The sequence below is a fragment of the Stutzerimonas zhaodongensis genome (genome assembly GCF_003696365.1).
Classification (GTDB): domain Bacteria; phylum Pseudomonadota; class Gammaproteobacteria; order Pseudomonadales; family Pseudomonadaceae; genus Stutzerimonas; species Stutzerimonas zhaodongensis.
In genome coordinates this window covers 459,907-575,249 of sequence record NZ_RFFM01000001.1, presented here as the reverse complement: position 1 = coordinate 575,249, position 115,343 = coordinate 459,907, and the positions used below count along the sequence as shown (strand labels likewise).

Sequence of the window (115,343 nt, the reverse complement as noted above, 5' to 3'; positions counted from 1 at the left end):
CCGGCCCCGCCGAATCGGGGCTAATCACAATTCGACGAGGATGCCGACGATGCTTCAATCCTGAGGGCGGGGTCAACGATACCTGCTTGGTCAACCGCTCGAGGCACATGCGCTCACGCATGTACTGAAGAGTGATTTCCACCACGCTCTCCTGGTCGAAGGTTTTGAAACGGATGGGACCTGCGCAGGATAGTAATCCGCCAAACTGATGAGCCAATTCCGGCGATGCCGCCGCGCTATGGTCATGGAGCCAGCTTTGGGGCGTCTTCTGGCAAATGAGCGCCCACTTCTGCCGAACCCTCTGCAAATCGGTTTCGCTGAAACTGCGACGAAGAAAACTGGGGGGGCTGGCGATCACAAAATCGTACTGCTCGAACGCCGCCTCGAAGGCAGAAGGTGCGGGATACGGCAGAATATTGAGCTGCGGCAGCCAATCCCTCAGCTGATAAGCAATATTTCCATAACAGTCGATCTGATACCCGTTGGCCCTGAGATTATCGGCCATCATCAGATAGATAAGGCCATCTCCAAGCGAGTCGAAGGAGATAAGCGCCACGCGCGCATCACCCCGGCTGATAGATGCGCGCGGTTGTTCAAGCGTGTGCACTTGGCAAGGCTCCCTCTAAGCAGATTCGTTGTGACCGCATTAATGCTGCTATGCAAAGCTCTCAGCAGCTGACGTCATGCCTGGATTTCGCTCGCTGCCACTTGAAGAAAAAGTGACGGACGCGCTTGAAATACTGACGGTTCCATTGCCGTACGGGAACCTGTGTCAGGAGACTCCAGGCAAGCCGTTTGTTGAGAATGGCAGCGGGCCCAAGGATCTTGATCAACAGACGGGCCTTGCCCGACTCGAACGAAGGATGATCCTTGTAAGCCTCAATCACCTGCATCGAATAGCGATACTCAGCCTCATAGTTACGAGACAAGCCACCTGCATGCTTGCGATACAGCGTAACGATATCCGGCAGAACATCAATGAAGTAACCCGCATAGGCGATTTTATGTGTGATCTGGAAATCCTGAACCTTGATCGATGAGTCATAGCCCCCAACACGATCAATCGCTTCTCGCCGATACATCGCCAGATTTCCACCCACCACAATGCAGTTAGCCAGGACCTGGGCGAAGTCGTAGCGCTTAACCTGTCGATTCTTGGCCTTCTTGGGTAGTAGAGCGCCCTGATCGTCAATGCGCTGTGCAATTCCGCCCACACAACCTACTTCGGGATGCGCCGCCAGGTAGTCCGCCTGAAGGCGCAGCCGACCAGCCACCATGACGTCGTCGGCATCGAAGGATGCAATGAACTCGCCTTGTGCGACGGCCAAGCCGGCGTTGAGCGCTGCGCTTACACCTTGGTTGGCCTGACGCACAAAGACAGTCCGCAGAGCTTTACTTGAGTCGCGCGCATTATCGATGACGCGCTGAATTACCGCAGCGCTGTCATCAGTTGAACCGTCGTCTACCACGATCAACTCGAAGCTTGGATGATCCTGGGACAGCACGCTGCGCAATGCATCGCCAACAAACTCGGCGTAGTTATAGCAAGGCACGATTACGGAAATCCGGCACTCAGCGAGCCGCAAGTTATGCTGCATTTGATGATCCGACAGGATAGTGATTAAGCACAGCCAGCTCGCGGCTCATAGCTTTAATGTGGCCAGCCGCTGAGAAAGCCTTTTTATAAGACCTCTCTGAACGAGGATCTCTCCAGTTCTAAGCACAAGACTCAGCGTTACTGCGTTAAACCAGGGAGATTCAGAGCATTTTGTAATTGCTGAAACCGCAATTTGCCGGCCTCATCCGAAAAGCTCTGCTGTAACCGATTCAGCATTCCTTCCTTCATGCTTTGCATCCGTTGCTCGTCTAGGCGCGAAAGCGCAATCAATCGCTCGCTCAGGGCTTGGGAGTCTCCTAGCGGAAACACCTCGCCGACATCTTTGACCACCTCTTGCCCTCCCCCACAATCAGTGCAGACAAGTGGAAGCCCAGCGGCCATTGCCTCAAGCAGGACCATGCCGAATGGCTCATGGTCGGAGGACAGTGCGAAGATATCGAACGCCTTGAAATAACGTCGCCCTTGGGGGACTTGTCCAAGAAACAGAACTTGAGCGTCGATACCCAGCTCTTGAGCAAGACGTTTGAGGTTGGACTCAAGCCGCCCCTTCCCCATGATCGCCAGCACGCTCCCTGCTGGCAGGCTCGGCAAAGCTGCTGCAAATCCACGGATGAGTGTGGCCTGGTCTTTGTCAGGATGTAGGCGTCCAGCATTCCCGATAACCCAGGCGTCTTCAGGCAAACCGAGCGACCCACGCGCAACTCGACGGTCTACCTGGTCAGCCTGTATCGACTTGATGTCGATTCGGTTGTATAGCGTCTGGATCCGGTGTTGTGGCCAGCCGGGCAGCTGTCCGCGTATGTCGTCGCGCACCGCATCAGAGACCGCCAACAGCGCGAGTCGCTGGCTATAGGCACGGGCAAACAATCGGCGCGTGAAGCGCCCATAGTCACCAAATGCATGGTGCACCCCTATCACCGGCAGGCGCGTCGCCAAGGTCGCGATATAGATCGGCTTGAAACGATGGGCAATGCAGAACCGAACATTGCGCTCGGCAACGAGCCGCCGAAGGTCGCGCATGGCGCCCAACTTCAGTCCTCGGATGGCTTTGCTACTGTAGCCCAGAAAAATGACCTCATCCGAAGCGGACCCACGCTCGACATCGGGATCAGCCTTGCCGGTGAGGTAGACGGTTGTGACTTTCAGCCCGCTCCCCTGGAAGAGCGCCGCATATTGCCGAGCGCAGTCAAGAAAAGGGCCGTCATAACCGTGGCAGAATTGTAGAACCCGCGGTTCAGGCGAGCTCATGATCAGCCCTGCTCTCCTTCACCACCAACACATCCTCCATGATCAGATATTGCAGATCCGATCCATAGAACATGTTTAGCGCATCGGTCGGCGAACAAATCATCGGCTCACCACGACGGTTCAGGGATGTGTTCAAGGACACGCCATTGCCGGTGAGCTTTTCGAGCTCGCTCATCAGGTCGTACCACCGCGGATTGAAGTGTCTTTCCAGGACCTGCGCGCGAGATGTGCCGTCTTCGTGTACCACTTCGCCGACGCGCTCTTTCCATTCATCGTTGACCTCGAAGGTAAATGTCATGAACGGGCTCGGATGGTCGACCTTGAGCATCTGCTCGGCAACGGTGTCGAGCATCGACGGGCAGAAAGGCCTCCAGCGCTCGCGGAATTTGATCTGCTCGTTGATGCGATTGGCCACGCCGGGAATACTTGGACAGCCGATGATTGAACGTCCGCCGAGTGCGCGTGGGCCGAACTCCATGCGACCTTGGAACCAAGCCACCGGATTCCCTTCAACCATGATCCGAGCGATGTGCCCCGGAACATCGTCGATCCGCTGCCAGGCAGGTTTCTGCGGGTGGCGAGCGCACGCTGCTATTACATCTTCATTGGAGTACGACGGCCCTAGGTAGACGTGCTCCATTTTCTCGACCGGCACGCCGCGCTGATGCGAGACATAAGCGGCCGCGCCAACAGCAGTACCAGCGTCACCGGACGCAGGCTGGACGAAAAGCTCCTTTACCTCGTCCCGTGCGATGATTTTCTGGTTGAGTTTGACGTTCAACGCGCAACCGCCAGCGAAGGCAATCTTACCGGTCTGCTTGATGATGTCGCCCAGGTAGTAATCCATCATCTCCAGCGCAAGCCTCTCGAAAAGAGCCTGCATGCTGGCGGCGTAATGGATGTAAGGGTCATCGGCGATATCGCCTTCACGCTTCGGCCCTAACCACTCGATCAGCTTGGGCGAAAAGTAGTAGCCCTTGCCCTTCTCCTTGTAACGGCGGAAACCGATGACATTGGCGTAGTCGGTATTGATGATCAGCTCGCCGTTCTCGAACTTGGCCAGGCGCGAAAAATCATACTTGGCAGCATCACCATAGGGCGCCATGCCCATGACCTTGAACTCGCCGTCGAGCATTTCGAAACCGAGAAACTCGGTGATTGCGCCGTATAGCCCGCCGAGCGAGTCCGGATCGTAAAACTCCTTGATCTTGTGGATCTTGCCGTTCTCGCCATAGCCGAAAAATGTCGTTGCGTATTCACCCTTGCCATCAATGCCGAGGATCGCAGTCTTTTCTTTGAATCCGGAGCAATGGTAAGCGCTGGAAGCATGAGCGAGGTGATGCTCAACCGGTTCGATCTTGACCTTCTTCAAGTCAAACCCCAACTGTTGCAAGCACCACTGGATGCGCTTCTTATACCGGTTGTAGCGCCGATTGCCGAAGAGGATGGCATCCAGCGCGCGATCCGGCGCGTACCAGTAGCGCTTGGCGTAATGCCAGCGGGCCTTCTCGAAGATGCTGATCGGCGCGAACGGGATGGCGACCACGTCGACATCGGACGGCTTGATGCCCGCCTGTTCCAGGCAGAATTTCGCCGACTCGTACGGCATGCGGTTCTTGGCATGCTTATCGCGCACGAAGCGCTCTTCTTCGACAGCAGCGATCAGCTTGCCATCGATATACAGAGCAGCGGAGGGATCATGACTGAGAGCGCCAGATAGGCCGAGAATCGTCAATGCCACGGATATTGCCTCTTAATCTTCGATGCGGGTGCCGGGCACCGCGGGTAAACGTTGGTCAAGCAGCCGATACAAGGCGCTGTCAGCAGGCCAGTTGCGCAACAACCGCGCCCTATCCTTGGCGTAAGCGCGAGCAAAGCTTGCAGCGCTTCGATGCTGTTGTACTGCATCCAGATCGATCAGCGTCCATTGCCCCTGGTCCCAGAACAGATTGTGTCCTTTAAGGTCGCCATGGCTGATGCGCTCGCGGATCAACGTCTCAAGCAACCGCTCAAGGGCTGATAGCTGCTCCTCGGGCGGCGAGCTGTCGAGGTATGGCCGGAAACAGGCGATTATATCTTCTCCGGCAAGCAATTCGGTAATCAGCCATGCCCGGCCTCGCAGCCATAGCCAGCGTTGTTCCTTGACCGCCAGCAAGCGCGGCGTCGCTATCCCAAGGAATGCCAAGCGGTTGCCTTCGACCCAGCTGTGCCAGGCGCGACTGGGGCGCCAAAAGCGCTTTAGCCAATGCACCGGGCCTTTGATGTTGTAACGTTTGACGATCAGAGGTCGGCCATTATCGAGTTCCACTCGAGCGACCGTCGCAGTACCACCGTCCTTGTACAACTGTCCGGCGGCAATGAAAGAGTCCGGATCGGCGACTAAGGTCTCAAGCGGCTCCACTTCTTCCCGCCGGATTACGTCAGCGCCGAATGCACCGATTCGTGCAGAGAAAAGGCTGCAATCTCTGCCAACCTTTTTGATGAAATCAGCCATTCGCCAAGCGCGAACCTTGCGTATGTCCTTTAGCAACATCTCCATCGGCAGCGCATGAGAACTGTTGGCCAGCAGGTAATGGACCAACAGCTCTTCGATATGCGCGTCCAGCGAAGCGGGAAGCTGGGCGAAGAACACGCCCAGGTTTGCCAAGGCTTGTGCCCGATCGAGCGGCTGGCCGGGCTGCTGAGCCATCACGCCGCCCCCATCGACCACATGTAGCACGCCGGCTTGCATCAACAGATTGTCCAGATGCAAATCATCTTGCCAGAGGCCCCGCATATGCATGTGGGCGATCAGTTCGAGCGCACTGCCAAGCACCGCCTGCTGAGCATCGGTCAGCGGCGGATCACGCTCTAACGCTTGCCAGCGGCTCCACAGGCTTTGCGCATCGAGCAGAAAGTCGAACAGCAGCCAACCTCCGCTACCTGCATTCCAGCCTTCTGATAGCAGCTCTGGTGTCGGCAGCCCCTGCTCGGCGAGTAGCGCAGCGCCGTCGCGCTCACGAATGTAGTGCCGATGTGCTTTGCCCCCGACCATGAGCTTGGCCAGTACCGTTCGACCATTCCATTGCGCCCGCCCGACATAGCGCTGCCCAGGCAAAACCCGCAACCAGTGCTCCACGATCAGCTCGCCCAGCTCATCGACATGCAGCGTCAGCGGCAAGGCTGGGGCGCGCCCGGCGCGGGCCAACTCGCCGAGCGTCATGTGCGCATCTCTTTGTCGCGACGACGGCTGTTCAATTGCTGCGCCCAGCCATCGATCGCGTTGTCGTCGTGCAGGTAAGCCGCGAGTAGCTCACGAATATCCTCTTGCGACCAGCATGGCGCTCGCCGTAGCAAAGGCTCCAGGTCCTTGATTCGGTCCCGTCGGCCAAGCAGCAAAGGACGCGTCTTTTCGAGATCGATCAGACGGGCACGCCATGCATCAGGCTGCTCCTGCAGAAAGATGTGTTTGGGATAGAAACAGCCATGCATCTGACCCGATCGATGCAACTGATTAGCCAAATCCCCCGTAGCTTGAAGAATCGCCGCGCGACACGGTTGGTCAAGATCGGGCCATCTAGCCAGCCAGCTATCCAGATCGTCCCAGCCATCTAGTGCACGAGTCATGAGCACCGCCCGCTCCTCGCTACCAACCTGGCGTCGGCCGAAAAAACTTGCCTCCAGGGTTGGAATTCCGAGCTTCTGGTAGCGCTGGATATTGCGGAATTCTCGAGCGAAAGTCGGCTCGCCAAAGGGGCGCGCCAAGCTGCGTGTCTGATGATTACTCTGACGCTTTAGATAAAACGACGCCCCATCCACATCCAGGCGATACACACTGCTCCAACCGCCTCGCTCGATATTGGGGTCGTCTACCGCCTGCAACTTGACCGCCCACAGCGCATCAAATGCGGCGAGGCCATTTCGCTCAAGCAGTGCTTTGTCGGCCTCCGCAATGAAGTCCGTCATTCACGCCCCTGAAAAAAGTCCAAAATCTGGCGAATGCGCGATTTATCTTCGCGCGTCAAATGGCCACGTTGTACGTACTGCAAGTAGAAACGCATACGCTGCGTTCGTCTGAGCTGATATTTAGCGACTTTGTCGAGGCAGGCTAGATCCTTGATGATCCGGCGCTGCAGAAAAGGCCCCCACCAAAATGCACCTGTCGGGCAGTCGATGAGAAAGAGATTGCGCTGGGGATCGACCAGTAGATTGCGCCACTTCAAATCGTTGTGCGCAAACCGGCGTGCATGCATGCTGCGGGTCGCATCAGCGAGTTGGCGGCTTACATCTCTCACCCATCCGCTGTCCCGAAGACGCTGGTCATGAACGTTTGCAAGCGCAGCCAAGTCTTCGGTCCAGGCCAGTTCACGGGTGATGAGCGCCCCACGCGCAAAACCGCCGAATCGACGCTCTAGGCCATAGGCGACGATCGGAGCAGTGGGAATTCCCCAGCGCTCGAACAGCTTCAGATTCTGCCACTCAGCCTTGACCCTGGGTCGCCCGACATAACGGCGCAACCCCTTACCCGCACCTGTGTACCGCTTTACGTAGTACCGGACACCGTCACGCTCGACTCGTATCACTTCGGACAGAGGATCCTGCGTGACGCGCTCACCGGTCAGTGCGAATACGGCCCCCAAACTTCCGAAGTCTGGCGACAGCTTCGAGTAGGCAGGATCCAATACCCAGCCAGCCATCAGAGCGCGTCTCCATAGCGTTCCTTGCGAGCAAGAAGCCTGCGCGCCTTGTGCTGTAACTCAGCCAGAAGTCGGGCTTCGCCGCGCAGGATCTCGCGCAATGGCTTTTGAAAATAGACGCGGATAAAGCGCAGCTTGTCGCGTTCCGTCAGGCCTATGCCCAATGCCGAGAAATACAATCCCGCCAGATCCTTGTCGCGCCAGCGGCGCGGGGTGCTTTCACGCACCTGAGCGCGGTGGAGGTCGATCAGCGAAAGTCGCAAGTCCTTAGCGGTAACCGGCATGGCGGTATGCAGCAGAAAATGGCAGATGTAGCAGTCGCGATGGTTCACGCCGGCGCGATGCATGGTGCCGGTCATGCGAGCAACTTCAGCGATCAACGCGCGCTTGAGCCTCGGTTCGGGGGGGTTGGCCAGCCAATCGGCGCTGAAATCTTCGAGGCTGATAGTGGGTGCCAGTTCTTCAGTGACGATGAACGAATGCTGAGCGGCAGGGTTGCTGCCACGTTCGCCATAGGCCACCGCGGTCATAGTCGGGACGCCTACCTCGTGCAGGCGCTGAATGGCTCGCCATTCCTGCCCGGCTCCCAGGACCGGCAACTTGGCGGTGCTGAGGTTTTTGAAGATCTCGCCCCAGCCGATACCGCGATGAATCTTGACGAAGTAACCTTTCCCGTTGACCTCGGTACGCAAGGTCCGCCGACCTTCGAGCTCTCGGTAAACTTGGCCCTGCAACTGCTCCACGGCGTCGAACGGATCTCGTCCGGCCCAGAGTGTCTTGAATGGTTCGGCAAGAATCAGCTTCATGACCGCTCCGCCAGGATCACGTCGGCCGCCCGCTCAGGCATGCTGTAGAGGTCCGCCTGGTCGGCGTAAGCCAAGGCATTGATGGCCCATTTCCCGCGATGCTCGTCATCGGCAAGCATTTCGGCCAGCAGTCGGTCGAGCTCAGCCTGGTCGAAAGGACTACTCACTACTAGGCCACAGTTCGCATCAGCGATGTAATGGGCGTAACCACAGACATCCGTCACCAGTACAGGCAGCCCCGCCACTAGCGCTTCCAAAAGGACAGTGCCGGTGTTTTCGTTGTAAGCCGGATGGATCAACAAATCTGCTCCGAGAAGAAAACGTGGGATGTCGCTGCGCCCCTTGAGAAACACAACGTGACTGGAAATTCCCAGCGTTTTGGCCTGCAGTTGGAACGACTTTGGATCATCCTGCCCGATGACGAAAAGACGGGTGCGCTTCTTGAGCTCCCGAGGCAACGAGGCCACCGCCCTGAGGCTGCGATCGAGCCCCTTGGTTTTGAAGCCTGAGCCGATTTGCACCAGCAACAGCTCGTCATCCGCCACTTCAAACTCTTCACGAAAGGCCCGACGAACGCCCGCAGCATCGCTTGGCGCACGCCGATCCTGATCAATGCCCGGCGGCAGCAGATGAAAGCGCTCGGCCGGCGTTGCGTAGTGCTTGACGAATAGAGGCTGCTGGACCTCGGAGATCATCAGGATCTCGGTCTTGGAGCGTGGATCAAAGACGGCGCGCTCATACTCGGCGAAATGTTTGTAACGACCCCAGCGGCGATAGATGGGATTGCGCAGGGTCTGCGCCTTGTCTTCAAAACACGGATCGGCAGCGTAATAGACATCGAGCCCAGGCATCTTGTTGAAGCCGACCACTCGATCCACCGGGCGCTTGGCCAGGTCAGCCTCGACCCATGCGGTAAAGCGCTCATTGCGGGTATGGTTGAAGACTGCCTTGACCGGCGCGATCAGCACGTCGAAACCGTCTGGAACATCACCCTCCCAGATCATCGCGTAGACACGAATCGCATGGCCGCGACGTTGACATTCCAAGGCGATGCGCATGAAGTCGCGCTGCAGCCCACCGAAGGGAAAATACTTGTACAGAATGAAGGCCAGTTGCATCAGGTTGTCTCCGACGACCGCAACAGGGCCTTGAGTTCGCTGGCGACCCGCTCTGCTGGCAAGTCGTCAAAACAGGGTTTGTGGCGATCGCCCTTGCCGGCGTTCGGCCCGGATGCACAGAGGTGGATCTGCGAGCGACCATAAGCGCCCACTCGACCAGGTAAGGTCGGCCCATAAAGCGAGATGCTCGGGACGTCCAACGCGGCGGCTAGGTGCCCAAGCCCAGTGTCGACGGCAACGCAGGCACGCGCTCCGGCAACGACCTTGGCGATCCCTCCGAGATTCAGCTTGGGCAACACTGAAACACTCGAGAGGCCTTCTGCAATCCGCTCGGCGCGGGCCTTCTCGTCTGCATTGCCCCATGGCAACCGAATCGACCAGCCAAATTCACTCATGCGCTCGGCCAATTCGCGCCAATAATCTTCAGGCCAATGCTTGCTCGCCCAGGTAGTGCCATGCAGAAACAGCAGATAAGGTTGGTCGCCCGGCGTGGCTAACTGATTACGATCCAGACCGTAATCGGCAACTGTCTCGGGCACCGAGTAGCCGAGCGATTGAGCGAACAGTTGCCGAACGCGCTCGAGGGCGTGCTGATCCCGCGCGATGGCGTATCGCCGATCATAGAAGCGAGATGCCAACGGCTCGCGCGCTGACTCGCGGTCCAGCCCTGCGACAGGTGCCTTGACGTATCGGGTCAACCAGGCGCTCTTGACCAGCCCTTGTGCATCGATCACCAAGTCATAGCGCGTCTCGCTCAGCCGAGACTTGAAGCGCGACCACTCACCGGAGCGTAGCGCTTGAAATGGATGCCTGCGCCAGCGACGGATCGCCACGGGGATGACCTGGGAGACGGCTGGATGCCAGGCGGGAATCTCCGCGAAGCCCTCCTCCACCACCCAGTCGAACTCGATACCCGGAATCGACTGCTGGGCATCGGTCAGCGCCGGGAGCGTATGCACCACGTCACCCAACGAAGAGGTCTTGACCAGCAGCACTCTCACTCAGCGTACCTCTATCGATTGAGGAGCCAGGCGTTCCAGCGCCTCAATGACCGGGCGCGGCTTCAGTTCACGCATGCAGTTGTTGTGGCCGAAGCGGCAAGTCCGGTCAAAACAGGGACTGCAATCGAGCCCAAGGCGCACCACCTCGACCTGGTCCGACAGCGGCGGCGTGAACGCAGGCGAGGTAGAGCCATAAATGGACACCAGCGGACGACCGAGCGCAGCGGCGACGTGCATCAGTCCCGAGTCATTGGAGACCACCGCCTCAGCGCAGGAGAGCAGATCAATGGCTTCAGCCAGGCTGGTCTCTCCGGCGAGATTGACCGCTTCCTCGCGCAGCCCAGGGATCAGCCCCTGCACGATACCTTCTCCCACAGCGTGATCATTCTTGGAGCCGAACAGCCACACCTGCCAGCCATCGCGGATCTTGACCTCCGCGACCTTCGCGAAATGCTCTGCTGGCCAGCGCTTGGACTCACCGAACTCGGCTCCGGGACAGAGCGCCAACACTGGCCGATCGAGCGACAACCCAAAGCGAGCCAGAGCGACATCGCGTGTTTCCTCAACAATGCGCAGCGACGGGTTCGGATAGGGCTTGGGCAACTCGGCACCGGGCTTGTAAGCCAGCGCCATGAAGCGCTCGATCATCAGCGGATAGCGCTGTTTGTCCAGCTTGCGCATGTCGTTGAGCAGGCCGAAGCGCATCTCGCCGCGCCAACCGGTGCGCTTGGGAATACCGGCAAAGAAAGGCACAAGAGCTGATTTAAGCGAGTTGGGCAACAGGATCGCCTGTTGATATTTCCCCCGCAGGCTCTGGGCGATGTTGCGCCGCGTCGCCATGTCGAGCACACCGTGCCCAACCGGAAAACTCAGCGCCTGCCGCACCTCGGGCATGCGCTCGAGGATAGGACGACTCCATTCCGGCGCGAGCACATCAATCTGGCAGTCAGGGTGGCGCTGTTTCAGACACATGAACAAGGTCTGCGCCATCACCATGTCGCCGACCCAGCTGGGACCCACAATCAGAATATTCATAAGGGCAGCTTCAAGCTTCAGGCCTCAGGCTGCAAGCGCGAGCAGCTCACGCAGCTCGTGCCTGCGACGGACCCGGCGCTTACTTGACCAGAGTCCGCCATTCAGCGTGCGCATCGGTCTTGCCGGACACCAGATCGAAGTAGGCTTTCTGCACGCGCTCGGTTACCGGGCCACGACGGCCGATGCCGATATTGCGCCCATCCACTTCACGGATCGGGGTGACTTCAGCAGCAGTGCCGGTAAAGAACGCCTCGTCAGCGATGTAGACCTCGTCCCGGGTGATGCGCTTCTCCACAACCTTGATACCCAGCTCCTCGGCGAGGGTAAGAACGGTGCCGCGGGTGATACCGTTGAGGCAGGCAGTGACTTCGGGCGTGTAGATCACTCCATCTTTGATGATGAAGATGTTCTCGCCCGAGCCCTCAGCTACATAGCCTTCAGGGTCCAGCATAAGCGCCTCATCAGCGCCGCCAGAGATAGCTTCCTGCAAGGCCAACATGGAGTTGATATAGGCACCATTGGATTTGGCGCGGGTCATGCTGATATTGACGTGGTGGCGGGTGAAGGAGCTGGTGCGCACCTTGATGCCTTTTTCCAGCGCCTCGTCGCCCATGTACGCGCCCCAATGCCAGGCAGCTACGATGACATGCACCTTCAGGCCGCTGGCGCGCAGCCCCATGCCTTCTGATCCGTAGAACACCATCGGGCGGATGTAGGCGCTTTCGAGATTGTTCTCACGCACTGCAGCGCGGGTCGCCTCGTTAATCTCTTCCTTCGAGTACGGCATTTTCATATTCATGATATGCGCCGAGTCGAACAATCGATCGGTATGCGCCTGCAGGCGAAAGATCGCGGTGCCGGCCGGCGTGTTATAGGCACGTACGCCTTCGAAAACGCCCATACCGTAATGCAGAGTGTGAGTCAGCACATGGGTGGTCGCATCGCGCCACTGCACCATCTCACCGTCATACCAGATCACGCCATCACGATCGGACATCGACATTGTTGCCACCTCGAATTCGGTAAATGCTGTTTGACGAGATCAGCTGAGTCCCAGCTCGCGCCAGATGCGCATCACCGCGCGACGCTCGTCATGAAATTGATCTCCGCTCACAACGCCAGGCAGTTTCTGCAGTGATTGCCGGTGGGCCGCGGCACGGTACGCCTTGTAGGCATCCTGCAGCAGCCGAACCTCATCGCCGGTCATCAACCCGGCCTGCTCCAACCCATCGAGGATGCGGATATTGTCGGTATAGCGCAGCAGTTGCGGATGCTGGTGCGACCACGCCAAAGCCGCGTATTGCACCATAAATTCGATATCGACGATACCACCGGCATCCTGCTTGAGATTGAACTCGCCATCAGCCAGGAACGCCTTCTCCGCCGTACCAGCCTGGGTGGCACGGGTGCCGAGGTTGTCGCGCATCTTGGCGCGCATCTCGCTGACTTCTCGACGGAGCTGGTCAAGATCACGCGCGCGCGCCAGAACGGATGCGCGGACTTTCTCGAAATCAGCAGCCAATTGCGGGCACCCCACCAGCACCCGCGCCCTCACCAGCGCCTGGTGTTCCCACGTCCACGCCTCATCGGTCTGATACCGATCGAACGCGCTCAACGAACTTACCAGCAACCCAGATACGCCCGACGGACGCAGGCGCATGTCGACCTCGTAGAGCAGTCCGGACGTGGTCTGCGTGGTCAGCAAGTGAATGATGCGTTGGCCCAGCCGCGTGTAGAACTGCGCGCCATCGATCGGCTTGGCGCCGTCGGTTTCGGCATTGGGATCACCATCATGAATGAACACCAGATCCAGGTCCGATCCGTGGCCGAACTCGAGACCGCCCACCTTGCCGTATCCGAGAATGATGAAGGCCGGGTCGCACAACGAACCGTCGACCCTTCGCGGCTGGCCATGGCGTGCGACAGTGTGTCGCCAGGCTAGCGCAAGCACTTGTTCAAGAATGGCTTCGGCCAACCACGTCAAGTAGTCGCTGACCTTCATCAGCGGCAAGGTGCCGGCGATCTCCGACGCCGCGACGCGCAGGCGATGCGCAAGCTTGAAGTGCCGCAGGGCTTCCATCTGCTGCTCGAGATCGTCCTCGGGAATGCGCGCCAGCCGCTCGCGTAGCTCGGCCGCGAGTTCCGGAGCCAGCGGCGGGCTGAACAGCCGTCCGGCATTTAGCAATTCATCGAGCAGCAAGGGGAAACGCGCGATCTGCTCGGCAATCCAAGGGCTTCCGGCGCACAGCTCCAGCAAACGCTGCAACGCGCCCGGATTTTCGGTCAGCAGCACCAGGTAGGCGGAACGACGTGCAACCGCCTCGACCAGCGGCAGCACGCGTTCGAGCACCAGGTCCGGATCATCCTGATCCACCGCCTGAGCCAGCAGTCGGGGGATGAAGGCATCGAGCCTCTCGCGCCCCAAGCGCTGCATGGTTCTCACCTGATTGCCGCTGCGTAACGCTGCAAGACGCTGGCAAGCGGCCTGACCGTCGCGAAAGCCTGCATCGCTGAGCTGGCGACAGGCGAATTCCTCGTCCCAGTCCTGCTCCCATAATGGCAACCACTCGCCGCCTACCAGTGCCTCGCCTTCGCTTTCCTCGTCTTCGTCCGGATCGGCAATGACCTGACGGAAATGCCAGTCGACCCGACCGCGCCAATACAACAGCTGCTGGTGGAAGGATTCCCAATCATCGAAGCCCATGATGAAGGCAACGCGATCACAGTCGGTCTGGTTGTCAGGCAGCATCTGCGTCTGGCGATCATCGATGGCCTGCAACGCGTGCTCGGTATAGCGCAGAAATTCGTAAGCCTCACGCAGCTCATCGACCGCAGCGGCCGGCAAGTAGCCCTGTCCGGACAAGATAGTGAGCACCTTCAGCAACGGGCGCTGCTGCAAGCTGAGGTCGCGGCCACCGTGAATCAGCTGAAACGCCTGGGCGATGAACTCCACTTCGCGGATACCACCGGAGCCCAGTTTGATATTGGCCGCCATGCCTTTGCGCCGTACCTCCTGCTGGATCAGCTGCTTCATGGTGCGCAGCGCGTCGATGGCGGAAAAATCCAGGTAGCGGCGATAGACGAAGGGCCGAAGCATCTCCAGCAGCTCCTTGCCTGCTGCCTGATCCCCGCCGACCACGCGGGCCTTGATCATGGCGTAGCGCTCCCAGTCGCGGCCTTGATCCTGGTAGTACTGCTCAAGGGCATTGAAGCTCAAGACAAGCGAGCCGGAAGATCCGTATGGCCGCAGCCGCATGTCCACGCGAAACACGAAGCCGTCGAGGGTTGGCGCATCCAGCGCCTTGATCAGCCGCTGGCCGAGGCGAACGAAAAACTCCTGATTGTCCAGCGAGCGCTTCGCCCCCACGGTTTCGCCACCCTCGGGGTAGCCGAAAATCAGATCGATGTCGGACGAGAGATTCAACTCGCGGGCGCCTAGCTTGCCCATTCCAAGGATGACCATTTGCTGAGGCAGGCCGCTGCGTCGGCCGGTCGGAACGCCAGAATGCTCGCAGTGCCGCTCGTACAGCCACTGATAGGCCAAGTCGATGCATGCGTCCGCCATGTCGGACAAATCGCCGCAGGTCTCGGAAAGATCGGCCTGGCGGGTCAGATCACGCCAGATGATGCGGACCTGCTGACGGTTCCGAAAGCGCCGCAACTGATGGCCCAGGGCGTCTTCGTCTGTGCAATCGACAAGAAGCTCAGCCAGCATAGAGCGCATCTCGCCGCATTTGAATGAGCGTTCCAGAAGCCCGTCATCAGCGAGCCGGAGCAGCATCTCGGGATCTCGGCTAACCTGTTCGATGACGAAATCGCTGGCCGCGCACACTCTGCCAAAGGCATCACGTCGCTCTGCCGGCCAAGCATCGAGACGTGCACTCATTGTCCCGGATGTGTCATTCAGAGCACCGAGGAACGTCTCCTCGGCACGGGTGACCAATGTCAATAGCGGCTTTGGCAATGCAACCAGTGGTGGCAGACTCATAAAAGTTCCTTCAAGCCTAGAACGGCCGCAAGAAAGCGGGAGCGCCCGGATTAGAGCCTTTCCCGAAAGAATGAACGAGTCAGGCCAGATCGCTGCGATGTAGTTTTACTACGAGAGACAATGGAAGGGGGCTGAAACAACGGTGGTTTTGTAGTAAAACTACAGGGCCCGGCTCTACCCCCGGTAATCATCCAAGAACATAAACGCACCGGCCCACAAAGCCGGCCGCGAAGCAGGCAACCGATTCTGGAAGCCTTTCCGCCCTGGAGCAAGCCATGCAAGATCTCGATCCCGTCGAAACCCAGGAATGGCTGGACGCCCTCGAGTCCGTTCTCGACCGCGAAGGTGAAGACCGCGCCCACTATCTGATGACCCGGATGGGGGAACTGGCCACCCGCAGCGGCACACCGCTGCCATACGGCATCACCACGCCGTACCGCAACACCATCCCCGTCACCCGCGAAGCCAAGATGCCCGGCGACCTGTTCATGGAGCGCCGTATCCGCTCCCTGGTCCGCTGGAACGCGCTGGCGATGGTGATGCGCGCAAACATGAAGGACCCGGACCTGGGTGGTCATATCTCCACCTTTGCCTCCAGCGCCACGCTTTATGACATCGGCTTCAACTACTTCTTCCAGGCGCCAACGGAAGAGCATGGCGGCGACCTGATCTACTATCAGGGCCATGCCTCCCCCGGCATCTACGCCCGTGCTTTCCTCGAAGGCCGCCTGAGCGAAGACCAGATGCTCAACTTCCGTCAGGAAGTGGACGGACAGGGCCTGTCGAGCTACCCGCACCCGCACCTGATGCCGGACTTCTGGCAGTTCCCGACTGTCTCCATGGGGTTGGGCCCGATTACCGCGATCTACCAGGCGCGCTTCATGAAGTACCTGGAAAACCGCGGCTTCATTCCAAAGGGCAAGCAGCGCGTCTGGTGCTTCATCGGCGACGGCGAATGCGACGAGCCGGAAACCCTGGGCGCCATCTCCCTGGCCGGCCGCGAGAACCTCGACAACCTGGTGTTCGTCATCAACTGCAACCTGCAGCGACTGGACGGCCCGGTACGCGGCAACAGCAAGATCATCCAGGAGCTGGAAGGCGTGTTCAAAGGCGCCAACTGGAACGTCAACAAGGTCGTCTGGGGTCGCCTGTGGGATCCGCTGTTCGCCGCCGACGAAGACGGCCGCATGCAGCGCCGCATGGACGAGGCGATCGACGGGGAATACCAGAACTACAAGGCCAAAGACGGCGCATATGTGCGCAAACACTTCTTTGGTGCTGATCCTGAGCTGCTCAAGCGTGTCGAGAGCATGTCCGACGAGGAAGTCTGGAAGCTCAACCGCGGCGGCCACGACCCGTACAAGGTCTATGCCGCTTACCATCAGGCGGTCAACCACAAGGGTCAGCCGACGGTCATCCTCGCCAAGACCATCAAGGGTTACGGCACCGGTGCGGGTGAGGCGAAAAACATCGCCCACAACACCAAGAAAGTCGATATCGACAGCCTGAAGAAATTCCGCGATCGCTTCGACATTCCGGTCAACGATTCGCAGCTCGAAGAGCTTCCGTTCTATCGCCCGGCCGAAGACAGCGCCGAAATGCGCTACCTGCGCAAGTGCCGCGAGAAGCTGGGTGGTTCGTTGCCGCAGCGTCGTCCGAAGAGCTTCAGCATTCCTACGCCGCCGCTGGACACACTCAAAGCTGTGCTCGACGGCTCGGGTGACCGCGAAATCTCCACCACCATGGCCTTCGGGCGGATCCTGTCGCAGCTGGTCAAGGACAAGGATCTGGGCAAGCGTATCGTGCCGATCCTTGCCGACGAGGCGCGCACCTTTGGTATGGAAGGCATGTTCCGCCAGCTGGGCATCTACTCCCCAGTGGGGCAGTTGTACGAGCCTGTCGACCGCGACCAGGTGATGTACTACCGCGAAGAGAAGGACGGTCAGATTCTGCAGGAAGGCCTGAACGAAGCCGGCGCTTTCTCCTCGTTCATCGCGGCGGGCACCGCCTACAGCAACTACAACCAACCGATGCTGCCGGTCTACATCTTCTACTCGATGTTCGGCTTCCAGCGGATCGGCGACCTGGCCTGGGCCGCCGGCGATGCACAGACCCGCGGCTTCCTGCTGGGCGGCACTTCCGGTCGTACCACGCTCAACGGCGAAGGCCTGCAGCACGAGGACGGCCATAGCCATATCCTCGCCAGCACCATCCCCAACTGCCGTAGCTATGACCCTACTTACGGCTACGAGCTGGCGGTGATCATGCATCACGGCATGCATCAGATGATGGAGAAGCAGGAGAGCGTCTACTACTACATCACCGTGATGAATGAGAACTACCAGCAGCCAGCCATGCCGCAGGGCGTCGAAGACGGCATCATCAAGGGTATGTACCTGCTCGAGGAAGCCAAAGGCGACTTCAAGCACCGCGTTCAGCTATTGGGTTCCGGCACCATCCTGCGCGAAGTGCGTGCTGCGGTGGACATCCTCGCCAAGATGGGCGTCGGGGCTGACGTCTGGAGCGTGACCAGCTTCAACGAGCTGCGCCGCGACGGTCTGGCCGTGGATCGCTGGAACCGTCTGCACCCGACCGAGGAGCCGCGCAAGACCTATGTCGAGCAGTGCCTGGAAGGCCGTGAAGGTCCAGTTGTAGCCTCGACCGACTACATGAAGCTTTTCGCCGATCAGATTCGTCAGTGGGTACCATCGCGTGAATACCAAGTGCTGGGCACTGATGGCTTCGGCCGCAGCGACTCACGCGCGAAGCTGCGTGACTTCTTCGAAGTCGACCGGCGCTGGGTCGCCGTCGCCGCACTGCAGGCACTCGCCGATCGAGGCGCCATCGAACGCACGGTCGTGGCCAATGCCATCACTGAGTTCGGTATCGACCCCGAGAAGCGCAATCCTCTGGATTGCTGATGCTGCGTGCGCACAGGAGAACCTATTGTGAGTGAAACCATACGCGTACCCGACATCGGCAGCGGTGAGGGTGAAGTAATCGAGTTGTTCGTCAAGGTCGGCGACCGTATCGAAGCCGACCAGAGCATCCTGACGCTCGAGTCCGACAAGGCCAGCATGGAGATTCCCGCGCCCAAGGCGGGCGTGGTGAAAGCTTTGAAGGTCAAGCTCGGCGACCGCCTGAAAGAGGGCGACGATCTGCTTGAACTGGAAAGCGAAGACGGTCAAAGCAGCGAGGCGCCGGCGCAAGCCGCTGCCGAGCCGGACGGCGCCAGCAGTGGCGGTCCTGCCGACGAAGCCGAGGAGCCGACACCTCCGGGCGATGACAACCCTTCGGCCTCTGCCCAGGAAGGCGAGTCGCAGGAAATCAAGGTGCCCGACATCGGCTCTTCGGCAAAAGCCAGCGTGATCGAAATCTCTGTCAAGCCAGGCGATACCATTGCTGCCGAGCAAGCACTGATCACGCTAGAGTCCGACAAAGCCAGCATGGATATCCCGTCTCCGGCAGCAGGCGTTGTCGAGAGCATTTCGGTAAACGTCGGCGACGAAGTCGGCACCGGCGACCTGATCCTGATTCTCAAGGGCGCGGCAGCGAGCAAGCCTGCTGCCAACAAGTCAGCGGCCAGTCAGACGCAGAGCCAGCCTAAGGAAAAGCTCACCGAGCAGGCCGCAGAAGAACCTGCCGAAGCAGCAGGCGATTCCGTGGAGGAGGTTCGGATCCCGGACATCGGCTCCAGTGGCAGCGCCAATGTCATTGAAGTCATGGTCAAGGCCGGTGACAGCGTCGAAGCGGATCAGTCGCTGATCACGCTCGAGTCCGACAAGGCCAGCATGGAAATACCGGCACCGAAGGCCGGCGTGGTGGAATCCCTGTCGATCAAAGTGGGCGACGAAGCCAAGACGGGCGACTTGATCCTGACCCTGAAGGTTGCAGGCGCAGCACCCGCGAGAAAGACCGAAGCGAAATCCCAGCCGCAGCAAGAGGCGGTATCTCAACAACAGGCGGTTGCTCCGAACAAGCAAGGCGTGCCGGAAGCCAAGGCGACAGCGACGCCCGCTCCGACGGTCACTGGCCCAAGCAAGGCAGGCACCAAGGTGCATGCCGGTCCAGCCGTCCGCATGACCGCGCGGGAATTCGGCGTAGAACTGGCTGATGTCACGGGCACCGGGCCCAAGGGCCGGATTCTCAAGGAGGACGTACAGGCCTACGTCAAGACCATGATGTCCAAAGCCAAGCAGGCGCCGGCCGAAGGCGCTGCCGGTGGCGCGGGCATTCCATCGATCCCGACTATCGATTTCAGCCGCTTTGGTGAGATCGAAGAAGTGCCGATGACGCGCCTGATGCAGGTCGGCGCCGCCAATCTGCACCGCAGCTGGCTCAATGTTCCGCACGTGACTCAGTTCGAGTCAGCCGACATTACCGAGCTGGAGGCCTTCCGGGTCGCACAGAAGGCGATCGCCGAGAAAGCCGGAGTCAAGCTCACCGTACTGCCGCTGCTGCTCAAGGCCTGCGCGCATTTGCTCAAGGAGCTACCGGACTTCAACAGTTCACTGGCACCGAGTGGCAAGGCGCTGATTCGAAAGAAGTACGTGCATGTCGGCTTCGCTGTGGATACGCCGGACGGCCTGATGGTTCCGGTCATCAAGAACGTGGATCAGAAGAGCTTGCTGCAACTGGCGGGTGAAGCGGCGGAGCTGGCCGAGAAGGCTCGCACCAAGAAGCTGTCACCGGATGCCATGCAGGGCGCCTGCTTCACCATATCGAGCCTCGGCCACATCGGTGGCACCGGCTTCACGCCGATCGTCAATGCGCCGGAAGTGGCGATCTTGGGTGTATCGAAAGCTGCCATGCAGCCGGTGTGGGATGGCAAAGCATTCCAGCCTCGCCTGATGCTGCCACTGTCGCTGTCCTATGATCACCGCGTCATCAATGGCGCTGCGGCCGCGCGCTTTACCAAGCGCCTGTCCGAGCTGCTCGCGGATATTCGAACCATGCTGCTTTGATGGGATGAGCCACAAAAAACCCGCCTATAGCGGGTTTTTTGTTTCTCGCATCTAGGGAATCAGCCTTTCTGCAGGTTGCGAAAAAGGAATGACAATGCTTTAGCCAGCTCTTCAGCGCCTTGGGGATCGCGAAGAATAGTCAACCAGGGGTCACCGCCAGTCGGGCTGCCGAAGGTACACACCAGGCCCTGAGGCGGGCATTGATATTGAATGAACGGATCCATTCCGAACACTGAAAAGCCGCGGTTGCGAACGGCAATATTGCCGGACGCGTCGCGCCGCTCCTCGCGGATACGTAGCTCCCCAGGAGAGCCCACGCTCAGTTGGTAGTGCAAATCTGCAGGCTTGGCCTGCCCCACTTGATACTCGGCGCGCAGACCATAGGTCTTGAGCAAGGAGTTGCTGTGTGTCAGCAGAGCTTTCCGCTCATCGGAGGTCAGATAAAGAGCTTTGAGCTCACCCAGATATCTGGCCGGTTCATCAGAATCCAAGGCGTCCGACTCAGCGGCGTTAAGCGTTCCGCCGGCAATCAGGAAAACCGAGATCAACAGTAACTTTGATAGCCGACTTGTCAGTCCCTGCTGCATGATGCACCCTTGCGATAATTAATATTATTTAGCCATCGCCGCGCCTTAAAAAGCGTCTAAGCTGCGGCTAACGAAGCGACTCCCGCAGCATACTGGAAGCAAACCGCTCGATGAAAATACATACCGATGCCGCCAGCCGTTTGGCGACCGAGGTTGTGACGCAGTTGCCAGTGCCGTCAAGGCTGGGCATGCTGCGCTTCGAGCGTTTGAACGAGTCCAGTTGGGCGCTTCTATTTCTCGATCCGGCCTGTGAACGCCACCTCGGCCTGCCTGCGCAGGACCTCTGTTCGCTAATTGATTCGCCTTACGCCAGCCTGATGGAACCGCAGGTTCGTCTTCGTCTTCATGATGTCGTACAAACCCAGCTAGCCACCCAAGGCCACTATTCCATTCGCTACTGCCTGCACACGGCGAACGGTCCTCGGGATGTATTGGAGACCGGTGAAGTCTGCCTGCAGTATGGCCGAGAACTGGTGCGTGGTTACCTGATCGTCGAATCGCATGGTGCAGGGGACTCTCCAGCGCTGGAGTCACAGAACGCCAAGCTCCGCTCTTCCCTGGAGTTCTATCAGAATGCTCAGGATGATCATCTGGAGCATCTGATTCGTTGCCGCGCGCAGCAGAGCCTGATCGTGCGCCTGGCAAGGCATCGATACGGTGCGGTTGACCCTCAGCTCGAGGCCGCGCAACTGATCACCCAGGCGGCCAGCGAGGCCTATGGAATTGCACGGGCCTCCATTTGGCATCTGAATGGCAATTTGCTCCAGCCGATCGCCGCGTACCGACGTGACAAGGACAGCTTGGAATACCCCCCTTCGCTGGACCTGTCTGCGTGCCCTCTGTATGTGGAGGCACTGCACAGCGGCCGAGTCATAGAGGTGCAAAATGTCGTCGAGGATGCCCGCACACAGGAACTGCTGGGTAGCTACTTCAAACCTCGCGGCATAAGTTCGATTCTGGACGCCTCCATCCGAATCGGCGGCGAAGTGATTGGTGTGCTTTGTCTGGAGCACTCCGGGTGTATCCGCACCTGGCACACCGACGAAGTCGCCTTCGCGGGCGAGTTGGCCGACCAGTATGCGCAGGTGCTGGCCAACCAGCAGCGCCTCAGCGCTACACACACCTTGCATCTCTTCCAGCGTGCGGTGGAACAAAGCGCCAGCGCCTTCATCCTGGTCGACCGCGAAGGGATCGTCGAATACGTAAACCCCAGCTTCACCGCCATCACCCAGTTTTCGGCCGATGAAGTTAGCGGCAGGCGCCTTTCTGACCTGACCGCATTGGAAAACCTCTGCGAGCTGCTCTTCGATACCACTTCAACGTTGGCGAAAAGCAACAGCTGGCAGGGCGAGTTCCGGAGCCGACGCAAGAATCTCGAGCCGTACTGGGGGCAACTGTCCATATCCAAAGTGTTCGGCGAGAACGGCGAGCTCACCCATTACATTGGTATCTATGAAGACATCACCCAGAGCAAGCTGTCCCAGCAGCATATCGAGCGCCTTGCCTATACCGATAACCTGACCAGCCTCGGTAACCGGCCGTTCTTCATACGTAGCATCGAAGAGCGCTTCGCCTCGGGCAAAGAGCCCCAGCTTTGCCTGCTGTTGGTGGACATCGACAACTTCAAGCGCATCAACGATAGCCTGGGCCATCAGACGGGCGACAAGCTGCTGGCAAGCCTGGCCCGACGTCTTCGCAACAGTCTGAGCCGCGACGCCGTACTGGCACGCTTTGCAAGCAACGAGTTCGCCCTGCTGCTCGATGACATGGATCTGGAAGAAGGACAGCATCTGGCCCATCAGGTCCTGCGCATCCTGGATAAGCCGTTGTTTGTCGACAAGCAGCTGATCAGTGTCAGCGCCTCGCTGGGCCTGGCTTGTTCACCTCTGCATGGCGCTGATCCGGAGACGTTGATGAAACACGCCGGCCAGGCTCTGCACAAGGCCAAGGCCAACGGCAAGAATCAGGTCCAGGTGTTCACCGAAGCGCTTCATGCCGAGGCGAACTACAAGCTTTTTGTGGAAAACAACCTACGCCGTGCACTGGTGCAGAACGAGCTGGAGGTCTTCTACCAACCCAAGCTGTGTCTGCGCAGCGGTCGGCTGCAGGGCGTGGAAGCGCTACTGCGATGGAATCATCCGGAAAAAGGCATGATCAGGCCGGATCAATTCATCGGGGTTGCCGAGGAAACCGGGCTGATCATCCCGATAGGCAAGTGGGTGGCCCGCGAGGCATGCCGAATGGGGATACAGCTCGCAGCGCTGGGCAAGGGCTCACCGCAGATCGCGATAAATCTGTCCCCCAAGCAATTTTCGGATCCGGACCTCGTGAGCTCCATCGCCACCATCCTTGATGAAGAGCGCTTCCCGGCAGCGTGTCTTGAGCTGGAGCTGACCGAGAGCCTGCTACTCGAAGCGACCGAAGATACCCGCCAGCAGCTGATTGGACTCAAAGCGCTTGGGGTGACACTGGCAATGGACGACTTCGGCACCGGTTATTCCTCACTGAGCTACCTCAAGAAATTCCCCATCGATGTGATCAAGATCGACCGCAGCTTCATCAAGGACATTCCGGGTAACCAGGACGATATCGAGATCACCTCGGCGGTAATCGCGATGGCTCGCAACCTAAACCTCAAGGTAGTTGCGGAAGGCATCGAAACCGCGGAGCAACTCGCTTTTCTGCGTCATCAACGCTGCGATATCGGTCAGGGCTATCTTTTCGACCGACCGATACCGGGCAGCCAACTCGTAAAGTCGCTGAGCCGCTATCCGAACTGGCTCTGACCTTTCGTCCGGGTGGCAGACCGGTTTGGCGCATTGGTTTTGTGCGCTTGGTAGCCTAGGCTACGCCTAGCAAACTCAGACCCAGGCACGAGGACCACCATGACGCTGCGCTCGCAAATTCTCGTTCACAAACAAGCCATCCCCGATGCAGGGCAAGCCTTACCAGGCCGTGCCACCGCAGTGCCTGTGCCAGCTGCCCACTTCGTTAACGGCAATCCACTCCAACCGCCCTTCCCGGCGAACCTGCAACACGCCATATTCGCCATGGGTTGCTTCTGGGGAGCTGAGCGGCGCTTCTGGGAGCAGCCAGGCGTCTGGACCACTGCCGTGATCTACGCGGGAGGGCACACACCCAATCCGACGTACGAAGAGGTTTGCTCGGGCCTGACCGGGCACACTGAAGCGGTACTCGTCGTGTTCGATCCGCATGTGGTTTCCTACGACGAGCTGCTGAAGCTGTTCTGGGAAGCGCACAACCCGACTCAAGGGATGCGTCAAGGCAACGACATCGGCACCCAGTACCGCTCCGCTATCTACTGCTTCGATTCCGCTCAATTGGATGCTGCCCGCGCAAGCGAAGCGCGCTTTCAGGCCGAACTACAGAAGCATGGCCTTGGGAGCATTACCACGGAAATTGGCGATGCACCCTCCTATTACTATGCCGAGGCCTACCACCAGCAATATCTGGCCAAGAACCCCGGCGGTTATTGCGGACTAGGCGGCACCGGCGTCTGTATGCCTGCTTGAGTGCTGGCTTAAGCGGATAGGACTAGTGCGCCAATTCAAGCCAAGGTAACTGCTGGGGGAGTCGCTCGGTCATCAGCATGAACGTGATGATCGCAGCGACCCACACAAGCCCTTCCGAGCGCTGCCGTTGATAGGTGGCCATAATCTCGCCACAAAAAGAAAACCCCGCCGAAGCGGGGCCTTTGCAGACTGAATCCTGACATCCATGACTTGCGCCATCCTGGCGTCGTTCCGCTACGCATCCCTCTTGTCTGAGCGCTTCCGTACGCGGCGTCCATAGTGCAAAAGACTACCGTCCGGTCGTTGAGACCTGTAGTAGCATTTTTGCACCACGCCTTGTAAGCAATTACTTACAAAAAACCTTCCTTGGGCTTTATGTGTAAGTAATCACCTACAAATGATGCAGATGTAGGACTGGAGTAGTGGCCTTTTGTTCCAGAAGATGGCGAATTAATTTCATTCTGCCGCCATGAATTAACCCTATTCTTAGAACTGAGCTGCTTTTAGTAGGTAGAGCGAATCGCTGCCCGCACGTACTGAGGCACTGAGAGAGTGGATACGGGGCAGCAGCCGCGCGAAGTAAAAGCGCGCAGTGCCTAGCTTGCTAGCGTAGAAGTCATCTTGCGCCTCCTTGCCAAGCGATGCTCCAGCCATGCGTGCCCACATATAGGCGTAAGCGGTGTAGCCGAACACGTGCAAATACTCCACCGAAGCGGCACCAATCTCATTAGGGTTGTTCTTGGCTGCATCCATTACGAAAGCTGTAAGTTCATCTAGCTGCTCCAGTGCAGCTTTCAGCGGCGTCACGAACTCGCCAAGCTCAGCGCCAGCGGCCGCGCAATAACTGCGGATTTCATTGGCGAATGCGTTATAGAGCTCGCCACCGCTACCGACGACCTTACGCCCGAGCAGGTCGAGTGCCTGGATGCCGTTGGTGCCTTCGTAGATCTGGGTAATGCGACAGTCGCGTACCAGCTGCTCCTGGCCCCATTCCCGAATGAAGCCGTGACCACCGAAGATCTGCTGGCCGTGCACCGTAGTCTCCAGTCCCATATCGGTGAGGAATGCTTTGGCCACAGGAGTCAGCAAGGCCACCTGGGCTTCAGCACGCTGCCGGGCTTCCTCATCATCGCTGAACTTGGCGATGTCCAACTGCAATGCCACATAGCTGGAGAAAGCACGCCCGCCTTCGTTCAGCGCCTTCATGGTCAACAGCATGCGACGCACATCTGGGTGCACGATGATCGGGTCCGCGGCCTTGTCTTGAGCGACCGGCCCAGTCGGTGCACGGCTCTGGATACGGTCGCGGGCATACTCGATGGCGCTCTGATAAGACCGCTCACCCGTTGAAAGCCCCTGGATGCCGACGCCCAGACGCTCGTAGTTCATCATGGTGAACATCGCGGCCAAGCCCTTGTTCGGCTCGCCAACCATCCAGCCCGTGGCGCCGTCGAAATTCATGACGCAGGTCGCAGAGGCCTGAATGCCCATCTTATGCTCGATGGAGCCGCAGCTCAGAGTGTTGCGCTCACCCAGGCTGCCGTCTTCATTGACCATTACTTTCGGTACCAGGAACAACGAGATACCGCGCGAGCCGGCCGGTGCATCGGGCAGCTTTGCCAATACCAGGTGGATGATGTTTTCGGTGAGATCGTGCTCGCCGCCGGTAATGAAGATCTTGGTACCGCTGACCTTATAGGAACCATCTGCCTGCGGTTCCGCCTTGGTACGAATGATGCCGAGATCCGTGCCGGCGTGCGGCTCGGTCAAGCACATCGAACCGGACCAGACACCGGCATACATGTTCGGCAGGTACTTCTGTTTCAGCTCTTCACTGGCGTGGGCGTAGATCGACAGACAGGCGCCCGAGGTCAGCATGGGGTACAGACCGAACGCCAGGCTGGCAGAATTCATCATCTCTTCGACCTGAGCCGATATCGCCTTGGGCATGCCCATGCCACCATATGCCGGGTCACCGCCTACGCCGACCCAACCGCCCTCGGCGTACAGGCGATAGGCCTGCGGATAACCCGCTGGGGTCGAGACCGCGCCATCCTTCCAGTGACAGCCTTCTTCGTCACCGCTGCGATTGAGCGGCGCGATGGTGTTGGCGGTGATCTTGCCCGCCTCCTCCAGGATCGCTTCGGCGGTTTCGGCATCCACGACTTCAGCGAGCGCTGGCAGCGTCTGCCAGAGCTTCGGGGCATCGAAGACTTCGTTCAGAACAAAACGCATATCGCGCAGCGGTGCTTTGTAGTCAGCCATGGAAAAAGACCTCGCAGAAAACATGTCACCCGACCGATTGGCCGTAGCAGTTTCGCGAGTCTAACTGAAGACTAATCAGCGCCCGAAGCGTCTTAAAATGACCGCAAAGTTCTCATTCCGGCATTACGGTCAGCTGAAATACCGCCACCAGTGAGATCGTGTGAAAGCGAAGGACAGGGAAAAGCCCGCGCGTGGCGGGCTTGAGCAATCCATTGGAATCAGAACGCAAATTCATCCGCTGACAACTTCATCAGGCTTGCGCTTCCCGCTTCTATCGCCGCTTTGTGGGCCGACGTACGGGGCAACAGACGGGTGAAGTAAAACTCCGCAGTAGCCAGCTTCGACTGGTAGAAAGCTGGGTCGCTCCCACCCTCGTCAAGCTTGCTTAGCGCAACCACAGCCATACGCAACCAGAAGTAGCCGAGAATCAGGTAGCCGCAGTACATCAGGTAATCGACCGATGCCGCGCCTACTTCGTCAGGATTCTTCATCGCGGCCATACCGATCCGCTGAGTGATATCGCCCAGGTCTCGATTGAGACCTGCCAGTTGCGCTACATAGGCATGCAACTGAGGATGCTGGACTTGGGCTTCGCAGAACTTGTGCACCTGCTTGGTAAACCCGAGCATCAGCTTGCCCTGGCTACCCAGCACCTTGCGGCCCAGCAGATCCAATGCCTGGATCCCATTGGTTCCCTCATATATCGGTGCGATACGGCAGTCGCGAACCAGCTGCTCCATGCCCCACTCACGGATATAACCGTGACCACCGAACACCTGCATGCCGAGGTTGGTTACTTCCAGGCCCGAATCAGTCATGAACGCCTTGCAGATAGGCGTGAGGAACGCCAACAGGCCCTCTGCCTCCTTGCGCTTGCTTTCATCCGGGCTGTGAACCTGATCGAGCAGCTGCGCCGTGTAATAGGCCAACGCGCGATTACCTTCGTTGAAGGCCTTCATCGTGAGCAGCATGCGCCGGACGTCAGGGTGCACGATGATCGGATCGGCGGGCTTGTCAGGAAACTTCGCGCCAGTGAGGGCGCGCATCTGCAAACGCTCTTTGGCGTACTGAATGGCGCCCTGGAAGCTCGCCTCGCCGCTGCACAAACCCTGCATGCCCGTGCCCAGACGGGCATGGTTCATCATGGTGAACATGCAGTTGAGACCCTTGTTCGGCTCGCCGATGAGGAAGCCTGTCGCGCCATCGAAATTGATCACACAGGTCGCCGAGGCTTTGATGCCCATCTTGTGCTCGATGGAACCACAGGCCACGCCATTGCGAGCGCCGGCTTCACCCGAAGCATCAGGCAAGAACTTCGGGACGATGAACAACGAAATACCCTTGGTCCCGGCCGGTGCATCCGGAAGCTTGGCCAATACCAGATGCACGATATTCTCACTCATGTCGTGCTCGCCGGCCGAGATGAAAATCTTCGTGCCGCTGATTGCGTAGCTACCATCTTCCCGTGGGGTTGCACGGGTCTTGATGATGCCCAGGTCCGTGCCGCAGTGGGACTCGGTCAGGCACATGGTGCCGGTCCAGCGTCCCTCGGTCATAGGGCTCAGATAGGTCTGCTTCTGCGCATCGGTTCCGTGGGCGCCGATCGCCGCCATGGCGCCGTGAGTCAGTCCCGGATACATGCCGAATGAGGTATTGGCGGAGCCGATCATTTCGCCGATGACCAACCCCAGCGAGTGCGGCAAGCCCTGGCCACCGTATGCCGGGTCCGAGGCTAAAGCCATCCACCCACCCTCGGCATATTGAGCAAATGCCTCCTTGAAGCCCTTCGGCGTGGTCACCACGCCGTTGTCGAAATGGCAGCCCTCCTCGTCACCGCTACGATTGAGTGGCGCAAGAACCTGCTCGCAGAACTTGGCTCCCTCTTCCAGGATGGCATTGACCATGTCCGGCGTGGCGTCATGCGCGCCGTTGGCCGCATAGCTGCCGTGGAAGTCGAACACCTCGTCAATGAGAAAGCGCATGTCGCGCAATGGGGCCTTGTAAGCGGGCATCTTATCGTTCTCCAGAGCAGAACCGGCGGGGCAATTCCGGCACGCTACTGGGAGAGCGACGCATGCAACAATCACATTGCGCGCGATGAATGCATCACCATAACCACTAAGCGTCCGCCGCCGACTCCTTCGCTGTGCGCACCGCTCCGCGCCTGTTCTCGCCATGGGCGCGAATGCAGTTGCGTCCAGCGGCTTTGGCGCTATAGAGCGCCCGATCGGCCAGCTTGATGACCTCCTCCGCGGCGCGCTGTGTCGTCAGCCGCTCGGCCACGCCAATACTGACAGTCACCGAAACCACAGAGGCCGCACTGTCACCGCGGCGCTGCCGGCCCTGTTCCGCATCCCTGGGTCGTCTGGACTTGTCCCGCAATTGCAAAGGATAGCTCTCGACGGACAACCTCACGGCTTCCAGATGGGGCAGGCAATGATCGAGATCCCGCCCTGGGAACACCAGCGCGAACTCCTCGCCACCGTAACGATAGGCACGCCCTCCGCCGCCGACCTTTCGCAGCTGGCTTGCTACCAGCCGCAGTACTTCGTCACCAACGTCGTGCCCATGGGTATCGTTGAATGCCTTGAAACGATCCACATCGACCATTGCAATTACGTACTGGCGACCAAGGCGCTGCAATCGCTCATTCAAGGCACGCCTGCCAGGCAGCCCGGTCAGCTCGTCACGAAAAGCCATCTGATAGGCCTCCTGCGCGACCGATATCACCAGTGTCAGCATCATCAGGCTGCTCATGACATTCAAAGCGCCGTGCCGTATGAATACCTGCGGCAGCATCAGGAGCAGCCCTAACAGCACCATCAGTTGCGCGGCGTGCACCGGGCGAGGGCGTCGCAGGTATTGCACTAGAAGACCGAGCAGTGCGATCAAAAAGACCGGATAGGCCATCTGTATCAATTGCAGCCAATCGGACTGCAGCGATGGCCAACGAATCTCGGTGAGCCAGGCGAGGATCGCGTCAGGGAACCGCCGGGCCAACGCGAACGCCGATACCAGCACAGCAAACAGCACCGCAAGACGCGCCAAGCCGTCCTGAAACAGATGAGCGCGCTCATGCCACAACCCGTAGAGCCCGTAGAGCGCCGGAAGTAGCAAGCTGCAGAGATGGAATGTCAGCGCGGCCTCGGGCAACGGCTTGCCAGTCAAACGGTAATGATCGACCTGGGTATCGAGCAGAAAGTAGACCAGATAGATAACCACCAGCAGGAACGTCTCGCGGACTCGCGCATAGGCGACGCAAAACGCGCCGCCCAGCAATAGCAAAACGGTCGGTAGCACATTGAAAAGCGACGTAAAGAACTCGTTCAGGCTCGGCTGACGCGCAGCAACCAGTCCACCGGCCAGCAATGCTAGCGGCGCATAGAAGTGATTGAAGCGTGCGAAGCTCAGGCGGGGCACGACGGCTCCGGTGACGGCCTGGAAGAGCCCGCATTCTGCCTGTACTTGTTGCCTCGATCACCTGCCGATCAGAAAAACGACCGTACGCATGCCAAATCCAAGGCAAAAAAAACCGCTGCCGTGGCAGCGGTTTTTTATAGCGAGGGCTTAGTAAGCCAGCTCGAAGTGAGCTTCGTCCATGTCCATCAGGTTGTCAGCACCCGACAGCATGGCTTCGACATGGGTGCGAGTACGCGGCAGGATACGCTGGAAGTAGAACCGCGCGGTCTGCACCTTGGCGGTGTAGAAGCCGTCCGCATCTTCACCGGCAGCAATCTTCTCCGACGCCAGGCGAGCCATGTCTGCCCAGAAGTAGGCCAGGCAGGCGTAACCGCAATACATCAGGTAATCCACCGAGGCGGCACCTACTTCTTCGCGGTTCTTCATCGCGGCCATACCGACCTTCATGGTCAGATCGCCCCACTCCTTGTTCAGCTTGGCCAGTGGTTCGACGAACTGCTTGACTGGCTCGTTGCCTTCGTTGGCCTGGCAGAACTTGTGAACGACCTTGGTGAAGCCCTTCAGAGCCTCGCCCTGAGTCATCAGCACCTTGCGTCCCAGCAGGTCGAGCGCCTGGATGCCGGTGGTGCCCTCGTACAGGCAAGAGATCCGGCTGTCGCGCACGTTCTGCTCCATGCCCCACTCGGCGATGAAGCCGTGGCCACCGTAGATCTGCACACCGTGGTTGGCAGCTTCGAAGCCGACTTCGGTCATGAACGCCTTGGCGATCGGCGTCAGGAACGCGAGCATCGCGTCGGCGGCTTTGCGCTCGGCTTCATCCTTGCTGCGCTGGACGATGTCGACCTGCTTGGCTGCGAAATACATCATCGCCCGGTTGCCTTCGGCGAAGGCCTTCATGGTCAGCAGCATGCGGCGCACGTCGGGGTGCACGATGATCGGGTCAGCAGCCTTTTCAGGTGCCTTCGGACCGGTCAGCGAACGCATCTGCAGGCGCTCACGCGCATACTTGATGCCGCCCTGGAAACCGATTTCGGCATGTGCCAGCCCTTGCAGAGCTGTACCCAGGCGCGCCGTGTTCATGAACGTAAACATGCAGTTCAGGCCCTTGTTCGGCGGCCCGATCAGGAAGCCCGTAGCGCCGTCGAAGTTCATCACGCAGGTGGCGTTGCCGTGGATGCCCATCTTGTGTTCAAGGGAGCCGCAGGACACGCCATTGCGCTCGCCCACACCGCCTTCGGCGTTCGGCAGGAACTTCGGCACGATGAACAACGAGATACCCTTGGTGCCAGCCGGCGCATCGGGCAGACGGGCCAATACGATATGGACGATATTGTCGGCCATGTCGTGCTCGCCAGCGGAGATGAAGATCTTGGTGCCGGACACCTTGTAGCTGCCATCGGCCTGAGGCTCGGCCTTGGTGCGCAGCATGCCCAGGTCGGTGCCGCAATGCGGCTCGGTCAGGCACATGGTGCCGGTCCACTCGCCGGAGACAAGCTTGGTCAGATAAGCCTGCTGCTGCTCAGCGGTGCCGTGCTCGTGCAGAGTATTCATCGCGCCGTGCGACAGGCCGGGGTACATGCCCCAGGACCAGTTGGCTTCACCGATCATTTCGCTGATGGCCAGTCCCAGCGATTCCGGCAGACCCTGACCGCCGTGCTCGACGTCATGGGCGAGGCTCGGCCAGCCGCCTTCGACGAACTGCTTGTAGGCTTCCTTGAAGCCGGTCGGCGTCTTCACGCCATTTTCGCTCCAGGTACAGCCTTCGATGTCACCCACGCGATTCAGCGGTGCGATGACCTGCTCACAGAACTTGGCGCCTTCATCGAGAATGGCATTGACCATGTCCGGGGTGGCGTCTTCACAACCCGGAAGGCTCTGATAGTGCGCTTCGTAACCGAGCAATTCGTCACGTACAAAGCGGATATCGCGCAAGGGGGCCTTGTAGTCAGGCATATCGTAAACCTCAGCGGTGGGTTCTTGATTCAGGTGACTGAAAGGTCAGCCACGCTTGATTTGGAATGGACCATCCGGCTTAGCCCCGGCAGGTCAAACAGGCGTTTGAAACATACGTTTAGGCCTGATCGATGTCAAGCAGCGACCATGACGCCGTTCGTCGGCATCTTCGTAATTGTAGATCGGGATCAGAACGCCGCGGGGTACGGCGGCGGGCCGGGTCAGGCTTTGGTATTGACCAAGGTGCCGAGCACTTCGTCGGCTGATTGAAGCAAGCGCACGCCGGCCTTGGCTTGGTGCTCGCCCACTTTCATCTGCACTAGCTGTTCAGTCAGCTCAACCGTCTCGGCCACTACTTGGGATGTTTCAACCGGCACCGTGCGTCCGGCTATGACTGTTGCCGCCTGATCGACGCGCTGCTGCCCGGCCTGATAAGCACCTAAGCCTGCAGATAGAAGGCTGTTGTTGATTTGCATGGTTGAACTCCCGCGAGGACCACATGGCCATCATTGAACCAGAGGCGTTGAATTGGCGCCAGTTCGATGTCGCTATAACAGGTGCCTATTTATTACCGGATCTGTGGATTTACTACCGGATCTATGGCGGTACATTCATCGCCGCGCCCCAAATGCGTCGGAACACCTGTCATCTGGATGCAGTCAGCTGACTACTACCGCTTATTTCGGAGGATAGCCATGACCCCCTCGCAGCCGCCGCTTGTTTCCTCGCGTACCGCTCCGGACCAGCCCGGAGCGCCTAATCTCAATGGCATCGAGCGCCTGGCCTCGGGTTTCCTTGGCGGCTGGCTGATGGGTCGAGGCCTGCGAAATGGCGGCGTGTTCGGACTGCTGGAGCTGGCAGCAGGGGGCTTGGCTATCGCCCGAGGCGGCTCCGGGCAGTGCAATGCCAAGCGTGCTCTTGCGCCGACGCTGTACGAGAGCCAGCTGGCCGACCAACACCATTGGGGCCGCGCTCGAGCGCTATCTAAAAGCATCACGGTAAACAGGCCACGGGACGAGGTTTACCGTTACTGGCGCGACTTCAGCAACATGCCGACTTTCATGGAGTTCATAGAGCGCGTCGAGACACGGGACGATCACCACGCCCACTGGGTTGCCCGCATTCCAATGACGGACCAGACCGTCGAATGGGATACCTACGTTACCGAGGATATCCCCGGTGAACGATTGGCCTGGATGTCCGAGCCCAACGCGCTTGTACGCAATATGGGCTGGGTCACTTTCCGCGAAGCGTTCAGAGGCAACGGTACCGAAATACAGGCCGTGGTGGCTCATGAAGTGCCTGGCGGCCAGTTGGGTTACGCATTGGCACGTGGCGTCAGCAAATTCACAGGATTCAAGGCTGAGCAAAACCTGCGCCGCTTCAAACAGCTGATTGAGACCGGCGAGATCTCAACCGGGCAAATGAACCGCGATCCGGCCGACAAGCACACCGGCATGGCCGCAACCGGGGAGGCACGATAATGCGCGCACTGACCTGGCAAGGCCCGAACATGCTGCAAGTCGATACCGTACCGGACCCGGAAATCGTCAACCCGAAGGATGTGATCCTCAGGGTCATCATGTCTTCGGTCTGCGGATCCGACCTGCATCTGGTCGACGGCTACGTGCCGACCATGCATCCGGGGGACATTCTCGGCCATGAGTTTCTTGGCGAGGTGGTGGAAACCGGCTCCGCGGTGACCCGCTTCAGCAAGGGTGATCGTGTCATCGCCATTTCCATCATCGGGTGTGGCGAGTGTAGCCATTGCAAGGCAAAGAATTTCAACTGCTGCGACAACTCCAACCCCAACAGCGCGGAAACCGAGCTGGCCTACGGCTACACCTGCTCGGGCATCTTCGGGTATAGCCATGCATTCGGTGGTTACGCCGGCAGCCACGCCACTTATATCCGTGTGCCCTATGCAGAAGTGAATCTGTTCAAGGTGCCCGAAGGTGTCAGCGATGAGCAGGCGGTGTTCGTCTCCGACGCCGCCCCGACCGGCTATTTCGGCGCCGACCAAGCCGACATCCAGCACGGCGATACCGTGGCGGTGTGGGGTTGCGGTGGCGTAGGGCAGATGGCGATTCGCAGCGCCTATCTGATGGGGGCCGAACGCGTCATTGCCATCGACCGCTTCACCGATCGTCTGGCGCTGGCCGAGCACAAGGCAGGTGCGATCACCATCAATTACGAAACCACCGACGTCCATGAAGCGCTGCTGGAACTCACTGGCGGCCGAGGCCCGGACCGCTGCATCGATGCGGTCGGCATGGAGGCGCATGGATCGGGACTTGAACACGCCTATGACAAGGTCAAGCAGCAACTGAGGCTTCACACCGAGCGTGGCGTCGCGCTACGCCAGGCAATCCACTCCTGCCGCAAGGGCGGTACGGTATCGGTGCTGGGTGTGTATGGCGGTTTGATGGACAAATTCCCCATGGGCGCAATTGTCAACAAAGCGCTGACGTTGCGTTCCGGACAGCAGCCAGGACAGCGCTATGCCGAGCGCATTTTCCAGCACATTCTCGATGGTGAGATGGACCCGTCCTATCTGCTGACTCACCCGATGGACCTGGAGCATTCCCCAGAAGGTTACAAGCTGTTCAAGCACAAGACCGAGCAGTGCATGCGCGCCGTCTTCAAACCGTGAGCGGCAAGCCCTTGAGCGAAGTGAGATCGAGATAGCGCGCCACCTCGGTCGGGCTTGCCGATGCCAGGCGCGGAACCTGACCGAGGCATGGCGCCGCCAGACGCTCGGTCAAGGTTTCGAGGTTTTCCTGCAGCCGCGACGTCGCCGGATCGACGATATTGGCGACCCATCCAGCCAGGTGCAGCCCATCACGCGCTATGGCCTCTGCGCTGAGCAAAGCGTGATTGATACAGCCGAGGCGAACCCCGACCACCAGGATGACCGGCAGACCTAGCTGAATGGATAATTCCGAAAGCGTTTCGCGGCCGGCCAGCGGCACGCGCCAGCCACCCGCACCTTCAACCACGGAGAAGTCCGCTCCCATCTCAAGCATGTCGCGCACCGGCTGAAGCAACTTGGCGACACTCAATTCGATGCCGGCCTCACGCGCCGCGAGATGCGGTGCGATGGCTGGCTCGAAGGCGAACGGGTTGACCTGCTCGTAGCGCATCGAAAGCGAGCACTCGCCCAGCAGCGCCAGTGCGTCGTTATTGCGCAGGCCATCAGTCGTACGTTCACAGCCCGATGCGACGGGCTTTGCCGCAGCCGTGCTCAGCCCTGCCCGCCGAGCTGCATGCAGTAACGCCGCTGCGATTGTGGTCTTGCCGACCTCGGTATCCGTACCGGTAATGAAGAAAGCTGCCGTCATATCAATCCTTGTGCAGTACGCCGTATACGACCTGGTACGTCGCTGGCAGCCCCTCCGGGGTGCGGAACTGCTCGTAAGCGTCCACCAACGCGCGGATTCGCGCCCTGCCAGTTAGCCCGCCGGGGCGTCCCGGATTAAGGTTGTGCGCACCGAGCGCCTTGAGTTCGTGTGTGAGCTGGCGCAACTCGGAAAAGTGCAGCACGTGCGGTCTGACTTCCAGCCGCTCCAGGCGCAGCCCACTGGCAGCGCAATGCCGCTGATAAACGCTGATGGGTCGAAAGCGATTGACGTGAGCAAAACCATCTACGCTTTTCCAGCTATCGCGCAACTCTTGCAAGGTGCCAGCGCACAGACTGCTGAATGCAAACACCCCACCGGGGCGCAGTACCCTTCCCGCCTCCCCCAGCACTGCTGAGAAATCATCACACCACTGCAGGGCGAGGCTGGAAAAGATCAGATCGAATGAAGCATCGCGAACTGGCAAACATTCGGCATCGCCCGCAACGAATGCACATGCGCCACCTTGTGGTCTGGCGTGGCGCAGCATGCCTTCGGCGATATCCAGCGCGATGCCATCACTGGCAGGGAAACGGTTCGCCATAATCCGCGAGAAATAGCCGGTGCCACAGCCCAGGTCCAGCCATCGCTCCGGTTTCATACCACCGGGCAAAACTTCAATCAAGGTGCTGCCCACGGCTCGCTGCAACTCGGCCACGGCGTCATAACTGGCGGCAGCGCGAGAAAACGAGGCCGCAACCAGACGCTTGTCAGGCAGCTCATTCTCCACACCATTTACCACGACCGTGACCGCTTCGCTCATTCCATCTGGCCCTTGATAAAGGCGGCTATCGCCGACGCCACGTCATCCGCTCGCTCGAGCGGCAATGCGTGGCTGGCACCAGCCAGCAGCTCGGCTTCGACGCCTGGCATCCAGCGCCGCAGTGCATCACAGGCGGCGGCAGGAACCAGCGCATCGCCATCAGCAAAGAGGTGCAGCTGCGGCCCGAAATACCCATGCAAGGCGCCACGACCATCCAGATCGGCCAGCAACTGCAGGCCGGCATTCAGCACGGCAGGCGCCGATGCTGACTGACTGACCTCCAACTGCCTCGCCAACGTGCGCGGGTCGTAACCACCGCGGCTGCAGAGCAAACGAAACCGCTTGAGGGTTTCCTCGGGATCAAGCCGGAAGGCCTCATGAAAAGCATCGAAAATATCCGCCGCCATCGCTTCAGGCCATTGAGGGCGTGCACGAAAGCAGGGATTACTGGCGATGGTAATCAAACCGCGACAGGTATCGACGCGACGCGCCGCCAATTCGGCGGCGAGCATGCCCCCCAGGGACCATCCGCCCAGCCAGCTTTCATTCGGCAGACGCTGGTCCAGTTCTTCGAGCCAGGCGTCCGCATCCTCTAACTCAGGCAGAGGTTCAATGACTACATCGAGATCCGGCACGAGCTCAGTGAGCGCCTCGCACAAAGGCTGCAACGCAGCCGGGCCAAACGCCCATCCGGGCAGCAATATCAGCTGATCACGCATCGGTTCCAGGCTCCTCGGCCAATCGATTCCAGCATTCGGCCAGGATATCCAGCAGTCGTTCCACTTGAGCCTCGCTATGCGACGCGCTGAAGGTCACGCGCAGACGCGCGCTACCGGCCGGAACCGTCGGCGGACGAATCGCGCCAACCAGAATTCCGCACGCGCGCAGGTCGGCGGACAGCTGCAAAGCCCGCTCGCTGCTGCCGACCAGGATCGGCTGGATCGGTGTCGGGCTGTCCATGAGGGTCAGGCCGATCCGGGCCGCGCCCTGACGGAAACGCTCGATCAGCCGGTTCAAATGGTCGCGTCGCCAGTTCTCGGTACGCAGGAGCTCCAGACTTTTCAACGTCGCACAAGCCACCGCGGGTGGCTGGCTGGTGGTGTAGATATAGGGACGGGCGAACTGGATCAGCGTCTCGATCAGATCGTCGCTGCCCGCGATGAAGGCACCGGCTGTGCCGAACGCCTTGCCCAGCGTGCCGACCAGAACCTGAACGTCATCCATGCCCAGCCCGAAATGCTCGACGATGCCGCCGCCGGTTTTGCCCAACGGACCGAAGCCATGGGCGTCATCCACCATCACCCAGGCATTGCGTGATCGGGCAGTGACGCAGAGCGTAGGGAGGTCGGCCAGATCGCCATCCATACTGAACACGCCGTCGGTGACCACCAGTGTATTGCCGGTCGCTTTCTCCAGCCGGCTGGCCAGGCTGTTGGCGTCGTTGTGCAGGTAACGAGAAAAACGCGCGCCGCTAAGCAGACCCGCATCGAGCAAAGACGCATGATTGAGGCGGTCTTCGAGTACCGTATCGCCTTGCCCCACGAGCGCGGTGACGGCGGCGAGATTGGCCATGTACCCGGTGGAAAACAGTAGCGCCCGTGGACGTCCGGTGAACTCAGCCAGAGCTTCCTCGAGTTGATGATGCGGCGTGCTGTGCCCCATCACCAGATGGGACGCGCCGCCGCCTACGCCCCAACGCTCGGCGCCCTGCTGCATGGCGCGAATTACCTCGGGGTGGCTGGCCAGGCCCAGGTAGTCGTTTGAGCAGAACGCCAGCAGCCGCTCGCCATCGACCGTCACCTCTGGCTGCTGCGGCGCCTCCAGCAATGGTCGCTGACGATACAGATGCGCAGCGCGGCGCTCGGCGAGTCCGGAAGCGAGATCGAAGGGCATAAGTGGGTGAGCTTTTTATAGGGGCCAGCTTGCTGGCAAACCTGAAGGAGCGGAGGTGATTTGCGATGGAAGCAAACGCCCCTCGCCCCTACAGGGTTCGTGAAACCCGTCGGTGCAGGTCAGGCCGACGCGGCGTTATAGAACAACTCGCTGTCGCGCTGCTCCACCAGGGCCTGTTCGATGGCAGCCTGATGCACCTCATCGTCGTGCTCTTCGCGCGCTTCGGGCTTGATGCCCAGCCGCTGGAACAGCAGCATGTCCTTGTCCGCCTGAGGGTTGCCGGTGGTCAGCAGCTTCTCGCCGTAGAAGATCGAGTTGGCACCTGCGAGGAATGCCAGCGCTTGCATCTGCTCATTCATCTGCTCGCGGCCGGCCGACAGCCGCACGTGGGATTTCGGCATCATGATCCGCGCCACGGCGAGCATACGAATGAAGTCGAAGGGATCCACATCCTGCTCGTCTGCCAGCGGTGTGCCCTTGACCTTGACCAGCATATTGATCGGCACTGACTCGGGGTGCTCGGGCAGGTTGGCCAGTTGGATCAACAAGCCCGCGCGGTCGTTCAGCGACTCGCCCATGCCGAGGATTCCGCCTGAGCAGATCTTCATGCCCGCGTCGCGAACGTAGCTCAGCGTTTCCAGGCGGTCGGCGTAGGTGCGTGTGGTGATGATGTTGCCGTAGAACTCCGGCGAGGTATCGAGGTTGTGGTTGTAGTAGTCCAGCCCAGCGGTCGCCAGTGCCTTGGTCTGCTCCTGATCCAGCTTGCCGAGGGTCATGCAGGTTTCCAGTCCCAGGGCCTTCACGCCCTCGACCATTTTCAGCACGTAGGGCATGTCCTTGGCAGACGGGTGTTTCCAGGCAGCACCCATGCAGAAGCGCGTCGAGCCGATGGCCTTGGCTTCGGCGGCGGCTTCCAGCACTTTCTGTACTTCCATCAACTTTTCTTTATCGAGACCGGTGTTGTAATGGCCCGACTGGGGACAGTACTTGCAGTCCTCGGGGCAAGCGCCGGTCTTGATCGAGAGCAATGTGGAGACCTGCACACGATTGGCATCGAAATGCTGGCGGTGAACGGCCTGAGCCTGAAAGATCAGATCGTTGAACGGCTGCTCGAAGAGCGCCTTGACTTCGGCGAGGCTCCAGTCGTGGCGGGTAACGGAAGCGGCAGTGGCGCTCATGGGCATTCCTTGTAATTAATAGCGGCTCGGCGGCCAGGCACGGATGCGAAATGGTTAGCCAAGCCGAAGATGCTGTCAACCAGGAAAGGAATCATGGTTTACAACTGGTTAAATATTGAACACTACTGCGCACTTTGCGATAATCGCTGCGAAGCCAATCAGTCGATCTGCGGAGCCTGTGAGGCGGATCTTCCCTGGCTCAATGAGCAGTGCACGGTCTGCGCCCTGCCGCTGCCCGCGCTGGGCCTTGTGTGCGGTGAGTGCTTGAAGCGGCCTCCGAGCTTCGACCACGTGAGCGCTCCGTGGCGCTTCGCCTTTCCGGTGGACAGCCTGATCAGCCGTTTCAAGCACCAGGCGCGCTGGCCACTCGGCAGGCTGCTCGCCGAACAGCTGGGACGCCACCTCAATCATGCCTTCAATGACGGTCTTCCCCGCCCCGATGCGCTTCTGCCGGTTCCACTGGCCCGCAAGCGCTTGCGCCAGCGTGGCTTCAACCAGGCGCAGATGCTTGCCGATTGGCTGAGTCCCGCATTGGCAGTCCCGGTCGATAAGAAGCTGCTGCAGCGAGTGCAGGATACTCAGTCACAACAGCAACTCGACGCGGCCGACCGGCGGCGAAACCTGCGCCATGCGTTCGCGCTTTCCAACGATAATGGCGTGGCCAGGCGCCACGTCGCGATCGTCGATGACGTCCTCACCACCGGCGCCACCGCCGAGGCATTGGCTCGCCTGCTGAAGCGTGCCGGGGCGGCCCGCGTCGATGTCTATTGCCTGGCCCGGACTCCCAAACCTGGCGAGTAACCGGTGACTCCGGTTGTGTAAACACGCAAGTGCAATACACTGGCGACCCGTCCACGGAGCCGACCATGAGCCACCCTTTCGACACGCTTACGCCTGATCTTGTGCTCGATGCGGTGGAGAGTGCCGGCTTCATCAGCGATGCACGCGTGCTGGCGCTGAACAGTTACGAAAATCGCGTCTATCAGGTCGGCATCGAGGATGAGACGCCCATTGTGGCGAAGTTCTATCGGCCAGGCCGCTGGAGCAACGAAGCCATTCTGGAGGAGCATCGGTTCTCCAAGGAATTGGCTGATAGGGAAATTCCTGTGGTGGCTCCGACCGAACGCGATGGCAGAACGTTGTTCGAACACGCCGGTTTCCGCTTCGCACTCTTCCCCAGACGCGGCGGACGGGCACCCGAGCCGGGTAATCTCGACCAGCTCTATCGACTGGGCCAGTTGCTGGGCCGCATGCATGCGGTCAGCGCCAGCCGCCCGTTCGAGCACCGCGAAACGCTCAGCGCCCAGAATTTCGGCCACGAGTCGCTGGCGACTTTGCTCAATGGCAATTTCATCCCCAAGAGCCTGTTGCCCGCTTATGAATCAGTCGCTCGCGACCTGTTGAAGCGCGTAGACGACGTGTTCGCAAGCACCGACTTCCAGCCGATCCGCCTGCATGGCGACTGCCACCCCGGCAACATTCTCGCCCGCGACGACGCATTTCACCTGGTGGACCTGGATGACTGCCGTATGGGCCCTTCGGTGCAGGATATCTGGATGATGCTCGCTGGGGAGCGTCACGAGCGGCTCGGCCAACTCTCGGAACTGGTGGATGGCTACAACGAGTTTCACGACTTCACCCCGCGGGAACTGCCGCTGATCGAAGCCTTGCGCGCCATTCGCCTGATGCACTACAGCGCCTGGCTGGCCCGCCGCTGGGATGATCCGGCCTTCCCGATGAGTTTCCCGTGGTTCGGCACCGAACGCTACTGGGGCGATCAGGTGCTGATTCTCCGCGAGCAGATGTCAGCGTTGCAGGAAGAGCCCTTGAAGTTGTTCTAGCTGGCGGCGTCCTCGGCCGCGGTCCGCTGCGTTTTGTATGTGGGCTGAAGCCACCCTACCGGGCTTCAAGGCCCCACCGAGCGACGGCATGGGGGATGCAAAAGCGACATTCACCCAAAGCGCAGTCTACGTACGAGCCAGCTTACCGCGATCAGGGCTAGCCGCCATGTCCAGGTTTTACGACCACACATCGCGTGCGAATGGACCGCCGCTGATCACGAGCGAGCTCGCTCCAACGGAAGGCGAGGCGCGCTCCAGCTGCGTATCGCCGAAGTGACATTCTCGCTACAGGACGCGCTACCGCTACTTTTCTTCGATCAACCAGTCCAGCCGCCAGTCGCCTTTACTTTGGCCGAGCAGCTTGGCTAGCCAGGGCAGCAGTTCGCGCAACTCTTCCTCCAGCCCCCACGGCGGATTGCTGATGGCCAATCCTGAACCATTGAGCCGCAGCGCATCATCGGCGGGATGAACGAACAGCTCGGCCCGCAGCAGTTTGGGCGCGCCAGATCGCGACAGGTCCTGATAAAAACGCTTGAGCTGGCGCTCATCCTTGATCGGATACCAGATGACACCGATGGTCTGGCGCATACGACCCAGCGCCTCGCTCAGTGCCTGAACGCAGCGGCTCAGCTCGTCAGCCTTTTCGAACGGTGGGTCGACCAGCAGCACCACGCGCTTTTCATGGGTAGGCATCAAGGCCCGCGGCACGTGCCAACCCTCACCCAGGTGCACCGCTACACGGTGGTCGCCGGTCATGTTGTCTTTCAGAAGGCGGCCGTCTTCGGGGTGTTTTTCATTGAGCTGCAGGCGATCCTGCGGGCGCGTCAACTGGCGCGCCAGTTCTGGAGAGCCGGGGTAATAACGCAGTGCACCGTCAGGATTGAGCGAGCGGATCACTTCCAGATAATTCTCGGCTATTGCCGGGACGTCGTTGGCCTGCCACAGGCGCGCAATGCCTTGCAGCCATTCGCCGGTACGGTTGGCCTGATCGCCCGCCAGGTCATACAGGCCCACGCCGGCATGGCTGTCGAGATACGCGAAAGGTGCCTCTTTTCGCGCCAGCATGGCGAACAGCCGGGACAACACGAGGTGTTTGAAGACGTCGGCGTGATTGCCGGCGTGAAAAGCGTGGCGGTAGTTCATCGGGCACTCCTGAAGAGTGCACAGTCTAACTGTGCCAGCCAGGATTCGCAGGGACTGGACGAAAATGCATGGCCGCCAAGGATGCATAACCTCGACAAACGGCTGCTACAGTGATCAGCCCTGCCCCCAGCCAATCAGGACGTCTGATGGACATTCGAGATCTTTTCCATATCACGCTACCAGTCATCCAGGCGCCGATGGCCGGTTCGCAGAACCATCAACTCGCCGCGGCGGTTTCCGAGGCCGGCGGGCTGGGCTCGATACCCGCCGGCATGCTCAACGCCGAGACTCTCGACGCTGAGCTGACCGCCATCGCCGCGCTGACGGGTAAGCCTTACAACCTGAACTTCTTCTGCCACCTGACGCCCACCGAAGACGCCACACGCAATCAAGCCTGGCTGGCGCTGCTGGAACCGTATCTTCATGAGCAGGGAATCGACGCCGGGAGCATTCCCACCGGCGCGACCCGCAAACCGTTCGATGCGGCAATGGCCGAGGTGCTGGAGCGGCACCGCCCTGCGGTCGTCAGCTTCCACTTCGGCCTACCTGAGCCGGAGTTGCTGCAACGCGTGAAAGCAACGGGGGCGAAGATCCTCTCCAGCGCAACGACCCTGGAAGAAGGCCGTTGGCTGCAGGCGCAGGGCGTCGATGCGGTGATCGCCCAAGGTTTGGAAGCCGGCGGCCACCGCGGCATGTTCCTGAGTGGCGATATCGACAGCCAGATCGGCACCTTCGCCTTGCTGCCGCAGCTGGCCGGCACGCTGGATGTTCCGGTGATTGCCGCCGGCGGGATTGCCGATGCAGCGGGTGTCGCCGCAGCAAAAGCCCTTGGCGCGGCAGGCGTGCAGGTTGGCACCGCTTACCTGCTGTGCGACGAGAGCCGCACCAGCCCACTGCACCGCCAAGCGCTGCAGAGCTCGGCCGCAGAGCACACTGTGCTGACGACATTGTTCTCAGGCCGCCCTGCTCGGGGCATCGTCAATCGGCTCATGCGGGAGCTGGGCCCGAGACCTGGCGCAGTGCCGGCCTTCCCACTCGCTGGAAATGCCATCGCCAGCCTGCGCAGCAAAGCCGAACCGGCGGGGATCGATCATTTCTCGCCGCTATGGGCTGGACAGAACGTCAGCGGCTGCCAGGCCATTCCTGCCGCTCAATTGACCAGAGCGCTGGCCACAGGATGGCAAGGTTGAGCGGCAATCGAGCGCACGCCAAGCGTCGGACCCGGGCTCGACTAGTGCCCTGCAGGGCGTAGACTAGGCCCATCTGCAAAACGAACGGATCGGATATGACCGTGCTAACCAACACACTGGTTTTTCTTGCCACCCTGGCCGGCATGGAACTGTTCGCCTGGTGGGCGCATAAGTACGTGATGCACGGCTGGGGTTGGGGCTGGCACAAGTCGCACCACGAGCCGCGCACCGGCTGGTTCGAAAAAAACGATCTCTACGCGATCGTCTTTGCCGGGGTCGCGATTCTGCTGATCGCGCTGGGCACCGCCGGTTACGGTCCGCTGGAGTGGATCGGCGCTGGCATGACCGCTTATGGCGCGCTCTATTTCATCGCCCATGATGGCTTGGTACATCATCGCTGGCCGCTGCGCTACGTGCCGCGTAACGGCTATCTCAAGCGCCTCTATCAGGCGCACCGCATGCACCATGCGGTAGAAGGCAAGGAGCGCTGCGTGTCATTCGGCTTTCTATACGCGCCGCCACTGCCAGTACTCAAGCAACAGCTGCGTGAGCTGCACGACGGACCACTGCGCAAAAATCAGGGTGCTTCTAACTCGGACGCTGCCACAGCGAATCAGGACGCGGCCTGACCTGCATCTTTCGCGAGGCCAGGGCCAGTACCCCGCCACCCAACAGGAACTGTACTTTCTGACCTTTGCTGGTCGAGACGCGCGTATCCCACGCCCCCGCTCCGCGCGCTTTCACTTCGACGCCAATCTGCCGGTAGACCCCGTGGGCCGTGGCGATGGACCAGGCCGAGCGCAGCGGCAGGTCGCGCAAGCCCTGGATCGCCGACTGGTAGTAGGGCTCAGCAAGATCCACCAACCGCGCCGCCAGGGTCGCCAGTGCAGCACGGCGCTCCGGCAGTGCGACCTGATCCTCTGGAATGCCCACCTCAGCCAACCAGTCCGCTGGCAGGTAGATGCGCCCGATATGGGCATCCTCGACGATATCGCGGGCAATATTGGTCAACTGAAACGCCAACCCCAGATCACAGGCGCGATCCAGCGTCGGCTCCGCTTCGGCGCCCATCACCCGCGCCATCATGAGGCCCACCACGCCGGCGACGCGATAGCAGTAGAGCAGCGTGTCATCGAGCGTCTGGTAAGGGTAGTCCTGCACATCCATGCGAAAACCGGCGAGATGTTCGAGGGGGTATCGCTTGGGGATCTGGTGCCGCTGAATCACCTGCTGAAACGCAGCAAAGGCCGGATCGCTCATCGGCTCGCCCGCATAGGCGCGCTCAGTGAGATCGACCAGCTCGGCCAGTCGCGCTTCGCCGGTGGAGCGATCGCCCTGGACCTGACCGTGGCCCAGCGTCTGCCCGTCGATCACATCATCGCAATGACGGCACCAGGCATAGAGCATCACAGCACCCTGGCGGGTGCGCTCGTCGAAGAGCTTCGCCGCCGCAGCGAAGCTCTTCGAACCGACATTGATCGCTTGGGTCGAGTGGTCGACCACCTGATCGTTCATCCGGCCCGGCCCTCCAGCATAAAGTCCTCCAGCATCAACCCGGCTGTAGCTTTGGCCGAACCGACGACGCCCGGCACACCCGCGCCAGGATGGGTTCCGGCCCCGACGATATAGAGGTTAGGGATCACGTCATCGCGGTTGTGCGGGCGGAACCAGGCGCTTTGGGTGAGGATCGGCTCCAGCGAAAAAGCCGAGCCGAGATGAGCATTGAGCTCGTCACGGAAATCGTGCGGTGTGAAGATCCGATGGGTGACCAGATCGCCGCGCAGCCCGGGTATGTAATAGCGTTCGAGGTATTCGAAAATGCGATCGCGGTATTTCGGCCCCTCCACCGCCCAGTCGATATCCGCCGTGCCCAGGTGCGGTACCGGGGCGAGCACGTAATGACTGGCGCAGCCCTCCGGCGCCAGCGATGGGTCGGTCACGCAGGGTGCATGCAGGTAGAGGGAAAAGTCGTCAGCCAGTGTCTCGTGCTTGAAGATCTCGTCGATCAGCTCGCGGTAGCGCGGGCCGAAGCACACCGTGTGATGTTGCAGGTGCTCATGGCGGCGCTTGAGGCCGAAATGAATGACGAACAGCGACATCGAGAACCGCTTGCCGGAGAGCCGTTTGGCCTCTTCGCGACCACGCTGTTCATGACCGAGCAGTTGCTTGTAGGTGTTGACCACATCAGCGTTGGAGGCCACCGCATCAGCATCGAAGCGACGCCCGTCCCACGTGGTTACGGCTCTCGCCCGCCCACTGACCAGCTCGATGCTCGCCACCTCGGCGTTCAGCTCAAGCTTGCCGCCCAAGTCTTCGAACAGCTTGACCATGCCTTGCACCAGCGCACCGGTGCCGCCACGCGGAAACCAGACACCACCCTGGCGCTCCAGCGCGTGGATCAGCGCATAGATGGACGAGGTTTCGAAGGGGTTGCCGCCGACCAACAGGGAGTGAAAGGAAAGCGCCTGCCGCAGCCGGTCGTTCTCAACGAACTTGGCCACCATGCTGTACACGTTGCGCCAGGCCTGCAGCTTGGCCAGCTGCGGCGCGACACCGATCATGCTGCGAAACGACAGGAAGGGCACGGTGCCCAGCTTGACGTAACCCTCTTCGTACACTGCCCGCGAATAGGCGAGAAAACGCTGGTAGCCGGCGACATCCTTGGGATTCAACGCATGGATCTGCCGATCCAGTTCGACCTGATCGTTGACGTAATCGAAGCTGTAACCGTCCTCCCAGCACAGCCGGTAGAACGGACTGACAGGCAGCAATTCGACGTAGTCGGCCATGCGCTTCCCCGCGCCGGTGAATAGCTCGTCGAGCGCTGGCGGATCGGTGATCACCGTCGGACCGGCATCGAAGGTAAAACCCTGGTCGTGATAGACATAGGCGCGGCCACCCGGCTTGTCGCGCTTTTCCAGCAGGGTCGTTTGAATACCGGCACGCTGCAGCCGAATCGCCAGCGCCAGCCCGCCGAAACCGGCGCCAATCACCACGGCCCGCTTGGGCGTCCTACCTGTCGGCTCGTTCATCGTTTGTCCTTGTGGTGCAAATTACCGGCAGCCAGCGCACGCAGCGCTTCGCCGACCGGTACAGGAGGTTTGCCCGAGACGATGCGCAAGCGGTCCCAGGTGGTCAGATCTGCCGCGTAAAAACGCCGAATCAGCGGTTCGCGCAGGCGATAGAAGCGCTGCATTACGGCCCAGCGGCGATCTGCCGGTCCGGCCATGAACAGCATGCGATTGAGCAATCGGAAGAAGCCGCGCTGGCGCCATTGCGCCAACGAGTAATCGCGGGTCGCCTCGAACAGGCTGGCGGCATCCCAGCGATCCAGAGCAATCAGATGATCAGCCAGGCGCACCGCGTCAGGCAGCGAGTAGCCGGTGGTGGGATGGAACAAGGCTGCGGCCAGCCCCGTCTGCGGTACGCCGCGCGCCTCATCCCAGAATGCCGGCAGGTCACCGGAGAGCACGATGGGCAATACTCCCTGCTCTTCACGCAGCATCTCGGCGATGGCCCAACCACGGCCGCTGGCGTAACGCGCGATGTTGTCACGCAGCGTATCGAGCGCCACGGCATCGCCATCGGCGTAGTAGGTGTCTTCGATCAGCAGGGTATCGGCGCTGAGCGGCAGTACGTAGACGAAGCGATAACCGTCGTGCTGGGCGACGCTGGCATCCATAATTATCGGCTCCACTAAACCGTGCGGCTGCTCCAACCGCACTTCCTGGCCGAGGAATTTCTGAAAGCCCAGTGCCAGTTGCCTGGTCTGGCGTACCCCGCGCCCATCAATCACCGCGCCTGCGTGCAGAACTTCGCCCGAGGCTAACCGCACCCGCTGCGGCTCAACGTCTACAGCGGCCACACGCAGACGCACGCCGTCGCCGAGTTCTGCCATCAGATGCTGATGAAACCGCTCTGAAAAAATACTCGCGTAACCGCTATCCAGCCGCCGATTGATATCCGGAAAGATCACTTCGTATCCAGGCCAGTGTATGCCTACCAATGGTTTCAACCAGCGGTGCTGGGTTGGCGACAGATCGTGCTGGTGAAAGGACCAGGTGTGATTGCCGCCCAGGGTTTCACCTTGCTCCAGCAACAGCAGGCGAAGGTCCGGTCGCTGCTGCCGCAACCGCATCGCCAGCAAGCCGTTGGCCAGCCCGCCGCCCACCAGGATCAGGTCGGCATCAGCCATGCTCCACTCCTTGCGTAGCGGGCGCCTCGATCCCGAGCGAGCGCTCGATCAACCGTGCAGCTCGAGGGGCACCGCCTGCTGCGCGAACATCTTCACCCAGGCTACGTGCGCGTTGGGCATAGCATGGCTCGCTCAACAACTGGCGCAGCGCCTTGGCGATACGCCGACGGCTGGCCAGGCGCGGGTCGAGCTTCAGGCCAACGCCTGCATGAACCACCCGCGCCGCTACGCCGGGCTGGTCGAACGCGATCGGCAGGGCGAGGGATGGCACGCCAGCTTCCAGCGCGTCGAGCACGGTATTCAGGCCGGCATGGGTGATCAGAGCATCGGCACGCGCCAGCACTGCCCGCTGCGGCGCGAAATCGGTCACCCAACTCGCGCCGGCGCGTAGCAGGCGCTGCTCCTGCCGAGCATCCAGACGCCCGCAGTGGGCGATCAGCAATTGTATGTCGAGCTCATGGCAGGCCGCGGCGATGCGCTGGAACAAGCCATAGCGATCGCCCTGCAAGGTGCCCAACGAAGCGAAGACGAAGGGCTTGCCGTGGGCAACCGGGAGGTCCAGCGCGGGCTCGTCGGCCAATGCTGGGCGCAGAGGGCCGACGCCGTAGCAATGCGCAGGCAGAGCGCTGCGCGGGAAATCGAAACGAGCCGTGGCCTGGCTGAGCTGCAACAGGGGCGACAGGCATTCGTCGAGTCGCTGCCGTGGCGGAAGACCGAATTCAGCGGCATAACGCGAGATCACGGCAGCGTGTGCTTGCATGGCCCGATCATAGACGTTGCTGCTGTGCAGATTCAGTTGCTCACCCCACGGTGTCGGCTGGTAGCGCCACGGCATGACAGGCAGCGGCACCAGCGCTTCGCGATTGACTGGCAATGCACAGGCAATCGACACGAATGGCAGCTCCAGGTACTCGGCCAGCAGCCCACCGGCCGGCTCCATCTGGTCGACTATCAGCGCCTCGACCCCTAGCGAGCGCAACAAGGGTGGCGCATCCCGGCAGAACATCTCGGTGGCGGCAGCCATATCAGCGATGACCCGACGTATACCCCATGGCCCGCCTGGCCGAGCGGCGCGCTCGATCACTGCCTTCAGCGAGCCGGGCGGATGCGATGCAGTGCCAACCTGAGCAAATTGCAAGTGCGGATGACGCAACGAGTTGGCCACGTCGGCTTGCTGGATAAAGGTGACACGATGCCCCTTCTCAAGCAGCTCGCCCGCGATGGCTTCCATAGCCCGCAGGTGGCTGTGAAACGGTGGAGTGATCACAGCAAAATGGGTCATGCGCAGCACCCCTGTCGGTCGCGATCCAAACCGATGTGCCGGTTCATCAGGTTGCAGATGGGTCGAAGGGTGCCAGCAATGGCGCCTGGGCCAAAGCCACGAGGTTGGCCGAGCCGGTACAGAAGCACGCGACTCGCAGCTGCTGTATCAGCACCTGGAAATGCTCGATCACCGCTTCCGGCCCGACCAGCGCGGCATCCAGTACGCCGGCAGCCTGGCCGACCAGGTCTGCACCAAGTCGAATGGCCTTGGCTGCATCGATGCCGTCCCGTATACCGCCGGATGCAATCAGATGCGCACCGGGACACGCACGGCGCACCTCTGCTATCGCCCGGGCGCTGGGGATTCCCCACCCAGCAAAAGCCTGGGCAATGGCCCGCTGTTGCGGATCGAGCGCTCGTTCAGCCTCGACCGCGGCCCAACTGGTACCGCCCGCACCCGCCACATCGATTACCGACACGCCGACATCCAGCAAGCGCTGCGCCACGGCCGGGGAAATGCCGGCGCCCACTTCCTTAGCCACCAACGGCACGGGCAATCGCGAAGCCAACGCCTCGATCGCCAGCAGTACGCCACGCCAATCACGGTCCCCACCCACCTGCACCGCTTCCTGCAACGGATTGAGATGAATGATCAGGGCGTCGGCTTCGATCATGTCGACCGCCCGCTGCGCCTCGTCCACGCCATATCCAGCCACCAGCTGAGCCGCACCCAAATTGGCCAACAGGGGGACGGAAGGGGCGAGTTCACGCAGTTGCCGGGTCAAACCCTGGTCGGCGCCTGTTTCCAGCGCGATGCGCTGGGAGCCGACCGCCAGCGCGATGCCCAAGGCTTCAGCAGCTATGGCCAGATGCCTGTTGATCTGCGTGGCGCGGGCCGCGCCGCCGGTCATGGAGCTGATCAGAAGCGGCGCCGAAAGCGTCTTGCCGAATAGCACGGCACAAATATCGATATCGTCCAGACGCAACTCCGGCACCGCACAATGCTCGAACGTCAGTGCGGCATAGCCTGGATCGACCGCTGAACAGGCGCGGCGCGGGTCGAGAACGATGTCCAGATGATCATTCTTGCGCCCTGCAATATGTTCTTTACTCATTAGCGCCTCGTTCGATGACCTTATGTGGACGTAAGTGGTCATTAAAAGTGCCAAGACTTATACACGCTGTACAGGTATTGTCACGATATCTAACGAAAAACGATACAGGAGGTCGTCATGGCCATCGCTTTGCCGAACACGCAACACGACTTCGAAAAGAGGGTCGGTGCGTTGCGTGCCCAGGTTGACGAAAGGCTTGACCAGTGGCTGCCGCCAGCGCCCCCGCAGGACGCTATCGGCAACGCGATGCGCGATGGAACCCTGGCTCCGGGCAAACGCATCCGACCTCTTTTGCTGCTGCTGACGCTTCAGGACCTGCAGGGTGGCGAGGCCTCCGATGCCGGCCTGGACCTCGCCTGTGCGCTGGAAATGGTGCATGCCGCCTCGCTGTTTCTTGATGACATGCCCTGCATGGACAACGCCGAGCTGCGCCGTGGTCGCCCGACGATCCACCTGCAATTTGGCGAAGACGTTGCCGTGCTCGGTTCCGTTGCCTTGCTCAGCCAAGCTTTCAGCATAGCCGCCTCGCCCGCTGATATACCCGCCTCGGTGCGAAATCAGCTGGTACGCCTGCTGGCCCAGGCGACAGGCGCTCAAGGTCTGGTGCGCGGCCAGTTCCATGACCTGCGCGAAGGGCAACGCGCTCGGCCCCTTGAGGCCATCGCCCATACCAATCGCCTCAAGACGTGCCCGTTGTTTACCGCAGCGGTGGAATTCGCAGCCCTGTTGGCTGATGCCAGCGCCAGTTGCACACGCCATCTCAATGGCTTTGCCACTGAACTGGGGCTAGCTTTTCAATTGCTCGACGATCTGGCCGACGGCCTCAGTCCGCAACAGATCGGCAAGGATGCGGGCAAGGACGTCGGTAAGAGCACCGTGGTTGCACTGCTTGGGCCGGAGGCGGCGCGCCAGCATGTGGAAGAACATCTCGCGAGGGCAGAACAGCACCTGATAGACGCCGGCATCGGTGGCGGCCAGCTGGCCCAATTGCTCGAGTATTTCTGCGCGAGGCCACACTGGGCTGGGCCAGGCAAGGCCTAGAAGGCGCTGCTGTGTCGACCCATCACTCGAATGTATGGTGCTAGGCAGCTGTCTGGCCGCCTCCTTAGACTCGAGTGCATGTAAATGGAGGATTTTTCATGCCCGAGACTCTGCTCTGCCCGCGTAACCTGGCATTCGAACTCTATGAAGTTCTGGATGCTGAAGGCCTGACACAGCGCGAGCGCTTCGCCGATCACAGCCGCGAGACCTTCGATGCGGCCATCGACACCGCCCGCAGCATTGCCGAAAACCTCTTCGCCCCGCACAACCGCAAGGCCGACGAAAACGAGCCTATCTACACGGATGGCGAAGCCGTATTGATTCCCGAAGTGAAGCCTGCCGTCGACGCTTTCATCGAGGCCGGGTTCCATAATGCTTCTCGCAGCTTTGACGATGGCGGCATGCAGTTGCCCAACCTGCTCTCGCGGGCCTGCTTCGCGCATTTTCAGTCCGCCAACATCGGCACTTCCTCCTATCCGATGCTGACCATGGGCGCCTCGCACCTGATCGAAGTGTTCGGCAGTGACGAGCAGAAGCAGCGCTTTCTCCAGCCGATGCTCGAAGGTCGCTTCTTCGGCACCATGGCGCTGACCGAGCCGCACGCTGGCTCGTCCCTGTCGGACCTGCGCACCCGTGCCGAGCCCGCAGGCGACGGTACCTATCGGCTCAAGGGCAACAAGATCTTTATTTCCGGCGGCGACCACCCGCTGTCGGAGAACATCGTGCACATGGTCCTGGCCAAGCTGCCGGATGCCCCTCCCGGGGTGAAAGGCATCAGCCTGTTCATAGTGCCCAAGGTCCTGGTCAATGAAGACGGCTCGCTGGGCGAGCGCAACGACGTGATCCTGGCTGGCCTGTTCCATAAGATGGGCTGGCGCGGCACCACCTCCACGGCGCTGAACTTCGGCGACAACGGCAACTGCGTCGGCTATCTGGTGGGCGAGCCACACAAGGGCCTGTCGTACATGTTCCAGATGATGAACGACGCGCGCATCGGCGTCGGCATGGGCGCGATCATGCTCGGCTACGCCGGCTATCTGTACTCGCTCAACTATGCACGCGAGCGCCCGCAGGGGCGTCTTCCAGATGGCAAGAACCCTGCTTCCTCACAGGTACCCATCATCCAGCACACTGACGTCAAGCGCATGTTGCTGACGCAGAAAGCCTATGTGGAAGGCGCGTTCGATCTCGGCCTGTACGCGGCACGAATCGTCGATGAGCAGCAAACGGCCACAACCGAGGAAGAACGCAAGAACGCCCACGAACTGCTGGACCTGCTCACCCCCATCGTCAAATCCTGGCCATCGGAGTACTGCCTCAAGGCCAACGAAATGGCGATCCAGATTCTCGGTGGCCACGGCTATACCCGTGAGTACCCCGTCGAGCAGTACTACCGCGACAATCGGCTGAACCCGATTCACGAAGGTACCCACGGCATCCAGTCTCTCGACCTGCTTGCACGCAAGCTGACGCAGAACGGCGGCGCGGGGCTGCGTCAGCTACTTGGCCTGATCCAGGGCACCTGTGCACGCGCCAGTGAAATCAGCTCGCTGGATGCAATGCGCCAACCGCTGGAGCAACTGCTGGGTCGTCTGACCGAAGTGACACAAGCCCTTCTTGGCGACTTGATGGCTGGCAAGGTCAATCAGGCGCTGGCCAATTCGGCGCTGTACTTGAAGGTCTTCGGCCACACGGTGATCGGCTGGCGGTGGCTGGAGCAGGCAATCCGCGCCGAACAGGGTCTGGCAAAGGGTAACGAGGCAGACGTCGATTTCTACCGTGGCAAGCTTCAAGCCGCACGGTATTTCCTGACCTGGGAAATACCGAGCTGCCATCACGAGCTCGACCTTCTCGCTGCTCGCGACGACACCTGCCTGAGCATGCAGGAAGACTGGTTCTGAAGACTGGCGCGACGCGGTCCATTTTCGGTCCGTGTCGCGCGTTGGATCCGACCCTCGGTCACCCCAACGGGCTTTTTTGACAGCATGTCAAATCAGCAGGTTAGAATCGCTGGCATGCACCCTGCATGTTCGACAGCGGCACTAACCTTCGGAGAGCGCATTGGATATCGGCAACATCAACCACCTGTTTTTTATCGGTGCCTTGTTAGTTGCGGCGAGCATCCTGATGAGCTCCCTGTCGACCCGCCTTGGCGTGCCGATCCTCGTTATCTTCCTGGCCGTTGGCATGCTCGCGGGTGTCGATGGCATCGGCGGCATCGTCTTCGATGACTACTCGCTGGCATTTCTGATCAGTAACCTGGCCCTTGCCATCATCCTGCTGGACGGCGGCATGCGCACCCGGGCCGCGACCTTTCGCGTCGCGCTCTGGCCCGCGTTTTCGCTAGCCACCGCCGGCGTGATCATCACTTCGGGGCTTACCGGCCTGGCTGCTGCCTGGTTATTCGACCTGTCGCTGATGCAGGGTCTGCTGGTTGGGGCCATTGTCGGCTCGACCGACGCAGCGGTGGTCTTCAACCTGCTCAATGGGCGTGGGCTCAACGAGCGGGTTGGTTCGACACTGGAAATCGAGTCTGGCAGCAACGACCCGATGGCCATGTTTCTCACAGTGGCACTGATCGACATGATCGCCTCCGGCCAGACCGGCTTTGGCTGGGGCTTCTTCGTCAACCTGCTGCAACAATTCGGCATCGGCACCCTGCTCGGCTTGTCCGGCGGCTGGCTGCTGCTGCATCTGATCAATCGCCTTTCAGTCGCCGACGGCCTGTATCCACTGCTGGCAGTGGCCGGTGGCATCATGATTTACGCCCTGTCCGGCGCCATCGGCGGCAGCGGCATTCTCGCCGTCTACGTCTGCGGCCTGCTGTTGGGGAATCGGCCGATCCGTAACCGTCATGGCATCCTGCATATGTTCGACGGCCTGGCCTGGCTCAGCCAGATCGGCATGTTTCTGGTGCTCGGGCTGCTGCTCACGCCCAGCGAGCTGTTGCCAATCGCGCTGCCCGCACTGGCGCTTTCTCTATGGATGATCCTGTTTGCCCGTCCGCTTGCGGTATTTATTGGACTGCTGCCGTTCCGTAGTTTTCAGCTGCGCGAGCGCCTGTTCATTTCCTGGATCGGCTTGCGTGGCGCGGTGCCGGTCATCCTTGCGGTGTTCCCATTGATGGCCGGCCTGGAAAACGCGCAGCTGTACTTCAACGTAGCCTTCTTCATCGTGCTGGTGTCATTGCTGCTTCAGGGCTCGACACTCACCTGGGCGGCGAAGAAGGCCAAGGTCGAGGTGCCGCCCTCACCTCTACCGATCTCCCGCGCGGGCTTGCAGATACACAACACCAGCCAATGGGAGCTGTTCATCTATCGGCTGACGGCCAAGAAATGGTGCGTCGGAGCCGCCCTGCGAGAACTGAAGATGCCAACCGGGACGCGCATTGCGGCCCTATTTCGCGGCCGTGCACTGTTGCACCCTTCCGGCAGCACGCGCCTGGAAGTTGATGACATTCTCTGCGTGATCGGCCACGAAGAAGACCTGCCAGCACTGGGCAAACTGTTCAGCGAAGCTCCCGAGCGTGGCCGCGACATGCGCTTCTTCGGTGATTTCATCCTTGAAGCCGAAGCCGAGATGAGCGCCCTCGCCGCACTTTATGGCCTCAAACTGGGTGACGTGGACGGACGGCTGCAGATCGGCCAATTCATTGCAGAACGTGTCGGTGGCAAGCCGGTAATCGGCGATCAGATCGAATGGAACGGGCTGACCTGGACCATTGCCACAATGGAGCATGGCCAGGTTCGCAAGGTTGGCTTGAAGTTTCCGGAGGGCAACAAACCCGGTCCTTCGCTGCACTTCTGAGCATCGGCACCTGACTGCATGCGAACTGCCAGGACAGTTCCGATCTACGGACTCGCCTCGCCCTCACACAGCCCTTAGACTCCGCACTCTTTTTCATCATTCGATGTCTGCTATGGCTTCCTTGCGCTCTCTCTTGCTGGCGACCCTGCTCGCCTTTGCCCCGATCGTCACCCTTGCCCAATCCGTCCCGGGTCTGCCCAACAACCAGCCCGCCGAGGAGGAAGCTGCGAAGCCGGCCCAGCCGAGTGCCGACGAGCGCCGCCAAGCCTTGGCCGAACAAGCCGCCAAAGCGCAGAAACGGCTAAGCACGCTAAAAACGGAGCTGACCAACGCGCCCAAGGAAATCGCCGATTCACAGCGCGAACTCAGCAAGCTCAAGAACAGCGACGACAGCGACATGGCGCAGAAGCTGGCAAGCCTGAAGGTGCCAGCGCTTGAGCAGCGACTCGACGAGCGTGTGGCGGAGCTGTCCGCCTGGCAAACAGCGCTGACTGCAGCCAATAGCATGATCATCAGCGCCCAGACCCGTCCCGAGCGGGCTCAGGCTGACATCAGCAAATTCCAGACGCGTATCGACGAAATCAACAGCCTGCTCAAATCAGGTCGCGAGGCTGGCAAACCAATAAGCGACGAGCGCCGAGAGGTGCTCAACGCCGAAAAGGCCGCATTCAACGCCCAGATCGAACTGCGCCGCAACGAACTGGCTGGCAACAGCCTGCTGCAGGATCTCGGGATCGCCCGTCGCGACCTTCTATCCGAGCGCATCGCCCGGGCCGAACGTGAAACCATGGCGCTGCAGACCGCCATCAATAACAAGCGCCGGGAAGAATCCGAACAGACCGTTGCGCAGTTCTCGCTGAAGGCCGAAAAGGCCGGCTCCGACAAGCTGCTGCCGGCTGAAAGCGAAGAAAACCGGCGCCTCTCCGGCTATCTGCTACGCGCCACCGAGCGCCTCAACGACCTGACTCAGCAGAACCTTCAAACCCGCCAGCAGCTGGACACACTCAATCAGGCCGACCAGGCGCTGGAAGAGCAGATCGCCGTGCTCGAAGGCAGCCTGTTGCTATCGAAAATCCTATACCAGCAGAAGCAGGCGCTGCCGCAGCTGAGCCTCGACAAGAACCTGGCTGACGAAATCGCCGACATCCGGCTCTATCAGTTCGAGCTGAACCAGCGTCGAGAGTCATCCGGCAATGTCGAGGACTACGTTGAGCAGCAATTGGCCAGCCAACCCGCCAGCGAGGTGACCCCCGAGCTGCGCAGCGCGCTCACGGAGCTGATACGCACCCGCAGTGAGCTGCTCGACCGGCTCAATCACTCATTGAACGCATTGCTGAGCGAGTCCATCACGCTGCAACTCAACCAGCGCCAGTTGCAGACAAAGGCTCAGGCTCTACGCGAGACGCTGGACGAGCAGATGTTCTGGATTCCCAGCAACAAGCCGCTCGATTTCGACTGGTTCAAGAGCGTGCCGACGCTCCTCGACCGCCAGCTGAGGGCCATGCCATGGGGCTCGGTTTTCCACGCGCTGGGTGCCGGCCTGCTCGAACGCCCACTGTTCTTCGTACCGCTACTGCTACTGATCGGGCTGCTGCTCTGGCGCCGCAAGGCGATCGACGCCAAGCTCGACTCACTCAGCAGCGAGATTGGCCATTTCCGCAAGGACAGCCAATTGCACACGCCACTGGCGTTGCTGCTCAATTTCCTACTGGCACTGCCGGGCGCATTGTTCCTGGCGCTTTGCGGCTACGTGTTGCAGATGGACGGGCGCGGCCAGAATATCAGCCTAGGCGCCGCCTTCTACCAGATGGCACAGGCCTGGCTGGTGTTCTACAGCGCCTACCGAATGCTCTCGCCGAACCGCGTCGCGGAGACGCATTTCGGCTGGTTCCGTCCACAAGTGATGTTCCTGCGTAACGAGATCCGCCGACTCGGATTGGTGGTCATGGCACTGGTCGCTGTCGTGGCGATCGCCGAGCATCAGCCAGGCACACTGGTTGACGACGTCATCGGCATCGTTGTGGTACTGGTCTGCTTTGCGCTGATGAGCTGGCGCCTTACGCGTTTGCTGCTCAAAGGGCCATCGAGCCAGAACGCGCCGCCGGTTCGCCGCTTCATCGGTTTGCTGTTCAGCATATTGCCGCTGGCGCTGATCGTGGTGGTGGGCTTTGGCTACTACTACACGGCGCTGAAGCTGACCGGTCGACTGATCGACACGTTGTACCTGCTACTCGCATGGATCGTCATCGAGGCCACACTGGTCCGTGGCCTGACCGTCGCGGCCAGACGCCTGGCCTATCAGCGCGCGCTGGCCAAACGCGAATCGCAGGTCGATGAAACTACCGATACGAGCGAGTCCACCGGCGCGGCGGGGCTGGACATCGAACAGGTGAACCAGCAGTCTCTGCGTTTGACGCGTATGGCGATGTTCGGCCTGTTTTTCGCTTCGCTCTACTGGGTCTGGGCCGACCTGATCAGCGTTGTCTCCTATCTGGATAACGTGGTGCTTTACGAGTTCGTCAGCGGTGCTGGCGATACTGCGACCACCAATGCCATCACGCTGAACAACCTGCTCGGCGCGCTTCTTATCGTTGCCATCACGGTTGCCCTGGCTCGCAACCTGCCGGGCCTTCTGGAAGTGCTGGTGCTGTCGAAGATGCGTCTGGCGCAAGGCAGCGCCTATGCCACCACTACGCTGCTGTCCTACCTGCTGGCAGGCATTGGTATCGTGTCCACGTTATCGACCCTGGGCGTGAGTTGGGACAAGTTGCAGTGGCTGGTCGCAGCGCTGTCGGTCGGCCTCGGGTTCGGTATGCAGGAGATCTTCGCCAACTTCATCTCTGGCCTGATCATCTTGTTCGAACGTCCAGTGCGAATTGGCGATGTGGTGACCATTGGCAACCTGTCGGGTACGGTCAGCCGGATCCGAATCCGCGCCACCACCATCACCGACTTCGACCGCAAGGACATCATTGTTCCGAACAAGACCTTTATCACTGGGCAACTGGTGAACTGGTCGCTGAGCGATACCGTCACGCGGGTGACGATCAAGGTCGGCGTGGCCTATGGTTCGGATCTGGATCTGGCGAAGAAACTGCTCTACAAGGCAGCCCATGAAAACCCGCGCGTCCTCAAGGACCCCGAACCGCTGGTCCTGTTCCTCAACTTCGGCGAGAGCACGCTAGATCATGAGCTGCGTATCCACGTACGCGACCTGGGCGATCGAAACCCGGCGACCGATGAGATCAACCGCTTTATCGACCGCGAATTCGCCAAGGCGGGTATCAACATCGCCTTCCGCCAGGTGGACGTGTTCCTGAAAAATCTCGACGGCAAAATGCTGCAATTGGGCACCGCGCCGCGACTGAATCAACCGGACGACAAGCCGAGCGCGCCACCAGCCGACGGTCAGGCCTGAGGAACATCACAGGCGGCGCGGCCTCCAAAACCCTGAGTGCGCCCACAACCGGGCGCCGATCCGCACAATGCCGGAGCCGCTGTGAAGACGCTTACCGAGCTGCATTTCGACAACCGCTTCGCCCGCCTTGGCGACGTGTTCTCCACCGAGGTGACGCCCCAGCCGCTGGAGCAGCCGCGACTCGTGGTCGCCAGCGAAGCCGCGATGTCCCTGCTCGATCTCGACCCGCCTGTGGCCGAGGACCCGCTGTTCACCGAGCTATTCTCCGGGCACAAGCTCTGGAGTACTGCCGAGCCGCGGGCCATGGTCTATTCCGGGCATCAGTTTGGCAGCTACAACCCTCAGTTGGGCGATGGGCGGGGTCTCCTGCTCGGCGAGGTGGTCAACGAGAAGGGCCAGTACTGGGATCTGCACCTCAAAGGCGCTGGTATGACGCCCTACTCGCGTATGGGTGATGGCCGTGCCGTGCTGAGGTCTTCCATCCGCGAATTTCTTGCCAGCGAGCATTTACATGCCTTGGGCATTCCCAGCTCACGGGCGCTATGCGTGACCAGCTCGGATACCACCGTCTACCGCGAACGACCGGAACGCGGGGCCATGCTGATGCGCCTGTCGCCCAGCCACGTGCGATTCGGCCATTTCGAATTCTTCTACTACACCAAGCAGCACGACGAGCTGAAGCAATTGCTCGATCACGTCGTTGAGTCCCACTTCGCCGAATGCCTGGAGCATCCAGAGCCTTACCACTCCTTTTTCCGCGAAGTCTTGGAGCGCACCGCCGAGATGGTCGCGCGCTGGCAGGCTTACGGCTTCTGCCATGGGGTGATGAACACCGATAACATGTCGATCCTGGGCATCACCTTCGACTTCGGTCCTTACGCCTTTCTCGACGACTTCGATGCACGCTTCATCTGCAACCATTCCGATCATGCCGGCCGTTACTCATACGAGAATCAAGTGCCGATTGCCCACTGGAATCTTGCTGCACTGGCACAGGCACTGACGCCCTTCATTGCCATCGAGCAACTCCGAGGGACGATGGACTTGTTCTTGCCGATCTACGAAGCCGCCTGGCTGGACCTGATGCGCAAGCGGCTGGGCCTGGATACCGCCGAGGAGAACGACAAGGAACTGGTTCAGCGTCTCCTGCAGCTGATGCAGGGCAGTGCCATCGACTACACGCGGTTCTTCCGTGAGCTGGGCAACAGCCCAGCGAAACAGGCTGTAGCGCGGTTACGTGACGACTTCGTCGACATCAAGGCCTTCGATGATTGGGCAGGAAGCTACTGTGAGCGCGTCGATCGCGAGGGTGAGGATCAGCAAGCCCGGCGGCAGCGGATGCATGCAGTCAACCCGAAGTACATCCTGCGCAATTACCTGGCTCAGCAGGCGATCGAGGCTGCAGAAAGCGGCGACTATGGTCCGGTTCGCGAGCTGCATGCCGTACTCAGTCACCCCTTCGACGAGCAACCCGGCATGGATCGCTACGCCGAGCGGCCCCCGGAATGGGGCAAGCATCTGGAAATCAGCTGCTCGTCCTGAGTCATGGCGCTGCGCAACATACTGCACAGGCCCTGCTTGAGGCCGTCCGGCCTATGGTCGTAAAGCGAGCAATGGTGAGCGCTGGACATACATGCGCCAAATGTTGCGCAGCTGCCGGCAGGTTGCTGCGCACCTTAATGTGCTCGACGGCCCAGAGCAATTAGAGACGGCCTTATGAAGATAATTAAGTCATTGATATTAAAGGGTTAAATATAACTGGCACGCGCCTTGTACCTGTTCATGTGCCATTCCGGCATTCAACAAGGCAAGGAGAGCGTTCATGCCAACACCCGCGTATCTGTCCCTCGAAGGCACCAAGCAAGGCCTGATCACCGCAGGCACTTTCACCGAGGACTCGGTCGGCAATATTTTCCAGGAAGGACACGAAGACCAGATTCTGGTGCAGGCTTTCCAGCACCAGGTCATCATCCCGCGCGACCCTCAGTCCGGCCAACCCACCGGCCAGCGCGTGCACAAGCCGCTGATGATCACCAAGGTGTTCGACAAGTCGTCGCCGTTGATCTTCAACGCCCTGACCTCCGGTGAACGCCTGAACAAGTGCCGCCTGGAGTGGTACCGCACCTCCTCCACCGGTACTCAGGAACACTACTTCACCATCGAACTGGAAGATGCCGTGATCGTCGACGTGCAGTCTCGCATGCCCAACTGCCAGGACCCGAACATGTCCCATTTCACTCATCTGGAAGACGTGTACTTCACCTACCGCAAAATCGTCTGGACTCACGAAGTCTCCGGCACGTCCGGCTCCGACGACTGGCGTACCCCGATCGCCAGCTAAGGTGATCACCGCATGATGACTTTGGCCGGGCACCTCCCGGCCAAATCCTTTTGCGAAGCAGTAGCAGAAATTCGAACCACGGCGTAGCAATGCGCGATCCAGCGCACTGCAACTTCGCCGGCGCGTGGTACATCAAGACCCCGCATGCGCCCTGGCGCACATTAGGACGGATCCAGGAGGAACAAGGATGTTCGCCCCCGCCAACCACACTCATTTTTCCCTGCACATCGAAGGCGTCAAACACGACCTTCAGGTGCTTGAATTCCATGGCCGAGAAGCCATCAGCCAGCCCTACCGGTTCGAACTGGAGCTGATCAGCGAACGCCCGGACATGGACTTGGAAGGCTTGCTGCACCGATCCGCTTTTCTCACCTTCAGCGAAGCCGCCGGCGGCATTCACGGCCAGATCCATCAAGCGGCCCAAGGTGATTCCGGCAAGCGACTGACCCGCTACCGACTGGTCCTGGTTCCCAGGCTTGCCTATCTGGCACACCGGACCAATCAACGCATTTTCCAGCACCTTTCGGTGCCGGAGATTATCGGCCGAGTACTCGACGACCACGGCATCCTTGCCGGCGACGGCCATCGATTTGACCTGGGCCCGGTCATCTACCCCAAGCGCGACTATTGCGTTCAGTACGACGAAACCGATCTGCACTTCATCCAGCGCCTCTGCGAGGAAGAAGGCATTCACTATCACTTTCAGCACAGCAAAGCCGGCCACGTGCTGGTATTCGGCGACGACCAGACGGTGTTTCCCACCCTTGCTCCGGTCGCCTATCAGCAAGACAGCGGGCTGGTTGCCGACGAGCCGGTCGTCAAACGCTTCGGCGTGCGCGTCGAGACTCGCACGAGCCGCGTCACTCGCCGCGACTACGACTTCGAAAAGCCTCGACTGACAATGGAAGCGGCTGCTCAATGCCCTGAAAAGCCGGACCTCGAGGACTACGACTATCCCGGCCGCTTCGTCGACCGCGAGCGTGGCAAGCACCTCTCCCGTCGCGCCCTGGAGCGCCACCGCCGCGACTTCGAACTGGCAGAAGGCGATAGCGACCAGCCGCTGCTGGTCACCGGCCACTTCCTCGCGCTGACCGCGCATCCACGCAAAGACTGGAATCAGCTATGGCTGCTCAGCGAAATCTTCCATGAAGGCAAGCAGCCGCAAGTGCTGGAGGAGTCAGTCACTGAACAACGCGCGCCTGCAGAGCATGACGACCAATTTACCCAAGGCTACCGTAACCAGTTCACCGCCATGCCCTGGGCAGTCCCATTCCGGCCACCGCTAGACCATCCCAAGTCTCGCATTCTTGGCAGCCAAAGCGCCGTAGTCACCGGCCCGGCCGGCGAAGAAATCCACTGCGACGAGTACGGCAGAGTGAAGGTTCAGTTTTTCTGGGATCGCGAAGGCAAGGCAGACGAGCACACCAGCTGCTGGCTGCGCGTCTCCAGTGGCTGGGCCGGCGACCGTTACGGCGGCATCGCCATCCCCCGCGTTGGAATGGAAGTGCTGGTCACCTTTCTCGAAGGCGACCCCGACCAGCCATTGATCACCGGCTGCCTGTACCACAAGGAAAACGTCGCCCCCTACGATCTGCCGGCCAACAAGACGCGCAGCGTGTTCAAGACCTTGAGCAGCCCGGGCGGCGGTGGTTACAACGAACTGCGCATCGAAGACCGCAAAGGAGCCGAACAGATCTACGTCCACGCACAACGCGATTGGGATGAAAACATCGAGCACGACCAGATAATCCGCGTCGGCCACGAACGCCACGACACCGTCGAGGCCAACAGCTACAGCGAATTCCGCGCCGAAGAACACCGCACCACCCACGGCGACCGCCGCAGCGAAATCAAAGCAGGCGACCATCTGACCGTGGGCAACAACCAGCATGTGAAGATTGGTACCGGGCAATTCGTCGAAGCTGGCCAGGAGATTCATCTGTCCAGCGGCTTGAAAGTAGTTCTCGAAGCCGGCAGCGAACTGACCTTCAAGGCAGCCGGCAGCTTCATCAAGCTGGATGCAAGTGGGATCACCATGGTCGGGCCGGTGATCAGGATGAACTCTGGTGGAAGTCCGGGGAAAGGTTCGGGCGCGGCGCCGGTGTTACCGGGGGCAGTGAAGCCGGCGGACGCGGATTTGCCTGGTGCACTGCTCAAACAGCGCCTGCGTGAAGAACTGCCCATCGTCGAGCTCTGCCAGAAGCCCAAGGGAGGCACCCCGCTACAATGCCCGCTGTCCGACTGCCCCTGCCGTAAGGCGATGAACACCGGAGCCAGCGCATGAACGCGGGGCACTGGTTACTGCTGGAGCGCACGGAGCATCTGCTACCCAAGCTTTACCACCTGGGTGAAGACCCTAGTCCGATTCGCCTGTTCGACGACACAGAACTGGCCGCCTGCGAGGAAGAGAGCCCGCTGCTGATTAACGCACGGGCCAACCCCTCGCTGCTTGCCGCCGTGCAGAACGAACCGCACAGCTGGCCGGGCCTGGTGCTGGAAACCACGGGAACAACGCAAGACCTGCTGGTCCACCTACGTCATATCCTGGTCATTCGTTTCGATCAGGAGCGCCGCGGCGTGCTGCGCTACTCCCGGCCGCGCACCGCCAGTTACTTCTTCCCTGCCAGTGATACCGTAATTCGCCCGCTTTGGCTCGGCCCCATACAGCGCCTAAGCTGGTACGGCGGCACCTGGCACGAGCGCGCCGACGGCCGCGAGGCCTGGCAGCAGATCGACAACCGACAGGCACAGATGTGGCGCCCAGCAACCACCGACCATGAATTGCATCTGAGCGCCACTCAAGAACGAGCCCTGCAACGCCAACAGAGCGAACATTTTCTTTATCTATGGTGGGAACGCCAGAGCGGTATCCGCTTCGAAACGGCCTGGACGTACCTGAGCGACGGCATGCAGACCGGTTTCGTTGCCGCTGACTCGCTGAGCGCCTACCTCGATCTGCGCCACGCCAACCCGCATGCGACACCACCAGGTGCACTCTCGCCCGGCACGGATCAGGAGCCCCTCGACGCCCTTGCCGTGCACCTGAGCAATAATACGACCGACAAGGAAAGCAGCGTATGAGCGCCAACGTGTGCGCACTGAGCAAAGGCGCCGCCTGCGAGGCGGGCAAGCTCATCGTCCAGGTAGTGGGCAAGGATCATCCAACCACCCAGAAACTCGTTATATATGACGAAACCAACGCCACCCAACTGGAGTGGCTGACCCAGCAGGACAAACCGGAAATCCAGACCAGTGACACCTTCAGCAGCGTGCTGCACGTATGGGACTGGGAGAGTCAGCCCAAGCGCAACCTGTGGCTGGAAATCGCGGCGAGCGAAGGTGGGCCGATTCGCCTTCCATTGCATGATGAGTTACGCGTAACGCCTCGCCAGCCCGAACACGGTATCCAGTGGAACCAGCTCGTGCCGGTGGTGCCCATGACGGCGCTACCTGGCAGTAAGAGTTGCTATGACCTCGGTACGCCGGTAAGCCTGCGCAATGGTTATGTATATGTGTTCTATCGGGGCAAGCTTTGGCGTGAGCTTGAGGTGCGTAACACCGAGAGTGGCGTTACCTATCACGACGTGAGAGTCACCAGCTATCGCCAGGGCGCAGGCTTCAAATCGGGGCCACGCAAAGCCGTAGGTGTTGGGCTGGAAGACATCTGGCTGCCGTCACAATGGAACAATCGCAAAGAACTCACCGTTCAACTCTGCTTCTCCGAAATTCAGTTGAGTGCTGCTCGACTGGTCTTTCTTGAGCGGGACAGCGCGACACGGCGAACCCGCGCTAGTCAGCGACAGCTGGATGTGTCCAAAGCCACCTTCGATCAGATGTTCAAAGGCAAGCCAGGTGGATTGGAGATTATCGAAGCTTACAAGCAAGCAATGGTTTCAGAGCCTCGTCTCAACGATGCCCGAACTGTGCGGATGAACCTCGATCTCTGGGCCTTTCCGCTGAGCATCGCCGCGCCACAACGCGCCAGGCAGGCGGGCTATGAATTGATACTGGATAACCCCAGCCGTTATTTGTGCGACTTGAGTGGTCAATTCCCTGCCAAGAGCCTCACGGCCGCAAACGCTTTTATCGACGCATGCAAGGCAGGCAAACCCACGCCCGCCGCACCTGAAATGGAGATGGGCGCAATCGAGCAAGCGTTACGAGAGAAACTGCCAGCGCCGCCACCCAAGAGCGGCCCGACTTTTGAGGCCAAGGAGCTTTGGCAAGCGCAGCCCGGTGCGACCGATATCTTTGCAGCGCTGCGGCCCAGACAGCTCTGCGCCGTTCTGCTCGACGACAACCAGTTCCGCCTGCGCCATCTAACGGCCAAGATCGCCACCCACAAGATACTGCTGGAACAATGCGCCGAGTACGCAAAAACCAATGGTCACTTTGCCAGCGCCATGCTCGTGCATCAGACCATAGTGCCGAGCAACGTTTCAGGAGAGGTGAACAAGCTACACGCCTGCATCAGCAAGATCACCCCCGCAGGGCTTCGAGATCTGAACCGCTTCACGGCCACCATAGAGCGTATGGAGGCCTGGCAAGCCATGCAAACCAGCCAGCAATGCCTGGTAGACCTGATGGGCAGAGGTGCGTGCCAACAGACGATAGCGGACCACCTCAGTCTGGATCATTTCGACTACACCGCCGCCCTGCACTTCGCCTCTCAGATATTTTCCTCATTGGCCACCACCGCCGCGGACCATGACCCGCTGGCAACCAATACCCATCAACTGGTCGATGCCGTCAACGGTCGCCTGTGCATGAGTCCGAGCGCCTCAACAGGGCGTCAGTTCATCCTGCAGGTTGCCAGCCAGACCCAACACCCCCTGCACCGCATGTTCTGGCCCAAGTACGATCTAGCGAAGTTGGACCAGCCCTACGTCAAACCGGCACAAGCCGAGGAAAACACAGGCGACGGTAGTTTCCGTGCAACGGCGCTAGCCGCTCAGGAAGGTCTGCTGGCACCCAAGGAAGCACAAATCACCCTCGATGCAGCCAACCTACAAGGCCTGCTCGATGCCGGTGGGCTGTCCAGCGCCGTGATCGTCGAAAGCAAAGCCATTGCCAATGGTCTGATCAGTATCTACGAACACCTGGATGGCGCGCTTAGAACAGCCACCAGCGGCCTTGAGCAGGCGAAACAGGAGCGCGCAGCAGCCGACCAACAGCGCCAGCAAGCACAAAACCAGCGCGCCACTGCACAGCGTGATCAAGAGCAGGCCGCTCAGCAGCGCCAAAAAGCTGAAAAGGCCCAGCAAGAAGCCGAAAAACGCCAGAGCGCCTCACAGGCAGAAATGCAGCGCCGCCGCCAAGCCCTGACCGAGGCCGAGGGGCTGGAAAACGTGACACGCCGCAGCCTGGCTGCTGAAGCCAGGCCCATGAACATTCGCTTGCATGGAATGAGCATCGAGCAGCTGCGCAGCATGCTCACTCAGCACTTCGGCGAACTACGGCTGATGCGCCGTAGCGCGGCTGGGGCTGGGCGCTACTACATCTTCGCCCTGAGCGACCTGCCGCTTGAAATCCAGCGTGCGATCCGTGTGTATGGCGAGGTACTGGATGGCACAGGTGCGGCGATCGCCAGCAGCAACAGCCGTACAGCAAGCCGCCAAGGCTTGCCCACTGAAAGTGCCGACCATATGGTCGCGGCTATGCCAGAGAACCACCGTACTGCCCGACTGATCGCCGCACTGAACCGGCGTACCAACGCCAGAATGATCGCCGAGCAGGCCGAAAGCATCGCTAGCCAGGTCCATGCCGAGCGCGCCGCCATGGTTCAGGTAGCCAGCCAACAAACAGCAGCGGCCCGTAGCCAGGAAGCCGCGCAGGCTACTCGCCTGAAACAAGCCGAAACCCTGGCAAAAACAGCACAAACCGAGCTACAGCAAGCCGAGCAACGCATCCATGAGCTCACTCGCTCCGTCGATACCGGGCAGCGCAATCTGTATTTCCAGACGCTCAATAGTGGCGCTTTTTCGATGGCGGTGCTGTCTTTGGAGCTATGGAACTTGTTTGCGGAGTGGGGGGCAAGCGCTGATAACTTAAAGGCAAAAGGTGTCGCAAGGGTCGCAGTTGGTTTAATAAGCGCCGGTATCGATTCAGCAATCGCGTTTGAAATGCTGGCTTTCAAGATGAAAGAAGCCAATCGTTTCTCGGTATTTCTTCGTGCCACTCGATGGAATGTTAGTACGGCGAAGGTAGTAGGCATTCTTGGTGAGAAGCTTGGGAGCATGTTTGTCGACAAGATTGCCTATCGCCTGCTCGGTGCAGCTGCTGCCAGCGTTGTCATGATGTTCGTTTGCATCATGGACGCCGTCCATGCCTGGCGTTGGGGTGATGATGCCGTCTGGGGCTATGGTGCCATGGCCGCTGGTGCTCTGTTCGGTGCCATCGCCCCCTTCTTCAGCGGTAGCAGCGCGTTGTTTGGCTTGAACCCTTTTAGCCTTGCCGCACTGCTGCTTCTCGTGATCGGCGCGGGCCTGGTTTTCTGGCTGAGCAGCACCCAGTTGGAAGACTGGCTGGAGTGCGGCCCCTTTGGCGAGAAGCAGCTCGGCTATCTGGTGAGCGATACGCAGGAGGCCTTCTATCGCCTGGTTGGCATTTTCGCCGGTATCCGCATCGCCATCGAGCCCAATCCATATTTCAAGCCTTACGCCAAGCTGGACATCAACCAGGATGCCGAGCTACGCAAGCTGGCCAGTGCCAATACCCGCATCCGCATCCGCAGCAATCTGCCTGGCCTGCTGGCCCATATGGGCGACGTCAACATCGAAGCCCATACCCGCTTGCGCAGCAGTGAAATACGCTATCGCGGTAACGGCGAACCTTTTCCACCAACAAGCGAGGTGCAAAACCCTGATCCAGTGGCTCAGCGCATACTGCCCGATGGCCGGGAGCTGTATATGGACACACCGCTGGCCCGACGCTGGACGGGTAATCTGCGCCACACCAGTCTGTATCACGAATGGCAGGTACGGACACAATTGCGCCTGGCGCTGGATACCGGTGAAAAGGACTGCCGACCCGGCGCACTCCTCTGGCTATTCCCAGCACCACCGATCAGAGGCGGCAAGGTGGATGCAACCAAGGCACCAGCCGCAAACTTCAACCAGACCGACGTTCCGTTCTGGGCCGATGAGAAGACCCATGCTGAATCCTGACCCTTTCTACAGCCCCGGTGCCTACGACCCGGAACAGATTCCTGACCAGCCGCCAGCGGAAAAACAACCCTGGCTACGCCGCTTTGGCAGCGTGCGCCTGCCTTGGGGTAAAACTCAGGATCTGGTTCCAATCGATATATTGAACAATTCGAAACCCAGCGAACTGCGCCTGGTAGAGTCAGTTAAAAAAGAGAAAGCGGAGCAGCTAGAGCAAGGCATATATGTCCCCAAACTACTGGAGCATTTAGACCTGCACGCTCGTATGGATAATGAAAAGGTCAGGCATGCACAACTGCCGGCAAGCTCAAAATTTTGGATATACATACAGATATTTGGGAAGGGTGGACTTATCATTCTCTCCCCATTTATTTTCTTTTCCTGCTTGGCGGTAGCCTCAATTATGGAGGGTGATTATCTATCTTCATTTTTTGAGGTTTTGTTCGAGGTGTCTGTCTATTTTATTTTTCCGCCGCTGATAATGTGGGGAGTAGGTTCACTTATAATCAACCACTTCCCCAAACTCTGGATAAAACCCTCCAGAGGCCCACTCTGGGAATTCAACCGCCGTACCGGGCTGGTCACCGTCTTCGATTACGATAATAACGGCGAATACAAGAAGAACGGTAGCATCGGCGAAAAGATCGCGCCGTTCTACGAGTTCGATGCCTATATCACCACCACACCGGACCGTCAGGGCCTGCCCAACAACGTGCTATGCGTCGTCCATCGCTACCAGGATATCTGGATCAATATGGCCAACTTTGTTGGCCCAAGCGGCAGCACCTCCGTGCCCTGCGCACTCTGGGACTACTTGCAGAACTATATGGATATCAGCAAGCCCCTGCCGGACACCCCGGAGCTGGAAGCCTATCGCCACCTCGACCCCACCACCGCCGAACACGACAGCCAAATCGGTCGCGAACCCCGCTACTGGCGCGACATGGACGATGCAACCTTCAAGGCCAAGGTGCGCGAAATAACCGAACGCCTCCCTCAGATCAACACATTCAACCGCCCCAACCTGATGGCCCAGCATGTGAGTTATGGGTTGAGCGACAGCCGAAAATAAATCCGTCCCTTTTTCGGCACATACGTGACACAACACAACGCCTACTACGCCAGCACGGCCTATAGCCCGGCCAGCATTCCCGGCCAGCCGCCGTCGAGCGAATGCTCCTGGCTGCGCAAGCTCGGCGGCAGCCGCCTTCCCTGGGGACGCGCCCAAGAGGTGGCACCGGAAAAGATCATGACCGACCCAACGCCCGGGAGCATGCGCTTCTGGGAGCAGGCCGATAAGACGCGGGAAGAAGAAAAGGCTCTGGGTACCTATAAAGAAAGACCCATGGAAGGCATTGACCTGCACTGGGTTTATGACCACGAGCGTTATCGTTATGCAGTGTTATCCAAGCGATCGCATTTCTGAATGTATCTATGCGGGGGGGCGCGGTTTTTATTTTATTTGAGTTCTGTTCTTGTTTTATTTATTTATCTTGCCGAGCTGAGTATCGTAAAGAACGTATCTTGGCTAGAAACTACAATTTCGTTTATTCCAATGGTGTTGCTATGTCCTGGTATTCCACTAGTTTGCTGGGGCCGCGGCTCATTAGTGATCAATCACTTTCCCACCTATGGTTTAAGCCTTCTCGCGGTCCTCTCTGGGAACTCAATCGACGTACCGGCCTGGTAACCCTGTTCGATTACGACAATTACAGCGAATACAAGAAGAACGGCACCATCGGCGAGATCACCGCGCCCTTCCATGAGTTCGACGCCTACCTCGCCACCTCGCCACCTCGCCACCTCGCCGGACCGTCAGGGCCTGCCGATGAACTTCCTATACCTGGCCCATCGCTACCGCGACATCACCATCAATTTCGCCTCCCTGATGGCGCCGGACCGAATCCCGCAACCACCAATGGCCCTGTGGGACTTTTCCAGAACTACATGGATGCCAGCCGTCCCCTGCCCGACCTGCCCTGCTTCGAGAAATGCCGCTACCTCGACCCGGTGTCCGCCGAACACGACCGCCAGAATGGGGGCACCGATCCAGCCTGTCGCAAAGTTGCGAATGGATACTCAAAGCGAACAATCAACAAGACCGGAAATTGGCCACCCCGTCCCGGCAATGTTAGTTTGCCGGCCGGCCAACTGTCATTGCCGATACGCCGGCAGAGGCGGTTTCAGGCTGTATTCGGAACACTCAAGGAAAGAGCGCATGATCAAAATGGATTTTAAGATGCCGCTGGGCGCCGTCATTCACCTGCTTGCGGTGATATGGATTAGCGGGGAACCCCGCTACGAAGGCCTTTTCGTCTGGATGCTGCCATTTCTGGCGTTGAACATCCTCGGCATGCTGCTAGTCATCCTCGGCAAGACTAAGCCGGGCGCCATCCTATTCATCATTGGCTGCGTGCCTTTTATCCCCATCGGCGTCATCGGCATTCTCGGCGCGAAGAAATCGCTTCTGGGCATGAGCGAACCCGCGCCGCGCAACGCCTGATCCTGGCAAAGGACGACCGGCCGGCCGGCTGCCGAACATTTCACGCTGACATTGCTTTCGAGGCCAAGCTGCGCTGTCTTCAGACCTGAACACAGCGCGCTTGCTGCAGCACGACTAACAGCAGCACCATCCCGCCGAAAGGACAAATAGCGCCTCGTACCCAACGCCTTGGCCATCACCCCGTTGCTAGGCGTGGGCTGTAAGGCTGAGTTCAAGCACAGCGTGGCGCTGTGTTCAGTGTTCGTGATGCAGAGGTTTAGCGCACGATACACCGGACATCGTGGCGTTTCTGCTCCAACCCATCACTTTGAAAAATACATCGATTCCCTTTGCTCGCAATGCAGCACCCAGTAGATTTCCGCCGCCCCGCCCTCGCAGCCAAGGATGTTGCATGCCGCTCCTCACCTCATCGCATGTCCGCCGTTACGGCTGGCTGTCCCTGCTGGCCTCAATCGAGCTGGCAGCACCGCACGTCACCGCAGCACAAGCGTTTCCCGATCTTGTAGAGTTTTCCGCCTGGAGCCGTTCCTGGTCGGGGACGTTAGGCAGCAAGGGAGTTGAGGTGACCTTGAACCGCGCCGCCGACGGTCTCTCAGGTAGCTACTGCTATCAACCCTGTGCGGCCGAAACACGCTACCGGCTCCAACTGAGCGGACGAATAGAGGGCGAGCAAGCCGTACTCACCGAGCGTAACGTAAACAACCCGACCGTGACCACAGGCACCTGGCATGTCACATCGTTTAACGACGGCATCGCAGGCTCCTGGATTTCGTCAGCTGGCAAGCGAAAGTTGCCGCTGAAGTTGGACCGCACGCAGGACGAGCTCGAAGTCCGCTTCCCCTTTGAGATTCGCCTGCTTGCCGATGCATTGCCCGAGGAAGAGGGAGACGGATGCCCGACTCCGCCTGTGGTATTCGGTATTCGACTGTACAAGGACGGAGAGCCGGTCCAGACGCTGGCAACTGAATCCCAGGGGACCTGCAGCCTCTTCCTGCCCGAGCTCATTGACGCCAACTTCGATGGCTGGCCGGATCTGACCATTGCCGAACTCCTCCCCGCCGGGCCAAACGTTCCGCATCAGACATGGCTATACGACCCGAAGACCGGGCGCTTCGTCGATGCGCCCTCGGTGTTGCAGGGCGTCACGTCGGCCGAATTTGATCCGGCTCACCAGATGATCTACTCCTACTGGCGATCCAGTTGCTGCGAACACGGCGTCACGACCTATCGCTGGCAGGGTGACGAAGTCGTGGAAGTAGACAATCGAAGCAGTTACTTCCTGCCGGTCATGGACGGTACCACGCGTCGTACCTGCTACATCGCCCCCGCCTACGTAAAGGGCTTCATCGAGTTCCCCAGCCGGATCGAACAGACCAAGGACGGCCGACTGACACTGCACGGCATCGACCCCCAGAGCTGCGATCTCGATGAAGGTGCTTTTCTGGAGCGCACCTACATCGACATCTGGAAGCCCGCCCAGCCAGGCGAACAGCCAACCCGCCTGCGCACCGAGGAGTCCGAATGGGTAAAGACGGATACCAGCGTAGGCCCCCGATACTGTGCTGACGTGCCGTACTACGACAACGGCCATATTCGGCGCGTCGTGCTGAGCGAGCGTACCGAATGGTGCAGCCAGCAGAGTCCGGACCAGCAGTAGCTGGTTTAACCAAGGGCTAAGAGAAAGACGTCGAGCAAGCAAATCGTTCCTACAGAGCCGGGGACCTGGCGGCGGGACAGCTTCCAAGCATCTATCGCGGCAACAGAGCTCAGAGCACCAGATGGAGCCATGGCTCTCGGTAACAAGGAAAAGGGGAAAGGGGAAAGGGGAAAGGGAACAGATTTATTTCAGGACTTGTTCAGTCCAAGAAAGTCTCACATCGTTACTTTATTCATCGGCAGAACGCTCATGGCAGAGGCTATTCGCTGTCAGTCCCGTCCTGGGTAGGGGTTTCAATCCGAGTGCGTATCGAAAGCAACCTGCGTGGGATGGCCACCCTGGGTAATGACAATATCGCGCCCATAGCCAGCTGCGTAGCAGCAGTCATCACCTTAGCCATAGAGACATGGCGACTATTAGCAGCCATAGCCTAAGTCCCATCCAGCCCCTGGCTCAGCGTCTGTTCCCCGATGCCCTGGAGCTGTTCTACGAGGTGCCGCTCTCACAGAGCATGCCGCGCACACCCCCGCATCGATGGCAGACTTACACCCTGGCCGTACGCGCACAGATCATCCTGCAAGGTGAGCAGCGTACCTGGGTGTTCCCGGCGCCATCGCCAACCGATGTCCTGCGTTACGACCCTGATCAGCATGATGAACCCGACTTCAGAAAAACCAAGCAGCCCTTCTGGGCCAATGAACAGACCCACCCGGACAGCCAGCCGTAAGGATGCCCCATGACTGCCCCCTACAGCCCCAGCGCCTACCAGCCTTCGCGCATTCCCGACCAGCCGGCAGCGGTCAAGCGCAGTTGGTTGTTTCGCTTTGGCAACTCGCGCCTGCCCTGGGGGCATACCGAGGACATCGTGCCACTCAGCATGCTACGGCAGAGCAAGCCCGCTGGGTTGCGCACCCACGAGAAGTACAAACAAGACGTGGCCGCCGGGCTTCGCCAGGAAGAGAAGTTCGCGCAGCGTGATTACCACCAGATCAACGATCACGAGCGTATTCGCTATGCACCATTCTCCAAACGTACCACCTTCTGGTTTTATCTATTAGGAGGGGGGCGCTTTGTTTTTTGGGTGCTCTTGGTTCTACTACCTTTCGCGTGGTCCGTAGACGCTTACCACAGCCCCTCTGGTTTTCTACCAGGATTCTGGGATGTTGTATTGGAAACGGCCCCATGGTTTTTAGGGCCCCCTTTAGCCTGCTGGGCCATAGGCTCGCTCGTCGTTAATAAGTTTACCAACTGGGTCGTTCGACCTTCCAAAGGTCCGCTGTGGGAGTTCAACCGCCGCACCGGCATGGTTACGATCTTCGATTACGACAATATGGGCGAGTACAAACGCAGCGGCACCATCGGTGAGTTCACCTATCCCTTTCATGAGTTCGATGCCTATATCAGCAGCGGTCCCGACCGCCAAGGGCTGATCTGGCATCAACTGCATCTAGTGCATCGCTATCACGACCTGGCCATCGACCTCAGCCCCATCGTGCCCAAGGACTCCAGCATGGCTCCGCACTTCGCCGCCTGGGATTTTCTGCAGGACTACATGGACATCGGCCGCCCGCTGCCGGATATCCCGCTGTTCGAGAAACACCGCGCGAACGACCCGACCACGGCGGCACATGACCGCCGCACGGGCCGCTCCGAGCGCTACTGGCGTGATATGGACGATGAAACCTGGGAAGCGCAACTGATGCAGAATCTGGGCCGCGTCAATGCCTATGACATCACCGGCCGCCTCAACCTGATGGATCGCCATGTGCGTTATGCCGATTGATTGCACCCCATGACTGCCCACTACAGCCCCAGCGCCTACCAGCCGGCGCGCATTCCCGACCAGCCAGCAGCGACCAAGCGCAGTTGGTTGTTCCGCTTTGGCAGCTCGCGCCTGCCCTGGGGCCATACCGAGGACATCGTGCCCCATAGCATGCTGAGCCATACATCCCCCGCCGGTCTGCGAGATGTCGAACGCTACGAGCATGCGCTGGAAACAGGGGAGGAGCAACGAGAAGCCTACGAACTGCTGGATTACCACCAGGTCATCGATCACGAACGCTATCGACATGCTTCACTCTCCAAACGCAGCCTGTTCTGGTTTTATCTATGGGTAGGGGGGCGCTTTGTTTTTTGGGTGATGGCGATTTTTCTACCATTGACCTGGCTGGTAGGTGCTGCTGCTCTAGATGACGAATATCTCTCTAACTTACTGGCAATCATCAAGGAAACTGCATGGACTTTTTTAGTCCCCCTCGCCTGCTGGGCCATAGGCTCCCTGGTCGTTCACAAGCTGACCAACTGCGTCGTTCGCCCTTCCAAAGGCCCGCTGTGGGAGTTCAATCGCCGCACCGGCATGGTCACTATCTTCGATTACGACAATATGGGCGAGCACAAACGCAGCGGCACCATTGGTGAGTTCTCCTACCCCTTTCATGAGTTCGATGCCTATATCAGCAGCGGCCCAGACCGGCAGGGCCTGATCTGGCATCAGTTGCATCTGGTGCATCGGTATCACGACCTGGCCATCGACCTCAGCCCCATCGTTTCAAAGGACTCCAGCATGGCGCCGCATTTCGCCGCCTGGGACTTTCTGCAGAACTACATGGACACCAGCCGCCCACTGCCGGATATCCCGCTGTTCGAGCAGCACCGCGCACAGGATCCGGTAACAGCCGAACATGACCGCCGTACGGCTCGCCCCGAGCGCTATTGGCGCGATATGGACGACGAAACATGGGACGCGCGGCTGACGCAGAATCTGGCACGGGTCAACGCTTACGACATCACTGGCCGCCTTAACCTGATGGCTCGACATGTGCAATATGCCGACTGACCTGTGACATCCGCGAAAAAACCCAAAGAACGCACTCATGACTGCCTACTGCAGCGCAAGCGCCGGCCTACAGCGCCACTGGCCATCAATCTAATGGGCGGCATGCTTCACCGCCCAAGCTGCGCCGCAGCAGGTGAGGCAGGTCATGTCAGTACACAGTTGGACAGGCATCTAGCGCAACAGCTCTAACTCATGCAGCCCTACTCCGGCACCTCCACACACACATGAATCGCATCATGCCGCCAATACTCCATGTCGCAGTCGATGATTCGCTCATGCTGATCCCGATTGAGGCGGGTGATGCGCAGGGCTGGGCTGCCGGGGGCGGTGCGCAGGGTGGCGGCGGCTTCGGCGTGGAGGGCGGTGGGGACCATGTCGAAGCGGACGCGGCCGTAGTGGATGCCGTATTCGCTGGCATAGAGCTCTGTCAGTGAGCGGGTCAGGTCGTAGTCAAGGATGCCTGGAAAATAGACGGGGTTCAGGTAGTGCTCGACGTAGAGCACTAGGCGGCCGTCGATGCGTCGGGCGCGGCGGATCTGGATAACGCTCGATAAGGCCGCAAGCTCCAACCGTGAACAGATATCTGCAGTAGCCGGTTGCAGCCTTGCAGACAGCACTTCGGTTGCTGGCAACCGTCCTTGGTCGCCCACCATCGCGTGAAAGTGGCTACGCACCAGCGGGTTGTAAAGAACTCGTGGCGGCGAAACGAACCAGCCGCGTCGGTCTTCGCGGTAGATCATGCCCAGGGACTCCAACTGCCCCAGCGCTTCGCGTAGCGTGATGCGAGTGGTGGCGAACAGTTCACTTAGCTTGCGTTCGGAGGGGAGCTGCCCCCCCGGCTGAAGCAAACCGTGCCCAATCTGCTCCTGAAGCGAACTGCAGATCGCAGTCACCGTCCGCGGCACTTCATCACGCATCGTCTCTACTCATCTGGACTAGTCCAAGAGCCAAAAGGGGGCAGATTTGCCTCCGCTTGCCTGGCTGATGCTCGATGAGGCTAGTGGGTAAGGATGACTGCCGCATGACAATGCAGCGACAGCATCAGGCACGGGTATCCGAATAGCGATTTGCTCGGGCGCAAAGAAATTGATGAAAGCCCCTCCAGGCGAGGCTTTGCAGGTGAGCTAGGCTTGCTACGGCACCCCAGCCGCAGTGTCGCCCGTCAGGCGATGGCGGAGGTAACGACATCAAACTGTCACCTGCACCCCCTAATTTGGCTCGCATCCTGCTGATCTAGACCAATGACCTGCGTAAGGAGCTTCTGATGAAACGACTGCTGCTGGCTTCACTGCTGGGAACAGCGATCGCCCTGGTGACCTCGGCGAATGCTGCACAAACGGACCTGAAAAGCCTTGAAGACGCGGCTCGCGCCGAAGGCGAGGTCAATAGCGTTGGCATGCCGGACAGCTGGGCCAACTGGAAGGACACCTGGCAGGACCTGGAAAAGAAGTACGGCCTCAAGCACATGGATACCGACATGAGTTCGGCTCAGGAGATCGCCAAATTCGCCGCTGAGAAAGATAACGCCACAGCCGACATCGGTGACGTCGGCGCCGCGTTCGGGCCCATTGCTGTCCAACAGGGCGTTACCCAGCCATACAAGCCGAGCACTTGGGAGCAGATCCCCGAGTGGGCCAAGGACAAGGACGGCCACTGGATGCTGGCTTACACCGGCTCCATCGCTTTCATCGTCAACAAGCAACTGGTCAAGGAAACGCCGTCTTCATGGGCTGAGCTAAAGGAAGGCAAGTACAAGGTCGCCATCGGGGACGTCAGCGCTGCGGCTCAGGCCGTCAACGGTGTACTGGCCGCAGCCATCGCCAACGGCGGGGACGAGAAGCACATCCAGCCAGGCCTGGATTACTTTGCCGAAATCGCGAAGCAGGGCCGCCTGTCGCTGTCGAACCCGACGATCCAGACGCTCGAGCGCGGAGAAGTGGAAGTCGGTGTGGTCTGGGACTTCAATGGCCTGTCGTACCGCGACCAGATCGACCCTAGCCGCTTCGAAGTGGTGATCCCCTCGGATGGCTCGGTGATTTCCGGCTACACGACCATCATCAACAAGTGGGCCAAGCATCCTAATGCTGCCAAGCTCGCCCGCGAATACATCCTCTCCGATGCCGGGCAAATCAATTTGGCCAAGGGCAATGCCCGTCCGATTCGTGCCGAGCATCTGACGCTCCCCGCCGAGGTGCAGGCCAAGCTGCTGCCGAACGAGCAGTACGCCAAGGTCAAGCCAATCGAAGACGCTGAAGCCTGGGAAGCGACGTCGAAGGCCCTGCCACAGCAGTGGCAGGAAAACGTCATCATCGAAATGGAGTGATCCGCAGCCAAAAGGCCAGATCGTAGGGTTACGAGCGGTGTACCGCGTCAGCTCGCCAGCGTGTGGGCTGACGCGGAACGCAGCCCACTCCTGATAGGAAAAGTCCAATGAGCAAAGCCATCCTCGTTGTGCTCGACGGCCTCGGCTACCAGGTCGCAGAGCACGCGCTCGGGCATCTGCAGGCTTATTGCCTGGCCGGACGAGGAGCGCTGTACCGCTTGCAATGTGAGCTACCTGCGCTGTCCCGGCCGCTGTACGAATGCATCCTGACCGGCGTGCCACCAATCGACAGCGGCGTCGTACATAACGACGTGGTGCGGCTGTCCACCGAGCGCAGCATCTTCCATTACGCCCGCGACGCCGGTTTGAGCACAGCCGCCGCGGCCTATCACTGGATCAGCGAACTCTATAACCGCGCCCCTTTCCAGGCGGCACGCGACCGGCACAGCGAGACGCCCGAACTACCGATCCAGCACGGGCATTTCTATTACGAGGACCACTATCCCGATTCGCACCTGTTCGCCGACGCGGAGAGCCTGCGGCTGCGACATAACCCGGATTTCCTGCTGGTGCACCCGATGAACATCGACGACGCCGGCCACAAGTATGGCCTGGACTCGTCTCAATACCGCAACGCCGCACGCCGCGCCGATATCCTGCTCGCCGAATACCTGCAGCGCTGGTTGGATGACGGTTATCAGGTTCTGGTTACAGCAGATCACGGCATGAACAACGACCGCTCGCACAACGGCCTGCTTGCGGAGGAACGCGAGGTACCGCTGTTCGTGCTGGGCTCGGCCTTCAGCCTCGACCTTTCAGCCCAGCCCAGGCAGACCGAGTTGTGCGGCACGGTGTGCCAGCTGCTCGGTGTGCCGCACGACAAGCCACTGTGCCCGGCGCTGCTGAAATGACAGCGCGGCTGGAAGACAACCTCAAGACCGCGGCCATCCGAGACGGCGCCAGCCTTACCGCGGCAAGCAGGCGAGCACCGCGCGGCAAATGGCTGGCGCTGCTGTGCCTGCTGCCGTTCGCCGCTTTTTTTCTCGCGTTTCAGATTGCCCCGCTGGTATGGGTAACGCTCAACAGCCTGAACACCGCGGATGGCTGGGGCCTGGCCAACTTTCAGAAAGTCTTCGGCTCGAAGTTCTATCTGCAAGCCATCAAGCACAGCCTGCAGATCGCCTTTTGGTCGAGCCTGTTCGGTATCGTAATTGCGATCCTGGGTAGCTACTCGTTGCGCCAGGTCGATTCGAAGTTGCGTGACTTCGTCATGGCCTTTTCCAATATGACCAGCAACTTCGCCGGCGTTCCGCTGGCTTTCGCCTTCGTCATCCTGCTCGGCTTCAACGGCGCACTGACGATCCTGCTCAAGCAGGCCGGGATCATCGAAGATTTCAACCTCTACTCCAAGACCGGCCTGATCGTGCTCTACACGTACTTCCAGATACCGCTGGGTGTGCTGCTGCTCTACCCCGCCTTCGATGCATTGCGCGAGGACTGGCGTGAATCGGCATCCCTGCTGGGTGCGGGGACCTGGAGCTACTGGCGCTATATAGGCCTGCCGGTATTGACGCCTGCACTTCTGGGCACCTTCGTCATCCTGCTGGCCAATGCGCTGGGGGCCTATGCAACCGTTTACTACCTCACCACCGGAAACTTCAACGTATTGCCGATCCGCATCGCGGCGATGATTTCCGGAGACATTTCCCTCGATCCGAACATGGCGAGCGCGTTGGCGATGGTGTTGGTTGGATTGATGGGCGTGATCACCGTGGCGCATCAGTTGCTGCTCAGGAGGAGCTACCATGCGAGCCGCTGAAGCGAAACGCGGTGCGCTGTACCACCGCATGGTGGTCTGGCTGCTTTTCCTAATCCTGCTGTTACCACTGGCCGCGACCTTTCTCTACTCGATCTCCAGCAGCTGGTCGGCAACCATCTTGCCGGACGGATTGACCTTCGACTGGTATCTGCAGCTATGGAGTGAAGAGCGCTTCCTGCGTGCGTTCGCGCAGTCGCTGCTGGTCTGCCTGGGTGCCCTAGCGCTGGCGGTGGTGCTGATACTGCCGCTTCTGTTCGTGGTGCATTATCACTTCCCCAAGCTCGACGGGCTGATGAACATCCTGATTCTGCTGCCGTTTGCTGTGCCGCCGGTGGTGTCCTCGGTCGGTTTGCTGCAGCTGTACGGCTCGGGCCCGCTGGCAATGGTCGGGACGCCATGGATCCTGATTGGCGCCTATTTCACCATCGCGCTGCCATTCATGTACCGGGCGATCAGCAACAACCTGCAGGCAATCAATCTGCGCGACCTGATGGATGCTGCCCATCTGCTCGGCGCCAGCACCTGGAAGGCGGCGTTTCTAGTGGTGCTGCCGAATCTGCGCAAGGGGCTGATGGTGTCGCTGTTCCTGTCGTTCTCGTTTCTGTTCGGCGAGTTCGTCTTCGCCAACTTGCTGGTCGGCACGCGCTACGAAACCTTGCAGGTTTATCTGAACAACATGAAAAACAGCAGCGGCCACTTCAACAGTGCGCTGGTGATTTCCTACTTCTTCTTCGTGCTCGTGTTTACCTGGGCTGCAACCCGGTTGAGCCGAAACCAGCCCTGAAGTGCCGGCTTTACGAGAGGGGCTGATCGGGGTCGGAGTTATTGGACGGCGGCTGAAGCGCCCCAGACGGCACAGCAGCGTGGCGACTGAACCGAGCAGCGCATTGCCCACCCTTTTACGGCGGACCACGAACACCGCTGCGGTTATTCGAGACAGGAACATTCATGAGCTACCTCAGCATCCGCAACCTGCACAAAACCTATGGTGACACCCAGGTCTTCAGCGATATCGATTGCGAGATTGCCAAAGGCGAGCTGATCACCCTGCTCGGCCCGTCTGGCTGTGGCAAGTCCACGCTGTTGCGCTGCATCGCCGGGCTCACCGAGGTGGATGGCGGGCAGATCCTGCTGGACGGCGAGGACCTGGTGCCAGTTGCACCGCAGAAGCGCCAGATCGGCATGGTCTTCCAGAGCTACGCGCTGTTTCCCAACATGACGGTGGAGCAGAACGTTTCCTTTGGCCTGCGCATGCAAAATATCGCAAAGGACGAAAGCGCCAGACGGGTGGCCGAGGTGCTGGCAATGGTAGAGCTCGGCGAGTTCGCCCGCCGCTACCCGAGCCAACTCTCGGGCGGACAATGCCAGCGCGTAGCACTGGCGCGCTCTCTGGTCACGCGCCCACGGCTGCTGCTGCTCGACGAACCTCTCTCGGCGCTGGATGCGCGGATCCGCAAGCATCTGCGCGAGCAGATCCGCGCGATCCAACAAGAGCTGAAGCTGACCACTATCTTCGTCACACATGATCAGGAAGAAGCACTGACCCTCTCAGATCGCATCCTGCTGATGAACGCCGGACGCATCGTCCAGAGCGCGGACGCCGAAACCCTCTACACCGCGCCCGTCAGTGCCTTCGCCGCCGGTTTTATCGGCAACTACAATCTGCTCACCGCTGATGTGGCTTCACGACTGTTGCAACGTCCGATCGATAAGCAGGTGGCGATCCGCCCTGAAGCCATTGCCTTGGCAAATACGGTTGGGGGCAGCGAAGGGATCGCCGCAGTCATCAAAAGCCACAGCCTGCTCGGCAATGTGATCCGCTACCGCGTCGAGGTACGCGATGTCGAGCTGCTGGTAGATGTACTTAATCGCTCTGCTGCTGATCTCTATCCCCACGGCCGCCACGTAAGCCTTACCATCGACGCTTCGGCAATTCATGAGGTGGCTTGATGGCATTGGCAATTTTTGACCTGGACGAAACCCTGATCGACGGCGATTGCGCCAGCCTGTGGGCCCATGAAATGGCCAAGATCGGCTGGGTGGACGGGGAATCTTTTCTGCGCAAGGACGCCGAGCTCATGGCCGAATACGCCTTTGGCCGGCTGGCGATGGAGGACTACATGGCCTTCAGCCTGGCTCCGCTCGTAGGCCGCACTGCCGACGAGGTCGCCCATGTGGTCGAGCCCTTTGTCGAGGATGTCATCGAGCCGCTGATCTACAGCGACGCCATGCGCCACGTTGCCGAACACCGCAAAGCCGGCGACCGCGTGCTCATCATTTCCGCTTCAGCAGAGTTTCTGGTGAAGGCAGTGGCTGCACGGCTTGGCATTCAGGATGTGCTGGCTATTCAACTGGAAGAACAGCATGGCTTCTACAGCGGGAAGACGCGCGGCGTGCTCAGCTACCGAGAAGGCAAAGCCACTCGACTGTGGGCGTGGGCGGCAGAACAGGGCGAATCGGTGCAGAACGCGCACTTCTATTCGGACTCGATCAATGATCTACCGTTGCTCGAGCAGGTCACCTATCCCCATGTGGTAAACCCCGACCCGCTCCTGCGGGAGCAGGCAGAGGCCAGAGGCTGGCCGCTGCTGGCCTGGAGATAAGCCCAAGGGGCCGATTCAGGCCCCAGCATTCAATGGCAGCAGCACGCGGAACACTGCGCCTTTCCCTTCTTCGCTCTCGACCTGAATGCATCCCTGGTGAGCCTTGACGATCTGCTCGGCGATGAACAATCCAAGACCAAGTCCTGCACTGCTTTCACTGCCTTCGGCTCGTTCGAACTGACAGAAGATCCGCTCAAGGCTCTTTGAACTGATGCCGATTCCCTGATCCCGCACCTCCACGCACGCCGACTCGCCTTGGCGTGAAACCGATACCTGCACAGGTTTGCCAGCGCCATAGCGCATGGCATTGGTCAGCAGGTTGGCCACAACCTGCTCGATGCGGAATTCGTCCCATACGCCGATCAATGACTCGGGACGCTGGAACAACAGTGGACAACCACTGGCTTCCATTTGCGGCGCGAAGTTCTCGACCATGCTGGCGACCAGCTTGCCGATATCCACTTCGGTGGGGCGGATGGACAGTTTGCCGGTGCGGATACGCGACACGTCCAGCATGTCATCGATCAGGCGGATCAGGCTTTGCACCTGTCGCTCGTCCTTGTCGACCATATGCCGCAGTTTGTCTTCGGTGAAGGCGGCGAGGTTGTTGCGTCCGAGCTGCAATTTGCGCAGCTGTACTTCAAGAATGAGGGTATTGAGCGGCGTTTTCAGTTCATGGGAGACGATGGACATGAAGTCGTCTCGCATGCGCACCGCATCTTCCAGTTCGGCCTTGGTCCTACGTAGCTCATTGAGCAGGACTTCCTGCTCCCGACGGCTGCGCTCGAGTTCTTCGAGCTGGCGAGCCATCCGCTTGCGGTTGCGATACAGGTCGACGAATACGCTGACCTTGCTACGCACCGCATGGGTATCCAGTGGCTTGTGCATGAAGTCGACAGCGCCGGTTTCATAGCCCTTGAACGCGTAATTGAGCTCTCGGCCGGCAGCGCTTACAAAGACGATCGGGATCTGCTTGGTGCGTTCGGTGCCACGCATAAGCTCAGCCAATTGAAAACCGTCCATGCCTGGCATCTGCACGTCGAGGATCGCCAGCGCGAATTCGTGTCTGAGCAGCAGTTCAAGCGCTTGCTCGGCCGACTCTGCCTGGTGCACGCGAATGCCCGGCGCCTTGAGCAGCGCATCCAGTGCCAGCAGATTCTCCGGCAGATCATCGACGATCAGCAGGTTCGCTTCATCCGTTTGGTCAGACATGAGTCACTCCAGTTCGCGCAACAGTCGATGGATATCACGCAAGGGCAAAATGAAATCCGGCGCAAAGCGCTGGAGTGCTGCAAGTGGCATGGTAGCGACCTCGGCTTCGCCGGGATCCTGAACAACTGTCAACCCGCCGGCCTGCCTGATCGCATCAAGCCCGGCCGCCCCGTCTTCATTGGCGCCTGTCAGCAATATGCCGGCAACCCGTTCCCCCCAAACATCGGCCGCCGACTCGAACAGCACGTCGATCGAAGGCCGTGAAAAATGCATCGCATCGTCCTGGCTGAGCGACAGACTCAAGTCGCTCTCGACCAGCAGGTGGTAACCCGGAGACGCAAAATACAGGGTTCCGCCGCGCACCGGTTCCTTATCACCCGGTTCTGTGACGCGCAGGTCCGTCTTGCGCTGGAAGATTTCCACCAGCTGAGTGGGCCCCGTGCGCGGCACGTGCTGGACCATCAACAGCGGCAAACGGTACTTAGCCGGCAGCCCTGTCACCAATGCGCTGAGCGCCGCCAGCCCGCCAGCCGACGCGCCAATCACCACAGCATCGACGGGACGTCCGGACAGCTTGGCGAAAGCATCATGGGCCGTGCTGGTCATAGCTTGCGGAAGATCCGTTCCTGCTTGTCGAAGGCCTCGAAGCGCTCGGCATAGCCTGAGAATTCGACGGTTTCCTTGCTGCCGAGACCCAGAAATCCTCGGTGACAGAGCGACTCGCGGAACAGTCCGAAGGCGCGATCCTGCAAAGGCTTGTTGAAGTAGATCAACACATTGCGACAGGAAATCAGCTGCGTCTCGGCGAAAACGCTATCTGTAGCAAGGCTGTGATCAGCGAAAGTCACCCTATCTTTCAAGGACTTATCCATGATTGCGGAGTCATAGGCGGCCGTATAGTAATCGCTCAGGCTGCACTTGCCACCGGCACGTTGATAATTGCCGGTGTACTGCCGCATGTGGTCTATGTTGAAGATCCCTTGGCGTGCGCGCTCAAGCGAACGTGGGTTGATATCGGTGGCGTAGAGAATGGTGCGATCCAGCAAGCCCTCTTCCTTCAGCAAGATTGCCATGGAATAGACCTCCTCCCCAGTGCTGCAGCCGGCAATCCAGATCTTCAGCGACGGGTAGGTGCGCAATACCGGCACCACCTGTTCGCGAAGCGCCAGGTAATAGCTGGGGTCGCGAAACATCTCGCTTACCGGAATGGTGAGGAACTGCAGCAGGTCCATGAACGCTTGTGAGTCATAGAGAATCTTGCGCTGCAGCTCCGAGATGTTCTCGCATTGCATCTGCTTGAGCGCCAGCAGTACCCGCCGCTTGAGCGAGGCGCTGGAGTAGTCCCGGAAATCGTAGCTGTAGCGCAGGTAGATCGCTTCGATCAGCAGCTTCAGTTCGATGGCCTGATTGCGGTCTGGCATGTCAGAGCAGCTCCACCTTCGGTAGCCACACACGAATCAGCGAGAACAGTCGGTCAAGGTCGATCGGCTTGGCCAGATAATCGTTGGCACCGGAGCGCAGGCAACGGTCCTGATCATCCTTCATGGCTTTGGCGGTCACGGCGATGATCGGCAACTTGGCAAAGCGCGGGTCCTTGCGGATTTCCTGCATGGCGGTAAAACCGTCCATCTCCGGCATCATGATGTCCATCAGTACCAGATCGATATCGCTGACGTTCTGCAGCTGGGCGATGGCCTCATGGCCGTTGCGGGCGATCTCGATCAGCGCGCCCTTCTGCTCCAGCGCGCTGGTGAGGGCGAAGACGTTGCGCACGTCGTCGTCCACCACCAGGATCTTGCGGCCCTCGAACGCCTTTTCGCGGCTGCGCACGCTCTTGAGCATCTTCTGCCGCTCCGGCGGCATGTCGGACTCGACCTTGTGCAGGAACAGCGTGACCTCGTCGAGCAGGCGTTCCGGTGAACGTGCGCCCTTGATGATGATGGAGCGCGAATACTTCATCAGCGCCGCTTCCTCGTCACGGGTCAGGTTGCGCCCGGTGTAGACGATCACCGGAGGGAAGGAGCAGATATCCTCGCGCGCCATGCGTTCGAGCAGCTGGTGGCCGTCCATGTCCGGCAGTTTGAGATCGATGATCATGCAATCGAAGACGGTCGAACGCAGCAGCTCCAACGCCTGCTCACCGAACTCCACGGCGGTGATTTCGATATCCACATCCTCGATCAGGCGCGACACGCTTTCACGCTGACGTGCGTCGTCCTCCACCAGCAGGATGCGTTTGACCTTCTGCGCCAGTTTGGCTTCAAGGCGGCCGAAGACCTCCTTGAGATCTTCGCGGGTGGTCGGCTTGGTTGCGTAACCGATCGCGCCCATCTGCAGCGCGGCTTCCTTGCGATCTTCAACGGACACGATATGTACCGGGATATGCCGGGTGATCGGATTTTCCTTGAGGCGTTCGAGCACGGTCAGCCCGGAATGGTCCGGCAGGCGCATGTCGAGAAGGATGGCGTCGGGTCGATACTGGACGGCGGTATCGAAGCCGTGGTCAGCATTGTGTGCGATCAGGCAGCTGTATTTGAGCTCGTGAGCCAGGTCGCGGAGGATGCTGGCGAACTGTGGCTCATCCTCGATGACCAGCACCGACCGTTCACTGAAGGGAAAGCCGCCGCGATCATCGCTCACCGTGGGCAGGGCGTACTCACGGGCAGGCTCGATGCGCTGGGTTGTGGGTGGCTCAGCGGCGGCAATCGCCGCGACTGTCGGCTGGGTCGGCGCGGGGATGATTTCCTCCGACTCGTCCGCCTGCGGCTCGGTGTAGTTTTCCGGCACGATCAAGGTAAACACGCTGCCTGCGCCCGGCTCGCTGCTGACCTCGATGGTGCCACCCAGCAACTGCGCCAGCTCCCGGGAAATCGACAGGCCCAGCCCGGTACCGCCGTAGCGCCGATTGGTGGTGCCGTCAGCCTGTCGGAATGCTTCGAAGATCACTTGCTGCTGGTCCGATGGAATGCCAATACCCGAGTCGTGGACCGCAAAGGCCATGTGCTCGTTATCACGACGCGACACCCGCAGCTCTACTGAACCCTTCTCAGTGAACTTGAATGCGTTGGAGAGCAGGTTCTTGAGGATCTGTTCCAGACGCTGGCGATCGGTGTAGAGGCTAGATGGCAAACCCTCGTCCAGCACCACATTGAACTGCAGCGACTTCTCCAGCGCCTGGGCGAGGAAGAGGCTTTTCAGGCCATCGACCATACGAGTCAGGATGAGCAATTCAGGGCGCACATCCAGCTTGCCCGCCTCGACCTTGGAGATGTCCAGGATGTCGTTGATCAGGTTGAGCAGGTCATTTCCGGCCGAGTAGATCGAGCGAGCGAACTGCACCTGATCGTCATGCAGATTGCCTTCCGGGTTGTCGGCCAACAGCTTGGCAAGAATCAACGAGCTGTTGAGTGGCGTGCGCAGCTCATGGGACATGTTGGCGAGGAATTCCGACTTGTAGCGGCTGGCCCGCTGCAGCTCATCGGCGCGCTCTTCGAGCATCAGCTGCACCTCGTGCAGGCGGTTGTTCTTGAGATCCACCTCGTCACGCTGTCGGGCCAGCTGCTGAGTGTGCTCGGCGAGCTGCTCGTTGGTCTGCTCGAGCTCGGCCTGCTGCTCTTCCATGTGCGCCTGGGATTCACGCAGGGCATTGGATTGCTCTTCAAGCTCTTCGTTGGCCGCGCGCAACTCTTCCTGCTGCACCTGCAGCTCTTCGTTGAGCTGCTGCGTTTCGGCCAGCATGCGCTGTAGCCGCTGGCGGTAACGTGCCGCCTCGATAGCCGAACCGATGTTATCTCTGACCCGGCTGAGCAGCTCGCTGTCCTCATCACGCAGTGGCCTCAGGAAGGCGACTTCCAGCACTGCGTTGAGCATTCCGCTGTCTTCGACCGGGAAGATCAGTACTGAGGTGGCTTCAGCGCTACCCAGCGCCGAGCTCACTTTCAGGTAACCCGGCGGCAGGTTGTCCAGCCGCATCACACGACGCTCAAGCGCGGCCTGGCCTACCAGCCCCTCGCCAATCTCCAGCGTGCGGTCACTGTTCAGCCTGTCCTTGTCCCAGCCGAACTCTGCCACCCGCCGCAACTTGCTGTCCTGCGTGACGTACAGCGCGCCTACTGCCACATCGAGATAACGCGCGAGAAAGGTAAGCACGTTCTGGCCAAGGGTCGGCAGGGCCTGCTCGCCGATCAGCGATTCGCTGAGCTGGGTTTGACCGGTGCGATACCAGGCCTGCTTTTCCAGCGCCGCGGCGTGGGCCTGCTGCTGTTGAAGCGACGCAGCATAACTTTCAGAGAGGCTGAACAGATCGCGCCGCCCGAAGTAAACCAGCAAGCCGCTGAAAATCAGACTGAACAGTAGAAAGCTGCCGACGAGTATGGTGGTGATGGTTTCCGATGTATCCGTGCGCTTGGCCCGGGCCTCACGTTCGTGAGCAATCAATTCGTTGAGCTGACGGCGTTGTTCCTCTTTCAGCTCAAGCCCCCGCTTGCTGCGCACGTATTCGACGATAGGCTCGCCATTGGCACGGCGTGCAATTGCCTCCTCAGCAAAGCCCACCCACTGCTGGTGCAGGCGACCGATGCGCTCAACACGATTCAGCTGGACCGGATCATCGCTCGCGTACTCCTTGAGTTGGGCCAGCAGCTCGTTGAATACGGGCAGTTCGTTTCGATAGGGCTCGAGAAACACCTCCTCCCCTGCAATGAGGTAACCCCGCATCGAGGCCTCGAGGTCGCCCGTCACCTTCAAGACATCATGGGCATACGCAACGCCCGCCACAGAGCGCTCGACCCAATGGCTGACGTTGAGCAGGAAATAGACGATGGCACTGAAGAAGAAGGCGCTGAGAAAGCCAACGCCAAGCGGCACCGCCACATTGCGATTGAGGATGCGCTTGAAATTATTCTGATCGATGAAAGAGTCGCCCATCTGGTTCCTTCCCAGGCCCTGTGCCAAGACAGAGACCCACGGCAGCGCGGGCAGTTGCGTCGCTGTCAAGCGCACGCTCCGATCCCGTCAAGTTCAAGGTGATTCGCGTGAGATGCCGCCAGACACGCAGTCGACCGGGGACTTTACACCGCCTCGCTTGCAAGCACAAAAAAGCCCGGCTGATTGGCCGGGCTCGGTGCCGCATCTGGCGACTCAGCGGCGAGCGATGACCCATACCGCATGAATGATGCCCGGGATGTAACCGAGCAGGGTCAGCAGGATGTTCAGCCAGAATGCGCCACCCAGGCCGACTTGCAGGAAAACGCCTAGCGGTGGCAGCAGAATCGCGATGATGATGCGGATCAAGTCCATTGTGGTTCCCCTTTGGTCTGGTTTTGCCGTGCAGGCTTACTGTGAATCGACCGGGTTGCCGGATAGGGGTTCACTTATACGCTGCAATAGCGCAAGGGTTCGAGAGGCAGGCAGCATCGACAGCCTGCCTGGAGCAGAGGCGGCCACCGCCGTCAGGCAGTGGCCGTGAAATATCCGGTAGCGACCGTTTGAGTCGCCGAGGGCACCTGGGTGCATGAGAGGAGAAGACGCGGCCAACCGTGGGTCAGGTAGCTGATGCGTCGATGCCAGCAGCCTCGTGAGCCATTGGCATCGTCAGGCACTGCCTGACAGGGCTACTGTCGCAGCCAATCGACTCCCCAGCCATACGCGGAAAGTCGAACATCGACCGCTTCCCCTCCGCACAACCGTCAGGGCCGCTGGTTCGCCCTGGGTTTATCGCGCTTACGGCGAATATTGATCCACGACAGCACCGCCAAGGCCACCATTAACCCGGTCATGTTGTAGTTGCCAATCGCTGCGTATCCCAGCGCTGCCAGCGAGCAGGCCACCAAACCGACCCACCTGACATAGCCCATCAACATACGCACCGTTGCGCCGAAGCGGTCGTCGTCTTGCTGCGCCATCAGAGCGGCCCTGCCTGCATGCGTTCAAGCTCCTTGGCATCGTGACTGCAGAACAGCGTCACTTCGTTCTTGTGTTCCAGAGACAGCGTCCATAGCCGGTGCTGATTGGCCAGCCGCGCCGTCCGGTCTACTTCCATCATTCGCTGATAGAAGCGCAGTCCCGGCGTGCAGTGCCTTTCAGTCCGGCCTACCTCTTCGCGATAGAAATAGGCGTCCCCCGCGTGCAAAAGCCAACCATTGCCCGTCTGCAGCGCCACGCCGGCATGGCCGTGCGTATGCCCGGTCAGCGGAATGAGCAGAATTTCGGGCGGCAGGCCGCGCAGCTCCCGAACCGCCTGAAAACCGAACCAGGTACCACCACCTGGCTCATAAAACTGCCAGTTGCGCACCTCATCCCACTGCTGATGGCGATAACGCCGGTGGCCGAGAAAGCTCCGAGTCGTACGTGCAGCATCCATCTCCCGCTGCAATACATGCACCTGAGCGTTGGGGAAATCCTCCAACCCTCCGGCATGGTCGAAATCAAGATGCGTCAGCAGGATGTGCTGCACATCCTGCTGGCTGAAGCCAAGCTCGCGGACCTGCTCCAGCGCGGTCAAACGACGCTCGAATTTGATGTTGTTAAACGCGATGAAGAAGCTGCTGAGCCGCTTGCGGGGCTCTAGCACATCGCAGCTACCGAAGCCGGTATCCACAAGTACCAACCCGTGCCGCTCGGTCTCGATCAACAGGCAGTGACACACCAGGTGTGCAGTAAGGCCGCTGCTGGACACCATCGAACAGCTTTCCGCCAACCGGACACATGCAGCCGCAATTGAGATGATGAATGCGCATGGAACCTCCTCTGGCATCGTGCCGCTTCGCACGCCCTCAGCCCGGTGCATAGCCTGCATCGCAGCCTTGGGGCTACCGCACTACCTGCCTGGAACCCAAGCGGCAGCCGGCCAAATCAGCGATCTATGATCTGTGAGACCTGGGAGCGCAACAGAGTTCAGGTCCAACGTCCTTCCCTGATGACCTGCGACACCTGTACGGTGTTTGAAGATCGTCCGCTGGACTGGACTATTCTTTCTGGATTCGCGTGGATAACTGCTGTGTCGCCAGCACTGGAGGTCATACCCGATGCACCTTCGCCCGATCTGCCGATTCGCCTGGCTATGGATGTTGCTGCTGACATTCGCCAGCACGTCCCATGCCGCGAGCCCCGTCGCAGTGCTGCGCGTGGACGGGGTCATCGGCCCCGCCAGCGCCGACTACGTGATCAGAGGCATCAAGCAGGCACAGGAAACCGAGGCCCAGTTGCTGATTCTGGAGCTGGATACGCCAGGTGGGTTGGACACCTCGATGCGCGACATCATCAAGGAAATCCTCGCCAGCCCGGTGCCGGTCGCTACCTATGTCACTCCCAGCGGCTCGCGGGCAGCAAGCGCGGGCACCTATATGCTCTACGCCAGCCATATCGCCGCAATGACGCCTGGCACCAACCTTGGCGCAGCTACGCCAGTACAGATTGGCGGCTCTGACAGCACGCCCACACCCTCTGCCGAGGCCAAGAAAGACGACCAGCAGAGCGGCGACGCCATGAGTCGCAAGCAGATGAATGACGCGGCGGCGTATATCCGCGGCCTGGCGCAACTGCGCGAACGCAACGCCGACTGGGCCGAGCGTGCAGTGCGCGAAGCAGTCAGCCTGTCGGCCCGTGAGGCACTGGCGCAGGACGTCATCGACTACCTGGCGAGCGACCTGGACGACCTGCTCGTTCAATTGGACGGTAAGGTCATCGAGACCAGCGCTGGGGCCACTACCTTGCAGACCAGCGGCGCCATTGTCGAGCGGCACGACCCGGACTGGCGGGTACGTTTTCTGGCCGTGATCACCAACCCCAGCGTGGCCCTGATCCTGATGATGATCGGCATCTACGGGCTGATTTTCGAGTTCTCCAACCCAGGTACAGGGGGCGGGGGCGTGATAGGCGGTATCTGTCTGTTGCTGGCGATGTTTTCGCTGCAGTTGCTGCCGGTCAACTACGCCGGCGTCGCGCTGATCATCCTGGGCCTGGCGTTCATGATCGCCGAGGCGTTCGTGCCAAGTTTCGGCGTGCTGGGCCTCGGCGGGGTTGCGGCCTTCGTCACCGGCGCGATCATTCTGGTGGACACCGAAGTACCCGGCTTCGGCATTCCGCTTTCGCTCATCGGCACCCTCGGCGTCATCAGCGCCTTGGTAGTCGTCGTGATCGTCCGCATGGCCTTGAAAGCGCGTCGCCGGCCTCTGGTCAGCGGGGACAGCGAACTGATCGGCGCCCTGACACCCGTTACCGGAGTCAATACCACCGACCCGAACAGCGGATGGGTGCAATTGCAGGGTGAACACTGGCAGGTACACAGCTCGGCACCATTGCTGCCGGGCCAACAGGTGCGCGTCGTGGCCAGACGCGGGCTGCAACTGGATGTCACCGTGGCCGAGGCGCCACCAATCGATAAGAGGTGAACCATGGGTTTGGAAATGAGCTTTATCGCGGTACTGGTGCTGGTCATCGCGCTGCTTGCATCGACCTTCCGCATCCTGCGCGAATACGAACGCGGCGTGGTGTTTCAGCTGGGACGCTTCTGGAAGGTCAAGGGGCCCGGGCTGATCATGGTGATCCCCGGAATCCAGCAAATGGTGAAGGTGGATCTCCGCACCCTGGTGCTGGACGTACCGACCCAGGACGTGATTTCGCGGGACAACGTATCGGTCAAGGTCAACGCAGTGGTGTACTACCGCGTACTGGACGCCGAGAAGGCAATCATTCAGGTCGAGGATTACCACTCCGCCACCAGCCAGCTCGCGCAAACCACGTTGCGTGCGGTTCTCGGCAAGCATGACCTGGACGACATGCTGGCCGAGCGCGAGCAGCTCAACAACGATATTCAGGCCGTGCTCGACGCACAGACCGACGCCTGGGGCATCAAGGTTGCCAATGTAGAAATCAAGCATGTGGACCTCGACGAATCGATGATCCGCGCCATTGCCCGACAAGCCGAGGCGGAACGCGAGCGGCGGGCCAAGGTCATTCATGCTGAGGGTGAATTGCAGGCATCGGAGAAGCTGATGCAGGCCGCCGAAATGCTGGGTCGCCAGCAAGGTGCGATGCAGCTGCGCTATATGCAGACGCTGAGCAACATCGCCGGCGACAAGAATTCGACCATCGTTTTCCCGCTGCCCATGGAGCTGCTACAGGGCCTGGGCAACCTCACCAAGAAATCCGAGTAGAAGCCTTATGCCCTTGCGCTCAGCCGTACCCCTTGTTCGCCTGTTGTCGGTCGTCCTGCTGACGATGACGCTTGCAGCCTGTGCCGCTTTTTCCAAGCGTGACCCGCTCAACGTGCAGGTCGCGGGCATTCAGCCGCTGCCGGGCGAAGGGCTGGAACTGCGCATGGCGGTCAAGTTGCGAATACAGAACCCCAATGACATGGCGCTGGATTACAACGGCGTGGCGCTGGATCTGGAAATCAACGGGCGACGCCTGGCAAGCGGCGTTAGCGACGCGCGTGGCAGCGTGCCTCGTTTCGGCGAAACCGTGCTCAGCGTGCCGGTCACCATTTCGGCCTTCTCGGCTGCCCGCCAGGCACTCGGCCTGGCCGAGCACATCGGCCTGGATGAAGTGCCCTATGTGTTGCGCGGGAAGCTGGCCGGTGGAATGTTCGGCACCCAGCGCTTCGTTGAAAAAGGCACGTTGGACCTCAATGGCGCATTAGCCAGCCCGTACCGACGCCCGTAGATGTCGTTAGATGAGCACGCTAATTCACCGCTTGGCGAGGTAAGCGGATCGGCACGTCGAGCAAGGGACGTGCTGCGTAGTGACTCAAAGGCGATCGCGAGCAAGCTCGCCTCTACAAAAAGCGCGACGGTGGGCGGCTGACCTCTCTACTCACCTCGACGGCCTGTGTAGGAGCCAGCTTGCTGGCGATCCATGCTCCAAGGCCGCTCTGAAACCGAGCTGCCGCCTGATCGCGAGCACTTCAGCTGTCATTCAATCTACCCGGCAGTTACCTGCGCGGCAGCGATGCGCTTCGTGATTGGGATCTTCCTGCATCAACTTGCGGGTTACACCGTTGGTCCAGCCGAAGCCGTCCTGCAGCGGGTACTCGCCACCGCCTGCATGCTCGGTGCATGGCCTGAGCACGTATTTCTCCACCAACTTGCTCTCACGCTCGAACAGGTGGGAAACGATGCTCAGCCAGCGTTCTTCGATCTGTAGCGCCAACGCGTCATGCCCATAGGACTGCAGCCCGCGTATCCCGATCCACTGCAGAGGCGCCCAGCCATTGGGACGATCCCACTGCTCGCCGCTGTCGCCAATTTCGGTGGTCGATAACCCACCCGGCGCGAGCAAGCGCTCCCGTACGATTTCGGCCACCCGGGCTGCTTGTTTGTCACTTGCCACCTGCACGAACAACGGCGTCAGCGTCGCGGCAGTCAGGTTGTCGCGTGGCTGCCCAAGGCACCAATCGAAGTCGAAGTAGGCGCCGCGCTGCTCGCTCCACAGATATCGATCGATGGCGGCCAACCGGTTTGCAGCCCGCTGGGCAAACTCCTCAGCACACTCATGCCGGCCCCTGGCTTCGCTGAGCCGGGCAATCTGCCGCTCGAGCTTGTAGAGAAAGCTGTTCAGGTCCACCGGGATTATCTGAGTGGTGCGAATGCTCGATAGGCGCTGCGGATCGCCCAGCCAGCGTGAGCTGAAATCCCAGCCGGATTCAGCTCCAGCGCGTAGGTCGCGATACACCTCGTGAGCCGGCCGACTCGAGGAGCGTGCGGTTTCGATGTCTTCGAGGTAGGACTCTTCTCGCGGCGTGTCGCGCTCGTCCCAGTACCGGTTGAGCACACTGCCATCAGGCAGGCAGACACAGCGGCGATGGGTTTCGCCAGGGCGCAGCCGATCGGCCCCGTCTGTCCAGAAGGCGTGTTCCTTACGCAGCTGCGGCAGGTAATCGCTGGCGCGATGCACGCCCGATTCCTCGAACAGATCGGTCATCAGGGCGAATACCGGCGGCTGCGATCGGCTCAGGTAGTAGGAGCGATTGCCATTGGGCACGTGCCCATAGGTATCGATCAGAAAGGCAAAATTGTCCGCCATGGCCCGCAATAGCTCGCAATGTCCGCTCTCGTCCAGCCCAAGCATCGTGAAGTAGGAATCCCAGTAATACAGCTCAGTGAACCGCCCACCGGGAACCACGTAATCATGCGGTAGCGGCAACAGCGAAGAGTGTTCCGGATGCTGTTTGGGATGCCGTGTGAGTACCGGCCAAAGCCGGTCGATATGTTCGCTCAGGGAATCATTCGGGTTGGCAACGAATTCGGTCGGCTTCATTTCGTAGGTCACGAAATGTTCCTCGACGAAACCCTTGAGATCGAAGCCGGGCTCGGCGCTGCTGGCCCGATAGGCTTCCAGAATTCGCTCCGGGTGCTGACGTGGTGCGCAGTCGACGAAGGTCTTGCTGTCGGGAAATACCCGCTGCGTCTGCACTGCAATGAAGAGTTCCTGGTAGCGGTCGGCCGGGGTCATGGTGTCGGCGGCGCATACCGCATGAGTGTCGTAGTCGAAAGGGTTCAGGTCGGTATCGGTCATTGCTCGCTGTAATTCCATAGCAGGCCGCCATCTATCACCAGTGTAGTACCGGTGACGTAGTCGGCGTCGTCGGAGGCAAGGAAGGCAACCGCCCCAGCCACGTCATGAGGTTGGCCCAGGCGCTTGGCTGGTATGTTATCCAGCAGGCTTTCGAGCTTCTCGGGCTGGTTCATCAGCGCCTGATTGATTGGCGTCTCGATCGCGCCCGGGGCAACGTTGTTCACGGTGATCCCCAGCGGCGCCAGCTCGATCGCCATGTTGCGGGTGAGCATCTTCAGCCCGCCCTTGCTGGCGCAGTAGGCGCTGAAGTTGGGGAACGGCAGTTCTTCGTGCACCGAACTGTTGTTGATGATGCGCCCACCGCGACCGCTGTCACGCAGATGACGAGCAAACGCCTGGGCGAGGAAGAACGGGCCGCGCAGATTCACGTTCAACACCTGGTCGTAATCCGCCTCGCTGGCATCGAGAAAGGCCGCATGCTTCTGCACGCCGGCGTTGTTGACCAGAATGTCCAAGCGCCCCATCTGCTCCACGGCCTGCTCGATCAAACGGTAGCAATTGGCAGGCTCACCCACATCCGCGGCGATGAAGCAGGCACGTCGGCCCTCGGCCCGTACCTGTTCCAGCGTCTCGCGGGCACCTTCATCCTCCTTGCGCCCGTTGATGATCAGGTCAGCGCCTTCCCGTGCCAGGCGCACCGCAATGCCCCGGCCGATGCCTTGGGAGCTACCGGTGACCAGCGCGACCTTGTTCTGCAATTTCATCGAACACCTCATGTGGCTGTGGAGTCGCAGCGACGCCCCGATTCGTCAACGTGAGACGGGCAACAGCAGCGGGGCGTTCAACGCCGCATGTTTACGAATGCTTCAAAGCCGTCCGAGCGATGCCGCCACGGCAGACAAACACGCGTGGGCAAGCGCAAAATGACCGGCTCTCCGCTGCCCGCCTCAGGACATCCATGGCCACCGCCGATCTGCGCAAGGGTTATCTACTGGGTCTGACGACCTTCTCCATCTGGGGCCTGTTTCCGCTCTACTTCAAATCCATCGAGCAGTACGGCGCCTTGGAGATCGTCACGCAGCGCGCAATCTGGTCGGCGCTGTTCGGCACCCTCGTGTTGAGCCTGTGGAAGCATCCGGGGTGGTGGCAGGAACTGCTCGCCCACCCCAGGCGAATCGGCGTGCTGATGATTTCCAGCGTGCTGATCGCCAGCAACTGGCTGATCTACGTCTGGGCGGTCAATCATGAGCACATGCTCGAAGCGAGCTTGGGCTACTACATCAACCCGCTGGTGAATGTGCTGCTGGGGCTGATCGTATTGCGCGAGCGTTTACGCCCGCTGCAGTGGGTGGCCGTGGCGATGGCGGCCGTCGGCGTGCTCTTGCAGCTGATCACGCTTGGCGACTTCCCCTGGGTGTCGATCATCCTGGCCCTGAGCTTCGGCAGCTACGGCCTGCTGCGTAAGCAGGCACCTGTGGCAGCCCTGCCGGGCTTGGTAGTGGAAACATGGCTGCTACTACCGATCGCCTTGGGTTGGCTGTTCTTCTTCGGCTCGGGGGTGAGCACCGAATGGTCGTTCTGGAGCGATCCGCAGGCGCTCTGGCTGGTGGCGGCAGGCCCGGTGACCCTGTTGCCGCTGCTGTGCTTCAACGCCGCCGCGCGCCACCTGCCCTATTCGACACTGGGGTTCCTGCAGTACATCACGCCAACCTTGCTGTTGATCCTGGCAGTCTGGGTCTTCAACGAGCCCTTCCCCGCCGACCGCCAGCTAGCCTTCATCTTTATCTGGGCGGGCCTCGCCGTGTACAGCTACGACGCCTGGCGTGTGATGCGCAGAGCAGCTGTACGCTGAGGCGACTTATTCGGCCGGCTGCAGTTTGAGCTCCACCATCAGGTCGTCAGCGAGCGTCTCGAGATGTTGCTGCAGATCGTCCAGAGGGAGCTCAGTCGGCACCGCAAGCATGGCGTCAGCCCGAAAAAGCAGCTCGTTGGTCATCGGCGCCGGTAGCACGTCGGTGTCCAGGCTTTCCAGGTTCACACCATGGCGAGCCAGCAGCTGGGTGATGTCACGCACGATACCGGCGCGGTCATTGCCGACCAACTCCAGGTGAATCATGCGCCATTGGCGCTCCGGCTCGTCGCCACTGTGCGCGACCAGCACTCGAATGCCCTGCTGCTCAAGCTGGCGCAAGGCTTCGGTCAGGCCTGCGTGCGCCTGCGCTGGAACGTCGACCCGAAGAATCCCTGCGAACTGACCGGCCATGCGCGACATGCGGCTCTCCAGCCAGTTGCCGCCATGCTCGGCGATGCACTTGGCCACGCGTTCGACCAGTCCGGGCTGATCCTCGGCAATGACGGTTAGTACGAGATGATCCATCTGTGGCTCCTTCATAAAAATTGCGGCAGCGGGCTGCTCGCCAGGCGTGGTTGAAAGCAATGGACCACGGCCATGGCGGCCGGCTCCATAGGTATAGAACAAACGTCTGCCAAAGCCCTACAAAAATGGCGGTACCACAGCGCGTCGAGCGCCTTGCGCGAGGGCTGCCAGACGCCACGAATAGGCGCCGCCAGGCGGACTGATTTTCCAAACGGGTTCATGTAGTATCCGTCGACCCGGACTACAAGAAGACATTTGTCCGACGGATTTGAAGAAGAACCAAGTGAGGCGAGAGATGACTGAGCGCGTTCAAGTCGGTGGCCTGCAGGTCGCCAAAGTCCTGTACGACTTCGTGAACAACGAAGCGATTCCTGGTACCGGTGTCGAAGCCGATGCCTTCTGGGCGGGCGCTTCCAGCGTCATCCATGACCTGGCGCCGAAGAACCGCGCGCTGCTGGCCAAACGTGATGACCTGCAGGCCCAGATCGACTCCTGGCATCAGGCACGTGCTGGTCAGGCACACGACGCAGCGGCCTACAAAAGCTTCCTACAAGAAATTGGCTATCTGTTGCCGGAAGCTGAAGACTTCCAGGCCACTACACAGAACGTCGATGAAGAAATCGCCAGCATGGCCGGCCCGCAGCTGGTTGTGCCGATCATGAACGCGCGTTTCGCCCTGAACGCCGCCAATGCCCGTTGGGGTTCGCTGTACGACGCGCTCTACGGCACCGACGCCATCTCCGAAGAAGATGGCGCGAGCAAAGGCCCAGGCTACAACGAGATCCGCGGCAACAAGGTTATTGCCTACGCGCGTGCCTTCCTCGACGAAGCCGCTGCGCTGGAGACCGGCTCCCATGCCGACTCCACCGGCTACCGCATCGACGACGGAAAGCTGGTCGTCTCACTGAAGGACGGCAGCACCACCGGCCTGCAGAACCCTGCGCAACTGCGCGGTTTCCAGGGCGACGCCAATGCACCGATCGCCGTGTTGCTCAAGCACAATGGCATTCACTTCGAGATCCAGATCGATCCGGCCAGCCCCATCGGCCAGACCGACGCGGCGGGCGTGAAGGACGTTCTGATGGAATCGGCGCTGACCACTATCATGGACTGCGAAGACTCCATCGCTGCTGTCGATGCCGATGACAAGACGCTGGTGTACCGCAACTGGCTTGGTCTGATGAAGGGCGACCTGGTCGAGGAGTTGGACAAGGGCGGCAAGCGCATCACCCGCGCCATGAACCCGGATCGCGTTTACACCCAGGCGGACGGCAACGGCGACCTGACCCTGCACGGCCGTTCCCTGCTGTTCATCCGTAATGTCGGCCACCTGATGACCAACGATGCCATCCTCGACAAGGAAGGCAACGAAGTCCCAGAGGGGATCATGGACGGCCTGTTCACCAGCCTGGCCGCGATGCACAACCTCAAGGGCAACACCAGCCGCGCCAACAGCCGCACCGGCTCGATGTACATCGTCAAGCCGAAGATGCACGGCCCGGAAGAAGTGGCGTTCGCCACCGAACTGTTCGGCCGTGTCGAGGACGTGCTCGGTCTGCCGCGCAACACCCTGAAGGTCGGCATCATGGACGAGGAACGCCGCACTACGGTCAACCTCAAGGCGTGCATCAAGGAAGCGCGCGAGCGTGTGGTGTTCATCAACACCGGCTTCCTCGACCGCACCGGCGACGAGATCCACACTTCCATGGAAGCCGGCCCGGTCGTCCGCAAGGCGGCAATGAAAGCTGAAAAGTGGATCGCCTCCTACGAGAACAACAACGTCGACGTCGGCCTGGCTTGCGGCCTGCAAGGCAAAGCGCAGATCGGCAAGGGCATGTGGGCAATGCCTGACCTGATGGCGAGCATGCTCGAGCAGAAGATCGGCCACCCCATGGCTGGCGCCAACACCGCCTGGGTCCCCTCGCCTACCGCCGCCACGCTGCACGCCATGCACTACCACAAGGTCGACGTGTTCGCGCGCCAGGCCGAGCTGGCCAAGCGCGCGAAGGCCTCGGTCGATGACATCCTTACCATCCCGCTCGCACCAGAGACCAACTGGAGCGAAGACGAAAAGCGCAATGAGCTGGACAACAACGCTCAGGGCATCCTCGGCTACGTGGTCCGCTGGATCGACGCTGGTGTGGGTTGCTCGAAAGTGCCGGACATCAACGACATCGCGCTGATGGAAGACCGCGCCACCCTGCGCATCTCCAGCCAGCACATGGCCAACTGGCTGCGTCATGGTGTGGTCACCAAAGACCAGGTCATCGAAAGCCTCAAGCGCATGGCGCCTGTGGTGGATCGCCAGAACGCTGGAGACCCGACCTACCGCCCGCTGGCCCCGGACTTCGACAACAACGTCGCCTTCCAGGCCGCGCTTGAGTTGGTGCTTGAAGGTACCAAGCAGCCAAACGGCTACACTGAGCCGGTGCTGCACCGCCGCCGCCGCGAGTTCAAGGCCAAGAACGGCCTGTAACCCCCTCGTTGGCTGTAAAAGAAGCCGCCCTCCGGGCGGCTTTTTTATTTGCTGAACTCCGCCAAACGGCATTCAAGTTCGTACAGGGCTAACCGATAAATTGTTTCGAATGCCATCTCTAGTCACAATTTTTCTAAATAGTGGCGTTTCGCCATATCAATTCAGCTCGTAGTATCCGCCGCCTGCCGTGGAGTTGCTGCATGTTCAAGAATTTCTCGTTGACCGCCAAGCTGTCCTTGGTGCCGGCCGTTGCCCTGTTCGGGCTGGTGCTGTATGTCGGTTACACCTCGTTGCAGCTGTCCGCAACGGATTCACGTCTGGTCAGCATTGAAACGCAGAGCTATCCAACTCTGGAAAAGGCAGACGCCGTAATCTTCCAGTTTTCGCGCGTCCCCAGCTTGCTGAACAACGCAGTGGCTGCTGGCGAGTCGGGGATTCTCGACGAAGCGCGTGACGTTCTCAAAGAGGTCGATGGGCAACAGCAAGCACTGGCAGCTCTCCTCAAGGGTCAGCCGCAGCAGCAACAGGCTCTCGACAGCTGGCGCAGTGCAGTCAAGGCCTATGCGGACAACTCGCTGGATGCCTCGGCAAAACTGATTGATGGCAGCGCCTCGTTCGATGACCTGCGCCCAAGTCTGGATCGCATGGCCAGCGATCTGGCCCAGGCACAGAAACTGGCGACCGAGTTCCGCGCCGGTGCCTACGCCGACTTCCAGAATACGCTCGCCGAAACCCGTGAGGCCAACGAAAACACCACTCGCTTGGGAATCATCCTTAGCCTGGTGCTGATCGTGGTCGTGGGTGTTGGCGCCTGGCTGGTGATACGCAGCGTGATGGCCAACGTGCGCGGCGTCATCGCATCGTTGCAGTCAATAGCTCGTGGCGACGGCGATCTCACTCAGCGCGTGAACGTGAAGTCGAACGACGAAATCGGCGCGATGATCGAGCTGTTCAACGGCTTCCTCGATAAGTTGCAGCGCACAATCCGCCAGATCATCGAGGCTGCCAGCCCGCTCGGCCTGGTCTCCAAGGAGCTGTACAACCTGACCCAGGGCTCCGAAGAAAACGCCAAATCGCAGCAACACCATACTGACTCGATCACTCGCGACATCCTCACTATGACCGGCAGCATTCAAGAGGTCGCGCAACGCTCGCAGCAGGCCTCGGATGAAGCCAACTCGGCCGCACGCCAGGCCGCCACAGCGCGCGAGCACGTCGGCAGCCTGTCCAGCGGAATCAGCGATCTGGGCAACAGCGTCATGAGTGCCGTGCAAGCGATGGAGCAGCTCGAGGAAGAAACCCAGGAGGTCGGCTCGGTGCTGACCGTGATCCGCAGCATCGCGGAACAGACAAACCTGCTGGCATTGAACGCGGCCATCGAAGCCGCCCGTGCCGGCGAACAGGGTCGGGGCTTCGCCGTCGTAGCGGACGAAGTGCGCAACCTGGCGCAGAAAACCGCGGCCTCGACCGCCGAAATCCAGCAGATCATCCAGCGACTGCAAAGCAGCGCCAACACCGTGCTCAACGTCATGAACAGCAACGGCGAAAAATCACGCGCGAGCATCGAGCGCTCGGTAGAGGCGACTCAGCTACTCGAGACCATTGCGCGCACGGTCAATCAAATCGACGAACTCAATGCCGGCATCGCCCAGTTCACTCAGGAGCAGATCGGCCTTTCGAGTTCGATTCAACAGGAAACCCAAGTGTTGCAGCAGGATGCGCAAGCAACCGCCAACGGAGCCGAAGCAACGGCCCGCCTGGGCGAACAACTGGTTAGCACGGGCGATCACCTGCGTGCAGCCACGGCCCAATTCCGCGTTTAAAACCAGCTTTTAGGAGCATCTGATGACCGCAGTACGTGTTATCGGCCTGGCAGCCGTCTGCCTGGCAACCACTCAAGCGTTTGCCCTGGAACAGGGTGAACACCGCTTCAACGGCTTTGGCACCGTCGGCTTTACCCACCTGGGTGGCGAAGATGAAGGCCGCACCTATGGCATACAGGGCCAAACCAACGATTCCTGGCGCGGCGATCAGCTGTCCAAGTTCGGCGCGCAGCTGAGCTACGGCATCACTGATACCGTCGGCGTGACCGTCCAGGCCACCGCCAAAGCGCAGCAGGACGAATGGAAAGCCAACCTGGAGTGGGCCTACCTTTCCTGGCAGACCAACGACCAGCTGATGCTCCGTGCTGGCCGCCTGCGCAGCCCGGTCTACATGTATTCCGAGAGTCTCGACGTCGGCTACAGCTACCCTTGGCTGCGCCTGCCTGACGAGGTCTACAGCCAGGTTCAGGTGACCAACTACGAAGGCGTCGATGCGGTCTATACCGTTCCGCTCTCCTACGGTTCGGTCTCCGTCCAGGTTGCTGGCGGCCAGGCAAAGAATCGTGACTACTTCGCCTATGACCAGCAGTTCGATATCGACTACGGTCACCTGTTCGGTGCGAGCGTAAGCCTTAACACCAATGACTTCGGCACACTGCGCATCGGCTACGTCGAAGCAGACATCACAACTGCTGTTAGCGGCACCGTTAACAACTACCTCGTGGGCAATCCCAACGCCAACCTTCCTCTGCTGACGCTCGAGAAAGAAAAAGGCAAGTTCACCTCGATTGGCTACCAGTACGACAACGGCACATGGATCAGCAGCAACGAGTGGACCTCGCGCATGATCGAGAACGACGGCATGGAGTCCATCGACTCGTTCTACCTGATGGGTGGCCGTCGCTTTGGCGACTTCCTGCCGCACGTGACCTACGCACAACTGGACGACAACGGTGGTCGCCAGAGCTCGTGGACCATGGGTCTGAACTACCAGGCCTCCCCGACCGTCGTGGTCAAGGGTGAGTACAAGCGCGTCGATACCAAGAATGGCTTCGACGGCGTGTTCACCCGCACTTCCCAGGAAGTGTTCGACAACACGGTCTACGAGCGTACCGGTCGCTTCGGCACTCCCGCTCGCAACTACGACGGCGACATCGTTTCCGTCGGCGTCGATTTCGTATTCTGAGGAGCGTCCAGATGAAAACATCCCTTCGCATTCTCAGCGGCGCAGCCCTGCTCGGCATGGTCTCCATGGCTCATGCCGAAGTCGCAGTAATCGTCAATCCGGGCGCCGCGAAAGCGCCCTCGCAATCCGACGTCGCCAACATCTTTCTGGGCAAAGACAAGTCCATGAAGGGTGTTGACCAAGCCGGCTGGACTCCCGCCAAGGAATCCTTCTATTCAGCGGTAACCAGCAAGAACGAGTCACAACTGAAGTCCTACTGGTCCGGGCTGATCTTCACCGGCAAGGGCCAACCTCTGCCGAGCGTTGCGGATGATGCTGCGATGGTCGCCAAGGTCGCGGGCGAAGCCGATGCCATCGGCTACGTAAACAGTGCTGCGGTCAACGATTCGGTCAAGGTGCTTTTCACCCTGCCGTGACCTGACGCCGTGTCAAAGAAGCCGCCCTACGGGGCGGTTTTTTTTTGAATGCAAAACCCTGCAACACCCCCGTCTGACGAGCTGACCTGTGTCTGCCCGAATCGGGCCGCTGGCGACTAGACTTACGTCCAATGTGCCGCCACGGCGCCTCCGCCCACCATTGGGCGCAAACAATGGGATTGAACCATGAGCAAAGCCAGTGCTTTCGCCGAGGCAGGCAAAACAGCCGTGCTGCAGAACATTCATGGAACCATGGAATTTCTGCGCAAGTACCCGCCGTTCAACCAGATGGAGCCGGGGCATCTCGCCTATCTCGTGGAGAACTGCCAGCTGCGCTTCTACAGCGAGGGCGATTGCATCATCTCGCCCGATGACGGGGTCGTCGAACACTTCTACATCGTCAAGCAGGGCCGTGTTCATGGCCAAAGACCACACACCAGCAAGCGCGGCACTGAAACCACCTTTGAGGTGATTGTCGGCGAGTGCTTCCCGATGGCGGCGTTGATGGGCGAGCGCGCCACCCGCACGGGGCACTTCGCCGCTGAAGACACATTCTGCTTTCTCCTTAACAAGCCTGCATTCGTCAAACTGGTATCCAAGTCAGCCTCGTTCCGTGACTTCGCCATGCGTGGCGTCAGCAGCCTGCTCGACCTGGTCAATCAACAGGCGCAGATGCGTGCGGTAGAGAGCTTGGGCGAGCAGTACTCGCTGGAAACTCGCGTTGGCGAACTGGCCCTGCATCATCCGGTGTCTTGCCCTCCGACCATGCCGCTGTCCGAAGCGGTGGCGCTGATGCATGAGAACAATGTCGGCAGCGTCGTGATCACCGATCACGAAATGCACCCGCAGGGCATCTTCACATTACGCGATCTGCGGCGCGTGATCGGAACGGGAACGACGGAGCTGAACACGCCCATCAGCCAGTTCATGACGCAGGACCCGTTCTACCTGCCTCCGGACGCGACCGCATTCGACGCGGCGATTGCCATGACCGAGCGCCACATCGCCCACGTTTGCGTGGTCGAGAACGGGCTGTTGCGTGGTGTCATTTCCGAACGCGATCTTTTCTCTCTCCAACGCGTCGACCTGGTTCACCTGGCGCAAGCGATATCTCACGCCGACAGCGTCGAAACGCTGGTGATCATCCGCAGCCGCATCTTGCAGCTGGTGGACAACATGCTCGCCCATGGCGCTTCCTCGACCCAGATTACCCACATCATTACCCTGCTCAACGACCACACCGTGTGCCGGGTCATCGAGCTGGCCATTGAAGCGCTTGGCGATCCCGGCATTCCCTTCACCTGGTTGTGTTTCGGCAGCGAGGGGCGCCGAGAGCAGACTTTATATACGGATCAAGACAACGGAATTCTTTTCGAGGCGGCCGATGCTGCCGAAGCGGCGCACATTCGCGGGCACTTGCTGCCATTGGCTGAGCGCATCAACCGAGATCTGGACACCTGCGGCTTTGCGCTTTGCAAAGGCAATATCATGGCCAGCAATCCGGAGCTTTGCCTGTCACGTCAGGAGTGGCGGCGGCGCTTTAGCTCTTTCATTCGCGAATCGACGCCAGAAAATCTGCTCAGCAGCACCATCTATTTCGATCTGCGCGCGATATGGGGACCTTGCGAGGGGTACGAGCAGCTGCGCGCCCATCTACTGGAGGAGATCGGCGAGAACCGGCTTTTTCAGCGCATGCTTGCTGAAAATGCTTTGCGCCACCGGCCTCCAGTCGGACGCTTCCGCGATTTCGTGGTGGCTCGCAAAGGCGAGGGCAAGGCGACTCTGGACCTGAAGGTTCAAGGCCTCACACCCTTCGTCGATGGCGCACGCCTGCTTGCACTCGGTCACGGCATTACTACCTGCAATACGCTGGACCGATTGCGCCTTCTGGTCGAGAAAAACGTGATCGATGATAAGGATGGTGCGGCCTACGAAGAGGCCTACCATTTCATCCAGCAGACCCGCATGCAGCAGCACCAACAGCAGGCCCGGGATGGGCGGCCCTACTCCAACCGTCTTGACCCCGACAACCTCAACCATCTGGACCGGCGTATCCTGCGTGAATCCTTCCGACAGGCTCAGCGCCTGCAGAGCAGCCTCGCGCTGCGCTATCAGCTATGAATATGCCCTGGTTCAAATTACGCGGCCCAGTCCTCGACCTGGAGCAGCTCCAGCGTCGTGATCAGTTGCACCCACCCGCGGCGCTGGATCTCTGCACGCTGCACGATCAACGCATGGTGGTCCTTGACCTGGAAACCAGCGGGCTGGACATGCGCCGAGACATCGTCTTGTCCATCGGAGCGGTGGTGATAGAAGGCGGCGGAATCAATCTGGGAGATCAGTTCGAATCGACCTTGTTGCGCCCAGCCCAGAAAGTCAGCGAAAGCGTGTTGATACATGGCATCGCGCCAAGCGAACTGGAGGCCGGCGACGATCCGGCTGAGGCGCTGCTCGATTTCATGGAGTTCGTAGGCGACAGCCCGATCCTCGCCTTCCATGCCAGCTTCGATCAGCGCATGCTGACCCGTGCGCTAAAGCAGACGCTGGGTTACAAGTTGCGCCATCCGTTTTTCGATGTGGCGGAGCTCGCCCCCATGCTCTGCCCGGACAACCGACCCAGGCAGAACAGTCTGGATGACTGGTGCACCCATTTCGGACTGCACGTGCTGCAACGCCACCACGCCAGCGCTGACGCCCTTGCGACAGCGGAACTCGCACTGATCTTGCTCAGCAAAGCCCGACACCAGGGCCTGCAGAACCTGACCGCATTGAACCAGCGACTGGCGAACTGGCGCCAGCGGCAACAAGCCAACTACATGTAAAGTTCTGCAAGCTTGCCGCCGACCGGGCCTCTGCACTTACTCGACTAGGTTCGCCCATCGATGCCGCCCCTGGCGCTACTAAGCGATCAGGCTGTGGTACCCAGTGATGGATAGCGCGCCTCTAATGAGACAGGGGCGCGCTTCAAGCGACTTCTAGCGCCCACATGCTGGGACGTATCAGTCCGGGAAATGATCCGCTGCATCAGCCGTGCCCAATGGGCGAACTCCTGCACTGCTACCTGTCCCCGGCGCACATATGCTGATAAAGCGCCTCATCAGCTTCGAGCTTGACCATGCTGTCGAACTTGGCCTGACCCGCATCGTTGAGCCTGAACATCGTCTTTTCGCTACATAGCAACATGTACGGAGCACTGGTAACCGTCGACATCAGATGTTCTTTCTTGAACCGGTAGAGAACGAAGCGCGCCACGCGCCCCTGGCTGGTCTCCTCGACCTGCGCATTGGCGCTGTCCAGAACGGTATAGCCCAACGGCATCGGAAATTTCATGGTCCAGGGCCGCCAAAGCATTTCGCCCTCCTCGCTCGATACCACCACTGACCCCTCTGGCAGCCGCGCTTCGGTGCTCTCGAACCAGGTGTATTCGTAATGAATGGTGTACGCCAGCATACCCGCGCCGGCGCATACCGGAATGATCCATTTCGGCACTCGCTTGCGCGTCAGTGAGCGCAGCAGCAGCCCGATGCCTGCACCCGCCACACCAGCGACGATTGCCGCGATTAGATGCCAGAACATATAAAACTCCCCTAAAAAAATCGGGCTTCCATATGGAAGCCCGACTTCTACCTCAACCTTGTGTCAGAACAGGTCTGACGTCCGGCTGCATTATCAGTTAGTGATCAAGCGCAGCGCCAGCACCCTTAGGGGTACGAACGCTCTCGACCAGGTCCTGAATTTCCTGCGGCGGAGGCTCGGTAGCCATCGAAACAGCGTAAGCAACTGCGAAGTTCAGCATGGCACCCACTGCACCGAAGGCCTGCGGGGAGATGCCCATCCACCACTGATCAGGGGTGTTAGGAATGCTCGCAGTGCCAGGGATGAAGAACCAGCCCAGGTACAGGAAGATGTACACGGCGGTGGAAACTACACCGACCAGCATACCTGCGACGGCACCCTTGCTGTTCACGCGCTTGGAGAAGATCCCCATCATCAGCGCCGGGAACAGGCTCGCTGCCGCAAGACCGAACGCCAGTGCCACCACCTGCGCGGCGAAGCCCGGTGGATTCAGACCCAGCCAGGTTGCCAGCAGGATCGCTGCCGTCATCGCTAGACGGGCGGCCAGCATCTCGCCCTTCTCACTGATCTTCGGATTGATGATCGTCTTGATAAGGTCGTGACTGATTGCCGAGGAGATTGCCAGCAGCAGGCCCGCAGCTGTCGACAAGGCTGCCGCAATGGCACCCGCAGCGATCAGACCGATGACCCAGCCCGGCAGGTTGGCGATTTCCGGGTTGGCCAGAACGATGATGTCATTGTTCACGGTCAGCTCGTTGCCGTTCCAGCCACGCTCTGTAGCGGTTGGAGTGAAGGCGGCGTTGGCGTCGTTGTACATCTGCACACGACCGTCGCCGTTCTTGTCTTCCCACTTGATCAGACCAGTCGTTTCCCAGGTCTGTACCCACTCCGGACGATCTTCGTAGCGGATTGCTTCGGCTTGCGGGCCTTCCGGATAGATAGTCTGTACCAGGTTCAGGCGAGCCATGGAGGCAACAGCCGGAGCGGTGAGGTACAGGAGGGCGATGAAGACCAGAGTCCAGCCAGCGGACCAACGGGCATCAGCTACCTTCGGTACGGTGAAGAAGCGAATGATTACGTGTGGCAGACCAGCAGTACCGATCATCAGCGACAGGGTGAACAGGAACATGTTCAGCTTGTTGTCGACGTCAGCAGTGTAGGCAGCAAAACCAAGATCAGTAACGACTTGATCCAGCTTGTCCAGCAGCGGTACGCCCGACTCTACGTGAGTACCGAACATGCCGAACATCGGGATCGGATTGCCAGTCAGCTGCATCGCAATGAACACGGCCGGGATGGTGTAGGCAATGATCAGAACAACGTACTGCGCCACCTGAGTGTAGGTGATGCCCTTCATGCCGCCGAATACCGCGTAGGCGAACACGATGGCAGCAGCGATCCAGATACCAGCGGAGTTGCTCACTTCCAGGAAGCGGGAGAACGCAACGCCAGCACCAGCCATCTGACCGATTACGTAAGTAACGGAGATGAGGATGAGGCAGACGACCGCAGTCAGACGAGCACCACGGCTGTAGAAACGGTCACCGATGAAGTCAGGCACGGTGAACTTGCCGAACTTGCGCAGGTAGGGCGCAAGCAGCATCGCCAGCAGCACGTAGCCGCCGGTCCAGCCCATCAGGTATACCGAAGTGGCGTAGCCACCGGAGGCGATCAGGCCCGCCATGGAAATGAAGGAAGCTGCAGACATCCAGTCTGCCGCTGTGGCCATGCCGTTGGTTACAGGGTGAACACCACCACCAGCGACATAGAATTCTTTGGTCGAGCCGGCGCGGGCCCAGATCGCGATCCCTATATAAAGCAGGAAGGACGCGCCCACGAACGACATGTTGATCCAGTATTGACTCATGGCTTACTCCTCAACCCCGAATTCCTTGTCCAGTTTGTTCAGCCGCCACGCGTAGTGGAAGATGATCGCAATGAACGTGATGATGGAACCTTGTTGAGCGAACCAGAAGCCCAGATCCGTTCCCCCAACAGGGATACCGGATACCAGCGGACGCAATAGGATGCCAAAACCATATGAGACTAGAGCCCAGACCACTAAGCTCCATGTGATAAGGCGAACGTTCGCCTTCCAGTACGCAGCAGCATTTGTTTTATCGGCGTCGGCCATGACGTTCTCCGTCTTATTTTTATTACGGGTAAAGGGAACCACATCGTGAATCTAGCAAGGATGTGTAACAGAAAGATAGCCCCGACTTTAGTCTGACTAGGGATGCTGCGCGGGGGCGACCGGCGAGCCAGACGAGTCGTTTGGCGCTGTGTATCACCCTGGCTAGAGGGGATCTGAGCCCATGAGGTATTGAACACCAGGCCAAGCATAAAGCCCGCACGCTCCCCTTATGCGGCTGGCCCGCATGCTATCGCCAACATCAATCCGCAAGCCCGGTTTCGGGGTACGTATATGGGTTACGTATATATAGCCGCACACATTTATGGGTGAACCCTAAACTTGCCTTTACCAAATCAATATTACATATATAAGTTATCTGAACCGCAAACACGGTAACTGCGTGAAGCCCACAAGTTGCACATTGAACAACTCATATGCCCGAATGCATATCTAGTCGCACTTCCAATTCGGATATTACTTATTAGCAAAGTTGCTACTGTGAAGTCGCTTCGCGGCTTGGGTTCAACCGCACGGCCGCTGCGAGCGGCTGAGATTCGAGTGGCACGGGAAACAGAGCATCAGTAACGGCAGCCTCAACCGACGTTGAAGCTCCGAACAGGCTCAGCAGGTCCTGTGCGAACCGGCTGGCCGCTTGGGCCAGTCGGCAACGCTGCTGGGGCGACCAGCTCTTAACAGGTGGGGCGCCCTGCGGTGTACTTCTGAGCTGGATCAATGGCCGCTTCGAGGTCCCGGATTGCCGTAGCACCAATCAGCAAGGGATAACGGAAATGGGTGCGGTCAGTGAGATTGACCTCTGCTTCACGAAGCTGATCGCCGATGCACAGCTGCATCTGGACCACTGGCCGCTCGGCATAGTCGGGGCCTTGTTCGGCATCGTTGTCGTCGTCAGGATCAACTGCAGACGACTCTTCGGAGCGGGTCTTGATCTCGGCGATGCGTGCCAGGCGATGCTCGTAAAGGGTGTCGTCTGCACCCTCTACCGCAAGGCGGAAACGCACCCAGTCCTCACCTTCGCGCTCGAAACGCTCGATATCCCGCGCGGACAGCGAGGCAGTCATTGCGCCTGTGTCCATCTTTGCCTTGAGTGTCTTGCCGAGGTCTTCGATCTTGATCTGCTCGTAGCGCCCGAAAAGGGTGGGTTCGGCAGCGACGGCGGGAAGGGTTAATGCGCTCAACAGCAACAACAAACGGGACAAAACGAACCTCCGGTGATTTCAGGTGACCATTCTGGGACCCTCTCGGCCCCAGCAGGTTCGCTCCGATGGGCAGCCAACGCCACCTCGACCGGCCTGATAGACTGCACGCCATTTCCTCTTGTGCAGATCCCACCCGTGCCCAGTTCAGCTTTTGCCACCCTGCCCCTCAGCGCCGCGACACTGGCCAACCTCGACGCCCTTGGCTACACCGAGATGACGCCAATCCAGGCGCAGAGCCTTCCCGTGATGCTCAAGGGCCTGGACCTGATTGCCCAGGCCAAGACCGGTAGCGGCAAGACGGCCGCGTTTGGCATCGCGCTGCTCGAACCGCTCAATCCCCGTTATTTCGGCTGCCAATCGCTGGTCTTGTGCCCGACGCGCGAGCTGGCTGACCAGGTGGCCAAGGAGCTGCGACGCCTTGCTCGCTCCGCCGACAACATCAAGATTCTCACCCTCTGCGGCGGGGTTTCCATTGGCCCGCAGATCGGCTCCTTGGAGCATGGTGCACACGTCATCGTCGGCACACCGGGGCGCATTCAAGAACACCTGAAAAAGGGCTCGCTCAAGCTAGACGGCCTCAACACACTGGTGCTGGACGAAGCCGACCGTATGCTGGACATGGGGTTTTACGACGCCATTGCTGAAATCATCGGCCAGACCCCGAACAAGCGGCAGACCCTTTTGTTCTCGGCTACCTATCCCGCCGGGATCAAGCAACTCTCCGCGACCTTCATGCGTGATCCGCAGCAGGTCAAAGCCGAAGCGCTGCATGACGACTCGCAGATCGAACAACGTTTTTACGAGATCGATCCCGACGATCGCATGGACGCCGTGGTACGCATCCTTGCCAGCTTTCGCCCGGAAACCTGCGTAGCGTTCTGCTTTACCAAGCAGCAATGCCAGGAGCTCGTAGACCAGCTGAGCGCCAAGGGCATCTCCGCCATGGCGCTCAACGGCGACCTGGAGCAACGTGATCGTGATCAGGTGCTGGCGATGTTCTCCAACCGCAGCCTGTCCGTACTGGTGGCGACAGATGTCGCGGCGCGCGGGCTTGATATCGATGCGTTGGACATGGTGATCAACGTCGAACTGGCCCGGGATTCCGAGATTCACATTCACCGGGTTGGCCGAACCGGACGCGCCGGCAAGAAGGGAATCGCCATCAGCCTGGTTGCACCCGCCGAGGCCCATCGTGCCCGGGCCATCGAGGAGCGTCAGAAAGCGCCGCTCAACTGGCAGCCACTGGGTGATCTAAAGGCTCAGCCAGGCGAGCCGCTTCAGCCGCCAATGATCACGCTGTGCATCGGCGCTGGACGCAAGGACAAGCTGCGCCCCGGCGACATCCTCGGCGCGCTTACAGGAGATGCAGGGATTCCCGGCACACAGGTAGGTAAGATCGCAATCTTTGACTTCCAGGCATTCGTCGCAGTCGAGCGCAGCGTTGCCAAACAAGCGCTCAATCGTCTGAATGCAGGGAAAATAAAAGGTCGCTCACTGAAGGTACGCACGCTATAGCGTAGAGAAACGAGCCTGCCGCAGCGCAGGCTCGTTGCGAGGCGGATTGCCCGCCCCGTGCAACCAGAACTGGCTCGCTCGATGCGTCACACCGAGCGGCCTTTAAAAGGTTGGCGCGTTACAGCGAACCGCGCGCCCATGGGCCCCAGATGGCAAAAGTGATGCCGGGGGTCTGGATGTTGACGAAGAGGAAATGCCCGCTCGGATCGAAACAGGCGCCGCAGAACTCGCGGCTGCGATAGTCGCCGCCTGACACGTTCTTACCGGCCGCAGCAGCCTGGACGTCATCGAACACCACGTTGTTCTTGGCGAAAACATAGGCTTCACCGGCTGTGGTCAGACCCAACAGGCGCTCGCCGAAACCGTACATGTCCTGCACACCGCCGCCATCTTCACAGAGCAGCACGCCACCGCGCGGGCTCACGGTAATGTTGTCGGGGTTGTTGGCGATCTCAGCGTCCGTAGAAGCGAAGACACAGGTCAGGCGGTCGGTGGACAGGTCATGCATCCACACCGCACCTTCACCGTAACCTGCGCGACCCTGACTGTCCGTGCCTGCGCTGGTGTCAACGATGTAGAGCTTGCCTTCGCTGTACCAGATGCCCTCACCGCGGCTCATGCTCAAACCACCAGCGCGACGTGCCTGGGCGTACGGACCGCTACCTTCAGGCTGCGGATCCAGGTCTGGATAGGCAACTTCAACCCATTCCAATTGATAGCTGTCGCCCTGCTTAGGCGCGTGCAGATCGACCAGCGCACGGTCGCGCACGCGAGCTGCCTGCAGGATGCCACCCACAGCGAGCGAGCCCGGCTGCTGGCTGGCATCGGTAGGGATGTAACGGTAGTAACCGGCGCGGTTACGGGCATCTTCGGTCAGGTATACGTAGCTGTTGCGGGGATCCACTGCGACCGCCTCGTGGGCGAAGCGTCCCATCTGGATGATCGGCTGGGCCGTGGTCAGCGCAGGGTCGGCGGTCACTTCGAATACATAGCCGTGAGCGCGACCGCCGACACTGCGATAGTCAGCGGTAGTCTCTTCGCAAGACAACCAGGTGCCCCACGGAGTAACGCCGCCAGCACAGTTGGTACGAGTTCCGCCAAGGCTCGGCAGGGTGCGCACCGGCTGCGATATATCGCGGGATACGTAGAGATTGGTGGTGCCGCCGGCCGGACGCTGACCATTGGCCAGTGTGACGTCATCGTAGATGCCGGTAGCGTCGATCAACGGACCGGTGCTGGCTTCATGGTTACGGACCAGCACGATTTCCTGACCATGCTGACCGCGACGCACGGTGACAACACCCATGCCGTCATGAGCGGTAGGGACGGGCTGGCCGTTTTCCATCATGTCGCCGGTCCAGGAAAAGCTCTTGTACTGGAAGCCGTCGGGAAGCTGAAGCAGCTCCAGGCCAGTGGTCAGATCTTTGACTGGCCGCACCGGGCCATAGCTGCTACGCACCAGACCGGCGCCGCGACCCTGGGCATTTCGTGCGGCAAAGGCTTCAAGAGTGCCGAGAAATGGCGTGCTGGCAACGACGGCGGCGGTAATGGCGCCACTCTTGAGCAGGCTGCGGCGGCTGGCATCATGTTCACGGTTCATGCGATGTCCTCTGTTATAGGAATGGGAGGGGCGCATGAATGAAGCCAGCTTAATGCGGCAGTACGATGACTAAGCGATGGCGTTCCGGTGATCAGGGACGGATGGACGGTATAAGCTTTGCTAAGCGAACCGTGACGTGCCGGCGAAACGGGCGTCCAACACCCATTGCCAGAACCAGGTCCGGATTATCTATGCGCACACCCTTGCTCAGCCACTCTCTGCGCCGGATATGGGCGCTGGACAAGTTCGGCTATAGCTTGCGCGTCCTGATCGCGCTAGCCAGCAGCATGGGATTGAGCTGGTATCTGGGACAGCCTGCAATGGCCATCCCGTTATTCCTGGGCATCATCGCCAGTGCCCTGGCCGAAACCGATGACAGCTGGCTGGGCCGGTTGTCAGCGTTATTGGTCACACTGCTGTGTTTCACCGTCGCCGCTGCATCAGTGAAGCTGTTGTTTCCCTACCCACTGTTGTTCGTCAGCGGGATGGCGGCTGCCGCATTCGCCTTGGTCATGCTGGGCGCACTGGGGGAGCGCTACGCGACCATTGCACAGGCCACACTGATCCTCTCCATCTACAGCATGATCGCGGCTGATCAGCGCGGCGGAGAGGCGCCTAACCCGTGGAGCGACCCTTTGCTCCTGCTGGCAGGCGCAACCTGGTACGGCTTGCTCTCGGTGCTATGGAACGCCCTGTTTTCGCATCAGCCGGTACAGCAGAGCCTGGCCCGGCTGTACCGGGAGCTGGGCGCGTACTTCAAACTCAAGGCGACGCTGTTCGAGCCAGTACGACAACTGGACGTAGAGGAACGCCGCCTGCAACTGGCGCAACAGAACGGGCGCGTGGTCAGCGCGCTGAACGCGACAAAGGAGACCCTTCTGCACCGTCTCGGCAATGGCCGGCCGGGCGCGAAGATCAGCCACTACCTCAAGCTGTACTTTCTCGCCCAGGACCTGCACGAGCGCGTCAGCTCCTCGCATTACCCCTATCAGGAGCTGGCCGAGGCGTTCTTTCACAGCGATGTGCTGTTCCGATGCGGCCGGCTGCTTCGGTTACAGGGGGTTGCCTGTATCGAACTGGCCACCGCCGTGCAGTTGCGTCAACCCTTTCGCTACAGCGAAGCGAATGCCCAAGCGCAGGCCGATCTTGAGTCTTCCCTTGAACACCTGCGTATTCAAAGCAATCCGGCGTGGCGCGGTCTGCTGCGGTCACTGCGCGCGCTGTCGGGCAACCTGTCGACCATGCAGCGCCAGTTGGCCAGCGCCAGCAACCCGGATGCACTGGAAGGAGAACAGGACAGCAGCCTGCTGGACCGCGAGCCCCAATCGGTACATGACGCCCTTTCGCGCATCCGCCTGCAGTTAACGCCCACCTCCTTGCTCTTCCGCCATGCACTGCGCATGAGTCTGGCGCTGGTATGTGGCTACGCCGTGCTTCATGCGATCCATCCCGAGCAAGGCTACTGGGTGTTGCTGACTACGGTATTCGTCTGCCAGCCGAACTATGGCGCGACAAGGATCAAACTGGTGCAACGGGTGACGGGCACCGTGGCGGGACTGGTTGTCGGCTGGGCGCTGTTCGATCTGTTCCCGAGCCAGCAAGTACAGGCGCTATTTGCCGTTATTGCGGGCGTGGTGTTCTTCGCCACGCGTAGCAGTCGCTACACACTGGCAACTGCTGCAATCACCCTACTGGTGCTGTTCTGCTTCAACCAGGTCGGAGACGGCTATGGACTGATCTGGCCGCGGCTGGTCGATACGCTGCTGGGCAGCCTGATCGCCGCAGCTGCGGTATTCCTGATCCTTCCCGACTGGCAGGGCCGACGCCTCAACCAGGTGGTCGCCAATACCCTCAGCCGCAGCGCTGACTACCTGCGCCAGATCATGCGCCAGTACGAGAGCGGCAAGCGCGACGATCTGGCCTACAGGCTGGCGCGGCGCAATGCACATAACGCGGATGCCGCGCTGTCCACGACGCTGTCAAACATGCTTCTGGAACCGGGACACTTTCGCAAGGATGCCGAGACCGGATTTCGCTTTCTGATCCTCTCGCACACCCTGCTCAACTATCTATCCGGGCTGGGCGCCCATCGCGAAAGCCTCCCGGACGACGCCCGCGACGAGCTGCTGGAAAACGCCGCGCAGCAACTTGCGAGCAGCCTCGACGAGCTGGCGACAGCGCTGCAGAACAACCAGCCGGTTGCGGTCTACAACGAAACCGAGGAGGCGTTGGCGCAACAATTGGAACAGGCAGCTGAAGATGTAGATGACAGCCATCGTTTGCTGCAAACGCAGCTGGGGCTTATCTGTCGCCAATTGGGGCCGCTACGCAGCATGGCCGCTCACCTGCTACGCGAGCGCCCACAGGTTCAGGGTTGAGGCAGCGACACGGGTGCAGGCAGACCATGGCGAGCGAAAATGGCCGCGTAGCTGCCGTCTTCGACCATTGCGTCTATCTCGCGATCGAATGCAGCGATGATCTCAGCCTGCTGCGGATGGCTGTTACGTACCACCAGCGATAGATTCAATAGCGTGAAATCTCCCGGTACGAAGCGCAGGCCAGCGCTCACATCCTTTAGCTCGCGCTCGAAGTGAA

Annotated in this window: 91 protein-coding genes and 2 pseudogenes (2 of these 93 only partly in view); 46 read left to right on the top strand and 47 right to left on the bottom strand. The window is 60.1% G+C overall.

Annotated elements, in window-relative coordinates; genetic code table 11:
• From EA797_RS02510 to glnE, 13 genes are all read right to left on the bottom strand, one after another.
• Positions 1-607, bottom strand: the 5' portion of a protein-coding gene (locus EA797_RS02510) for a glycosyltransferase family 9 protein (protein ID WP_122163614.1). The gene continues 416 nt to the left of window position 1, outside the view; 607 of the gene's 1,023 nt are visible here — the first part of the coding sequence; the start codon lies at positions 605-607; its stop codon lies off the left edge, out of view.
• Positions 608-668: 61 nt separating this feature from the next.
• The gene (locus tag EA797_RS02505; protein ID WP_122163613.1) at positions 669-1,598 is read right to left on the bottom strand and encodes a glycosyltransferase family 2 protein; all 930 of its coding nucleotides are present in this window, start codon (positions 1,596-1,598) and stop codon (positions 669-671) included.
• A 137-nt stretch (positions 1,599-1,735) separates the two neighbouring features.
• Complete coding sequence (locus EA797_RS02500) at positions 1,736-2,869, bottom strand: glycosyltransferase (protein WP_208644418.1); 1,134 nt, start codon at positions 2,867-2,869, stop codon at positions 1,736-1,738.
• Positions 2,853-4,607, bottom strand: coding sequence for a carbamoyltransferase family protein (locus tag EA797_RS02495; RefSeq protein WP_122163611.1), 1,755 nt, complete (start codon positions 4,605-4,607; stop codon positions 2,853-2,855). Before EA797_RS02495 ends, EA797_RS02500 begins: the two co-directional genes overlap by 17 nt.
• Positions 4,608-4,619: 12 nt before the next feature.
• Complete coding sequence (locus EA797_RS02490) at positions 4,620-6,068, bottom strand: lipopolysaccharide kinase InaA family protein (protein WP_122163610.1); 1,449 nt, start codon at positions 6,066-6,068, stop codon at positions 4,620-4,622.
• Entirely contained in the window at positions 6,065-6,811 is a 747-nt protein-coding gene (locus tag EA797_RS02485) for a lipopolysaccharide kinase InaA family protein (RefSeq protein ID WP_122163609.1), read from the bottom strand. The genes EA797_RS02490 and EA797_RS02485 overlap by 4 nt, the downstream gene beginning before the upstream one ends.
• Entirely contained in the window at positions 6,808-7,542 is a 735-nt protein-coding gene (locus tag EA797_RS02480) for a lipopolysaccharide kinase InaA family protein (protein ID WP_122163608.1), read from the bottom strand. The genes EA797_RS02485 and EA797_RS02480 overlap by 4 nt, the downstream gene beginning before the upstream one ends.
• Positions 7,542-8,348: a lipopolysaccharide core heptose(I) kinase RfaP gene (gene rfaP, locus EA797_RS02475; protein ID WP_122163607.1), complete on the bottom strand. Its 807-nt coding sequence runs from the start codon at positions 8,346-8,348 to the stop codon at positions 7,542-7,544. Before rfaP ends, EA797_RS02480 begins: the two co-directional genes overlap by 1 nt.
• Positions 8,345-9,466, bottom strand: a complete 1,122-nt coding sequence (locus EA797_RS02470) for a glycosyltransferase family 4 protein (RefSeq protein ID WP_122163606.1) — start codon at positions 9,464-9,466, stop codon at positions 8,345-8,347. Before EA797_RS02470 ends, rfaP begins: the two co-directional genes overlap by 4 nt.
• Positions 9,466-10,467 carry a lipopolysaccharide heptosyltransferase I gene (gene waaC, locus EA797_RS02465; protein WP_122163605.1) on the bottom strand — a complete coding sequence of 334 codons (1,002 nt, stop codon included), beginning with the start codon at positions 10,465-10,467 and terminating at the stop codon, positions 9,466-9,468. The genes EA797_RS02470 and waaC overlap by 1 nt, the downstream gene beginning before the upstream one ends.
• On the bottom strand, positions 10,468-11,502 hold the full coding sequence (gene waaF, locus EA797_RS02460; protein ID WP_122163604.1) for a lipopolysaccharide heptosyltransferase II: 1,035 nt from the start codon (positions 11,500-11,502) through the stop codon (positions 10,468-10,470).
• A 79-nt stretch (positions 11,503-11,581) separates the two neighbouring features.
• Entirely contained in the window at positions 11,582-12,505 is a 924-nt protein-coding gene (ilvE, locus tag EA797_RS02455) for a branched-chain-amino-acid transaminase (protein WP_122163603.1), read from the bottom strand.
• A 39-nt stretch (positions 12,506-12,544) separates the two neighbouring features.
• Positions 12,545-15,490 carry a bifunctional [glutamate--ammonia ligase]-adenylyl-L-tyrosine phosphorylase/[glutamate--ammonia-ligase] adenylyltransferase gene (glnE, locus tag EA797_RS02450; RefSeq protein ID WP_122163602.1) on the bottom strand — a complete coding sequence of 982 codons (2,946 nt, stop codon included), beginning with the start codon at positions 15,488-15,490 and terminating at the stop codon, positions 12,545-12,547.
• A gap of 275 nt (positions 15,491-15,765) precedes the next feature.
• Here glnE and aceE point away from each other — a divergent pair, with 275 nt between their 5' ends.
• The gene (aceE, locus tag EA797_RS02445; RefSeq protein WP_122163601.1) at positions 15,766-18,411 is read left to right on the top strand and encodes a pyruvate dehydrogenase (acetyl-transferring), homodimeric type; all 2,646 of its coding nucleotides are present in this window, start codon (positions 15,766-15,768) and stop codon (positions 18,409-18,411) included.
• Between the two features lie 27 nt (positions 18,412-18,438).
• Positions 18,439-20,454, top strand: coding sequence for a dihydrolipoyllysine-residue acetyltransferase (aceF, locus tag EA797_RS02440; RefSeq protein ID WP_122163600.1), 2,016 nt, complete (start codon positions 18,439-18,441; stop codon positions 20,452-20,454).
• A gap of 59 nt (positions 20,455-20,513) precedes the next feature.
• Here aceF and EA797_RS02435 read toward each other — a convergent pair whose 3' ends face one another.
• Positions 20,514-21,041 carry a hypothetical protein gene (locus tag EA797_RS02435; protein ID WP_208644399.1) on the bottom strand — a complete coding sequence of 176 codons (528 nt, stop codon included), beginning with the start codon at positions 21,039-21,041 and terminating at the stop codon, positions 20,514-20,516.
• 110 nt (positions 21,042-21,151) lie between these two features.
• On the opposite strand from EA797_RS02435, the gene EA797_RS02430 reads away from it, so the two are divergent.
• Positions 21,152-23,827 (top strand): bifunctional diguanylate cyclase/phosphodiesterase, encoded by a 2,676-nt coding sequence (locus EA797_RS02430; protein WP_122163599.1) that lies wholly within the window; start codon positions 21,152-21,154, stop codon positions 23,825-23,827.
• 99 nt (positions 23,828-23,926) lie between these two features.
• On the top strand, positions 23,927-24,574 hold the full coding sequence (gene msrA, locus EA797_RS02425; protein ID WP_122163598.1) for a peptide-methionine (S)-S-oxide reductase MsrA: 648 nt from the start codon (positions 23,927-23,929) through the stop codon (positions 24,572-24,574).
• 486 nt (positions 24,575-25,060) lie between these two features.
• Here msrA and EA797_RS02420 read toward each other — a convergent pair whose 3' ends face one another.
• From EA797_RS02420 to EA797_RS02400, 5 genes are all read right to left on the bottom strand, one after another.
• On the bottom strand, positions 25,061-26,839 hold the full coding sequence (locus EA797_RS02420; protein ID WP_122163597.1) for an acyl-CoA dehydrogenase C-terminal domain-containing protein: 1,779 nt from the start codon (positions 26,837-26,839) through the stop codon (positions 25,061-25,063).
• Between the two features lie 218 nt (positions 26,840-27,057).
• Complete coding sequence (locus EA797_RS02415; RefSeq protein ID WP_122163596.1) at positions 27,058-28,851, bottom strand: acyl-CoA dehydrogenase C-terminal domain-containing protein; 1,794 nt, start codon at positions 28,849-28,851, stop codon at positions 27,058-27,060.
• A 106-nt stretch (positions 28,852-28,957) separates the two neighbouring features.
• Positions 28,958-30,259, bottom strand: coding sequence for a GGDEF domain-containing protein (locus EA797_RS02410; RefSeq protein WP_122163595.1), 1,302 nt, complete (start codon positions 30,257-30,259; stop codon positions 28,958-28,960).
• A 147-nt stretch (positions 30,260-30,406) separates the two neighbouring features.
• Complete coding sequence (locus EA797_RS02405) at positions 30,407-32,212, bottom strand: phenylacyl-CoA dehydrogenase (protein WP_122163594.1); 1,806 nt, start codon at positions 32,210-32,212, stop codon at positions 30,407-30,409.
• Between the two features lie 221 nt (positions 32,213-32,433).
• The gene (locus tag EA797_RS02400) at positions 32,434-32,688 is read right to left on the bottom strand and encodes a hypothetical protein (protein WP_122163593.1); all 255 of its coding nucleotides are present in this window, start codon (positions 32,686-32,688) and stop codon (positions 32,434-32,436) included.
• A gap of 23 nt (positions 32,689-32,711) precedes the next feature.
• Between EA797_RS02400 and EA797_RS21755 the strand changes: the two genes are divergently transcribed.
• From EA797_RS21755 to EA797_RS02390, 3 genes are read left to right on the top strand one after another with little or no spacing between them, the layout of a single operon-like run.
• Positions 32,712-32,879, top strand: a complete 168-nt coding sequence (locus tag EA797_RS21755) for a hypothetical protein (RefSeq protein ID WP_167468759.1) — start codon at positions 32,712-32,714, stop codon at positions 32,877-32,879.
• A 28-nt stretch (positions 32,880-32,907) separates the two neighbouring features.
• The gene (locus EA797_RS02395; protein ID WP_122163592.1) at positions 32,908-33,696 is read left to right on the top strand and encodes an SRPBCC family protein; all 789 of its coding nucleotides are present in this window, start codon (positions 32,908-32,910) and stop codon (positions 33,694-33,696) included.
• Complete coding sequence (locus EA797_RS02390) at positions 33,696-34,865, top strand: zinc-dependent alcohol dehydrogenase (RefSeq protein ID WP_122163591.1); 1,170 nt, start codon at positions 33,696-33,698, stop codon at positions 34,863-34,865. Before EA797_RS02395 ends, EA797_RS02390 begins: the two co-directional genes overlap by 1 nt.
• Here the strand turns inward: EA797_RS02390 and bioD are convergent.
• From bioD to bioB, 5 genes are all read right to left on the bottom strand, one after another.
• Positions 34,855-35,553 carry a dethiobiotin synthase gene (gene bioD, locus EA797_RS02385; protein WP_122163590.1) on the bottom strand — a complete coding sequence of 233 codons (699 nt, stop codon included), beginning with the start codon at positions 35,551-35,553 and terminating at the stop codon, positions 34,855-34,857. The two genes, EA797_RS02390 and bioD, sit on opposite strands and share 11 nt — an antisense overlap.
• Before the next feature lies 1 nt (position 35,554).
• On the bottom strand, positions 35,555-36,373 hold the full coding sequence (gene bioC, locus EA797_RS02380) for a malonyl-ACP O-methyltransferase BioC (protein ID WP_122163589.1): 819 nt from the start codon (positions 36,371-36,373) through the stop codon (positions 35,555-35,557).
• Complete coding sequence (locus EA797_RS02375; protein ID WP_122163588.1) at positions 36,370-37,092, bottom strand: alpha/beta fold hydrolase; 723 nt, start codon at positions 37,090-37,092, stop codon at positions 36,370-36,372. Before EA797_RS02375 ends, bioC begins: the two co-directional genes overlap by 4 nt.
• Complete coding sequence (gene bioF / locus EA797_RS02370; protein WP_122163587.1) at positions 37,085-38,266, bottom strand: 8-amino-7-oxononanoate synthase; 1,182 nt, start codon at positions 38,264-38,266, stop codon at positions 37,085-37,087. Before bioF ends, EA797_RS02375 begins: the two co-directional genes overlap by 8 nt.
• 119 nt (positions 38,267-38,385) lie before the next feature.
• Positions 38,386-39,444, bottom strand: a complete 1,059-nt coding sequence (gene bioB, locus EA797_RS02365) for a biotin synthase BioB (RefSeq protein WP_122163586.1) — start codon at positions 39,442-39,444, stop codon at positions 38,386-38,388.
• A 93-nt stretch (positions 39,445-39,537) separates the two neighbouring features.
• On the opposite strand from bioB, the gene EA797_RS02360 reads away from it, so the two are divergent.
• Together EA797_RS02360 and EA797_RS02355 are read left to right on the top strand one after the other, a co-directional pair.
• A complete protein-coding gene (locus tag EA797_RS02360) occupies positions 39,538-40,245 on the top strand; it encodes a ComF family protein (RefSeq protein ID WP_122163585.1) in 708 nt (235 codons plus the stop codon).
• Between the two features lie 65 nt (positions 40,246-40,310).
• The gene (locus tag EA797_RS02355) at positions 40,311-41,285 is read left to right on the top strand and encodes a serine/threonine protein kinase (protein ID WP_122163584.1); all 975 of its coding nucleotides are present in this window, start codon (positions 40,311-40,313) and stop codon (positions 41,283-41,285) included.
• Positions 41,286-41,588: 303 nt separating this feature from the next.
• Here EA797_RS02355 and EA797_RS02350 read toward each other — a convergent pair whose 3' ends face one another.
• A complete protein-coding gene (locus tag EA797_RS02350) occupies positions 41,589-42,428 on the bottom strand; it encodes a 23S rRNA (adenine(2030)-N(6))-methyltransferase RlmJ (RefSeq protein WP_122163583.1) in 840 nt (279 codons plus the stop codon).
• A gap of 146 nt (positions 42,429-42,574) precedes the next feature.
• Between EA797_RS02350 and EA797_RS02345 the strand changes: the two genes are divergently transcribed.
• Both EA797_RS02345 and EA797_RS02340 read left to right on the top strand, forming a co-directional pair.
• Positions 42,575-43,618, top strand: a complete 1,044-nt coding sequence (locus EA797_RS02345) for an NAD(P)H-dependent flavin oxidoreductase (RefSeq protein WP_122163582.1) — start codon at positions 42,575-42,577, stop codon at positions 43,616-43,618.
• A gap of 95 nt (positions 43,619-43,713) precedes the next feature.
• A complete protein-coding gene (locus EA797_RS02340) occupies positions 43,714-44,247 on the top strand; it encodes a sterol desaturase family protein (protein WP_122163581.1) in 534 nt (177 codons plus the stop codon).
• Here the strand turns inward: EA797_RS02340 and EA797_RS02335 are convergent.
• The 5 genes from EA797_RS02335 to fni are packed head-to-tail and all read right to left on the bottom strand — an operon-like array spanning position 44,207 to position 50,191.
• Positions 44,207-45,133 carry a phytoene/squalene synthase family protein gene (locus EA797_RS02335; protein ID WP_122163580.1) on the bottom strand — a complete coding sequence of 309 codons (927 nt, stop codon included), beginning with the start codon at positions 45,131-45,133 and terminating at the stop codon, positions 44,207-44,209. The two genes, EA797_RS02340 and EA797_RS02335, sit on opposite strands and share 41 nt — an antisense overlap.
• Positions 45,130-46,650 carry a phytoene desaturase gene (locus EA797_RS02330; RefSeq protein WP_122163579.1) on the bottom strand — a complete coding sequence of 507 codons (1,521 nt, stop codon included), beginning with the start codon at positions 46,648-46,650 and terminating at the stop codon, positions 45,130-45,132. The genes EA797_RS02335 and EA797_RS02330 overlap by 4 nt, the downstream gene beginning before the upstream one ends.
• Positions 46,647-47,813, bottom strand: a complete 1,167-nt coding sequence (crtY, locus tag EA797_RS02325; protein ID WP_122163578.1) for a lycopene beta-cyclase CrtY — start codon at positions 47,811-47,813, stop codon at positions 46,647-46,649. The genes EA797_RS02330 and crtY overlap by 4 nt, the downstream gene beginning before the upstream one ends.
• Entirely contained in the window at positions 47,806-49,095 is a 1,290-nt protein-coding gene (locus EA797_RS02320; RefSeq protein WP_122163577.1) for a glycosyltransferase, read from the bottom strand. Before EA797_RS02320 ends, crtY begins: the two co-directional genes overlap by 8 nt.
• A 46-nt stretch (positions 49,096-49,141) precedes the next feature.
• Entirely contained in the window at positions 49,142-50,191 is a 1,050-nt protein-coding gene (gene fni / locus EA797_RS02315; protein WP_122163576.1) for a type 2 isopentenyl-diphosphate Delta-isomerase, read from the bottom strand.
• 117 nt (positions 50,192-50,308) lie between these two features.
• Between fni and EA797_RS02310 the strand changes: the two genes are divergently transcribed.
• The 17 genes from EA797_RS02310 to EA797_RS02230 all read left to right on the top strand — a co-directional run bounded on the left by EA797_RS02310 (position 50,309) and on the right by EA797_RS02230 (position 74,957).
• A complete protein-coding gene (locus tag EA797_RS02310; RefSeq protein WP_122163575.1) occupies positions 50,309-51,232 on the top strand; it encodes a polyprenyl synthetase family protein in 924 nt (307 codons plus the stop codon).
• 98 nt (positions 51,233-51,330) lie between these two features.
• Positions 51,331-53,133 carry an acyl-CoA dehydrogenase gene (locus EA797_RS02305; RefSeq protein ID WP_122163574.1) on the top strand — a complete coding sequence of 601 codons (1,803 nt, stop codon included), beginning with the start codon at positions 51,331-51,333 and terminating at the stop codon, positions 53,131-53,133.
• A gap of 160 nt (positions 53,134-53,293) precedes the next feature.
• Positions 53,294-55,039, top strand: a complete 1,746-nt coding sequence (locus EA797_RS02300; protein ID WP_122163573.1) for a potassium/proton antiporter — start codon at positions 53,294-53,296, stop codon at positions 55,037-55,039.
• 112 nt (positions 55,040-55,151) lie between these two features.
• On the top strand, positions 55,152-58,457 hold the full coding sequence (gene mscK / locus EA797_RS02295) for a mechanosensitive channel MscK (RefSeq protein WP_122163572.1): 3,306 nt from the start codon (positions 55,152-55,154) through the stop codon (positions 58,455-58,457).
• An 81-nt stretch (positions 58,458-58,538) separates the two neighbouring features.
• Positions 58,539-59,999, top strand: coding sequence for a protein adenylyltransferase SelO (gene selO, locus EA797_RS02290; RefSeq protein WP_122163571.1), 1,461 nt, complete (start codon positions 58,539-58,541; stop codon positions 59,997-59,999).
• A gap of 280 nt (positions 60,000-60,279) precedes the next feature.
• Positions 60,280-60,798 carry an Hcp family type VI secretion system effector gene (locus EA797_RS02285; RefSeq protein WP_021206448.1) on the top strand — a complete coding sequence of 173 codons (519 nt, stop codon included), beginning with the start codon at positions 60,280-60,282 and terminating at the stop codon, positions 60,796-60,798.
• Positions 60,799-60,985: 187 nt separating this feature from the next.
• Complete coding sequence (locus EA797_RS02280) at positions 60,986-63,082, top strand: type VI secretion system Vgr family protein (RefSeq protein WP_122163570.1); 2,097 nt, start codon at positions 60,986-60,988, stop codon at positions 63,080-63,082.
• Entirely contained in the window at positions 63,079-63,879 is an 801-nt protein-coding gene (locus EA797_RS02275; protein WP_122163569.1) for a DUF4123 domain-containing protein, read from the top strand. The genes EA797_RS02280 and EA797_RS02275 overlap by 4 nt, the downstream gene beginning before the upstream one ends.
• Complete coding sequence (locus tag EA797_RS02270; RefSeq protein ID WP_122163568.1) at positions 63,876-67,964, top strand: hypothetical protein; 4,089 nt, start codon at positions 63,876-63,878, stop codon at positions 67,962-67,964. Before EA797_RS02275 ends, EA797_RS02270 begins: the two co-directional genes overlap by 4 nt.
• Positions 67,951-69,033, top strand: coding sequence for a hypothetical protein (locus tag EA797_RS02265; RefSeq protein ID WP_122163567.1), 1,083 nt, complete (start codon positions 67,951-67,953; stop codon positions 69,031-69,033). The genes EA797_RS02270 and EA797_RS02265 overlap by 14 nt, the downstream gene beginning before the upstream one ends.
• A 24-nt stretch (positions 69,034-69,057) precedes the next feature.
• Positions 69,058-69,387 carry a hypothetical protein gene (locus EA797_RS02260; RefSeq protein ID WP_122163566.1) on the top strand — a complete coding sequence of 110 codons (330 nt, stop codon included), beginning with the start codon at positions 69,058-69,060 and terminating at the stop codon, positions 69,385-69,387.
• Between the two features lie 98 nt (positions 69,388-69,485).
• Complete coding sequence (locus EA797_RS02255) at positions 69,486-70,199, top strand: hypothetical protein (protein ID WP_147456800.1); 714 nt, start codon at positions 69,486-69,488, stop codon at positions 70,197-70,199.
• On the top strand, positions 70,180-70,464 hold the full coding sequence (locus tag EA797_RS02250) for a hypothetical protein (RefSeq protein WP_147456799.1): 285 nt from the start codon (positions 70,180-70,182) through the stop codon (positions 70,462-70,464). The genes EA797_RS02255 and EA797_RS02250 overlap by 20 nt, the downstream gene beginning before the upstream one ends.
• 391 nt (positions 70,465-70,855) lie before the next feature.
• Positions 70,856-72,121 carry an XAC2610-related protein gene (locus EA797_RS02245; protein WP_122163563.1) on the top strand — a complete coding sequence of 422 codons (1,266 nt, stop codon included), beginning with the start codon at positions 70,856-70,858 and terminating at the stop codon, positions 72,119-72,121.
• Positions 72,122-72,527: 406 nt separating this feature from the next.
• Positions 72,528-72,848, top strand: a complete 321-nt coding sequence (locus EA797_RS02240; RefSeq protein ID WP_122163562.1) for a hypothetical protein — start codon at positions 72,528-72,530, stop codon at positions 72,846-72,848.
• A gap of 9 nt (positions 72,849-72,857) precedes the next feature.
• On the top strand, positions 72,858-73,904 hold the full coding sequence (locus tag EA797_RS02235) for a hypothetical protein (protein WP_122163561.1): 1,047 nt from the start codon (positions 72,858-72,860) through the stop codon (positions 73,902-73,904).
• Positions 73,905-73,913: 9 nt separating this feature from the next.
• On the top strand, positions 73,914-74,957 hold the full coding sequence (locus EA797_RS02230) for a hypothetical protein (RefSeq protein WP_122163560.1): 1,044 nt from the start codon (positions 73,914-73,916) through the stop codon (positions 74,955-74,957).
• Positions 74,958-75,157: 200 nt separating this feature from the next.
• On the opposite strand, the gene EA797_RS02225 is transcribed toward EA797_RS02230, so the two are convergent.
• Positions 75,158-75,874, bottom strand: coding sequence for a UTRA domain-containing protein (locus tag EA797_RS02225; protein ID WP_122163559.1), 717 nt, complete (start codon positions 75,872-75,874; stop codon positions 75,158-75,160).
• Between the two features lie 347 nt (positions 75,875-76,221).
• Between EA797_RS02225 and EA797_RS02220 the strand changes: the two genes are divergently transcribed.
• From EA797_RS02220 to EA797_RS02195, 6 genes are all read left to right on the top strand, one after another.
• The gene (locus EA797_RS02220) at positions 76,222-77,280 is read left to right on the top strand and encodes an ABC transporter substrate-binding protein (protein ID WP_122163558.1); all 1,059 of its coding nucleotides are present in this window, start codon (positions 76,222-76,224) and stop codon (positions 77,278-77,280) included.
• Between the two features lie 107 nt (positions 77,281-77,387).
• Positions 77,388-78,191, top strand: coding sequence for an alkaline phosphatase family protein (locus tag EA797_RS02215; RefSeq protein WP_122163557.1), 804 nt, complete (start codon positions 77,388-77,390; stop codon positions 78,189-78,191).
• Positions 78,188-79,099: an ABC transporter permease gene (locus EA797_RS02210; RefSeq protein ID WP_244214052.1), complete on the top strand. Its 912-nt coding sequence runs from the start codon at positions 78,188-78,190 to the stop codon at positions 79,097-79,099. The genes EA797_RS02215 and EA797_RS02210 overlap by 4 nt, the downstream gene beginning before the upstream one ends.
• A complete protein-coding gene (locus EA797_RS02205; RefSeq protein WP_122163556.1) occupies positions 79,086-79,883 on the top strand; it encodes an ABC transporter permease in 798 nt (265 codons plus the stop codon). Before EA797_RS02210 ends, EA797_RS02205 begins: the two co-directional genes overlap by 14 nt.
• A gap of 164 nt (positions 79,884-80,047) precedes the next feature.
• Positions 80,048-81,049 (top strand): ABC transporter ATP-binding protein, encoded by a 1,002-nt coding sequence (locus EA797_RS02200; RefSeq protein ID WP_122163555.1) that lies wholly within the window; start codon positions 80,048-80,050, stop codon positions 81,047-81,049.
• On the top strand, positions 81,049-81,702 hold the full coding sequence (locus EA797_RS02195; RefSeq protein ID WP_122163554.1) for an HAD family hydrolase: 654 nt from the start codon (positions 81,049-81,051) through the stop codon (positions 81,700-81,702). Before EA797_RS02200 ends, EA797_RS02195 begins: the two co-directional genes overlap by 1 nt.
• A gap of 15 nt (positions 81,703-81,717) precedes the next feature.
• Here EA797_RS02195 and EA797_RS02190 read toward each other — a convergent pair whose 3' ends face one another.
• The 7 genes and pseudogenes from EA797_RS02190 to EA797_RS02160 all read right to left on the bottom strand — a co-directional run bounded on the left by EA797_RS02190 (position 81,718) and on the right by EA797_RS02160 (position 89,651).
• Entirely contained in the window at positions 81,718-82,914 is a 1,197-nt protein-coding gene (locus tag EA797_RS02190) for a hybrid sensor histidine kinase/response regulator (protein WP_122163553.1), read from the bottom strand.
• A gap of 3 nt (positions 82,915-82,917) precedes the next feature.
• Positions 82,918-83,520, bottom strand: a complete 603-nt coding sequence (locus EA797_RS02185; RefSeq protein WP_122163552.1) for a chemotaxis protein CheB — start codon at positions 83,518-83,520, stop codon at positions 82,918-82,920.
• On the bottom strand, positions 83,517-84,335 hold the full coding sequence (locus tag EA797_RS02180; RefSeq protein WP_122163551.1) for a CheR family methyltransferase: 819 nt from the start codon (positions 84,333-84,335) through the stop codon (positions 83,517-83,519). Before EA797_RS02180 ends, EA797_RS02185 begins: the two co-directional genes overlap by 4 nt.
• Position 84,336: 1 nt before the next feature.
• Complete coding sequence (locus tag EA797_RS02175; RefSeq protein ID WP_122163550.1) at positions 84,337-87,840, bottom strand: response regulator; 3,504 nt, start codon at positions 87,838-87,840, stop codon at positions 84,337-84,339.
• A 213-nt stretch (positions 87,841-88,053) separates the two neighbouring features.
• Entirely contained in the window at positions 88,054-88,212 is a 159-nt protein-coding gene (locus EA797_RS02170) for a YqaE/Pmp3 family membrane protein (protein ID WP_122163549.1), read from the bottom strand.
• A gap of 389 nt (positions 88,213-88,601) precedes the next feature.
• Complete coding sequence (locus EA797_RS02165; RefSeq protein ID WP_122163548.1) at positions 88,602-88,817, bottom strand: hypothetical protein; 216 nt, start codon at positions 88,815-88,817, stop codon at positions 88,602-88,604.
• A pseudogene (locus tag EA797_RS02160) lies at positions 88,817-89,651 on the bottom strand (MBL fold metallo-hydrolase). Before EA797_RS02160 ends, EA797_RS02165 begins: the two are co-directional and overlap by 1 nt.
• A gap of 288 nt (positions 89,652-89,939) precedes the next feature.
• Here EA797_RS02160 and EA797_RS02155 point away from each other — a divergent pair.
• The 3 genes and pseudogenes from EA797_RS02155 to EA797_RS02145 form a co-directional block, all read left to right on the top strand.
• Positions 89,940-91,315: pseudogene (locus EA797_RS02155) on the top strand (NfeD family protein); the annotation flags it as partial.
• Positions 91,308-92,069 carry a slipin family protein gene (locus tag EA797_RS02150; RefSeq protein ID WP_122163546.1) on the top strand — a complete coding sequence of 254 codons (762 nt, stop codon included), beginning with the start codon at positions 91,308-91,310 and terminating at the stop codon, positions 92,067-92,069. The pseudogene EA797_RS02155 and the gene EA797_RS02150, both read left to right, overlap by 8 nt.
• Before the next feature lie 7 nt (positions 92,070-92,076).
• The gene (locus tag EA797_RS02145; protein WP_122163545.1) at positions 92,077-92,577 is read left to right on the top strand and encodes an LEA/WHy family protein; all 501 of its coding nucleotides are present in this window, start codon (positions 92,077-92,079) and stop codon (positions 92,575-92,577) included.
• A gap of 252 nt (positions 92,578-92,829) precedes the next feature.
• Here the strand turns inward: EA797_RS02145 and treF are convergent, their stop codons facing one another.
• Entirely contained in the window at positions 92,830-94,428 is a 1,599-nt protein-coding gene (gene treF, locus EA797_RS02140) for an alpha,alpha-trehalase TreF (protein ID WP_122163544.1), read from the bottom strand.
• Positions 94,425-95,192 (bottom strand): SDR family oxidoreductase, encoded by a 768-nt coding sequence (locus EA797_RS02135; protein ID WP_122163543.1) that lies wholly within the window; start codon positions 95,190-95,192, stop codon positions 94,425-94,427. Before EA797_RS02135 ends, treF begins: the two co-directional genes overlap by 4 nt.
• Positions 95,193-95,386: 194 nt before the next feature.
• Here EA797_RS02135 and rarD point away from each other — a divergent pair, with 194 nt between their 5' ends.
• Entirely contained in the window at positions 95,387-96,280 is an 894-nt protein-coding gene (gene rarD / locus EA797_RS02130) for an EamA family transporter RarD (RefSeq protein ID WP_122163542.1), read from the top strand.
• A gap of 6 nt (positions 96,281-96,286) precedes the next feature.
• On the opposite strand, the gene EA797_RS02125 is transcribed toward rarD, so the two are convergent.
• On the bottom strand, positions 96,287-96,805 hold the full coding sequence (locus EA797_RS02125) for a glycine cleavage system transcriptional repressor (RefSeq protein WP_122163541.1): 519 nt from the start codon (positions 96,803-96,805) through the stop codon (positions 96,287-96,289).
• A 295-nt stretch (positions 96,806-97,100) separates the two neighbouring features.
• Here EA797_RS02125 and EA797_RS02120 point away from each other — a divergent pair, with 295 nt between their 5' ends.
• From EA797_RS02120 to EA797_RS02095, 6 genes are all read left to right on the top strand, one after another.
• Positions 97,101-99,281, top strand: coding sequence for a malate synthase G (locus tag EA797_RS02120; RefSeq protein WP_122163540.1), 2,181 nt, complete (start codon positions 97,101-97,103; stop codon positions 99,279-99,281).
• Positions 99,282-99,481: 200 nt separating this feature from the next.
• Positions 99,482-101,104, top strand: a complete 1,623-nt coding sequence (locus EA797_RS02115) for a methyl-accepting chemotaxis protein (RefSeq protein ID WP_122163539.1) — start codon at positions 99,482-99,484, stop codon at positions 101,102-101,104.
• Between the two features lie 22 nt (positions 101,105-101,126).
• Positions 101,127-102,290 carry a hypothetical protein gene (locus EA797_RS02110; RefSeq protein WP_122163538.1) on the top strand — a complete coding sequence of 388 codons (1,164 nt, stop codon included), beginning with the start codon at positions 101,127-101,129 and terminating at the stop codon, positions 102,288-102,290.
• Between the two features lie 11 nt (positions 102,291-102,301).
• Complete coding sequence (locus EA797_RS02105; RefSeq protein ID WP_122163537.1) at positions 102,302-102,706, top strand: type 2 periplasmic-binding domain-containing protein; 405 nt, start codon at positions 102,302-102,304, stop codon at positions 102,704-102,706.
• Between the two features lie 186 nt (positions 102,707-102,892).
• Positions 102,893-104,827, top strand: a complete 1,935-nt coding sequence (locus EA797_RS02100) for a putative nucleotidyltransferase substrate binding domain-containing protein (protein ID WP_122163536.1) — start codon at positions 102,893-102,895, stop codon at positions 104,825-104,827.
• On the top strand, positions 104,824-105,528 hold the full coding sequence (locus EA797_RS02095; RefSeq protein WP_122163535.1) for a 3'-5' exonuclease: 705 nt from the start codon (positions 104,824-104,826) through the stop codon (positions 105,526-105,528). The genes EA797_RS02100 and EA797_RS02095 overlap by 4 nt, the downstream gene beginning before the upstream one ends.
• Before the next feature lie 235 nt (positions 105,529-105,763).
• On the opposite strand, the gene EA797_RS02090 is transcribed toward EA797_RS02095, so the two are convergent.
• The 4 genes from EA797_RS02090 to rloA2 form a co-directional block, all read right to left on the bottom strand.
• Positions 105,764-106,282 (bottom strand): hypothetical protein, encoded by a 519-nt coding sequence (locus EA797_RS02090; RefSeq protein WP_122163534.1) that lies wholly within the window; start codon positions 106,280-106,282, stop codon positions 105,764-105,766.
• Between the two features lie 97 nt (positions 106,283-106,379).
• Positions 106,380-108,149 carry a sodium:solute symporter family protein gene (locus EA797_RS02085; RefSeq protein ID WP_122163533.1) on the bottom strand — a complete coding sequence of 590 codons (1,770 nt, stop codon included), beginning with the start codon at positions 108,147-108,149 and terminating at the stop codon, positions 106,380-106,382.
• A 3-nt stretch (positions 108,150-108,152) separates the two neighbouring features.
• Positions 108,153-108,416, bottom strand: coding sequence for a DUF4212 domain-containing protein (locus EA797_RS02080; protein ID WP_122163532.1), 264 nt, complete (start codon positions 108,414-108,416; stop codon positions 108,153-108,155).
• 689 nt (positions 108,417-109,105) lie between these two features.
• Positions 109,106-109,633 (bottom strand): retropepsin-like aspartic peptidase RloA2, encoded by a 528-nt coding sequence (gene rloA2 / locus EA797_RS02075; RefSeq protein WP_122163531.1) that lies wholly within the window; start codon positions 109,631-109,633, stop codon positions 109,106-109,108.
• Between the two features lie 135 nt (positions 109,634-109,768).
• On the opposite strand from rloA2, the gene dbpA reads away from it, so the two are divergent.
• Positions 109,769-111,148, top strand: a complete 1,380-nt coding sequence (gene dbpA, locus EA797_RS02070) for an ATP-dependent RNA helicase DbpA (protein ID WP_122164651.1) — start codon at positions 109,769-109,771, stop codon at positions 111,146-111,148.
• Between the two features lie 118 nt (positions 111,149-111,266).
• Here dbpA and EA797_RS02065 read toward each other — a convergent pair whose 3' ends face one another.
• On the bottom strand, positions 111,267-112,748 hold the full coding sequence (locus EA797_RS02065; protein WP_122163530.1) for a PhoX family protein: 1,482 nt from the start codon (positions 112,746-112,748) through the stop codon (positions 111,267-111,269).
• 191 nt (positions 112,749-112,939) lie between these two features.
• Here EA797_RS02065 and yccS point away from each other — a divergent pair, with 191 nt between their 5' ends.
• Positions 112,940-115,126 carry a YccS family putative transporter gene (gene yccS, locus EA797_RS02060; RefSeq protein WP_122163529.1) on the top strand — a complete coding sequence of 729 codons (2,187 nt, stop codon included), beginning with the start codon at positions 112,940-112,942 and terminating at the stop codon, positions 115,124-115,126.
• Here the strand turns inward: yccS and EA797_RS02055 are convergent.
• Positions 115,117-115,343, bottom strand: partial view of a substrate-binding periplasmic protein gene (locus tag EA797_RS02055; RefSeq protein ID WP_279635031.1) — the end only. Its footprint extends 532 nt past the window's final position; 227 of the gene's 759 nt are visible here — the last part of the coding sequence; its start codon lies off the right edge, out of view; its stop codon occupies positions 115,117-115,119. The two genes, yccS and EA797_RS02055, sit on opposite strands and share 10 nt — an antisense overlap.

Bases quoted from the DNA above. Each gene is read 5' to 3' on its own strand.
- EA797_RS02415 (WP_122163596.1), bottom strand. From the start codon at position 28,851: ATGCCCGCTTACAAGGCCCCATTGCGCGACATGCGCTTTCTCATTGAC.
- mscK (WP_122163572.1), top strand. From the start codon at position 55,152: ATGGCTTCCTTGCGCTCTCTCTTGCTGGCGACCCTGCTCGCCTTTGCC.
- EA797_RS21755 (WP_167468759.1), top strand. From the start codon at position 32,712: ATGGCCATCATTGAACCAGAGGCGTTGAATTGGCGCCAGTTCGATGTC.
- EA797_RS02345 (WP_122163582.1), top strand. From the start codon at position 42,575: ATGGACATTCGAGATCTTTTCCATATCACGCTACCAGTCATCCAGGCG.
- bioC (WP_122163589.1), bottom strand. From the start codon at position 36,373: ATGAGCGAAGCGGTCACGGTCGTGGTAAATGGTGTGGAGAATGAGCTG.
- crtY (WP_122163578.1), bottom strand. From the start codon at position 47,813: ATGGCTGATGCCGACCTGATCCTGGTGGGCGGCGGGCTGGCCAACGGC.
- EA797_RS02225 (WP_122163559.1), bottom strand. From the start codon at position 75,874: ATGCGTGATGAAGTGCCGCGGACGGTGACTGCGATCTGCAGTTCGCTT.
- EA797_RS02210 (WP_244214052.1), top strand. From the start codon at position 78,188: ATGACAGCGCGGCTGGAAGACAACCTCAAGACCGCGGCCATCCGAGAC.
- EA797_RS02120 (WP_122163540.1), top strand. From the start codon at position 97,101: ATGACTGAGCGCGTTCAAGTCGGTGGCCTGCAGGTCGCCAAAGTCCTG.
- bioB (WP_122163586.1), bottom strand. From the start codon at position 39,444: ATGAGCGCCACTGCCGCTTCCGTTACCCGCCACGACTGGAGCCTCGCC.
- EA797_RS02240 (WP_122163562.1), top strand. From the start codon at position 72,528: ATGGCGACTATTAGCAGCCATAGCCTAAGTCCCATCCAGCCCCTGGCT.
- EA797_RS02220 (WP_122163558.1), top strand. From the start codon at position 76,222: ATGAAACGACTGCTGCTGGCTTCACTGCTGGGAACAGCGATCGCCCTG.
- EA797_RS02390 (WP_122163591.1), top strand. From the start codon at position 33,696: ATGCGCGCACTGACCTGGCAAGGCCCGAACATGCTGCAAGTCGATACC.
- EA797_RS02100 (WP_122163536.1), top strand. From the start codon at position 102,893: ATGAGCAAAGCCAGTGCTTTCGCCGAGGCAGGCAAAACAGCCGTGCTG.
- EA797_RS02190 (WP_122163553.1), bottom strand. From the start codon at position 82,914: ATGTCTGACCAAACGGATGAAGCGAACCTGCTGATCGTCGATGATCTG.
- EA797_RS02430 (WP_122163599.1), top strand. From the start codon at position 21,152: ATGAAAATACATACCGATGCCGCCAGCCGTTTGGCGACCGAGGTTGTG.
- EA797_RS02480 (WP_122163608.1), bottom strand. From the start codon at position 7,542: ATGGCTGGCTGGGTATTGGATCCTGCCTACTCGAAGCTGTCGCCAGAC.
- bioD (WP_122163590.1), bottom strand. From the start codon at position 35,553: ATGACGGCAGCTTTCTTCATTACCGGTACGGATACCGAGGTCGGCAAG.
- EA797_RS02185 (WP_122163552.1), bottom strand. From the start codon at position 83,520: ATGACCAGCACGGCCCATGATGCTTTCGCCAAGCTGTCCGGACGTCCC.
- EA797_RS02265 (WP_122163567.1), top strand. From the start codon at position 67,951: ATGCTGAATCCTGACCCTTTCTACAGCCCCGGTGCCTACGACCCGGAA.
- EA797_RS02270 (WP_122163568.1), top strand. From the start codon at position 63,876: ATGAGCGCCAACGTGTGCGCACTGAGCAAAGGCGCCGCCTGCGAGGCG.
- EA797_RS02335 (WP_122163580.1), bottom strand. From the start codon at position 45,133: ATGAACGATCAGGTGGTCGACCACTCGACCCAAGCGATCAATGTCGGT.
- EA797_RS02205 (WP_122163556.1), top strand. From the start codon at position 79,086: ATGCGAGCCGCTGAAGCGAAACGCGGTGCGCTGTACCACCGCATGGTG.
- EA797_RS02375 (WP_122163588.1), bottom strand. From the start codon at position 37,092: ATGCGTGATCAGCTGATATTGCTGCCCGGATGGGCGTTTGGCCCGGCT.
- EA797_RS02115 (WP_122163539.1), top strand. From the start codon at position 99,482: ATGTTCAAGAATTTCTCGTTGACCGCCAAGCTGTCCTTGGTGCCGGCC.
- aceE (WP_122163601.1), top strand. From the start codon at position 15,766: ATGCAAGATCTCGATCCCGTCGAAACCCAGGAATGGCTGGACGCCCTC.
- EA797_RS02150 (WP_122163546.1), top strand. From the start codon at position 91,308: ATGGGTTTGGAAATGAGCTTTATCGCGGTACTGGTGCTGGTCATCGCG.
- EA797_RS02320 (WP_122163577.1), bottom strand. From the start codon at position 49,095: ATGACCCATTTTGCTGTGATCACTCCACCGTTTCACAGCCACCTGCGG.
- EA797_RS02250 (WP_147456799.1), top strand. From the start codon at position 70,180: ATGATCAAAATGGATTTTAAGATGCCGCTGGGCGCCGTCATTCACCTG.
- EA797_RS02435 (WP_208644399.1), bottom strand. From the start codon at position 21,041: ATGCAGCAGGGACTGACAAGTCGGCTATCAAAGTTACTGTTGATCTCG.
- EA797_RS02355 (WP_122163584.1), top strand. From the start codon at position 40,311: ATGAGCCACCCTTTCGACACGCTTACGCCTGATCTTGTGCTCGATGCG.
- EA797_RS02170 (WP_122163549.1), bottom strand. From the start codon at position 88,212: ATGGACTTGATCCGCATCATCATCGCGATTCTGCTGCCACCGCTAGGC.
- msrA (WP_122163598.1), top strand. From the start codon at position 23,927: ATGACGCTGCGCTCGCAAATTCTCGTTCACAAACAAGCCATCCCCGAT.
- EA797_RS02420 (WP_122163597.1), bottom strand. From the start codon at position 26,839: ATGGCTGACTACAAAGCACCGCTGCGCGATATGCGTTTTGTTCTGAAC.
- EA797_RS02330 (WP_122163579.1), bottom strand. From the start codon at position 46,650: ATGAACGAGCCGACAGGTAGGACGCCCAAGCGGGCCGTGGTGATTGGC.
- EA797_RS02285 (WP_021206448.1), top strand. From the start codon at position 60,280: ATGCCAACACCCGCGTATCTGTCCCTCGAAGGCACCAAGCAAGGCCTG.
- fni (WP_122163576.1), bottom strand. From the start codon at position 50,191: ATGAGTAAAGAACATATTGCAGGGCGCAAGAATGATCATCTGGACATC.
- EA797_RS02470 (WP_122163606.1), bottom strand. From the start codon at position 9,466: ATGCAACTGGCCTTCATTCTGTACAAGTATTTTCCCTTCGGTGGGCTG.
- EA797_RS02485 (WP_122163609.1), bottom strand. From the start codon at position 6,811: ATGACGGACTTCATTGCGGAGGCCGACAAAGCACTGCTTGAGCGAAAT.
- EA797_RS02360 (WP_122163585.1), top strand. From the start codon at position 39,538: ATGGTTTACAACTGGTTAAATATTGAACACTACTGCGCACTTTGCGAT.
- EA797_RS02215 (WP_122163557.1), top strand. From the start codon at position 77,388: ATGAGCAAAGCCATCCTCGTTGTGCTCGACGGCCTCGGCTACCAGGTC.
- EA797_RS02065 (WP_122163530.1), bottom strand. From the start codon at position 112,748: ATGAACCGTGAACATGATGCCAGCCGCCGCAGCCTGCTCAAGAGTGGC.
- treF (WP_122163544.1), bottom strand. From the start codon at position 94,428: ATGACCGATACCGACCTGAACCCTTTCGACTACGACACTCATGCGGTA.
- EA797_RS02340 (WP_122163581.1), top strand. From the start codon at position 43,714: ATGACCGTGCTAACCAACACACTGGTTTTTCTTGCCACCCTGGCCGGC.
- EA797_RS02490 (WP_122163610.1), bottom strand. From the start codon at position 6,068: ATGACGCTCGGCGAGTTGGCCCGCGCCGGGCGCGCCCCAGCCTTGCCG.
- EA797_RS02235 (WP_122163561.1), top strand. From the start codon at position 72,858: ATGACTGCCCCCTACAGCCCCAGCGCCTACCAGCCTTCGCGCATTCCC.
- EA797_RS02110 (WP_122163538.1), top strand. From the start codon at position 101,127: ATGACCGCAGTACGTGTTATCGGCCTGGCAGCCGTCTGCCTGGCAACC.
- EA797_RS02230 (WP_122163560.1), top strand. From the start codon at position 73,914: ATGACTGCCCACTACAGCCCCAGCGCCTACCAGCCGGCGCGCATTCCC.
- waaF (WP_122163604.1), bottom strand. From the start codon at position 11,502: ATGAATATTCTGATTGTGGGTCCCAGCTGGGTCGGCGACATGGTGATG.
- glnE (WP_122163602.1), bottom strand. From the start codon at position 15,490: ATGAGTCTGCCACCACTGGTTGCATTGCCAAAGCCGCTATTGACATTG.
- EA797_RS02085 (WP_122163533.1), bottom strand. From the start codon at position 108,149: ATGAGTCAATACTGGATCAACATGTCGTTCGTGGGCGCGTCCTTCCTG.
- EA797_RS02200 (WP_122163555.1), top strand. From the start codon at position 80,048: ATGAGCTACCTCAGCATCCGCAACCTGCACAAAACCTATGGTGACACC.
- bioF (WP_122163587.1), bottom strand. From the start codon at position 38,266: ATGCCCTTCGATCTCGCTTCCGGACTCGCCGAGCGCCGCGCTGCGCAT.
- EA797_RS02405 (WP_122163594.1), bottom strand. From the start codon at position 32,212: ATGCCTGACTACAAGGCCCCCTTGCGCGATATCCGCTTTGTACGTGAC.
- EA797_RS02505 (WP_122163613.1), bottom strand. From the start codon at position 1,598: ATGCAGCATAACTTGCGGCTCGCTGAGTGCCGGATTTCCGTAATCGTG.
- EA797_RS02350 (WP_122163583.1), bottom strand. From the start codon at position 42,428: ATGAACTACCGCCACGCTTTTCACGCCGGCAATCACGCCGACGTCTTC.
- EA797_RS02180 (WP_122163551.1), bottom strand. From the start codon at position 84,335: ATGCCAGACCGCAATCAGGCCATCGAACTGAAGCTGCTGATCGAAGCG.
- EA797_RS02125 (WP_122163541.1), bottom strand. From the start codon at position 96,805: ATGGATCATCTCGTACTAACCGTCATTGCCGAGGATCAGCCCGGACTG.
- yccS (WP_122163529.1), top strand. From the start codon at position 112,940: ATGCGCACACCCTTGCTCAGCCACTCTCTGCGCCGGATATGGGCGCTG.
- EA797_RS02175 (WP_122163550.1), bottom strand. From the start codon at position 87,840: ATGGGCGACTCTTTCATCGATCAGAATAATTTCAAGCGCATCCTCAAT.
- rfaP (WP_122163607.1), bottom strand. From the start codon at position 8,348: ATGAAGCTGATTCTTGCCGAACCATTCAAGACACTCTGGGCCGGACGA.
- EA797_RS02090 (WP_122163534.1), bottom strand. From the start codon at position 106,282: ATGTTCTGGCATCTAATCGCGGCAATCGTCGCTGGTGTGGCGGGTGCA.
- ilvE (WP_122163603.1), bottom strand. From the start codon at position 12,505: ATGTCGATGTCCGATCGTGATGGCGTGATCTGGTATGACGGTGAGATG.
- EA797_RS02280 (WP_122163570.1), top strand. From the start codon at position 60,986: ATGTTCGCCCCCGCCAACCACACTCATTTTTCCCTGCACATCGAAGGC.
- EA797_RS02310 (WP_122163575.1), top strand. From the start codon at position 50,309: ATGGCCATCGCTTTGCCGAACACGCAACACGACTTCGAAAAGAGGGTC.
- rarD (WP_122163542.1), top strand. From the start codon at position 95,387: ATGGCCACCGCCGATCTGCGCAAGGGTTATCTACTGGGTCTGACGACC.
- EA797_RS02135 (WP_122163543.1), bottom strand. From the start codon at position 95,192: ATGAAATTGCAGAACAAGGTCGCGCTGGTCACCGGTAGCTCCCAAGGC.
- EA797_RS02245 (WP_122163563.1), top strand. From the start codon at position 70,856: ATGCCGCTCCTCACCTCATCGCATGTCCGCCGTTACGGCTGGCTGTCC.
- EA797_RS02395 (WP_122163592.1), top strand. From the start codon at position 32,908: ATGACCCCCTCGCAGCCGCCGCTTGTTTCCTCGCGTACCGCTCCGGAC.
- EA797_RS02165 (WP_122163548.1), bottom strand. From the start codon at position 88,817: ATGGCGCAGCAAGACGACGACCGCTTCGGCGCAACGGTGCGTATGTTG.
- EA797_RS02095 (WP_122163535.1), top strand. From the start codon at position 104,824: ATGAATATGCCCTGGTTCAAATTACGCGGCCCAGTCCTCGACCTGGAG.
- EA797_RS02105 (WP_122163537.1), top strand. From the start codon at position 102,302: ATGAAAACATCCCTTCGCATTCTCAGCGGCGCAGCCCTGCTCGGCATG.
- EA797_RS02195 (WP_122163554.1), top strand. From the start codon at position 81,049: ATGGCATTGGCAATTTTTGACCTGGACGAAACCCTGATCGACGGCGAT.
- EA797_RS02080 (WP_122163532.1), bottom strand. From the start codon at position 108,416: ATGGCCGACGCCGATAAAACAAATGCTGCTGCGTACTGGAAGGCGAAC.
- EA797_RS02305 (WP_122163574.1), top strand. From the start codon at position 51,331: ATGCCCGAGACTCTGCTCTGCCCGCGTAACCTGGCATTCGAACTCTAT.
- EA797_RS02400 (WP_122163593.1), bottom strand. From the start codon at position 32,688: ATGCAAATCAACAACAGCCTTCTATCTGCAGGCTTAGGTGCTTATCAG.
- EA797_RS02275 (WP_122163569.1), top strand. From the start codon at position 63,079: ATGAACGCGGGGCACTGGTTACTGCTGGAGCGCACGGAGCATCTGCTA.
- EA797_RS02145 (WP_122163545.1), top strand. From the start codon at position 92,077: ATGCCCTTGCGCTCAGCCGTACCCCTTGTTCGCCTGTTGTCGGTCGTC.